The organism is Prevotella sp. oral taxon 376 (genome assembly GCF_003043945.1).
Lineage (GTDB): Bacteria > Bacteroidota > Bacteroidia > Bacteroidales > Bacteroidaceae > Prevotella.
On record NZ_PYXG01000001.1, the window covers coordinates 402,651 to 517,993 of the forward strand.

The window sequence follows — 115,343 nt, forward strand, 5'->3', positions numbered from 1 at the left end:
AGAACTACAAGAAGCAACTCTCCAGCATCCTGGACGCCAAAGTTCAGCTCTCGGCCACCGCTAAGGGGAAGGGTAAAATCATGATTCCCTTTGCCAACGAAGACGATCTGAGCCGAATCATGGATATCCTGGGGAAGATTAAAGAATAGCCGATGGTGAATACTGCGAACCATATCAAGTCGGTCATTGCCATCACCTGCATGTTGCTGATGCCATCCCCACTATTGGCGCAAGTAGAAAAAGACACGCTCAAGGCAGAGGAGCTCCTCACCACGGAGGATTCCATACTGTTAATGAAGGACGCCCCCGTCCTGCCCGCCAAACATGGGCGCGACTGGACAACATGGCGACCGAATGCCAAGAGGGCGCTCTGGCTCTCGCTGGTTCTTCCCGGTGCGGGACAGATTTACAATCGGAAATACTGGAAGTTGCCCATCGTCTATGGAGGCTTCGTCGGCTGTGTCTATGCCTTGCGGTGGAATAATATGATGTATAAAGACTATTCCCAGGCCTACATGGACCTCATGGACAACGACCCCAACACGCAGAGCTACAACCAGTTCCTGCATCTCGGCAACACCATCGACGACAGCAACAAGAGCCGCTATCAGGAAATCTTCAAGAAGCGAAAAGACAGATATCGCCGTTGGCGCGACCTCAGTCTCTTCGCGATGATAGGAGTCTACGCCCTCTCGGTCATCGACGCCTATGTCGACGCTTCCCTTTCGGAATTCGACATTTCGCGCGACCTCAGTCTGAGGGTCAAGCCCACGGTCATCAACCGCGGCGAATCACGCAATCCCATGCAATCTTCGGCATTGGGATTACAATGCAGTCTGAATTTCTAAGGATATGAAAATGAAAAGTATATATATAATTATTGCCACAATGATGCTGGGCTCTATAGCTACCAAAGCCCAGAACAACAATGAAATCATCGTAACAAACGAAGAAGGAAAACAAGAAGTCATCGACCTCCCGGAAGGCATGACCAGCGAGTTTGACTCCCTGATGTACCTGTATAACTCAAAAACTTACCTCAAGGCAGATACCAGCTGTAACCTCCCGGACATTAATCCTGTATACGACAAGGAAGTCTACAAGGAGCGTCTGAGCAGGATTCCGTCAGTGATAGAAATGCCTTACAACGAGGTTGTGCAGAAATTTATCGACAAATATAGCGGTCAGTTGCGCCGTTCCGTCAGTCTGATGCTCGGCGCACAGAACTTCTACATGCCCATCTTTGAACAAGCCTTGGAGACTTACGGCCTGCCACTGGAACTGAAATACCTGCCCATCATCGAATCAGCCCTTAATCCGAGAGCCGTTTCCCGCGTGGGCGCTACCGGCCTTTGGCAATTCATGGTGGAGACCGCAAAGAACTACGGCCTCGAAATCAACTCTCTTGTCGACGACCGCAGAGACCCCGTCAAGTCATCTTATGCCGCCGCCCGCTACCTGGGCGACCTCTACAAGATCTTCGGCGACTGGAATCTTGTGATAGCCGCCTATAACTGCGGTCCCACAAATATCAGCAAGGCCATCCACCGGGCGGGAGGAGAAAAAGACTACTGGCGCATTTACCCCTACCTTCCAAGGGAGACCCGGGGATATGTACCCGCGTTTATCGCAGCCAACTACATCATGAATTACTACTGCGACCACAACATCTGTCCGATGAGGACCACGCTCCCCGCCAAGACAGATACCGTGATGGTGAATCGTGATGTTCACTTCGAGCAGATCGTCCACTTCCTGAATGTCGACATCAACCAGCTCAAAGAGCTCAACCCCAGATATCGCCGCAACATCATAAACGGGAAAAGCGAGCTGGCATCACTCCGCCTTCCTTCCTCCCTGGTCAACCAATTTATCGACAACGAGGATGACATTTACGCCTACGACACCGAGGATTTGCTGAACAAACGCACGGAAGTAGAAGTAAACAACATCATTCCCAGCTATTCATCAGACTACAAGAGCTATAGCGGCAATAAAAGAAGAAGCCGGGGAAAGGGAACCTACAATAAGGGAAGGAACAAGAAGAGCTCTCGCGGGAAGAGCATTACCATCAAGAGCGGAGACACTCTTTCCGAGATTGCCGCACGCAACCACACTACTGTGAGCAAGCTCCGTAAACTCAACAAGATCAAAGGGAACAACATTCGAGCCGGCAAGAAAATCAAAGTGAAATAATATACCTTATTATAACAACATAATAATGGATGACCTGGAACTGACCGAGAAAGAGACTGCCGACAACAAGTTGATCGACAAAGCCTATCAACACCTTGTTGAAACCTATCTGGCATCCCGCCACAGGAAGAAGGTCGACATCATCAATAAGGCTTTCAACTTCGCCAGACATGCGCACCAAGGCGTGCGCAGACTTTCCGGCGAGCCCTATGTCATGCACCCCATCGCGGTAGCGCAGATTGCCTGCGAGGAAATGGGATTAGGCTCCACCAGCATCTGCTCGGCACTACTGCACGATGTGGTGGAGGATACCGACTACACGGTAGAAGACATCCAGAACATCTTCGGGCCGAAGATTGCCCAGATCGTAGACGGACTGACCAAGATCAGCGGCGGCATCTTCGGTGAACACGCATCGGCTCAGGCCGAGAATTTCAAGAAGCTCTTGCTCACCATGAGCGATGATATTCGTGTCATCCTCATCAAGATTTGCGATCGTCTGCACAACATGCGGACGCTTGACTCACAGCCGGCCAACAAGCAATACAAGATTGCGGGTGAGACCCTCTATATCTACGCCCCGCTCGCAAACCGGCTGGGGCTGAACAAGATAAAGACCGAACTCGAGAATCTGAGCTTCAAGTTTGAGCATCCGGAGGAGTATGCCAGCATCACCAACAAGCTGAACTTCACCAAAGAACAGCGCGATAAGCTCTTCAAGGACTTTACTCAACCCATTCGGGAAGCCCTCGACAAGATGGGACTTCAGTACGAGATCAAGGCCCGCGTCAAGAGTCCGTATTCCATTTGGAACAAGATGCAGACCAAACGGGTTACCTTTGAGGAAATCTACGACATCCTCGCTGTCAGGATTATCTATACGCCCAAGAGCCGGGAGGAAGAGGTCGGCGAGTGTTTCAACATCTATGTGGCACTGAGCAAGATATACAAGTCGCACCCAGACCGGTTCCGCGACTGGATAAACCACCCCAAGGCCAACGGATACCAGGCACTCCATGTAACGCTGATGAGCAATCAGGGACGCTGGATAGAGGTGCAGATCCGTTCCGACAGGATGAATGAGATTGCCGAACAAGGATTTGCCGCCCACTGGAAATACAAGGACGGAGCCGACATACAGGAAGACGAAGGTGAACTGAACGACTGGCTCCGCACCATCAAGGAAATCCTCGACGACCCCCAGCCGGACGCAATGGACTTCCTCGACGCCATCAAGCTAAACCTCTTCGCCTCCGAAATATTCGTCTTCACGCCAAAAGGCGACATCAAGACGATGCCCGCCGGCTGCACGGCACTCGACTTCGCCTTCGAAATCCACACATTCCTCGGCAGCCATTGCATCGGCGCAAAGGTCAACCACAAGCTCGTCCCGTTGAGCCACAGGCTTCAAAGCGGCGACCAGGTGGAGATTCTCACTTCTAAGTCGCAGCATGTGCAGCCCTCCTGGATACACTTCGTCTCCACAGCCAAGGCAAAGGGCAAGATTCAGGCCATCCTCCGCCGCAACAACCGGGAGATACAGAAGAAAGGAGAGGAAATCTTCAGCGAATGGCTGAAAAAGAACGAACTGGAAATGACAAGCTCAATCCTCGACAAGCTGTGCGACTTCCACGACTTCCATAAACATGACGATTTCTTCCTCGCAATCGGTGAGAGAACCATCCTTTTGGGGGAGAAAGACCTTGATGAAATCTATGGACGGAACGGGAAAGGGCTCAGAAACGGATGGAGAAAATATGTTCCTTTCCTCGGCCGCAACAAGGAAAAGGAGCAACAGCCACAAATCAGGCACGAACTCCTCGTCGTGGGCAAAGACTTCAACAAGAAGGTTCCATGCAGCATCACCGAAGAAAGCATCGGGATGTACATCTTCTCCAGCTGCTGCCATCCTATCCCGGGCGACGACATCCTGGGGTATATCGACAACCAGAACCATGTGGAAATCCACAAGCGCAACTGCCCCGTAGCCTCCAAACTCAAGTCAAGTTTCGGCAACAGAATCCTTGATGCCAAATGGGACATGCACAAGCTGCTCTTCTTCGACGCGACCATCGAAATCCGGGGAATCGACCGCAAGGGAATCATTCGCGATGTTGCCAGGGTCATCTCGGAGCAGATGAATGTGAACATCCATAGAGTAACCATCGGCGCCGACCAGGGAATCTTCGACGGTTCGATAGAAATCCGGGTGCACGACCGTGAAGAAGTGAAGCTCGTCATTGAGAATCTTAAGACCGTAGAGGGAATCCAGGAAGTGGTTCAGATTATCTGACGCAACCCTGACGGCCATCTTTCCCAAACCTCCGAATACTCCTCCGGCAGGCAGACTGCCATCTCCCCTTTTACGAAATCGGCGAGATTGTCCCACGAAATCGGCGAAATCGTCGGACGAAATCGCCGATTTTGTCAGCCTATGAGCGGCAAATAACATCTCCACTGACGGCTTTCCAGAAAACAAACAGCGGTTCCCCACCCCGCAGAAAGCCACCCTCAGTATATATAAACGCTGTCTATACCAGCCTCCCGAGCTGATGCTTGAGCTCCTGGAGCTGGTCGCGCAGAGAAATCATAGTATCCAGCACCTCCTTCGTATGGTCAATACCATCCCGGTTCGCAGCCAGCATCTTCTTGGCTGATGCCAGCTTGAAGCCCCTCACCTTCACGAGGTTATAGATACTCTTGATCAGGTCTATATCCTCCTGCGTATACTGTCTGATACGAGAAACGGGCTGCACTTTCGGCTTCAACTGCGGGATTTCCTTTTCCCAGAAGCGAAGAGTACTCTCGTTGACGCCTACCATCTGTGAGACCTCACGAATGGAATAGTAGATTTTGAGAGGTTTGTTCGTGTTCAAAGCCATATTTTTCGTACCTTTTTAATTCATTTATTTGCAAAAATAATGAAAACTTGGTATCTTTGCAAATGTTTTTGAAAAGAATTGAGAAATTAAGCAAAAAATATGATGACAGCCAACGAAATACGCGATTCCTACAAGAAGTTCTTCGAGTCGAAAGGGCACGCCATCGTGCCGTCGGCACCCATGGTAATCAAGGACGACCCCACCCTGATGTTCACCAACGCAGGCATGAACCAGTGGAAAGACATCATCCTTGGCACGAAAGACCCGGAACCGCGCCGCCGCACCGACTCGCAGAAATGTCTCAGGGTAAGCGGAAAGCACAACGACCTTGAGGAAGTGGGGCACGACACCTACCACCACACCATGTTTGAGATGCTCGGCAACTGGAGCTTTGGCGACTACTTCAAGGAGGGCGCGATAGACTATGCCTGGGAATATCTCGTGGATGTGCTCCGCCTCAACCCCGAGGACCTCTATGTAACGATATTCGAAGGGGCTCCCGAGGAAGGCATTGCCCGCGACGACGAGGCCGCCCGATTCTGGGCAAAGCATGTGCCCGCCAACCATATCCTTGAGGGCGACAAGCACGATAACTTCTGGGAGATGGGAGACATCGGCCCCTGTGGCCCCTGTTCGGAAATTCATGTCGACTCCCGCACCGACGAGCAGAAGGCCAAGGTGCCGGGCCGAGAACTCGTAAACAAGGACGATCCGCAAGTCATTGAAATCTGGAACATCGTCTTCATGCAGTTCAACCGCAAGTCAGACGGCACGCTCGAACCCCTTTCCATGAATGTCATCGACACGGGAATGGGCTTCGAACGACTGGTACGCATGCTTCAGGGCAAGCACTCCAACTATGACACGGATATCTTCCAGCCCATCATCAAGCAGATAGAAGCGCTTTCGGGCAAGAAATACGGATTCACCACGCCTACCGGCAAGAATGGTGAAGGGGCTAATGAACAGGAGAAAATCGATATCGCCATGCGCGTGGTGGCCGACCACTTGCGCGCCGTGGCCTTCTCCATTGCCGACGGTCAGTTGCCGGGCAATGCCAAGGCGGGCTATGTCATCCGACGAATCCTGCGCCGCGCGGTACGCTACGCTTACACCTTCCTCGGCCAGAAAGATGCTTTCATGTTCAAGCTTATGCCTGTCCTCGTACAGGAAATGGGCGAGGCATACCCCGAGCTTCCCGCCCAGCAGGAACTCATCGGCCGGGTGATGAAGGAAGAGGAAGACTCATTCCTACGCACACTGGAGAAAGGCATACAGCTACTTAACGGCGACATGGACGAGCTGCGTGCTCACGGACAGACACTACTCGACGGCATGAGCGCGTTCCGCCTCTTCGACACTTATGGCTTCCCGCTTGACCTCACGGAACTCATCTGCCGCGAAAACGGATACTCCGTCGACGAGGCAGGCTTCAACCAAGAAATGGAGAAGCAGAAGGCGCGTGCCCGCAATGCGGCCATCGTGGAAAACGGCGACTGGGAAGTGCTCATGGAAGGAGAACAGGAGTTCGTGGGATATGACTATTCCGAATACGAATGCCACATTCTCCGTTACCGTAAGGTTACACAGAAAAAGAACACTTTCTATGAACTGGTGCTTGACCATACGCCATTCTACGGTGAAATGGGAGGGCAAGTGGGCGACACCGGAGTTCTCGTCTCGGAGAACGAAACCATTGAAGTCATCGATACGAAGCGCGAAAACAACCAGAGCATCCATATCGTCAAGGAACTGCCCAAGGAGCCGAGAGCCGACTTTATGGCATGTGTAGACATCGACAAACGCAATGCCTCGGCCGCCAACCATACGGCTACGCATCTTCTGGACTATGCCTTGAAGCAGGTCCTGGGCAACCATGCAGAGCAAAAAGGCTCATATGTGAGTGCCGACACACTACGCTTCGACTTCTCTCATTTCCAAAAGGTTACCGACGAGGAGCTGCGACAGGTAGAGCGGCTGGTGAACGACATGATCCGCCAAGACCTCCCGCTCGACGAGCATAGGGAAACTCCATTGGAAGAGGCAAAGAAGCTTGGAGCCGTCGCTCTCTTCGGCGAGAAGTACGGCGAGAAAGTCCGGGTAGTGCGCTTTGGTCCTTCCTGCGAATTCTGTGGCGGCATCCATGCCAGGTCGACAGGCCGCATAGGAATGTTCAAAATCGTTTCCGAAAGCTCCGTTGCCGCCGGCATACGCCGCATAGAGGCAATGACAGGCAAGACATGCGAGGAGGCCATCTATGCCTTGGAGGACACCGTGCGTAGCTTGAAGAACCTTTTCAACAACGCGAAAGACCTTGAAGGCGTTATCCATAAGTATATCGATGAGCACGACCAGATGAAGAAGGAACTTGAGCTATTCGCCGCACAGGCCGTAGAGCGTGCCAAGAAGGCCCTTATAGAGCGCGCCGAGACCGTCAACGGAGTAACGGTTGTCAAGGCCATACTGCCTCTTGAGCCCGCCCAGGCGAAAGATCTCGTCTTCAAGGTGCGTGAGGCCGTTCCGCGGAATCTGGTCTGCGTGGTCGGCTCGAAATCGCATGACAAGCCGATGCTAAGCGTCATGCTGAGCGAAGACATGGTCAAGGAGCACGGCTTGAACGCGGGCCAAATCATCCGTGAGGCGGCTAAACTCATTCAGGGCGGAGGTGGCGGACAGCCACACTATGCGCAGGCTGGCGGCAAAAATGTCGATGGACTGAATGCCGCCGTCGACAAAGTCATTGAGTTGGCACATCTTTAATGGAACCTTACAGAGTCAGAAAGTTGGTATTCCCTATGCGGAAATACCGACTTTTTGCGTATATTTACCCTACAGAAACTTCTAAATCATGAGACAATACACGGCGGGCGCACGATTTCCTGCTACCCTTTTCCTTTCGGGGAGACCTGAATCCTCATTATGGGAAGCCATCGATTTTATTTTCGGCTAACGCTTGCAGGAATTTCGGGAAATCACTATCTTTGTAGCGAAACCATAAAATAAAAGATTATGTCAGTAGTAACAACCAAGTATTTAGGGAAGGCTCGCGTAGAGTCTGTGTATAACGCGACCGACGAGAAGATAACCACCGACGCCGGAAAAGCGGCAGGAGGATATGGCGAACATGGCAATCCGGTAGAGGTGTTGTGTACCGCACTTGCCGCATGCGCCCTCACGGTAACCGGCCTTAATGCCGAGAAGGCCGGGATAGACTTCACGGGATGCTATGCCGAGGTAACGAATTACGAGGAGGACTTCAGCAAATTCGTAGTAACCAAGATCAGTATTACTTTCCACTTGAAGGCTGAGTACGACGAGAAGCTGCGCAAAAAACTCGAGGCTTTCTCACATCGCGCCTGCTTCGTGGGCAACTCGCTGACCACGGAGAAGGACTTCACCTTCGTATATGATTTATAAGCAACTGTATCCCTGCTCACCTGAACAAGGGGTGAGGATATGCTTATAGGGAACTTTCAAGGGACAAGTCTTTGGCAAAATGCTCATAGACATCCCTTGAAACTCGCTTTGCACGAAGACTTCTTACGGCGGGAAAGTCGGAGAAATAGGGATTCGTAGTGCGCAGCCAATGGTGTTCCTTTATCTTGCGCACGAGGATGGTCTGCTCCTCCAGTTGCCGTGCGAAGCGGGGATTGACCACGGAGAGGAAGCTCTTGCCATCAGAAGTTTCCAAGGCCAGCACCAAGTAGGTTTTATTCTTGGGCACCCCACCCGCCCGTGGCACAACTTTCATGGAAGTTGTTACCGAGACCTCCCATCCGTATTTACGGTTCAGATTCTCCATCATCCCCCTGAACACCGTGCCGTGAGGCGATGTATCCTTGATTCGGGCATAGGCGATGGAATAATGAATCATCTCGTGCAGCAGGACATTCTGATACTGCCGCTCTGTCTGGTCATAATAGTTTGAGAGGCGAATCGTATAGCCGTAACACTCTGTCCGAAAGAGTCGGACACGCTTCTTGCAGGACATGGATCCGAGACGGGTCTTCGATTTCGACAAGGCAAGCCGCGGCTGTGGAAGCCCACCGCCGAAATAGTCGGTGTTAAACTTCGCGAACCAGTACGACATCCATTCCAAGGTTACCTGCATATCAAGATTTTCTCCTGCCCTATCTTAGTTTTTCAACTCTGCCACCAGATATTCCGAGCGGGTACCGATACGGAACTTACCGCCCCAGATGCCGATTCCGCTCGTAACGAAATATCGGGTATTTCCTTTCTGCAAAGGTCCGTAAGCATCCTCATAGATGGCATCCTCTATCCACGAAATCGGCCAGACCTGGCCATAGTGGGTATGCCCGCTCAACTGGAAGTCTATCGCATTCTGCTCTGCCTGCTCCAAATGATAAGGCTGATGGTCAAGAAGGATGGTATATCGGGTTGTGTCGACATGGTCCAGAATCTGTTTCAGGCTCTTACGACCGGGATTCGTGCGATCATCACGACCTATGATATTCACGCCTTTCAGCATCGTCGCAGAGTCTATGAGCAGGTGTATCCCGGCATCCTCATAGAACTTTATGGCGGCAGACTCTCCCATATAATATTCATGATTGCCAAGACAGGCCACGACGGGAGCCTTCAGATTGCGAAACGACCGTGCCATATTCTGCTCAATGAGAGGACGCATATGACCGTCGATGATATCTCCACCAATTAGGATAAGGTCTGGATGTTCTTGATTGATAAGGTTTACCCAACGATTGAATTCACCGATCTGATTGTGGTATCCTAAGTGTAGGTCAGACAACATGACGATTTTCAATGGTCGTTCGAGTTTCTTTGAGGTTGTCAGAGTCAGCGGCTGGCGCACCTTATCCCGATAATGGACATAGCCATAGGTGAACAATCCCACCATGACAAGCAGCACCGAGAGCGTCCCCTTGATGCTATGGTGCAGGAAATCAGCAGGCACCATATGCACCCATCTGCCAAGGTCGAGGAGCAGAAAGAGCATGACCAGATAGAATAATATGAATATACTGGAGTTGCCCACACTGTAAGCAACGGTGGCAACAGGCATTGGCATCTTGTCGAGAGTCCATATCCCGAAGTTCGCGAAGAAGCAGAAAATGCACAGAGCCATCACCGCAAGGACGGCTATCTTCCACGGTGCGGAGCACGGCAAGATTTGCCATGTATGCCAGAATGTATAGGCTACCCCTATCAGCGGTAACACTAAAAACAAAAGAAACCAAATTTTCATGGGTGCAAAGATAAGCAGTTTTTTCGGAAAAAAGAGGATATGTCTCTCTGATTCTTCTACCGAAGTTACTGATTTTCCCACTTTTCTTCCGTCTGTTCCTTAGGCCAGTTCACGAGGAACAGCTTCTCCGTTGTCCGGGTAAAGGCCGTATAGAGCCAGTGGATATAGTCGGGGGTAAGCATGCTGTCCGCCATGTATCCCTGGTCAAGATAGATGTGCTCCCACTGTCCGCCCTGTGCCTTATGGCAGGTTACGGCATAGGCATACTTGATCTGCAGCGCATTGAAATGGTTATCTTGCCTGATCTGCTTGATTCGGTCAACTTTCAGGGGTACATCGGCATAATCCTCCATCACCTTATTATACAGTTCCTCATTCTGTTCATGCGTCAGAGCCGGAGCCTCAGTAGTCAGACTCTCCATGACAACCGTCGCCCTGAACTCCAGATTGTCATAGTCCGGCATCTGCAACCATACATCCGCAAAGTGAAAACCATACAGCTCATGCACATTTCTGACCTTCTGCACCCTCACACGGTCGCCGTTAGCAATGAAGGAAATCGGCAGTTTCTCTTTTTCCGGCCAATAATAGTTGTTCCTCACGACCATGAGCATGTCGCCCGTCGATACTTCCTCTTCCCGGTCGAGCACCGTATTACGGATGCCGAGATTATAGATATTGGCGCGCTTATTACTCCGCGTAATCACCATTGTCTCATCCATGCCCACCTCGGCATAGCTGGAGTTCAAGGATTCGATGAGCTCGCTTCCCGGCAGCATCCGTATATCGGCAAAACCCGAAAACTTAATCCTTGGCAGGGCAGTAGCTACTCCACGGGTAATCAGCTGCCGAATCAGGGTCGCATTATAGAGGATTCCGCTCTTCGCACTCTGTCGCAGCACTTCCGTCAGGTCGCATTCAAACACCTTCATGCCATATCCCTCCATGACTTCGGTGCTCAATGCCGGCGACTCCTCCTCGCCCACGGGAGGCAGCTGGGCTCTGTCTCCGATGAGCATCATCCTGCAATTACGGCCCGAATAGACATATTTTACCAAGTCGTCGAGCAATCTGCCACTCCCGAAAGCGGACTCCGACAGTCCTTCGTTGGCAATCATCGAAGCCTCGTCGACCATAAAAAGCGTGTCGGCATGCAGGTTATCATTCAGGTTGAACGAGCCCCCGTCGCCCGCAAAGGTCTTCTGCCGGTAAATCCGGCGATGTATCGTAAAGGCAGGATAACCGCTATTGAGCGCGAACACCTTGGCCGCACGCCCTGTAGGAGCCAGCAAGACCACCTTCTGCTTCAGGCTCACCATCGTCCTGACAATGGCAGAAGCCAGGCTCGTCTTACCCGTTCCCGCCGAACCACGCAATATCATCAGGGTCTGAACATCACGATCGAAGAGGAAGGAAGCAAATGTCTGAAGTGCTTTTTCCTGGTCGCCGGTAGGACAGAAACCCAATTGTTGTCGGATTTGGCAAGTTAATTCGTCAATAATCATTGATATTCAATACTTTTTTTGTATTTTTGCACTTACAAAGATAATAAAAAGAAGGAGAAACCGTGATAACCCAGAGAAGATTTTATCGCGGATTCCCGCCGTACAGCAACCAGCAAACCGCCAAATATGCAGGAAATCGAAACCAGCACCATCATCAGGCGCCCTCGTATCACACTGCGCATCAGCAGCAAGCACCTGTCGTTTGCCGCAGTCGACAACACAATGGAGACACAGGTAGCCTATGAGCCATTCACGGCAAAAAGCGGCATTTCCACAGCCGCAAACATGAGGGAAGCGTTCAGGACAACAAGCCTCCTGAACCGCGACTACCAGCGGGCACAGGTCATGTTAGACACAAGAGTGCTGATGATTCCCGTCGAGGAGTTCGATGAGAGCACGAAGGAAGCTCTCTATCGCCACAGCTTTCCGGACTCTGACAACGACACCGTCATACAGAGCATCGTACCCGACTTGAACAGCGTAGCCGTGTTCGGCATCAATAAGGACTTGAAAATGGTCATCGAAGACCATTTCCCGGATGTAAGATACACGCCTGTCGTCCAGCCCGTGTGGAGCTACATGCACAACCGCAGCTTCACGGGAAGCAACCGAAAGCTATACGGCTACTTCCACGACGACAAGCTCGACATCTTCAGTTTTGATAAGAACCGCTTCAAATTCTGCAACAGCTATGACACGAACCGCGCCAACGATGCTGTCTATTTCCTGCTGTATGTGTGGAACCAGCTGAATCTTGATGCCGAGAAAGACGAGCTCTGCATCGCCGGAGAGATTTCCGGCAGGGAACAGATACTGGAAATGCTGAAGAAATACATCCGTCAGGCCTACTTCATCAACCCTGCCGGAGAGTTCAACCGTGCACCCATCACCCAGATCAAGGGCATCACGCTCGACCTGATCACCTTATTCTTGAAAGGGAAATGAGAATCATCACAGGCATATACAAGGGCCGTCATTTTGACATTCCACGCTCCTTCAAGGCGCGTCCGACCACGGATTTCGCCAAAGAGAACATCTTCAATGTGCTTCAAGGATACATGGACTTTGAAGGCAGTGCCGCCCTCGATCTTTTTGCCGGCACGGGAAGCATCTCGCTGGAACTGATTTCCAGAGGATGCGCGTCGGTCGTCAGCGTGGAAGCCGACCGCAACCACGCCAGCTTCATCCGGCAATGCATGGAGAAGCTGGACACCGACAAGAATATCCTCGTCCGCGGAGACGTGTTCCGCTTCCTGAAAACATGCCGCCAGAAGTTCGACCTCATCTTTGCCGACCCTCCCTACGCGTTGCCCGAACTTCCACAGATTCCCGACCTCGTCTTCAAGTATGGGCTACTCGAAGACGACGGACTCCTCGTCTTCGAGCATGGCAAGAAGAATGATTTCTCGGCACATCCGCACTACATCGACCACCGCGCCTATGGCAGCGTGAACTTCTCCATCTTCCGGCAGTCGGCTCTCCAAGAAAAGGAAAATCGCGCCGGGGAAAACGAATAGGGCGCTGAGACAAGACTTCCGTCCACACCCCCTACGACAATATCGGCGAAATCGTCGGACAATACCGGCGAGTTCGTCAGACAAAATCGCCGAGTTCGTCACGCCGACAGCGGCATATTGGCCAAGCCGAACCGCAGCCCACTCCTTTCAAAGACAAAGAATATAGCTATAAACGGGCAGAAGCGCCCTTTCCCCAATCCTACAACAACGGGGACAGCAGCCGCACCAGCGACTCCCAGAGACGCTTGACAAAGGGATATTTCCACTTGTCGAGGAACTCGGCGACCGTGATACAGTCTGCCTGATCCTTGAGAAACATCCGCTTCATGCGCAGGGCCATGCCCTCGTCATAAAAGAAGATGTTCGACTCGAAGTTGTGCTCGAAACTGCGGAAATCCACATTCGTAGAACCGCAGGACGACAGGCTGTCGTCGCAGACGAGCAGCTTGGAGTGATTGAAGGCAGCCTGATAGAAGTAGACCTTCACTCCCGCCTCGATGACCTCGCTGACATAAGAGCGGCTCGCCCACTCCATGAGCTTCGAGTCTCCACGCAACGGCACCATCAGCCGCACATCCACACCGGCTACGGCAGCCGTTCTCAAGGCGAAGAGGATCGGCTCGGTGGGCAAGAAATAGGGCGTCTCAATATAGACATAGCGCCTTGCCTGAAGCAGGATGCGCACATATCCCTGCATGATTTCCGGCCAGGGGGAAACCGGACTGCTCGTAACGACCTGGGCCAGGCAATTGTTTTCAGCGGCAGGATTGAGTTTCGGGTAATATTTGCGACTGGTAATCAGGGTGCGATCCACGAAATACCAATCGACGAGGAAGGCTCGCTGGAGCGCATAGACGGCACCACCCGTCAGCTTGAGATGGGTGTCGCGCCAGCCTTGCCGCCGCGTGCCCTTCACATAGCGGAGGGCAATGTTCATGCCGCCAATGAACCCCACCCGCCCATCTACGATGCAGAGCTTTCGGTGATTGCGGTAGTTCACCTTGCTCGTAAAAGCCGGAAATTTCACTGGCATGAAGGCATGCACATCGATTCCGGCATCGCGCATGCGTTCATAGAACGCTGTCCGCACCTTCCAATTCCCCACATCGTCGTAGATGATGCGTACTTCCACGCCCTGGCCGGCCTTGTCGATGAGGGCATCGGCTATCAGATTGCCCAGCGCGTCGTCGGCAAAGATATAGCTAAGGAGATGGATGTGATGCCTTGCCCGCCCTATCTCTTCGAGCAAGGCGGGGAAAAACTCATAGCCGGAAGTATAGATTTCCACCTCGTTATCCTTGAAGGGCAAGGCCATGTTCTGATTGGCATAGAGACGCATCAGGGCCCTGTATTCCTCGGGAAACCGCATGTTGCGCTGCTCGGCGAACTCCAGCATATTGCGCTTGGTAAGCTGATCGAGGCTCCGCTGGCTGATCAGATGCTCTTTGCGCGTGTTCTGGCCGAAGAAAAAATAAAGGATGATTCCCGCGACGGGCACGAAGCACAGCACCAGCAACCACAACAGGGTCTTGACGGGCTGACGGTTGTCCATCAGAATCTTTATCATGGTTGCGATGATTACAAACAGATAAACCAGCAATACCAGCCAATGGATGTAGATCATAGTGCTTGAATTAGCGTCTTAAACAATGATTTCGTTGCCGAGTTTCTTGGCCAGGGCATTGCGAATCTGCTGCATGTCGGTATATTCCTTCATCAAACGGAGCATTTTCCCGGCATCACCTTGCGAATCGCTGATCTGCTTCTTGAGTTCAAGAAGATGCCGCTCCACATAGTCCATGCGGAAATCGGCGATGAGATGAAGGGTCTGATTGCGGAGGTTTGATATCCGGTTTTTCTCCGAGACCTCTTTTGCCTCGGGTATTCCCGACTTGTTTCTCAGGCTTTCGAGCAACTGATATCGGTCTACGCTCATATCGGCGGCCAGCCTGCTGATGTCCTGCTCCGGATGGTTGAGGAAATACGGTTCGGCCTTAAAGTCCTCGTCGGCATTATGCTCCACAGCCTCTCTCAAGACTCGATTGAAGAGCGGATTCTGGAATTTGAGACCATCGGCGGAGAGGTCGTAGTCGATATACTGCGAGACCGACAGGTTGTAGGCCACTCCGTTCTCGTCTTCCACATTCCTGAAAATGACCTCCTCGCCATGACAGATAATCATCTGCACGAGCATCTGCTCCACTTTCGACGACTGGCGGGCGATGGGAGGGGCCTGAACGGCGGGCTGCGGGACCTGGATATTTTCCTGCCGACGGGTGTCGGGACTGCCTTTCTGCTCCCTGTTCTGGCGGATGAATCGATTCATCTGGTGGATAAGGGTCGCCTCGCTGATGCCGATGCGCTGGGCACAGTCGTGCACATAGGTGGCGCGGAGTATCTGATTCTGCACTACGGCAATGCTCTGCACGATGGAATTGATGGCCTCCGAGCGCTTCAGGGGGTCGGTCTCGCCCTTCAGGAGCAGGCTGGTCTTGAACTGGATGAAGTCGGTCTGGTTTTCCTCTATATACTTTCGGAAATCGGAAGCCGTGTTCTTCCGGGCAAAACTGTCGGGATCCTCCCCCTCGGGCAGCAGCAGCACCTTGAGGTTCATTCCCTCGGAGAGCAGCATATCGGTACCCCTGAGAGCGGCATGGATGCCCGCCGGGTCGTCGTCGTATATCAAGGTGATGTTCGAGGAGAAGCGATGCAGCATGCGGATCTGCGGGAATGTGAGTGCCGTTCCCGACCCCGCCACCACATTATGGATACCGCTCTGATACATGGAAATCACATCCGCCTGCCCTTCCACCAAGTAGACGCGGTCTTCCTTGGCGATGGTCTTGCGGGCCTGATAGATGCCGTAGAGCGCATTCGACTTGTCGAAGATGTCGGAAGAGGGAGAGTTCACATACTTCTGGCTGACTCCCTTGGTGCGCGCATCCAGCACGCGGGCGGTGAATCCGAGCACTTTGCCGTTCAGGCCAATCCACGGAAAGACCACTCGCCCCGCATAGCGGTCGAGCAATTCGCCCTGCTCGGTCCTGACGCAGATGCCCGTCTTGACCAGGAACTCCTCTTGATAGCCCTTGCCCAAGGCCGTCCGGGCAAGAGCGCGGCGGTCTTGAAGGTCGTAGCCTAACCGAAAAGCCTTGATGGTATCATCGCGAAAGCCGCGGCTGCGGAAATACTGCATGCCAAGTGCAAGCCCGTCTACATGATTATGCAGGGTATCTTCAAAATAAGAAGCAGCCCATTCGTTGACGATAAACATCGACTCGCGCTCGCTCTCCTCCTTCTTCTCCTCGGCCGAAAGCTCACGCTCCTGTATCTCGATATGATACTTATTGGCCAGCCAGCGCAAGGCTTCAGGATAGTTCATCTGCTCGTGCTCCATGATGAAAGACACGGGATCGCCGCCCTTGCCACAGCCGAAGCAGTGGCAGGTGCCGCGTGAAGGAGTAACGATGAACGACGGCGTCTTCTCGTTATGAAACGGGCAGAGCCCCTTATAGTTGGCTCCGCTCTTCTTCAATGTAACGAAATCCGACACCACATCTACGATATCGGCAGCATCCTTGATTTTCTCTATCGTCTGGCGATCTATCATATCTATTGGGACAAAGGCAGTGCAAGCGAGCGCAATGGGAACCTGTTCTCAGATTGCCGAGTGCAGCCTGACTTATGCAAAGGCAGTGCAAGCGAGCGCAATGCGAACTTGTTCTCAGATTGCCGAGCGCAGCCTGACTTATGCAAAGGCAGTGCAAGCGAGCGCAATGCGAACTTGTTCTCAGATTGCCGAGCGCAGCCTGACTTATGCAAAGATACTGCAATTTCAAGAGATCACAAAGCATTTCGGCAATTTTAATATCAACCCGAAGACCAAAAGGCCGTCTCCGGCAGGATTACAAGCCGTTTGTAACAGGATTACAAGCTGTGTGTAACCCGATTACAAGCCGCTTGTAACTTCTCCTTCCACCACCTTTAACGGGAATGGCGACTGTCAAAACCGGTACAGGAGGGGACGGCGAAACCGGCAGAAAACCATTGCACAAAACTCGATTTCTGTGCACAAAAACTGCAAAACTGTGCATTTCCCGGTGATTTATTTGTCAGAAAGGCAAAAAAATAGTAATTTTGCACCCGGTAAAAAGAATTATATACATTATTAATATATTCTATGAGTTTGAAAATTGTTGTACTTGCCAAGCAGGTACCAGACACAAGAAATGTGGGAAAAGACGCCATGACCGCCGAAGGGACGGTGAACCGGGCGGCCCTTCCCGCCATCTTCAATCCTGAAGACTTGAATGCCCTGGAGCAAGCCCTTCGCCTGAAGGAGCAGTATCCGGGGTCTACAGTTGGCCTATTGACGATGGGTCCTCCCCGTGCGGGCGAAATCATCCGCCAAGGTCTTTACCGCGGTGCCGACACGGGATGGCTCCTGACCGACCGTCTCTTTGCCGGAGCCGACACGCTCGCTACCTCTTACGCCTTGGCTACGGCCATCAAGAAAATCGGCAATGTCGACATCGTGCTCGGCGGCCGACAGGCTATCGACGGCGACACGGCACAGGTGGGTCCGCAAGTTGCCCAGAAACTGGGACTCAACCAGGTTACTTATGCCGAGGAAATCCTGAAAGTTGAAGATGGAAAAGCCACCATCCGCCGCCATATCGACGGTGGAGTGGAAACCGTAGAGGCACCTCTGCCGGTGGTTATCACCGTCAATGGCAGCGCGGCTCCCTGCCGCCCCTGCAATGCCAAGCTGGTAATGAAGTATAAGTATGCCACCTGCCCCATGGAGCGCAAGGGCGACGAGCCGTGGAAAGAGCTTTACGAAGAGCGTCCATATCTCACCCTGAACCAGTGGAGCGTGGCTGATGTAGACGGCGACCCACAGCAGTGCGGACTGGCCGGATCGCCCACTAAGGTGAAGGCTGTTCAGAATATCGTGTTCCAAGCCAAAGAAAGCAAAACTCTCACGGCATCGGATGCGGATGTGGAAAGCCTTGTCAAAGAATTGTTAGAAGAAAAGATTATCGGTTAACAAAGTAGTGCTTTATGAATAATGTATTTGTATATTGCGAGATAGAAGGCACTACCGTGGCCGAAGTATCTCAGGAATTGCTCACCAAAGGGCGCAAGCTGGCCAACCAACTGGGTGTGGAACTCCATGCCGTAGTTGCCGGAACCGGCATCAAGGGCAAGGTGGAAGACCAGATTCTGCCGTATGGTGTAGATAAATTGTTTGTTTTCGACGGTGAGGGATTATTCCCTTACACATCGGCTCCACATACGGATATCCTCGTAAACCTCTTCAAAGAGGAGAAGCCACAGATAGCCCTGATGGGGGCAACGGTCATCGGCCGCGACCTCGGACCACGCGTATCGTCGTCGCTGACCAGTGGTCTTACGGCCGATTGTACGCAGCTCGAGATAGGCGACTACGACGAGAAGAAGACCGGGCAGCATTATGACAACCTACTCTATCAGATCCGCCCTGCTTTCGGAGGTAACATCGTTGCCACCATCGTGAACCCCGACCATCGCCCACAGATGGCTACCGTGCGCTCAGGTGTCATGCAAAAGGCACTTTACGACGGCAAGGAGAAGCATGAAGTGGTGTATCCGGAGGTAGCGAAGTATGTTCCGGAGTTTGACTATGTAGTGAAAGTGTTCGACCGCCATGTGGAGGCAGCCCAGAACAACTTGAAGGCTGCGCCTATCGTCGTGGCCGGAGGCTATGGCATGGGCAGCAAGGAAGGCTTCGACATGTTGTTCCAGCTCGCGAAGGAGCTGCATGGCGAAGTAGGCGCAAGCCGTGCCGCGGTAGACGCGGGATGGGTAGCCAGCGACCGTCAGGTTGGCCAGACGGGCGTTACCGTGCATCCGAAAGTATATATCGCATGCGGCATCAGCGGTCAGATTCAGCACATCGCGGGCATGCAGGACGCAGGTATCATCATCTCGGTAAACAGTGATCCCGATGCTCCCATCAACCAGATTGCCGACTATGTGATTACGGGCAGTGTGGAGGAAGTGGTTCCAAAACTGATAAAATACTATAAGAGTAATACTAAATAGGAAAGGGAGTAAGGAAAGACATGTATTATAAGACATCCGATCTATTCTACTTACTTCTTTATTCCTTACTCCTAACTCCTAAAAAATAATGTTATGTCAAATTATTATACAGACCATCCAGAGATCGGGTTCCACCTGAACCACCCTCTGATGAAGCGCATCGTTGACCTCAAGGAGCGCAACTATGCAGACAAAGACCAGTTTGAAGATGCTCCGGTAAACTATGAGGATGCCATCGAGAACTACAAGCGATTGCTTGAAATCACGGGCGATGTGGCTGCCAACATCATCGAGCCGAACTCGGAAAGCGTAGACCTGGAAGGGCCGCATCTGGAAAACGGACGCATGATTTATGCCAGCAAGACCTACGAGAACCTCGACGCCACCCGCAAGGCCGGCCTCTGGGGACTCTCCATGCCCCGCCGCTATGGCGGGTTGAACCTTCCCAATGTGATATTCTCCATGGCTTCAGAGGTGATTGCCGCCGCCGATGCCGGCTTCCAAAACATCTGGAGCCTGCAGAGCTGCATAGACACTCTCTACGAATTCGGCAATGAAGAGCAACGCCAGAAGTATATCCCACGCGTCTGCCAAGGCGAGACCATGAGCATGGACCTCACCGAACCGGACGCGGGATCTGACCTGCAGCGCGTGATGCTGAAGGCCTCGCAGGATGCCGACGGCACCTGGAGACTCAACGGCGTAAAGCGTTTCATCACCAACGGCGACTCTGACATTCACCTCGTACTGGCCCGTTCGGAAGAAGGAACCCGCGACGGCCGCGGTCTCTCGATGTTCATCTACGACAAGAAGGATGGCGGCGTTACCGTGCGCCATATCGAGCACAAGCTCGGCATACACGGAAGTCCCACCTGTGAGCTGGTTTTCAAAAACGCGAAATGTGAACTTTGCGGCAACACCCGACTGGGACTTATCAAATATGTGATGGCCTTGATGAACGGTGCCCGCCTCGGAATCGCCGCACAGAGCGTAGGTGTTGAGCAGGAAGCTTATAACGAAGGTCTCGCCTATGCCAAGGAGCGTGCGCAGTTTGGTAAGAAAATCATCACCTTCCCGGCTGTCTACGGCATGATCAGCCGCATGAAGGCCAAGCTCGACGCAGGCCGATCGCTGCTCTATATGACCGCACGCTATGTGGACATCTACAAGGCGCTGGAAGACATCGCGCGAGATGGGAAGCTCACGCCGGAGGAGCGTCAGGAAATGAAGAAGTACACCCGACTGGCAGACGCGTTCACGCCACTGTCAAAGGGCACCAACTCTGAATACGCCAACCAGAACGCCTATGATGCCATCAGCATACACGGCGGCTCGGGATTCATCATGGAATACAAGAGTCAGCGCCTTTATCGCGACGCCCGCATCTTCTCCATCTATGAGGGAACAACGCAGTTGCAGGTGGTTGCGGCCATCCGCTACATCACCAACGGCACCTATCTCGACATCATGAAGGAGATGCTGCAGAGTGAGGTGAGCGACGACCTGAAGCCGCTGAAGGCACGCGTGGAGAAGCTCATCGCTCTCTACGAGGAGTCTATCGACAAGGTGAAAGCCGACGAGAACGCAGATGAGCACGACTTCCTGGGGCGCCGTCTCTACGACATGACCGCCAACATCATTGAGTCGCTGCTGATTCTGGACGACGCGACAAAGGCTCCCGAACTTTTCGCAAAGAGCGCGAATGTGTTCGTGCGCATGGCGGAAGAGAGCGTCGTAGGCGCTGCTACCTATGTGAAGGCATTCAATGCCGACGACCTGAAGAACTTTGTGGCAGAGTAGAAGGGCAAACTTCAACCTGACAACATCGGGGCTGAAATCAAGTAACAATTAAAATCCCGCCAAACATTGACATTTGGCGGGATTTCTTTATATCACAGCTTCTGGCCTAAAGCCAAACTGCAAGCTTCGCTAATCTACTCTTCTTCCGGTATCTCATACCCATAGAACTCAAGCTCTTGGATAGCTGAGCCGTTGCGACGAGAGTTGAAAATCACAATGGCCATGTATCGGACACTGAAATATCCACCCAATGCGCGATTCCAGTTGGAGGTTCCGTTCCAGAAGATCGTACTTGAATTATACAATGCGTGGGTGAATGTTGGATCTGTGGTGGTGCGGTCAGAAGCGAATGTAGCACTCATATTGAACGGCTTGTTACTCAAGTATGCCGAGACATTGTTTAGCGTTCGCAGGACCAAACTATTGTCCCTGTTCTGCCAAAGTCTGAAGCGATTGACCATGTATTCCTTCTGCAGGTCAATTTGTACTATCTTAGGATAGACATTATTCCTACCCCACCATCCATTGCCGGTATGGTTACCAGTACCAATCACTCCATCGAAGATTTTGTTCGGGTCGGTAGCATTGGTAGTATTGGTGGTAACAGTCCATTCGCTTTTCGGTGAGATGAAGCCTGCAATAGGCAAAGCGGCCGTACGCCATTCGTTCCAAACTGTATCGATGCCATTGCTCGGGCAATATGACGAATGGAACTGGAAGCGGGTTCCAACGGCTGCGTTAGGCAAGATGATGCTCGCTGTGGAAAGGCCTTGCTTCTCTGGAAGGACGACTGTATCGCCTTCGGTATTGACATAACGATACTCCGTCTCTATCATTTCATCGGTTCCAAAGCCGGTATTTACCACTGCATCAGTACCATTCATCTCCGCTCCATTAATCTGACGCTCGGCATGAGTGGCAAGCCAAATGCCTGCATAGGGCGATACGATTTCCTCTGATGGAACAGAGATGTTGCCTTCTTTGTCATAGTTTACAACCTCAAATCCATAAGATTGCTCTCTCAAATTGGGAACATAGACTTTAATACTGTCTTGCCCCACATATAAAGAATAATCTATGTTTATGCTGTCAGTGCGACTGCTCCAATAAAGTGTGCCATGTGTTACAGCCGGATCTTTGGGATAAGCCCACTTTATCAAAGCCCGATTATAGCCAGAGTTTGATGTCAGCCCTGTGGCCCTCTCCGGATATACATAACCTCCGGGCTTCACCCATTCTTGGTAGATGTCCTTCTGGTCCTTGCATGATCCTAAAATCAATACAAACACAAACACAGAAACAAATATATATATAATCCTTTTCATATCAGTTATTCATTAAGACATTTAATTAATGATGCTTCCATAAGGAGTAAGCTCTCCAAGCTGATAGGTGCTGGTAGTTACATTTGTACCATATGTGCCGAAAGTGTCAGTGAACACAACACGCAGATAGCGAATGGCGTCAAAGGCGTGAGGATTTACCGTATTGTCGAATTCACACTCTGCCTCATTCACATAATATTCCCTGTCATCAGTGGTAATAGTGCCCACCGCACCATTAGGTAGATAGCCTGAAGGCTTTTTATACTCGAATTGTCCGAGCAAAACCCAGCCTTCCTCGAAGTTACCAGGGTAAGTGCCTGTAAGACTAGATACCGGCGTATTGGGTATACCTTCGCCTATCCAGCCCCAGAAGTCAAGACATCTTACATTGGCACCACTCCATGGCAGATAATCTCCACGTGGTGTTACGCCTATACGGCTAAGTTGTACCGTCTGACCCAAATCGATTGTAATCCATGCAGGACGCGGCGAACCTGAAGCCGCATCAAATAACGCAGAATTGTTTACGCCGTATGAGCCGTCTTTAGGACGATAGTTCTTGCAGTCCCAAAGGTTTGAAATACGGTATGTACTCGACGATGCATGGGTATTATCTATTTTTGCAAAGTCCTCCGGATAGTTGAACTTATTCTTGTCCAATATATCTTCGGCCATTGGTGTGAGCATGGTATCTACAGGTTCGCTAAGGTTGCCCCAGTGATCGCGAAGCACGGTACGGAACAATGTCTTTCCTGCTGGCATGCCGCGACGGGTAAGATAGATTTCCTTCGCAGCCGTAAACAGTGTGGTAACCTCCACCCAATGACGATCATTAGGAGCCACATTGATGTCGGTAGTGTTGCGGTCGGCATAGAGAATGATACCCATGTCGGCGCGGTCAACATTATTCTCAACATGAATCTTAACGCCACCGAATGTCTCTTTGAGACTTATTTTCACAGTCTTTATTGCAGGAGTGAGAGGGGTGAACTTTACAACAACCGGATCAGAAGTAGCCTCGTTGGTATTGAAGGCGTAAACCTTGACCTCATGTTCTTTGTCATCGGCATAACCTTCCACCAACAATGTGTCAATATAACGCGATACTCGCTGGTTGACAATCGTACCATTACGCTCGAAAACAGCTTCCACGCCTTTGAGATTCGCATCGTTTGGAATCTTGATGGTAAGTACCGCTCCACCAGGAATAGGTTTTACATTGGTTACCTTAACAGGCTGTGGAGCAGGGATGCTGTTGTCTATTTGATCCACACGATCGCCATCACCGCAACTTATCAAGCCAACGACCATGAGCGCAAAGCAACCGAATGCTAATATTAATTTCTTCATTTTATATATACTAAATATGTTTTTTGTCAATAACATAACCCATTTACCAGCCTAAGTTCTGCACAAGATTGGGGTTGTGCTCCAAGTTGGTAATCGCAATAGGCCAGAAGTAGTCTTTCAGAGTGAAGTCGGTTTCATAGAGGAGGGTTCTCCTATAATAGTCTTCCTCCGTAGAAGCCGTTACATTAAAGCCGTAAGCGTTCTTAGAATACTCCCTTGGAGCTTCCTTCCAACGACGCAAATCCCAGAAACGTTTGCTTTCAAAGCAAAGCTCTATCATGCGCTCCTGATGTATTATCTGGCGCATACCAGCCTGTGTATTGTAGAACCCAGGATTGGTACTGTATTTGTCCCAAGCCTCCTTAACACCAGGAATGTGAGCCCTTATGCGCACAGAGTCGATATAAGCGAATAGCTCGTTGCTGTGAGCGCCATTAGGGCCTTCAGCCTCGTTGATACACTCCGAATAGAGTAGATACAAGTCGGCAAGGCGCATCTCCGGCCAAGGATAGTAATAAGTCGACATCTGTGAGTTGTTTCCAGCCAAGCGGTTCTGATACGGATAAGTCTTCTTCGGCATATAGCCAGTTACCGGCCCAGTCTCTGTAGTGTTACCTGAGCGACCTTGGCTCTGGCCAAGCTTACTTTCAACATCATATACATCGTCAGATTTCAAGTCGTTATACCTCTGCAAACCACCAAGCCATTTGCCACCATCAAAACCAAGGAAAGCATAGAAGCGCGGCTCACGATCAGTATTGAGCTTAATGGTCTTGTAGTTGGGCTGTAGCCTCCATTTGTCCGTCGAGTCCGTAGTGAATATTCTCAATTCATTTTGTCCTTGACGTGAAGCGTCATAACGAATTGGAATACCATTCTTTGTGTAGAATTCCTCAGCCACCTTCAATGGCACGCCAATTAAGTTGTAACAACTCAAAGAAGCAACATATGTAGCGCGTATTTCATCTGTAGCTGAGAACTGAATATTAGGCGGAGATATTTGCTGCCAATTCAAGTTGCCCGCAGAATGCTGTGTATTGCCCCAAATAATCTCAGAGTTCCAGCGCGTGCACATCATTCCGCGAAGAGCAAGGTCGAGCTTCAAGGTGTCGTTCATACGGAAGGTTATGTCATTACCTTTATATAAAGTAATGTTGGCCTTTTCGCAAACCTCTATGGCATGCTTGCATGCATTCATAGCCTCCTGCCAACGCTGCTGCTTCTCCTCATCAGTTTTTGCAGGAAAAAGCCTTACGCCACGCTTGTCAACCAGCATTGCCTCATCATCATTGCCATTGAAAAGCGGCGAAGCGGCGAATGTTGCCACGCGGGCTTTGAACGCTGCGCATATAGGTTGGGTGATACGTCCGTATTCAGTAATATCCACTGACAGCGGCAGGTTAGGCTCCACCTCATCAAGCAGTTTCATCACATAGTTGAAGCAAGAGTCAATCGGGTCGCGATAGACACGGACATCCTCTATGTTGGCATCCATCGGAAGCGACTTCTTCACTACTGGTATCGGCCCCCACTTACGTATAAGCTCAAAGTGGAAGAGAGCCTTGAGGAACTTCGCCTCAGCACGCCACTGGTTCTTCTCTGTCTCATCCATATCTGGCACATTACCTATCTTTTCAAGGAATATGTCGCAGTCGCGGATGCCAATATACATCGAGTTCCAATTGTCGGCATATATCCTGCTCGAGTTCATATATCCACGCGCGATGTATGTCATTGCGTTCGACACACGCCCAGAGCTGGCGGTTACCTTTCTTCCCCACAGGTCGCACAACTCATCACTACCAAGTAAAGCGGGGTCATACGCAGGATGTCCAGTGCCTGGCATGCTTGAATATAGTGTTCCAAGGAATCGTATTGCTGTGGAGCGAAGGTTGAACGCATTATCAATGGTGGGATTACCATCATCCGGCACCACATCAAGATAACCATTGCAGGCTGTGAGTGAGGTCATGGCAGCCAACAATGCAACAGCTATTGTTTTAAGATTTCTGATTTTCATATTATCACTCCTAATTTATTTGAATGTTATGTTAACACCTATATTTATAACACGCTGCAGTGGATAGTTGAGGGCAGAGCGTCCTTGCTCGGGATCCCACATCTTGAAATTGCTCCAGCATATCAGGTTGGTGCCGCTAAGATATAAGCGGAGATTCTCCATGTGCAGCTTCGATGTCAACTTCCTCGGCAGAGAGTAACCCAGCTCGGCACTCTTAAGACGGATGAATGAGCCGTCACGCATCCACCATGTGCTGGGCTGCGTGTTGTTATAGTTCACGGTGTAACTCAAGCGTGGCCAGAAAGCATACATGTCGCGGTTGTCCTCCGACCAGTAGCTGTCGGCAATTGCCTTGATGACTTGCGTGCTGGCATAGAACGGATACAGGCCTCCCTTAGTATCAGAATTCTTACTGCTGTACGGCGAAGCGTTGATGAAGAACGACTCATTTCCGATACCCTCAAAGAACACAGACGCGTCGAAGCCCTTATAACCTACAGAGAAACCAAATCCATAGTTTATCTCAGGGGTGGTCGGATTGCCGATGGGCACCATGTCCGCACTATTGATAACTCCGTCGCCATTGACATCGGTGTATTTGATATCACCACCGCCGTATGGCGAACCAAAGGCTGCCTGTGATGGAGAGTTGGCCGCTTCCTTATCGTCAATAAAGAGGCGCTCTGCTATGTATCCCCATGTCTGTGCCAGCGAGCGCCCAGCGTGCTGACGGTAAGACTCTGCATAGGTGGGTTCCTCATACACCTTGTATGTTCCATGGGCGTATGTAAAGTTAGCTCGAGCCGATGTCCACAAGTTCTTGTTCCAGTTCTTGCGGAACTCCATCTGTATGTCCCAACCGCTGGCTTGCGTCTTGCCAATGTTGGCTCCTATTGAGGATTGCAGTCCCATGGTCGATGGAATGTCGGCACGGGTCATATAGATGTTGTCGCGATGCTCAGTGTAGTACTCCACCGTAAGGTCAAGAGCGTTGAATAAGTTAAGTTCTACGCCGAAGTTGGCCTTCTTTGCGGTCTCCCATGATATCGCGGGGTTGGGATAACGGTACACCGCTATACCGTTTTCCGATACTCCATTCATGATAGGACTCGATCCTGTCTCTCCAAAATGAGAAGCATAAGCGTTACTGTTCATGTTTATATTTGACAGATAGAAGAATCGATCTTCCTCATTTCCAATCTTGTCATTACCAACGAGTCCATAAGAAACGCGGAACTTCAGTTTATTGACATACTTGCGCAGAGGCTCAAAGAATTTCTCCTCACTCAGCATCCATCCTGCCGCAACTGATGGGAAGAAGCCCCAGCGGTGTCCCTTTGCGAAGCGCTCAGAGCCGTTATAACCGAAGTTGAACTCCGTGAAGTAACGATCATCGTATGCATAAGTGAAACGGCCTGACAGCATGACATTGCGTGCCGGCATCGACTTAAGCAGGCTTCCGGCATTGCCCGCACGCTTCTCTCTCACAGTAAAAACACCCAGCGCACTCAAAGTGTTCCTTCCAAAGGTGTTGTTCCACCACAATCGGCTCTCCGAATACATGGTGCTCCTCACATCTTTCTTGCCTTCTGAGTAAGTTAGATAGTCTGTTCCGTCCTCTTTGATACGTTTGATGTGATATTCACCAGTATACGAGTCATACGAGTTGAGTGCGTACAAATAAGGCCGATAGGCACGGCTTACATCCCAATAAGAATACCTTGTCAGGTTGAAGAGTGTGGAGAACTTCAGCCCTTTGGTGATGAAGCTCAAGTCTTGGTTAAACTCCACGGCCGCAATCATCTGCGAGCGGTGGTAGTCCTTGTAGCCACGCACCATTTCCGAGTACGGGTTGATGTAAGAGCCGTCTTGATAGTTACCGAACATGATGTGCTTAATGCCTTTATGCTCTTTGTCCATGGGATAATAAGCCGGGAACAAGACGGGGTCAGAGTGCATCACATTGACATACATGTCAGTACCACTAGTCAGCGGGCCGGTATAGTCGTCGAAGTTTCCCGACAAGCGAATAGCAAGCTTTGTGGTCTTTGTTACATTGATGTCGACATTCGAACGCAGGGTGTAACGCTTCAAGTCAATGTTGCTGTTGAAGCTGTTGCGATGATCCACCTTCAAAATACCGTTGTCTTGGGTGAACGCTGCCGACACATAATAAGTGGCAATCTTACCGCCGCCCCTTACACTGAAGTCGGCACGAGTGCTCGTCGAATGATTCTTAAAAAGCATGTCGTACCAATCGTTTGCCGGATATATTATGCGGTTTGCGTTTGGTTTGCCGGTCTGCTCAATCTTATCGCGCGAGAACATCAGCTCTCCCAGCGGGTCTCGAGTTGATATTGCCTCGTTGTACATCTTCATATAAGTAATGGGGTCGGCCAACTTCACATCCTTTACTGAGCCCGTCATAGATGCCTCAACGCGCGCAAAGAATGTGGCTGGACCTTCCTGACCGCGCTTTGTCTGAACAAGGATGACACCGTTGGCACCGCGTGCACCATAAAGGGCGGCAGCCGACGCATCCTTCAGAATCGAGAAGCTCTCTATATCGTCTTGACGAACGCGGGCAAGGTCATCCTTTGTGAGCTCTATGCCATCAATAAGAATCAGAGGGTCGTTACCGCCTTGTCCGAAGGTAGTGATGCCTCGGATGAAGAAGTCGGCGTTGTCTTCGCCAGGCTCACCGGTACGCTGGAAGCCGATAAGTCCTGCCACATTTCCTGCCAAAGACGATGTGAAGTTGCTCGAAGGCACACGAAGGTCGTTGACATTCACCGTCGTAATGGAACTCACCACACTCTCCTTCTTCTGCTTACCGAAAGCGACAACGGTAACACTTTCAAGTTCATTACCTTGATCGGTCAAGGCAACATCAATCTTTGTCCGTCCGCCAACGGCAATAGTTTGAGTCTGCTTACCGATAAAACTATAGACAAGTTTATCTGCTGCCCTTACCTTGATCTCATACGAACCGTCCAAGTCCGAGATGACTCCTTTTGTGCTTTTCTCGACAACGATACTAACACCTGGCAAAGGATCTCCCGTTTCTTTCTCGATTACCTTACCTTTAACCGTAATCTCTTGCCCGGATGCAACCATCGGGAAAAAGAATAGGATTAGCAGCAACGATAACGCTAAACTACATTTCTTGTTCATTTTCATTATATTATTAAGGATATATTTATCTTCGTTATTTTCCTTTCAGAAAGGATTTCAGCCTTTAGGTATTAGGAATCTCGACTCCAAAAATAAAGAAAATATTAGATAATTCAAAGTATTTTAACAAGAAATATTGTTTATCCGCCACGAAAAGAGAACAAAAAGTTGTGCAGTATTGCGCAAAAGACATTCAAGGGAAGAGATTGGCGGCGACGCACGGGATTCCGGTTTCTGAAGGAATTGGCAACAAAGATGGCCATTAGCGCATATCATCAAGAAAATAAAAACCGACCTCTGGCATCAGGAATTGGTAAAAACAAGAACAGAAATTGCTGCCTTTCAACCTCGATGAGGCCGTATTCTATCTGCTATGGCATGCAAAGGGCCTCGCACACCCGGTCTTGGAATGCACGGGCGTTCTTGCCGTGCATGACACCCTGATTAATAATAGAGAAGCAAATCTCGTGCCCGTTGGAGGCCGTCAGGTAGCCCGCAAGGCTGAACACACCGGTTACGCTTCCTGTCTTGGCCTTCACATTGTCTCGAGTGAAAGAGTTATCCATGCGGTTACGCAGCGTTCCGTCCATGCCCGCCTTCGGCAATGAGGGCAGCAGATGCAGATAGATGTTCTGATTTTGATGGGCATAGCGCAACAGGCGCACCTCCAGTTCGGCCGACACATAATTATATAAGGAGAGCCCCGACCCGTCGGCTATCTTATAGTCAGAGCCTTTCAGCCCGATCTTGTCGATGAGACGCCGCACGAGTTTACGGCCGTCGGCGGCCGTGGCCGGACGCTCGTCCGTGGAGGCGGCTATCTGATAGAACATCGACTCGGCGTAAAGGTTGTCGCTCTCTTTCATCATCTTCATCAGTATCTGGTCCATGGTATGAAACCGGGTGCAGATGCAATAGGCGGAATCAGGCTTTGTGCCCACGACACTATAGGCCTGCACGACGATACCCGCCTCGCGCAGCTCGCGCTCAAAACGCTCCATGAACCTGTCCTTGCGCCCGTAAGGCAGGGCCGAAAGCTCGGGATTGTCGTCGTCCCAGCACCATCCCTCGCCCAGCAGACTCGACTCCTTGAAGCTCTTGTCGGCATAAAGACGCCCGCGAATGGTGTCCACCCCCATCTTTCTCAGACTCTCCACGAAGGCATTCATGTCGTCGCTGTTGAAGCGGGGGTCCATGTGTCCCACGCAATAGATGTCGCCCGTGAGGGTACCGCCCTCCACCTTTCCCGTATAGCAGAGGTCGGTCTTGAACTGATAGCTGCCGCCGAGGCGGTCGAGAGCCGCAATGGCCGTAACGATCTTCATCGTCGAGGCCGGACGCATCATCTGCCGTTCATTGTGGCGGTAGATGGCGGAGTCAGCCGTGAGGTCATACACCATCAGTCCGAGCTGCGAGGTCTTGAACATATCGCTCCCTATCAGCCGGTCGAGCTGCCGCTGCACCGACTGCGGCCAAGGCAGGTTCACGCTGTCCTTGCGGAGCGTGTCTATCAGGGCCGCATCTGCCGGGTTGCCGTTGTCTTCGTCCTCAAAGTTCTTTCCATTCACCTGCGCCCGTGCCGTCAGCACCACCATTAGCATGAGCCCGCAAATGATTTCTCTCGTATATCTCGTCATAACCTCTCCTGTCGTTTCTTGAGTTCACGCATGAAAGCGGCTTCTTCCGAGAGTTGCACCGTCGTCAGCCTACCGGCTCCATACTCAATGAGCAGATAACGCGAAAGCCCGAAAACACCCGTCATCGGCGTGCACCTCACGATGTCGCAGAGGCGTATTTCACGGCGTCGGGCAAACCTGCCTCGGTCGATGAACAGCCATTCGTCGGTGAGCGTATAACTGCTGTGCAGCACGCGCTCCATCATCAGCACCACGACCACAACCACCATGAGCGCCACAACAGGCATCCGCTGCCAAAACAGCCAGAAAGCCAATACCGCAAGCAAGGCTATCGAGCACTTCGCGGGCAGCGTAAACTGATGATGGAAAGTCCTATCCATATTATTATCCGCCTGCAAAATTACAAAAAAATGTTCTATTCTGCCCCGTTAAGACAGATTTTAAGTCTTTTTATATACCTTATTTAATTATTGGAAAGTTGAATCCCCAAGATGCCCGCGGCCGCCCACGAAAAAGCTTAAGGCCGCCTCCGATCTGACGAAATCGGCGAAATCGTGGGACGAAATCGGCGAAATTGTGGGACAAAATCGGCGATTTTGTCCTGAGAAACATATGGGATTGCCGGACAAGACCATGCTTTTCATTTTCCAACCCGTAACTTTCAGCCCCGCGGCAGGCCGTTGCCGCCCCGCCCTATCGCGTAAGACTGAACTTCAGACTGAGGCCGAAGTCGCGGGTGGTGGTGGGATAGCTGTTGCTGGCCAGCAGCGGACGGTTGGTCTGCCGGTCGTAATAGAAACTCATGGTAAGCAGCCGCGAAAGGGTATAGTCTGCGCTGAAGCTAAACTTCAGGGCGGTATTCCCGCTGCTTGCGGCGCTCGTCATCGAAGCAATGTCGCGACTGATGCTTGCCTGTTGGCGATAGCTGAAGTCGAGGCGGAGGTTCAGGTCGTGGTTGGCCTGTACCCTTCCCGTAGTCGGGGGGGCGCTCTGTTGCGAGCTTGCCTTCTTGTTCTTCACCTTTCGAGCATCTCTGTCGCCGAAGAGCCTGAGGTTGTTAATGCGGTAGCCCATGCCTATCACCCAGTCATGACTGGTGGCCTCGTTGATCTGGATGCTCGTCATGCTCAGACTCAAGACCCTTGTCGTGCGGTACTCCAGCTTTGCCGTGAGGTTGTTTTCAAAGGTCATGTCAATGCCCAGCAGCGGCGAGAAGGCCTCGTTGATGCTGACGGTGGAGACATTATACATGCTGCTCGGCACGGGATTTCCCGTCGTGGCATCGCTGATGAAGCCGATGCCGTTCATGTATTCCATATAGGTGCTGAAGCTACTGTACGATCCCACGGCGTAGATGCTCTTATAACCGTGGTTGACATTGAAGCTCTTGAACACTTCGCGGAACCACGGCAGCCTGGTCAGACCGCTGTAGCGTACAGTCCAGTTGGGCAACAGGCGCGAGAGCGCAGGGAAAATATCCAGCGAAGTACTGCCGCCGCTGGTATAGGTGGCAAGGAACGCGGGAATCATCACATCGGCACTATAGCGATCGACTCCGCCGTTGGCAGCGTCGAAGGTCTGCCCCGCGAGGGACGACGAAAGCGGATAGGGCACGCCCGCATACTGCGCCTCCACCCTGTTGCGGAAGCCGTCGAGTGAGCCGCAGAACCGGTCGAAGCTCTTGGAACGGAATCCCGAGGCGGCATTGCCGACACCTTCGAAAGCGCTGCGGAGCGAAATCGTGGTCATGGTGAAGGTGCCGCTCTGCGTGGTCGGGTTCCCCTCATACATATACTGCACACTCTTTGCCCGGGTCTGCGTGCGGGCGGCATTGAGGTCGATCTTCAGATTCTTCACGGGCTCGAGCATCACGCGGAGCTGCAGGTCGGAAGTCTGATTGGAGGTAGCCGGCGTCGCATAGGAACTGTTCATCAGCAGCCAGTCGTTCTCACGGGCCCGCTCGATGTAAGAGTCGCCGGTAAGTCCGAAAGCGAAATCAAGTCCCGGCGAAAGCGCACCCGTGCCACGGGTCTGGCCGAAGGCGTCGCCCACGGTCGGCATGAAGCCCGGCAGCGACATCGAATACTGGTTGCGATAGCTCACGCTCACATTCCTCACCATCATCATCAGCCGTGCGGCGGCCTGGGCGCTCTTATACCAGGTCTGGTCATCGAGCGGCGGCTTGGGCGTAACGGTAATCTTCAGCCTCAGCGCGGAATCCACCTTGTTGGTTATCTTGATCTGGTTATCGCCTATTTTTCGGAACTTCAACGGATAAGACTTTCCGTCCTCCAGTTTCGCCGTGAGCGTGAAGCGGCGCGTCTTCTTGCCATGGTTCACGCTGATGATGGTATCGGGCAGAAGGGTTATCTCCTTCTCGAAGCTGCGCTGATTCTTGGGCAAAGCCCTCTGTTGCCGTTCTGCCGCCCGGTCCTGGGCATCCTTGCCCTGGGACCTCCGGGCCTCCTCGCGCCTCCTCCGGCGTTCCTGCCGCTCCCTGTCTATCTGCGAACGGCTCGATTCCTTGTTGAATCTCTCATTGGCTTTCTTCAGGAACGGGATATGGTTATACAGCCGCTCCATGCTGAAAGTGGCATTCATGTTGAAGTTGCGGTTATTGGTGATGGTGTTTCCAAGCGAGGTTCCGTCCTCAAGAGCCGTTCCGCGCACCCAGCTATAGGTGGCGCTATAGGTGGCATTGGCATTGATCCAGTCGAACAGAGGCACCAGATTGAGCGGCAACTGGTAAGAGAGCTGGAAACTCTGGTTGTAGTCCAAGGGCGTGCCAAAGTGCTTGATAGATGTCCAGACCGAGTCTTTCCAGGCCGAATAGCGGTCGGGATAGAGATCTTTGTTCACCGGCGTGTAGGGCTCTTCTATCTCCGCATGGGTCGCACTCTGAAAGTTCATGTGCAGATTCTTGGTCAAATCCCATCTCAAGGCAAAGTCCCTGTTCCACAGAAACTGCTCGCTGAAGGTGAGCGGACGCCTCGTGTCGAGCAGGTTCTCCATGTCGCGTTCCTGCAACTCATAATAGTTGCGAGTGAGCTCGGTGTTGAAAGCCACATTCTGGGGGAGCCAGTTAAGTCCGAAACGCCGCAGGATCTCCAGCCATTTAGACTTGTTCTTGATCTTCCTAAACGGTTCCCAGGCCTTATAGACCGGTGTCCAGCTATAGTTGAGGGCGCCGCGCCAATTGTCTTCCTTTTCATATACAGTGGTTTTTCCCGTCGTATAGCGATGGGAATGGCTGTAGGAAAGCGAGAAATTGGCGGGATCGTAGGGCATCGGGTGGCGCTTGTTCCCGATTCCCACACGCACATTCGAGAGCGAGAAGTTGGAGTTCGTGGTCTTCGTAACGGCAATGCTCTCGATAGAGTCGCGCTCGTGCCGGTTGGCAGCAGCGTCAAGCGCGTCGTCGAGCATCATGTCGGTGTCCAGGGGATTATATTTCGGACGGGTCTCCTCTTTGGTCAGGCTATAATAGAGAGGCGCCGTAACCTTCGCCTTGTCCGGGAAGAACTTGCCCAATTCGAGGCTCGTCGTAACGCTGTAGGTCTTATAGTCGTCGGTGGAACGCTGCATCACGCCCTCCTCCAAGCCCCCGAAGCCCTCCGAGATATAGCGTCCCTGGAGGTTGACGACGCCAAAGTCCGAGAGCTGCACATTCAGATTGCCGTTCGCGGCCCAGCCTCCTTCGTTGTTAGACTCCTTCATGCGCAGCTCGTTAACCCACACCTCGCCCGACTTCTGGCTGCCCGCAAGGTTGCGCACACCTATCATCATGGTCTTCACCTCACCCAATGTGGGGTTACCCTTGATACTGATTTTGTTGTTGGGATGCTCCTCGTCGTAGGCCGAGAAGACGCGATTATACGATGCCGTGCCCGCTGCCTTGGCAATATTGCGCTCCTTCTTGAGCTTGGTAAAGATGCCCAGGGGCACATCCAGCATGTTCTCTTCCGGCCATACTGCTTGACAATCGGCCAGGGAATACTTGTCATAGACCTTAGGGGGCGTAAGCTTCAAAGGTATCTCGTACTCATAATAATTGCTTTTATAGTCGCTTCCGAGACGGATGAACACGGCCAGCTGATTGTCCGTGAGGTCGGTAGAATTCTGCTCCATGGCATTCGCATGGACAAACATCTGTATGCGCTTGTATTGCCGGAGGTCAAGAGCCGTATTCTTATAGACCGCCTTTGCCTCATTAGAACCCAGGTTCGAGACCACGAAATTCAATGCCTGCTCATTAGCCTCCACAAGCTGCGGCTGCGTGGGATCCTGCTCGCGGCGGATGCCGGGAGGAAGGACATAGTTCACGGGAGTCTTGTCGTTGTTCTCTTCTATATTCACCGAGCTCACCGCCATCACGCCGCCAGAGGAGCTGGAATTGTCGAGCACCTGCTCATAAACCCGCCAGTCGCCGCGCACGAGGTCGAGACTTCCGAAGCGCATCACGATGGGACGCTGGAAATTCGTGAGGAACATGCGCATGAAACGGATGCTCGTGAAGTCGGAGATAGCCCCCACCTTGCTTTCATACTCTTTCAATGGGACGCGGAACAGGTACCAGTTCACCTCCTCGGAAGTGTTGTTTCGCAGCGGTGCCACCGCCGTCCGCTTGTCCACGATGTAGTTTTTCCCCACCACCATGTCCTGCGGACGGATAGACACTTTATACTGATAATACTTTTCATACTCGTTCAGCGTGTAGTCTTGATTGATGTCCTCCACATCAGGTGTTGTCTTATAGGATGTGTCGTAGCTCTCCGCACGGCTCTCGGTATCAGGCGAATTGCCCTGCGGCATATTGATTCTCTTATACCGCTGGAGGATGGAAGCCTGCACCTGGTCGTAGTCCGTGCCACGGAAATAATGGTAGTCATCGTTTGCGGGGTCGTCCATAATGGCCCTGAAGACATCTGGGCTCACCTTTCCCTGCGCCTGCGACAAGAAGGTCTGGTAGGCAGCAAACGCCTTCTCCTCATCATCCGTGAGGCCATTGAATCCCACATCCTGAAGGGCACGGTTACCGGCACCCGTGGCAAAGGCATAGGTTACGGTGGCCTGGGTCGGTATCTTGCCCCACTGCGTATAGACGAAACTGCTCGAGCCATCGACCGGCATACCGCTTTCATAGAACTTCTTGCCGTCGCGGAGCACATCCTCGCTCACCTCGCCAAGGTTGATATAGAAGTCGCCGCCATAGGCATTGGCGTCCGGTTGCTTGTCCGTATAGATGAAGGGATCCATCATCCAGAACTCTATATACTCGATATTGGCCGTCTCGAAGTCGTTGGTGTCCAGCTTGCGCATCATTCCCCCCCAGTGGCGAGCGGGGTTTGCGAGTGTCCCGTCATAGTTAAGTTCGGCGGAATTGAAGTTATACGGCCCGCGCTCATTGGGATAATAGGCCAGGTTAAGTATCGGCAACGTGGATATGGCACCGTTATAGCTGCTCTGATCTCTGTTTGGATACAGCTCACTCACATACACCTCGCGCACATAATGATTGGAAAGCTGCTCCAGATCGCTCTTGATATGAGCCGGCGTAAGCGAACTGCTGCGGCGCGTGAACAAAGGATCGATGTTGTACCATGCCAGCAGCGAACGGTCGTAACCGCTCCGCAAGGTTGTCTTGTCGTTGTAATCCGGAAACATGACGGGCACGCTCGAGATTATCCAGGACGACGGTGTGGACACATCCATCTTGCTCGTGGTATTCTCGAAGTCGTCCAGATACGAGGCATTATCCTGCGTTCCGGAGCTCTGCCCGGCAATCAACTGCGCAAACTCGGCATTCAGCGAGATGTTCGACGGCTGCGTTACATGCAGGAAAGGAATCTTGTCGAGCATGTTGGTAAGCCACTGACTCTCCTTCTTCCAGTTCACATTGAGCCCCCAAAGGGTGTTGTTCAGGGGTTCCGAGCCCATGTTTACCTTCGTGGTGAGCGCCTGTTCGGAAAGATGCTGTATGGTGCCGCTCAACTGGAAGTTCTTCGTGAAGTCGTATTCCCAGTTCAATCCGAACATCGTCTTGCGCATCTGACCGTAGTCGGTATTGCTCTCCAGCGACACTTTCACCGGTGTCCCGGCATCGAGAATGCTCTGATTGAGGATGGTAACTTCACCCGCACTGTAGTCCACGGAGTAGTCGGAGCCTTCGGCAAGGGTGATTCCTCCCGCCGTTACCACCACCGATCCATGCGGCACATTGTAGGCTCCGAGGGAGATGACATTGGCCAAGGTGCCCCGGAACTGCCCCGAGAGCACATACTTGTCTTTCTCGGCTATCTGCCGCGCAACGGTCTTCGTGGAGTCGTAGAGCTCGGTAAAGGCGTAAGACACGGCCCTCTCGGCAGGCACGCCCTTGCCGACGAGGTAACTATACATATAAGACCCGAACGGCTCCACCTTCGGGAAGAACACGCGCCCGTTGCTCACGGTGTAGCCCGCCACATAGTCGAAGTAGCCGTTGGGATGCGCATTGTTGTTATTGTCCAGCCGGTCGGCACCGAGGACACGGATAATCGGCGTGTCCTTCACCTGCTGTTCGGGAATGTAGGTGAGGTAGACGCCGGCCGTATCGCTCTGGAACTTGACATCCAGCCGAAACTTATCCCGCTCCACGGAGGCCGCCAGATTATAGACATTCTTCATCATCAGGTCCCAGTTTCCTTGCGTGGGATTGTTCGAAGTGTTCTTCAGCGACTTCACGAAGAGGGCTTGCCCGACATCCGTTACATCCGAAGCAAACTCCCCCACCTGGTAAGTGCGACCTCCATAGGTGTATTCGTAGGCAATGGCCAGCACCTGGTCGGTCTGGATGCCGGTGCGAAGGGAGATATAGCCAAGAGCCTCGTTCACCGTGTATTCCGACGAGTTGAGCAGACGGGCGCTCTCAATCTTCTCATAGTCGACGCCTCCCACGAGCCCTCCAGCATCCAAAACGGTCGAGGTCTGGTCGATGTCCCGTGAGGCCGCATAGGCTCCCACCATCTCCGAATACTCCGAATTGGCACCATTCGAGGGCACCGGCTGTCCTGTCAGCGCCCACCTCGGCCTCGACACTTTCTGGTTCTCGCCAAGGTCGGTGAGGGCTATGATGCTGCGCGTGTTGGCAGTAGTACCGGTCTTGTTGGTGGTCCATACCTCCACGCGGTTTATCTTCACGCCGGTGGTGAGATTGGGCAAGGTCTGCATTCCGGCGTCATACTTGTCGCGGAAATACTGCGAGAGGAAGAAGTGCATGTTCTCCTCATAGTTCGCGACATCGATCTCAAACGGCGTCAGCTGCACCCCGCCCCGGGAGGAGACGCTCGTCGAAGAGCTCTTTTTCTGCGATGCCACCAGCTGCAGCTTCAGCTTGCCGAACTGCATGTCGGTGCGGATGCCGAAGAGCGAGCTGGCTCCCGTGATGAGCGAGGAGTTAGAGGGGAACGACACATTGCCGGCCTCCACGAGCTTGATGATCTCATCCTCCTTGCCGTCATACTTCAGTTTGAGGTTCTGGGTGTCGAAGTCGAAGGTGGCATCGGTGTTGTAATTGAGGTTCATGTTCACCTTGTCGCCCACCTTTCCGTTCACATTCAGGTTGATTTTCTCGTCAAAGTCGAGGGTCGTCGTCTTCCGGTTGCGGATGGGGAGGCTGGGATTGTCGATGTTCTTAAGGGTCGCCCCGAACTTCAACTCTGCCGTTCCCTGCGTCTTGATGCGTACTCCGCCCGGGCCGAATATCTTCTCCGCGGGGCCCAGGTCGAAGTGCATGTCGGTGAAATCGAACTTCTCCTTGCCCTTCGCCTGATAGATTGCGTCGTTCTTCGAGCGGTAAAACTGGTTGCGAGCCAGCCTTTCACTCCACTTCCGATACTCCTCCGGAGTCATTATCACGGGAGCAGCCACCCAGGTATTGCCGATTTTCGATCCGATGATATACCGGTCGAGCGTGTCGTTATAGACCACTTCCTGCCTCAGATTGTCGGGGCGCTGAAGGTCGGCGGCATTCTGCCCGAGGTCGTCGAGGGTAACGGGAGTGGTCTTCTGGATCTTCCACCGGGGGTGGAGCAGCGAGTCGGGAATCTCCTCATCGGCGTCGACGGCGGGCTGCGCCTTCATCTTCACGGTGTCTTTTCGCGGCTTCTGCCGGGTGCGCACATCCTGATGAAAAGGTATTGACATGGCATATCCCGCCATGCTCAACATGAACATGGCCGCCACAAGCCAGACTATCGAATCCCTAAACTTCATCGTCAGCATTCACCGCCCTTTTCTCAAGAGGAGGGCAGGAAGGTCTCTTCTTTATTTTATCTGTTTCAACGCCAGCTTCACCACTTGCTCCACAGGCAGTTCGGGCTGCTCCTTGAGTATCGAGACAACCACCTTTGCCGACGGCGCGGGGGGGAATCCGAGCATGGTGAGGGCACTCACTGCCTCATCCCTCACGGCTGCATCGACGGCCGACGACGGCTCCGTGCTTACATGCAGTTCCTGGGCGATGCCGCTGGCCACGATTTTATCCCTTAAGTCGACGATGATGCGCTGCGCCGTCTTCAGTCCGATGCCCTTCACGCCCTTAAGCATCTTCTCGTCGCCGTTGGCAATGATGTTGCAGAGTTCAGACGGCGAGGAGGCCGAAAGAATCATGCGGGCGGTGTTGGCACCCACTCCCGACACGGTGATGAGCATGCGGTAGAGCTCGCGCTCCTGCCTGGAAGCGAAGCCGTAGAGCGAGAACGAGTCGTCGCGGCCTCCCGTAACGAGCGACTCGTGGACATGAAGCTTCACCTCTTTCCTGCCCTGAAGAGCCGTGTAAGTATTCAGCGAGATGTTCAGCGCATAGCCCACTCCGGCGGCCTCGACGACTGCCAGCGCGGGAGTAAGCTCTGTCAGTTCGCCCCTGATGTATTCTATCATTTTATTTCAAGTTTTGTATATATACGATAAGAATAACGCCCGCTCGGCCTGATTTATTGCACAGAAACCTCTTCAGTCATCCGGAATTTTCGCCGGAAGCCGCCTCCGGTGTTACAAAATCGGCGATTTCGTGGGACAATATCGGCGAAATCGTCGGACAATATCGACGATTTTGTCATTCTCCCCGCTGCCTCCCGTCCCACCGGCTGCCAAATCCGGAAATGCAAAAGCCCGTTAAAAGGATTTCCAAAATCAAAAAAAAAGGGGGAAATGAATGGTTTCTCGTGGGAATGATGTACTTTTGCGGCAGACAAAAGATAGTTTCACATCATAAAAAAACATAGTTATGAAGAAAATCAGAGCGGCCGTAGTGGGCTACGGCAACATCGGGCAATATACCGTTCAGGCGCTCGAGGCCTCCAGCGACTTTGAGATTGCGGGCATCGTGCGCCGCAACGGCAGTGAGGACAGGCCGTCCGAACTAGCCGCATACCCTGTGGTAAGGAATATCCTCGAACTCGAGCGTGTGGATGTGGCCATCCTCGCAACTCCCACAAGAAGCTGCCCGGAATATGCCAAGGACATTATTCCGCTCGGCATCAACACCGTCGACAGCTTCGACATTCACACCGGCATCCTCGACTATCGCACAGAGATGATGCCCATCTGCAAGGCCAACGGCCGCGTCTCCGTCATCTCGGCGGGCTGGGACCCGGGGTCTGACTCCATTGTCCGAGTGCTCCTCGAGAGCCTTGCTCCCAAGGGATTGAGCTATACCAACTTCGGTCCGGGCATGTCGATGGGCCACTCGGTCTGCGCCCGCGGCAAGAAGGGAGTAAGAAACGCGCTCTCGGTTACCATTCCGCTGGGTGAAGGCATCCACCGCCGCATGGTCTATGTGGAGCTCGAAGAGGGAGCCACCCTCGAGGCCGTAACCGCGGAAATCAAGGCCGACCCCTACTTTGCCCACGACGAAACCCATGTGTTTGCCGTGCCGTCGGTAGACGATGTGCGCGATATGGGCCACGGCGTGCACCTCGTGCGCAAAGGTGTGAGCGGCAAGACCCCTAACCAGCGCTTCGAATTCAACATGAGCATCAACAACCCGGCACTGACGGCGCAGGTGCTCGTGAATGTTGCCCGTGCCTCGATGCGCCTGCAACCGGGCTGCTACACCCTGCCCGAGATTCCCGTAATCGACCTGCTTCCGGGCAGTCGTGAGGACATCATCGGAAGGCTGGTATAGTCGCCGGGCAAGCCCAAGGGGGCGGTTCCGGAATGTTGCGGAATCTTAACGATATGCTAAAAAAAACTATATTCTTCCCGAAAAATGAATATCTGTCGGGAAAATGGATTATATTTGCACCCGAATTCAAAACTTTAAGATAGGAAAAAATGGATAAGAGAACATATGGGATGATAGCCGCCGTGCTGGCCATCGTGGTAGTGGCTTTCCTCATCAGCGCCAAACCGGCCGACGATATCATGACCCAAGAGGGCAAGACCACCGTAGTCAACACGCAGCAGCTAGGCCAGAAGGTCAAGGGCTACATGGGAGCGACGCCCGTCAAGATATACATTCAAAAGAACAAAATTGAGAAAATAGAGCCCTTGGCAAACCGTGAGACCCCGAAATACTTCGCCAAAGCCAAGACTCTGCTGAAACAATATGAGGGCAAAAGCGTAACCAAGGCCACGAAAACAGAGGTCGACGGCGTGAGCGGAGCCACCCTCTCATCGGATGCCTTGAAGAAGAATGTCCAACTGGGACTGGAATATTACAAGGAGCATAAGTAAGTCCGGTGGTCTGCCGGACGACAGCTATACAGGGAGAATCTTTTTGAAAGATTCTCCTTTTTTTATTTGCTTCTTTGAAGATCTTTACCTATATTTGTGGAGAACTATAAATCTCTTACACCATGCGCATGCCCTTACTACCTTTCCTCCTTGCTCTTCTCCCGGCAACAAGCCTCCCGGCCCGCGCCCAACAGAGCCTGAACGCGGACACGGCCTCCGCCGTCCCACGGCTCGGATCGGTCGACAGAATCACCGAGGAGCGCATGAACAAAGGCCTCGTAACCAATCCGCTGGAAGCCCTCAACGGTCAGGCGGCGGGCGTGAATGTATCGTCGAGCGGATCCGACAGGATGGCGATGCTCAGCTCCGTGCGCGTCCGGGGCACCACCTCGCTGACCGGAGGCAACGATCCACTGGTCATCATCGACGGCGTTTCATCCGATCTGGCCACCCTTTCCACGATTTATCCTGCCGACATAGAGAGCTTCACCATCCTCAAGAACGCCTCGGAGACCGCACAGTATGGAACACGGGGAGCCTCGGGCGTGATTCAAGTGGCCACGAAGCGCGGCCATGAGGGTCAGTTCCACATCTCCTACGACGGCAACATAGGGTTTGAGACGGTCTGCAAAACCATCGACATGCTAAGGCGGAGCGGCTATATAGGCACGGCGAAGCAGCTCGGGCTCGACTATAACGACGGCGGATACGACACCGATTTCCAAAAGCAAATCACCCGCACAGGCTTCGTCCAGAACCACCATATAGCCTTCAGCGGAGGAACGGAACAGTCAAACTATCGCGCGTCCGTGGGTTTCATGAGCCACAATAGGGTCGTAAAAGTCAACAAACACCAGAATTTCGTGGCGAAAATAGACCTCACGCAGGCGGCTTTCGACGACTTCCTCAAGATCGATCTGGGAGTGTTCGGCTCGTCGCAGAAGGCCTGGAACATCTTCGACAAGCAGAAACTCTTCTACTCAGCGGCGACGCAGAACCCTACTTTTCCTTTCGGAAGGGACGCCGACGGCAACTGGAACAAGAACTCCACGGCATCGCAGATCTGCCCTCCGGCAGCCCTGCTGGAAGAGAAGAACGACGAGAAGAGCCTCAATTTCAATACCCACATGAAACTGCTCTTCGCCCTGGCGAAGAACTTAAGCCTCTCGCTCTTCGGCTCCTACTCATATAACTCCCTGGAGAATGCCATGTTCTGCCCCACTTGGGTCTGGGCACAGGGACAGGCTTATCGGGGAGAACAGAAGACGGAATCCCTTCTGGGCAACATCATGCTCGACTATCAATATGCCGCCGGGCCACACGCCCTCGGCCTCACCCTGCTCGGCGAGTATCAGCGACAGAACCTCTCCGGGTTCTGGACCTTGGTGAAAGGATTTACAAACAATACCTTCGGCTATGACAATCTCGGCGCAGGCTCCATCCTCCCGTATGGAGGAACGGGCAGCAAGTTCGAGAATCCCGCGCTGGCTTCCGGCATGGGAAGCATTGGCTACACGCTCATGGGGCGATACAAGTTGAACCTGACCCTGCGTGCCGACGGCAGTTCCATGGTAGGAAAGAACAACCGATGGGGCTTTTTCCCTTCTGTTTCGGCAGAATGGGATGCCCGCAAAGAACCATTCCTCTCCTCCATCCCGCTCCGGGTAGTATCCCAACTCAAGCTGCGCACCGGCTACGGGGAGTCGGGAAACTTAGGAGGAATCAGCCCCTATAACTCCCTTCAGCTGCTCAGTCCTAACGGCGTGGTACCTTACAACGGGTCTTCCACAATTACGATGGGATTCCTGCGCAATGTAAACCCCGACCTAAAGTGGGAGACGAGAGGCACTTTCAACATCGGGGCAGACCTCGGCTTTTGGAACAATCGCATCGTAATGACTGCGGAATATTACTATTCAAAGACACGAGACATGCTCTATATGTATGATGTTCCCGTCCCCCCGTTCGCCTACGACAAGCTGCTGGCCAACATCGGAAGCATGAGCAACAGCGGAATAGAACTGGGTATGGGCATCACGCCGATACTGAAACGGGACATGGAACTGAATGTCAATGTGAACATCGCTTTCCAGAAGAACAAGATTCTCTCGTTGAGCGGCGAGTACAACGGCACTCAGATGAGCGCTCCCGACATCACCAGCATCGGCCAATTGAATGGAGCGGGATTCCACGGAGGCAACAACAACATCGTCTACCAAATCGTCGGACAGCCCTTAGGAGTGTTTTATCTGCCACACTGCACGGGTCTCGGGAAAAACGCCGACGGCTCCTACAACTACCAGATAGAAGACCTTGACCACAGTAGGGGAATAAACATCGAGGACGGCGGCGACCGCTACATCGCCGGACAGGCCACCCCGAAGATGACGCTGGGCTCTAATATCAGCTTCAGATATAAGGACTTTGGTATCAGCATGCAGCTGAACGGAGCCTTCGGACACAAAATCTACAACGGCACCGCGCTCACCTATATGAACATGACCAGCTTCCCCGACTACAATGTCATGGCCGAAGCGCCCCGGCAGAACATCAAAGACCAGACCGCTACCGACTATTGGCTGGAGAGGGGAGACTATCTGAACCTCGATTATCTAACCATTGGATGGAATATTCCCGTGAAATCGCGCTATGTAAGCATGCTCAGACTCTCTTGCTCGGTAAACAACCTGCTTACCATCACCGGCTACAGCGGTCTCTCGCCGATGATAAACAGCTATATCGCAGACAGCACGCTCGGCATTGACGACAAGCGTTCCTATCCGCCCTACCGCTCTTTCAGTTTCGCGCTAAGCATTCAATTCTAAGACTTCACTCATGAGAAAATATGCCATATACCTATTGCCGCTCCTCTTCCTGAACTCCTGCCTGAGTGAAAACCCGAAGAGCCAGCTCCCAGAAGAGGAGGCCTACACATCGGCTTCGGAACTATACATCAACGCCGTGGCCACTTTATACAATTACATCGGCGGCAACAGCGAGAGCCAAGGACTGCAGGGTACCTACCGGGGAGTATACGATTACAACACTTTCAGCACCGATGAGGCCATGCTTCCCACAAGGGGCGGCGACTGGTATGACGGCGGTTTCTGGCAAAACCTGTATCTGCACGCCTGGACGCCGACCGACAACTCGCTCTACAACACATGGAACTACCTCTATAAAGTCATCGTGCTCTGCAACCGGTCGCTGGCCACCATCAACAGCCATGCCGACCTCCTCGACGCCTCCGGTAAGCAGGCTTACACAGCCGAGGTAAGGGCTCTCCGCGCCATGTATTATTATTACCTGCAAGACCTGTTCGGAAATGTGCCGCTGGTAACATCGGCCGACACGCCTCTCGACCAGATCGGGCAAGGCGGGAGGAGCAGCGTGTTCGACTTCTGCGTAAGGGAACTGCAGGAAGCGGCGCCCTTCCTGCCCGAGGGACACAGCAATTATAAGGGCGGCAATTATGGCAGGATAACCCGTTCCGTGGCCTATTTCCTGCTGGCCAAGCTGGCATTGAACGCCGAGATATACTCCGATGACGACTGGACGGATGCCCAAAAGCCCTCGGGCAACAACTTGTTCTTCAATGTCGACGGGCAGAAACAGAACGCCTGGCAGACCGTCGTGGCCTATTGCGACAAGATCAAGGCCGAAGGCTTCTCATTAAGCGAAGACTATGCCGCCAATTTCTCCATCCACAACGAGACCTCTCCGGAGAACATCTTTACGATTCCCATGGACAAGAACCTCTATGCCAACGAGTTCCAATACCTCTTCCGAAGCCGGCACTACAATCATGGAGGTGCCCTCGGGATGGATGCCGAGAACGGCACCTGCGCCACGCTGTCCACCCTCCAGACCTACGGATATGGCACCCCGGCGACAGACAGCCGCTACGCCGTCAACTTCTATTCCGACACCTTGCGGGTGGACGGACGCGTCGTGCGCCTCGACAACGGCGAGGCTCTGGTCTATAAGCCCCTCGAGGTGAGGCTCGACCTCTCGGGAACGGCCTACGAGAAGACTGCCGGAGCCCGCATGGCGAAGTATGAGATAGACCGTACGGCATACGCGGACGGTAAATTACAGGACAACGATATCGTCTTGTTCCGCTATGCGGATGTGCTGCTCATGAAAGCGGAGGCCAAGACCAGAAACGGACAGGACGGCTCCACGGAACTGAATCAGGTGCGCCGGCGCGCGGGAATGGCGGCCAGAAGCGCCACGCTGGATAACATTCTCGACGAGCGCTTGCTGGAACTGATGTGGGAGGGATGGCGAAGACAAGACCTGATACGCTTCGGAAGGTTCTGCCAAGCCTACGACCTGCGCCCTCAGCTACAGTCGGAGAATGACGGGCACACCGTCGTCTTTCCCATTCCCGACAAGGCATTGAAGCAGAACAAGCAACTGCGGCCGAACCCGGGATATTGATCCTGCCGCAAAAGCGATCACAGTTCATAAGGAATACAGTTTCATCCAAAAGTAGGCAGACCCTTTCCAAGGCCAGCGGGGAAGAACATTACCATCTTCCAATGCGCTGCAGAAGGTCTTCCTGCGCCGACTTCATCTTCTGCCGGACATAGTTCCACGCATCCTTCTTGAAGACGATGCTTCCCCTGATTCCGCGCAGTCGCTGCTCCTTCTGGACATAGCCCTCGTCGGTAAGAAGCAGCTTCAGGAACACCGGTACATCTCCTTTCTTCGCCATATAGACGCCTATGCCATGGGTATAGCGCATCCCGAAGGCGGTGGTTATCGGGAAATCGACCACATAAACCGAGCCAGCATTGCCCCAGAAGGCTGCCTCCTTGCCGCCAAACTTGGTGCTTCGCTCCACCCATGACGGGTCGAACAAAACACTGGCATATAGCCGCAAGGGGCAAGGAGCATGCCCTTAGTCGTCCACGGAGAAGAGAGGATCCTCGGGCATCACCATGATTGGTTTCTGCTCATACTGCTCGAGCATTTTCGCGGGCACATATTCCTTGTTGACCACAAGGCGGAACATATACTCCTCAAACCATCGGTGGGTCATGATGAGATAGCCGTTTACGCCGCTGTCGGCGCCCCAGCTGTTCTCCACCTTCCACTTCAAGGGCTTGCCCTGGGCGTCGAGGTCTACGGCCGTAAGCGTCATGGCATGGGTGGAACCGCTGTCGAAGGTCTCTATGCGCTGTGCCTTGTCCATGCCGAAAGTGGCTCCGAAGAGGCTTCCATAGTCGAAGTTGTCCAGGTCGAGATAGCCCCGCTTGCGGTCGAGCTGCTTGCCCACATCGTAGGAGGAATACATTTTTCTGCCGTCCTTCAGGCTGGCAATGGCGAGGCTGGCAATATCCTCCATCGGCAGGTTCAGGTATTTCCAGTTATGGCCGTCGTAGGTGTGGCGGTCATACTCCACCTCGTAGGTCTTGTAATACGGCCGGCGGGGGTCGTTCATCACCATGATGAAAGTGCCGTTAATGGCTCCGCCCACGGTTTCCCTGTAAAATTCCTTCGGAGTATAGCGCTTTGCTTCGGTTACGGTGTTGCCGTTCTTGTCGGTAAACGCATACGAGAACTCCCGCACGGGTTCGCCGAGCGTGAGCACGAGCATGCGGTATACGGCACCGAGCATTTCTGTTTTCCGGGCCTTTATGGCCTTTGCGCTCTTGCCGCCGTTCACCATTCCGCGAAGCTCAAGGCCGAACTCACGCAGCTTGGACGACACCAGGCGCGCCATCCGGCTGGTATTGTCCGAGGAATAGGTCTCCGGCATCACGCTCATGGGTACGAGCCCGTATTTCTCGGCAAGGTCGGAGACACCGCAGAAAGTGCCCCCGTCGTTGATGGGATGATGGAAGAAGAACTGCACGCGGATGTCGTCGATGGGCTTCTTGGCATTGTCTATCACGCCCTGGAGCATCAGGTTGGCCTTCTCCAGCTGGTCGTAGAAGAAAAGGTAAGCCTGTGAGAATTCCACCCTGAGCGAATCATGATGAGCCTTGGCAAAGTTGGAACGGAGCACATTGAGGCCCGAGAACATCCAGCAGCGACCCGAACTCTTCTGGTTGTGAATGCTCTGCTTCGGAGTCTCCACGCTGAAGTGCGTGTCGAAAGGCATTCTGCTGGCATAGCTCTTGGCAAGATCGTCAATGGAATTAGATGCCACGGCATTTGCGATAGCCTTGTTAGTCTGAGCGTCGCTGTTGCCTTTCGCAATCTCGGAGAGCATCTTCTCCGAGATTCCTCCTTCTTTTGTCTGGGCCTGAATGCCGCCCACCATGACGAGCAGGGCAGCCATCAGCAAGATTCTTTTATTCATTATTTTATGTTTTAGATGATGATAGTATGTGGCAAAGTTAGCAAAAAGAATTTATCCCCGCAACTTCTCTGATGAAAAATAAATATCGGCGCCAAGATTTGGAATGCTTGTAAATAAATGGTATATTTGCATTCAGAACCGCGGAGAGCCCCGACCGGCAGCGAACGAAACGGCAGACGGGGACTGAGGAAGCCGCCGCAAGAGAAGTAACATCTCAGATTTTAGTGTATAAAATCTCAGATTTCAGTAAGTAAAATCTTAAGTTTTACTGCTCGGAAGACGGCAGGCAGCAGCGACGGAAACGACAGACAGGAATACCAAAAACATCATATCATGGCAATATTCATCAAGTTATACCAGAACAAATACAACCGGCAGCACGACTACGGGAAGTGGTTTGCCCGGGTGGTACGCACCGGCGAGACCGACATCGACCGCTTGGCAGAGCACATCGAGCAGAACACCACCTTCAAGAAAGGCGAGGTAAAGGGGCTCATCATCGAACTTGTGGAGGAGATGAGACAGGAGCTCCAGGCGGGCAGGACGGTGAACCTGAACGGCTTTGGCCGGTTCCACCTCAGCGTAACGAGCCTCTCGGTGGACAAGCCCGACGACTTCAGCATCGCCCGCCACATCACCGGGGTGAAATGTAAGTTTACCCCGGCCGGAAAGCGCGACCCCAAAACATGGCGCATCAGCCAGGTGTTCAGCGAGGGAGCGGAGATCAGGCGGCAGGAGTAGGCGGCGGCTCCACCCTCCCGGAGCCAGGCCGAAGTCTCCCTCCTGCGAGCAGAAAAAACAGGTCTTTTGGTTGTTTATCTCTAAAAAAATAGTATCTTTGCAAGGTTATCAGATGTTTTAATAGCGTGGACAAGCAAAAATTCGGACTTCTGAGTCAAATCAAATACCCCGCGGACCTAAGGAAACTGAGCGTCGACGACCTGCCGGAGGTGTGCAGGGAGCTTCGTCAGGACATCATCGACGAGGTTTCCATCAATCCCGGACACTTCGCGTCGAGCCTCGGCGTGGTGGAGATTACGGTGGCATTGCACTATGTCTTCAACACGCCCTACGACCGGCTGGTGTGGGATGTGGGGCATCAGGCCTACGGCCACAAGATATTGACGGGACGCAGAGACCAGTTCTGCACCAACCGCAGGCTGCACGGCGTGCGCCCGTTTCCCACGCCCGCAGAAAGCGAATACGACACCTTCACCTGCGGACACGCGTCGAACTCCATCTCGGCAGCCCTCGGCATGGCCGTGGCCGCCAAGAAGACAGGGCATGAAAAGCGGCATGTCGTGGCCGTCATCGGCGACGGAGCCATGAGCGGAGGCCTTGCCTTCGAGGGCCTGAACAATGTCTCCAACAGCGACAACGACCTGCTCATCATCCTCAACGACAACGACATGAGCATCGACCGGGCCGTGGGAGGCATGGAGCAGTATCTCCTGAACCTCGACACCAACGCCACCTACAACCGCCTGCGGTTCAAGGCCTCGCGATGGCTGCACGCCAAAGGCCATCTGAACGACGAGCGCCGCAAGGGCATCATAAGGCTCAACAACGCCATCAAGTCGGCCCTGAGCCATCAGCAGAACATCTTCGAGGGCATGAACATCCGCTATTTCGGGCCGTTCGACGGGCACGATGTGAAGGAGATCGTGCGCCTCCTGAACCAGCTCAAGGACATGAAAGGCCCCAGGCTGCTCCACCTGCGCACCACCAAGGGCAAGGGCTACGAGCCCGCCGAAAAGCAAGCCACCCTGTGGCATGCCCCGGGCAAGTTCGACGCGGAGACCGGCGAGCGCATCGTGAAGGATTGCTCGCACGAGCCGCCAAGATTTCAGGATGTGTTCGGAGAGACCCTCCTGGAACTCGCAAGGCAGAATCCGGACATCGTGGGGGTAACCCCCGCCATGCCCACGGGCTGCTCCATGAACATCATGATGCGGGAGATGCCTTGCCGCACCTTCGATGTGGGCATCGCCGAAGGGCACGCCGTAACCTTCTCGGGAGGCATGGCGAAAGACGGGCTGCAGCCTTTCTGCAACATCTACAGTTCTTTCTCGCAGCGTGCCTACGACAATATCATCCACGACCTGGCCATCCTGAGCCTGCCGGTGGTGCTCTGCCTGGACAGGGCAGGACTGGTGGGAGAAGACGGACCTACGCATCACGGTGCCTTCGATCTCGCCTTCCTGCGCCCGGTCCCGAACCTCACCATTGCTTCGCCCATGAACGAGCACGAGCTCCGGAAGCTCATGTATACCGCCCAACTGCCGGGAAAAGGCACATTCGTCATCAGGTATCCCCGCGGCAGAGGCGTGCTCACCGACTGGCACTGCCCGTTGGAAGAAATCCCCGTGGGCAAGGGACGCAAGATTCATGAGGGCGACGAGGTGGCCATCCTGAGTCTCGGCCCCATAGGAAACGAGGTCGGGAAGGCCATCGCGCAGGTCTCCGGTGAACTGAGCGTGGCACATTACGACATGCGATTCCTTAAACCTCTTGACAATGAAATCCTCGAAGAGGTAGGCCGCAAGTTCACACGCATCATCACCATAGAGGACGGCGTGAGGAACGGAGGCCTCGGCTCGGCCGTCCTCGAGTGGATGGCCGACCATGGATACCTTCCTCATATGGAGAGGATGGGCCTCCCTGACAAGTTCGTGGAGCATGGAACCGTCGATGAGCTCCGCAAGATCGCGGGCATCGACACCGACTCTATTGTCAGAGCCTTGAAAGGTATCGGCTAACGCAAAACAGCAAAAAGGAAAAAAGGAAATCAGATATGAAGATAGTCATTGCGGGCGCGCACGCCATCGGGCGCCATCTGGCACGCCTCCTCTCACGCAACAAGGAAGATATCACGCTGATAGACGAAGACCCGGAACGCCTCGCGCGAATAGGCTCAGACTACGACCTCCTCACCATGGAGGCCGCTCCCAACAGCGTGAAAACCCTCAAGAACGCGAATGTAGATGACGCAGACCTGTTCATCGCGGTAACCCTCGACCAGAGCCGCAACCTCAACTGCTGCATCTTAGCCAAGGCGTTGGGCGCAAGGAAGACGGTGGCCAAAATCGACAGCGACGAGCTCTCGGAGACCGGCATGCAGGAGTTTTTCGCCAAATTGGGCGTCGATTCGCTCATCTATCCTGAGGCCTTGGCCGCCAAGGAGATAAACAACGGCCTGAAGATGTCGTGGGTCCGCCAGCGCTGGGATGTCCACGACGGCGCCCTGATCATGTTGGGCGTCAAGCTCAGGGAGACCTGCGAAATCCTGAATCAGCCCCTCAAGGACCTCTGCGGCCCCGAAGACCCCTATCATGTGGTGGCCATCAAGCGAGGCAGAGAGACCATTATCCCCGGTGGAAACGATGAACTGAAGCTCTATGACTTGGCTTATTTCATGACGACAAAGCAATATATCCCCTATATTCGCAAGATTTCGGGCAAGGAACACTATGTTGATGTAAAGAATGTGATGATTATGGGCGGCGGAAACACTACCGTGCGGACGGTGGACACGATGCCCGAATACATGGACGCGAAGATCATCGAACTCAGCCTGGAGCGCTGCGAACAGCTCAACGAACTGCTCGAAGGCGACAAGACGCTCGTCATCAACGGAGACGGGCGCGATGTCGGCCTACTCAACGAAGAAGGAATCAAGAACACGCAGGCCTTTGTGGCCCTAACCGGTAATGCCGAGACCAACATCCTCGCATGCCTCACAGCCAAGCGAATGGGGGTGAGGAAGACCGTGGCCATGGTCGATAACCTCAACTATATGAGCATGGCAGAGAGCCTAGATATCGGTACGATCATCAACAAACGCATCATCGCGGCGGGCAAGATCTATCAGATGATGCTTGATGCAGACGTCATGAACGTAACTTTCCTTACCAATGCCGATGCCGATGTGGCAGAGTTCATCCCCAAGGAAGGCTGCAAGATCACCCGAAAAGTGGTAAAGGATCTCGGCTTGCCACCAGGAGTAACCATCGGTGGACTGGTGAGAAACGGAGAGGGAATGCTCGTTTCGGGTAACACGCAGATACAGGCCGGCGACTCGGTGATGGTATTCTGCAGCGACATTAACATCAAGAGGGTAGAGAAACTATTTATATGATCAATTGGAAAATCATCTACAAGGTACTCGGCTCGCTGCTGTTCATCGAAGCCCTGCTGCTGTTCTGTTGCTCGCTGATGGCCTTCTTCTATGAGGAAGACGACTTTCTAGCGTTTGCGATATCGCTCGTGGTAACGGTGTTCTTCGGTTTCATGCTCCGACTGGTGGGCAGGGAGGCCGACAACAACCTGTCGCGCAGGGAGGCTTATCTTGTTGTTACACTCTCTTGGATCATCTTCAGCCTCTTCGGGACGCTGCCTTTCCTGATCAGCGGATATATCTCCGACTTCACGGATGCTTACTTCGAGACCATGTCGGGGTTCACTACCACAGGGGCAACGATCCTCGACGACGTGGAGATCCTGCCTCACGGATTGCTCTTCTGGCGGTCGCTGACCCAGTGGATAGGTGGCCTAGGTATCGTTTTCTTTACCATCGCGTTGCTCCCTTCGATGGTGGGAGGATCGGTAAAGGTATTCGCCGCCGAAGCTACAGGTCCCATTAAGTCGAAGCTGCACCCACGTCTTTCTGTCAGCGCAAAGTGGATTTGGTTGGTCTATCTAGTGCTTACAATAGCGTGTGCAGGGAGCTATATACTCTTCGGAATGGACTGGTTTGACGGCATCAACTATGCCATGACAAGCACGGCAACGGGCGGTTTCTCTACTCACAACAGCAGTACGGAGTTCTTCAACTCGCCCGCATTGGAGTACATTTGCACCCTTTTCTGCTTTCTCTCTGGCATTAACTTCATGCTGCTCTACTTCTCCGTAACCAAACTGAAGATAGGAAGCCTCTTCAAAAACCCCGAATTCAAGTTCTATCTCTTGTGCATAGCAGGCTTCACAGCCTTTATCATGGCAGAACTCATCATTCGCAAGGACTACGATATGGAACATGCGTTCCGTAGCGGAGTGTTCCAAGTGGTCTCGTTCATCACCACTACCGGGCTCTTCAACGACGACGCGGGCCGATGGCCTCATGTAACTTGGGTGATCCTGGCCGCCTGCATGTTCTTTGGCGGCTGCTCCGGGTCCACGGCCGGAGGTCTCAAGGCCGTGAGAGGGGTGATGCTCCTGAAGACCGTAAAGAACGAATTCCGACAGATGCTGCACCCCAACGCCGTGTTGCCGATGAAGATCAACGGCACGAATGTTTCCCAGCAGAAACGAGTAACGCTACTTGCCTACCTGACAAGCTACCTTGCGCTGTTCCTTGTGATTTCGTTTACGATGATTGCCGTGGGCATTGACAACACCAATGCCATAACGATTACGCTGAGTTGCCTCGGTAATGTGGGACCCACACTCGGTCTGGAGATAGGCCCGACGATGTCGTGGAGCATGCTGCCTGCCGCCGCCAAGTGGATGTGCTCCGCCATGATGCTCATCGGAAGGTTGGAAATCTTCACCGTGCTCGTCATCTTCACGCCACAGTTCTGGAACAAGAATTAAAATCACAAACAACATACGACATGGAACCTATTAAATTCAAGGCTCTGCTGAAGCAGACAATCTGGGGCGGAGACAAGATCATCCCCTTCAAGCATCTCAACGAAAAGCTCGACAATGTGGGAGAGAGTTGGGAGATCTCAGGCGTTAAGGACAACGAGACCATCGTCAGCAACGGCCGCTACGAGGGACGAAACCTCAACTCGGTGGTGAGGGAATTGAAGGGCGACCTTGTCGGTATAGAGAACTACAAGCGGTTCGGCGACGAGTTTCCCCTGCTCATCAAGTTCATCGACGCCCGCAGCGACCTCTCCATACAGGTGCATCCCACCGACGAGATAGCCCGCAAACAGGGCAAGGAACGCGGCAAGACGGAGATGTGGTACATCATGGACTCCGACAAGGATGCCAAGCTCTACAGCGGGCTCAAGCAGCAAATCACCCCCGAACAGTACAAGACCATGGTGGAAAACGACACCATCTGCGACGCTCTCGCCCAGTATAAGGTCAAGGAAGGGGATGTATTCTTCCTCCCGGCAGGGCGCATCCACGCCATCGGCACAGGCTGCTTTCTCGCCGAGATACAGCAGACGAGCGATGTAACCTACCGCATCTACGACTACAAACGCAAGGACAAGGACGGCAACTACCGCCAGCTGCACACCAAGGAGGCAGCCGAGTGCATCAACTACAAGGTGGAGAAAGACTACCGCACGGAGTATCTTCCCGTCAAGAACCAAGGCGTAGCTCTCGTACAATGTCCCTACTTCACCACCTCGGTCTATGATCTCGACGAGCCGATGACCATCGACTACAGCGAGCTCGACAGCTTCGTCATCCTCATCGGCATGAAAGGCGAGGGCCGAATCACCGACAACGAGGGCAACGAGACCACGCTCAATGAGGGAGAGACGCTGCTCCTGCCTGCCACGACGCGTACCGTCAAGGTGGAAGGCTGCATCAAGTTCCTCGAGACCTATGTATAATATAAGGTGCTGCCGCTCCCTTCCCTAAAGGGGCGGAGCGGCAGTTCGTTCAAAAACACGCCTCCATCTAAACGGAAAGACATGGTAAACCTGGAAATCAAAGACTTGACATTCCATTACAGGAAGTCGCATTACACCGTGTTCAAGGACTTTAACCTCACACTTTCTCCCGGCCACATCTACGGCCTGCTGGGGGCTAACGGCACACCCCGACTGGCGGGCGACAGGCTCGATAGACATACACAACGGGGATGACATCGACCAACTTCTGCTGGAGCCGGACCCTAAAAAGACGGAAGGCATCGACATCACCTGCTATTCCGTCAAGAGTCGGCGGCTGCTGAAATAGCCTTTACGAAGGCCTCCACATCCCGCTGTATCTGCCGAAACTGGTCGGAGGCCATGCCTCCGGCGTTTTTCCTGAGCATGGCAGCCACATCCTCCAGACTGTTGGAGTAGCAGCTCAGCTCGTTGCAGCGCTGCGTGGTGTGCACGCTCTGCCTGTCTATCTCCGCTTCACGCTCTCTCACGAGGCGGCCGCAGACATTCTCAAGCATGGGCACCACCACTTTGTCGAAGAGGTGATGGCCCTGTATATAGAGATAGGTGTTGTCAGCCGTAACGCCGAGCCTGCTCAAATCGTCCTTCACCTGCTGATAGCTCTGTCGCGCATTGGGGTTTTCGCGCTGCAGCCACTTGATTTTCTGTCCCACCTTATGCCGCAGCCGCTGCAGGATTTCGTCCGCCTGATGAAGCCTGAAGTTGCCTGTCTCAATGACGCGGAGGAAATCCGTAATCGTGAAGCGCCCGTAATTGGAGGTGCGATAATACCAGATATTCCACACGAAGAGTGGATAAATGGCCTGCGAATACTGACGCAGGAATTCCTCGAAGTCGAAGATGCGGTGGTCGTTGAGCGTTACCGCCACGCAGACAGCATGCAGCGACGGCGCAAAACACTGCAGATTCTCGATGGCATAGGAGTAGGTATGGAACACATAGGGATTGGAAAGGACACTTCGCGAGGTGGGCGTGATTCCCTGAATGAGGTAATCGTAGTCGGCATCGACGCAGGCAATCATGTCGCGCCCTACCTTTCCTCCGAGAAACTCCATCAATACGGCTTTCTTGCCACGCTCCAGGCGCCTGCTGCGGGTGGGCAGCATGATCTGGAAATACAATTCGTCGGTCTCGAACTTATCCAAGACCGTACGCCAGAAAAACACATCGTCGTAGCTCTCCACATAGGCAATGATCCTGTGGCGGGCATTCTTTGAGCTCAGCCTGTTGGCCGCCTCGAAGTATTGCGACGACAACCCCTCCCTCAACCGCTTGCTCATGGTTCCACCGTAATATCCGATACCTCGGTTACCTTGTCCATCCAGCCGTTCATGATGACGGCCGGGCTATGGGTGGTAAGGATGATCTGTATGTTGGGATTGAGTTCCAGGATGAGCTCAATGAGCTGCTGCTGCCAGTCGATGTGCAGGCTCACCTCGGGCTCATCCATAAAGAGCACATAGTTCTGGCTGTCTTCCACGAGCACCGTGAGCAGTATGGCCAGAATCTGCTTCTCACCGCTGGAGAGCTGATAGGGCACGAGCGTCTCTCCGATTTGCGAGAAACGGATTTCGTTTTCACTGCGCACGATCTTTTTCCCCGTATCGGCAAAGAGCTTGTCTATAATGTCCTGAAACTTCTTCTTCGGCTCACTGATGCGCTGCGCCTCGGCAGCCGCTTCGGCTCCACCGGCCTGCAGCGTCTGGATGATACGGTTTCCGATGTTCACCTGATAGTCCAGATACTTTCGCTGAAGTTGGAAAAGCTGCCAGTCGAGCTCCGTGGCAAGGCTCAAGTCCATCTTCGTTACCATGTCGGAATTTATCAGCGGACGGTCGAAAGAGCGTATGATGTCGTAGCGGATCCACTTCGCGTCCGCAGGACTGACCTTCAGCCGCACACCCTTGATCATGTGGCTGGGAAACTCGCCACCGGCAGAAAGCCCCTTCACCACCTTGTTCAGGATGGTGCTCTTGCCCACTCCGTTCACCCCGCTGAGGATGTTTACCCTGCGGTCAAGGTCCCATACGATGTGCTTCACCCCGCTCCAGAGCGACTCTATCTCAATTTGCTCAATGTAATCTGCGTATTTCTGCATGATGATATACCGATTTAATCTATCGCAAATATAATGATTTTTTCCGACACTCGCACACTTTCCGTCCCGAAATTGCGATTTCGCCGATCCAAACATGCCAACCCTGGCGACAAAGAGAACGGCGACCCAGCCACGGGGAAACGACCGCAAGGCGAGAAGTGTCTGCCTTTCCTGCTTTCAGGAAGCGGTCAGAAGGCTGACAAAATCGGCGATTTCGTCGCACAATCTCGGCGATTTCGTCGGACGATTTCGCCGAGATTGTCCCACAGAATGCCAATGCCGTGAGCATCAGCTGCCGCAAGCCCTTGCGTATTACGAATTTATTGCGTAACTTTACACACGCAAAAACAAATACCGGAAGATGGACATAGAAAACGCACGAGCCACACAAGCCCGCGACATAGCCCGCCTCATCATGGAGGCGATGAACCATGAGTGTTGCCAATACTTTGCCGGCGAGCGGCATACCCTGCAGGATTTTGAGGACCTGATGACACGACTGGTGGAACGGGACGACAGCCAATACAGCTACCGCAACACCCTCGTGGCCGTCAACGAACGGCAGAAGGTGATTGGCATCTGCGTGGCCTACGACGGCAGAGACCTCCACCGATTGCGCAAGGCATTCGTGGCAGGAGCCTTGGAAGCCTTCGATCGCGACTTCTCTGACATGGACGACGAGACCCAAGAGGGAGAGTTCTACATCGACAGCCTGGCTGTCAGCGAGGCCTTTCGCCACCGGAGCATCGCCACCCAACTGCTCAAGGCCACCGTGGAGAAGGCTCGCAAGAGGGGCGCTGAGGCCGTGGGGCTGCTCGTGGATCAAGGAAACCCGAAGGCGGAAGCCCTCTATCAGCGCATAGGATTTATTTATCAGAACGATGCCTCATGGGGCGGACACCCCATGCGACACCTGCAAATCAAACTTTGAAGATGCAAAACGAAGAGAGAAAAGGATGCCTGAGCGGTATCATACCTACACTCGGCTACCTCTGCATGCTAGGTATAACGCTCCTCATAGGAATTTGGTGGAAGGACGACTTCATCGCCATGCTCATCACGGGGCTCTTCTTCTGGATATGGATACCGCTAGGGGTCGGAGCCGTCATCACCTTTGGACTGTCGATGAGCCTCAAGACGCGGCATCACAAAATATTGCTCGGACTGGGAATCTTCAACCTTCTCTTCCTTGCTGCCTACTTCTTGTATAAATCGCCACAGCAAGACTGCTCTGCCGACATCATGGCCGAGCACTACGAACGCACCAAGCAGGGTTTGCGGGAGCTAGAAGACTATGCACGCGAGGCACTCGACACGGGAGCCTACATCCATCTGGAGTTCGATGGGAAACATATCTCCATCTTCCATGTGAAGGCTCATAACGACTCCATCGGCTCCTCCAACTGGGATGCCGACCATCAGAAAGATTCTCTGCAAGCCGTGGTGGGACTCACAACCGACGAGCTGAACAGCCTGCGAAAGCGGTTATCCGACCTCGGATGTATCTCCGTTGAGCTGCAACAGGATGCTCCCGGCATCACCATCGGGTTTCGCCGAGTGGGATTAGGCATGTACTTCTTCCGCCTTTACGACCATCCTCTGTCCACCCAGCAGTGGCAGTCGGCCATGGACGACGAGGCCCTCGTGCCCTACGATCACTACACGGTATTCGGATACGGGGCAGGAGCCATCGGCTCAACGACCTTCCCAGGAAAGGACGACTATCTGCAAAGAAAAGGGAAAGGACCTCGGTAGCATTCGTCCGAAGTCCTTTCCCCATAATTCTAATATTCCCTTTGGGGATCTAGAGAGGCGTTACAATGAGGTAGGTGCGTATAACCCAATAGCTCAAAATGCCAGCTACATAACCCAAGAAGGCTATCCAACTGATGTGCTTCATATACCATCCGAAGGTGATTTTCTCAAGTCCCATAACCACAACACCCGCTGCCGACCCGATAATCAGTATCGAGCCTCCCACGCCGGCACAGTAAGCCAAGAGCTGCCAGAAGATTCCGTCGACGGCCATCTCTCCCATTTCGGCCACGGGATACATGCCCATGCAACCGGCCACAAGGGGCACATTGTCGACAATACTCGACAAGACGCCGATGATACCGGTAACAGCATAGTGGTTGCCGTTGAATGTCTCGTTGAGTCCTTGTCCCAAAGCGGTCAGCACGCCGACCTCCTCAAGACAGGCCACGGCCATCAGGATGCCGAGGAAGAAGAGTATCGTGGCCATGTCGATGCGACGAAGCAGGTTGGTTACACGCCTTTGCGTGCCCTCTCGCTCCGTCCCCCGGCGCAATCGGCGATAGAACACTTCCGTAACCGTCCATAGCACCCCAAGCACCAACAGTATTCCCACGAACGGAGGCAGGTGGGTGATGCTCTTGAAGACGGGCACGAACATCAGTCCGCCTACGCCCAGAAAGAATATCGCCTTGCGCTGCTTGCTCGTGAAATCAAGCACCTCATAGTCTGATTTCAGGTGCAGCTCCTCGCCCGTCTCAAGCTCTCCCTTGAGCATAAACTGAAGCACGAAAGCCGGAACCACCATCGAAACGACGGAGGGAATGAGGATTTCGGAAATGACGCCGGCTGCCGTTATCACGCCCTTGTTCCACAGCATGATGGTGGTAACATCGCCGATAGGAGAAAAGGCACCGCCCGAATTGGCTGCGATAATCACCAGCGAGGCATAGATGATGCGGTCTTTATGCTCGTGGACAAGCTTGCGCAGAATCATGATCATCACGATACTGGTGGTGAGGTTGTCGAGAATGGCGCTGAGAATGAATGTCAAGCACGCTATCCTCCACAGCAGGCTGCGCTTGCTCTTGGTCTTCATCACATCGCGAACCCAGTTGAATCCGCCGTTCTGATCTACTATCTCAACGATCGTCATGGCACCCATCAGGAAGAAAAGGGTGGTCGATGTGCTCCCCAAATGATGCTCTATGATCGCCGAAACCTGGTTAAGCAACTCCTGACCGCTGAATCCCGTGATGTAACTTGACGGGTTGAGCATGAACAAAGTCCAGCAGAAAACAAACATCAAAAGGGCCACGGCCGCCTTGTTCACCTTCGTAACGCTCTCCAATGCGATGAAAAGATAGCCTAACACGAATACCACTACAATTGCGATAGTTAAAGAACTCATAGATTTATAGTTGTTTGGTTGATTCTTATTTGTGTCTGCAAAGTTAGCAAAAATCTCAAAATTTATGTCATCTTTCCTGTAAAATATAAATTAATTTTGTATCTTTGCAATATGAACTCACAAGGGACAATCCCCTCCAAATGGACTGAAAATGTCATCATCGCTGATGCCGACTATGTGGATCGGGTAGCTTTTGATCTCATCGTGAACTTTGAAAGAATGATCGGCCGCAAGATTCCCCGGGCCGACATGAGCCAGTGGGCAGTCTGCACAGCCCTCGACGGAGGACTTCGAGAAGGCAGCCATCAGACCTTGCTGGTACTGATTCACGAGAAAAAGCGCGCCGGAATGGAGAATTTTTCCCCCTCTGAGTTCGACAAGGAGCTGAATGGGCAGGCTTTCAGAGACGCCCGGCTGGGTGAGTTTCTCATCTCCTCCTATCCCGTGGAAGAACTTATCGGGAAAAACGAGTTCATGCTCGAGACTCTCAAAGCCGTGCTCGCACAGGAAGAAGTGAGGCGTATCATGGTAGTTCCGAACGCCGAAGAAGGCAACCTCTACCATGAGATTCGCTCATTGCTGCATTCTCATGACGACGAGGAGAAGCACATTACCATCTTCACCATGCAGCCCCTGCCGGGCGGAAAGTTTCGTCAGGAACTGCTGGGATACTCCCTGATGAGTGCCTTGGGAATCAAATCAAACGAAATCAAATCGCAAGAAAAATATGAGTAGAATACTGATGATTGGTGCTGGTGGCGTTGCCACAGTGGCCGCATACAAGATTGTGCAGAACCAGGATGTGTTTACCGAGTTCACGATAGCCTCCCGCCGCAAAGCCAAATGCGACAAACTGGTGGACGACATCCATGCCAAAGGCTACAAGATGAACATCAAAACCGCCGAGGTGGACGCTGACGATGTGGAGCAACTCAAGGCTTTGTTCTCCGAATACAAGCCAGACCTCGTGCTAAACCTTGCCCTCCCTTATCAGGATCTTACCATTATGGACGCCTGTCTGGCATGTGGATGCAACTATCTCGACACAGCCAACTACGAGCCTAAGGACAAGGCGCACTTCGAATACTCATGGCAGTGGGCTTACAAAGACAGGTTTGAGCGGGCAGGACTTACCGCCATACTCGGCTGCGGGTTCGATCCGGGCGTGTCGGGCATCTTCACCGCCTATGCTGCCAAGCACCATTTCGACGAGATACAGTATCTCGACATCGTGGACTGCAATGCCGGAAACCATCATAAAGCCTTCGCCACGAACTTCAATCCGGAAATAAACATCCGCGAGATCACGCAGAAAGGGCTCTACTATGACAACGGTAAGTGGATTGAAACCGAGCCCTTGGAAATACACAAGGCCCTCACCTACCCCAACATCGGGCCCCGCGAAAGCTACTTGATGCACCACGAGGAACTTGAAAGCTTGGTGAAGAACTACCCGACCATCAAGCGCGGCCGCTTCTGGATGACTTTCGGACAGCAGTACCTGAACTATCTCGACTGCATCCAGAACCTCGGCATGAGCCGCATTGACGAGATAACCTACGAAGCCCTACTGGCAGAAGACCCCACGAAGAGCGTCAAGGTGAAAATCGTTCCTTTGCAATTCCTCAAGGCCGTGCTGCCCAACCCTCAAGACCTGGGCGAGAACTACGACGGCGAAACCAGCATCGGCTGCCGCATCCGGGGACTGAAAGACGGCAAGGAACATACCTATTATATATATAACAACTGCAAACACCAGGAAGCTTACAAGGAAACCGGCATGCAGGGAGTAAGCTATACCACCGGCGTACCGGCCATGATCGGAGCCATGATGTTCTGCAAGGGCATCTGGAAGAAGCCCGGAGTATGGAATGTAGAGGAGTTTGATCCCGATCCTTTCATGCAACAGCTCAACAAGCAGGGACTGCCCTGGCACGAGGTGTTTGACGAAGACATTGAATTATAGAAAACATCAAAAGCAAAGAGATAAATGGCAAAGAAAGAAGAAAGCGCTGCCACACAGCAGAATAACCAAGAGGGCAAGCTCAAAGCCCTTCAAGCCGCCATGTCGAAGATAGAGAAAGACTTCGGAAAAGGCTCCATCATGCGCATGGGCGACGAGCAAGTTGAGAATGTAGAAGTCATCCCCACGGGCAGTCTTGCCTTGGATGCAGCCCTCGGAGTGGGCGGTTATCCCCGGGGTCGCATCATCGAAATCTATGGTCCGGAGTCGTCCGGTAAGACCACGCTTGCCATTCATGCCATCGCCGAAGCCCAGAAATTGGGCGGCATCGCGGCATTCATCGATGCCGAGCATGCCTTCGACCGCTTCTATGCCGCCAAGCTCGGAGTGGATGTAGACAACCTCTGGATAGCGCAGCCGGATAATGGCGAGCAGGCTCTTGAGATTGCCGACCAGCTCATCCGGTCGAGTGCCATCGACATCGTAGTCATCGATTCCGTGGCCGCTCTTACCCCGAAGGCTGAAATAGAGGGAGACATGGGCGACAACAAGGTGGGGCTCCAGGCCCGCCTGATGAGCCAGGCGCTCCGCAAGTTGACAGCCACCATCTCCAAGACCAATACCACCTGCATCTTCATCAACCAGTTGCGCGAGAAGATCGGGGTCATGTTCGGCAGTCCGGAGACCACTACCGGCGGCAATGCCCTGAAGTTCTATGCCTCCGTCAGGCTAGATATCCGCCGCGTTACGAGCATCAAGGACGGCGACCAAGTGCTCGGAAACCAAGTCCGGGTAAAAGTGGTAAAGAACAAGGTGGCTCCTCCTTTCCGCAAGGCTGAGTTTGAAATCACCTTCGGAGAGGGAATCAACCGCCTCGGAGAAATCGTCGACCTCGGCGTTGAGAACGACATCGTCAAGAAGAGCGGAAGCTGGTTCTCTTATGGGGAGACCAAACTCGCCCAGGGTCGCGAAGGCACGAAGGAACTCCTGCGAGACAATCCGGAGCTCTGCGATGAAATCGAAGCAAAGATTAAACAGGCTCTCGCAGACAAGAAAGAATAAGCCTCAAATAAAAAGAAAGCCGTTAGCGCATCAACCGCTAACGGCTTTTTTGTGCACGAAAAGGATGTCCGGGCACAGCAGGAAACACCACCCAACCGACGAAAAGCCGTCCGCAACCTGACAAAATCGGCGAAATTGATGGACGAAATCGGCGAAATCGTCGGACAAAATCGCCGATTTTGTCAAACTTAGGACGGCTATCAGGAATGCCGGGAATGACAAGTATGTTTGCCGGAAACGGCAAAGAGCCCTCCCGGCCACCGCCCTGCATACACCTTCTGCCGGTTTTCGAGAATACTTCTGCCGGCCTTTCGGCCAGCAGCGGAAGCCATTAGTAGCTGTGGGTAATAGTGGTCCAGGAGGTGTCGAACGAGAGGGTGAAGGTTACATCGCCGTTTCCGCCTCCCTGTCCACCGCCCGGAGTGTCTCCGAAGAAGTTGCCGCTATACTGCGTGATGACATTGCACTTGATGGGGACCGCCGTGAAGACATGCTCCACAACGGTCTCATTGTTGGCATTGAGGGCCGTCACCGTAATCTTGAGCTTGTCCTCCACGGCGTGAGGGAAGGTGAAAACCTCGAACTGGCTGCCCGCACCGTGCATATCGGCGGGCACCTCGCGATACTCCGTCTGCCGTGAGTTCACACACCCGAAGCCCGTGATAGGGTCGAAGGTAGAACTCCCGCCCGTGTAGTAGAACTTCATTCTCGTAACACTCCGGGGGATGGCATCGCCGACGACAAGGCGAAACTTCGACACCGCCCGCTTGAGTTCAAGCTCGTAGGAGCCCCCCTCAGCAACCTTAATGTCCTTTACACAGTAAAAAGTATCCGACACTTTGTTGTCCTTGAACTTTACTCTCTCCCACGACTCAAATGTGGGAATGCCCAGTCCGCTATGCGCAAGCACGATGATCCGGTAATTTCCGGCAGGAAGTGAGGTCGTCAGCGTGCCGAATCCCGGGTCCGCAGACTGCTGATGTTTGGCATCATAGACTGTGCCGTCGGGCTGATAGATGACAAAGCTGATTCGTGTGCAGGCAGCGGAGAGACCACTCTCCACCTCCGGTGCCTTATCCTCGCCCTCAAACGAAATCCGCGTGAGATCCGTAATCGAGAACCTCACCTTGATGCCGTCTTTCACCTCCGGCCGACCTTCCGGTTCCTCAAGGTTCACCTTCTCGCAGGACACCGGCAACAAAATCGCCAGCAGCAACAGACTGGAAAGTATAGAAGCCTTTCTCATCATCCCAATGTCTTATTTCAGAGGAATGGCCTTTTCGGTCTTTCCCTCCGTGTTTTTAAAGTCCAGATCAAGAAGTTCCGCAATGGTAAAAGCCACCTGTTTGTTATAGAGCTGTTCCCCGCCGCTGACCTCTCCTTTAGGCTTTACGCCATTGCCAAAGGCCATAAACCAGGTTTCATCCGACCCCGGCAGCTTGTCGCCGTGATGTTCCCAGTTCTCAGAGCCCCTTCCATGGTCGACGGTAACGACGAATGTGGTCTTGTCGCGATAGAAAGGATCGCTCTGGCAGTAGTCCCAGAGACCCTTGAGAAAGAAGTCGAAACGCTGGGCAGAGTCCAGATAGCGGCCATAACGGCCCTCGTGGGCAAAATTGTCAGTTTCTCCGAATCCCACGAAAATGAGCCGGGGATGTACGGTTTTCATGCACTCCAAGGCATAGCGATAGGTGAACGCGTCATAGCGGACATCTCCCCAGGGGTGTGGGATTTCCTGTTCCATGAGGTCGTAGTATTCTTCCGCCTGGGTTTTCGCAGGGTTCTTCGACACATCCCACCCCGCATTCACGGGAATTCCGCTACGCTGCATGTTGAAAATCTCGTGAAACCGATCCCAGGTTCCAAAGCAATACACCGAGTTATGATACCAGGCAGCGCGGTTGGCAGCCTCGAAAACCGTAACATTCGGGTTGGGGAAGGCGTCGTTGCTGTACACGCGGGCGTCGTCGGGATAGCCCGCCAGGGTCTCGTTGTATCCCGGATAGGAGAAGTGCATGCCATTGGCTACATTCATCCGGCTTTCCTTCGTACGGTTACCATAGATGATGCCGTGCTCCGCCACATAGTTCCAGACGAAAGGAAGCAGCGCCGCACGCCGCTCCTCTGAGGTCGCACGCCAGAACCTTTCGTTGTTCAACTTGATATCCGAGACGAACTTCTTGTTGTTGAGCAATGCCGAGTCGGCCCCCATGAAGATTTCTTGCCAACGGAGTCCGTCGACCATGACCACCACAACTTGGTTCGTGCCCTTGCGCTTAGCTATGCCAGGCAGGCAAAGGGCAATGAACAGGAATGCTAAAAAGTATTTTTTCATGTCGTATGAATGATTATAAATGGTATTATGATTCGTCTTTAAGCAGCCTACGGGCATATTCGATGAGGGTGTCCCGGCCTCGCCGGAAGTCCTCTTGGGTGAGGCTGACCTTGTAGTCGGGGTTGATTCCGAACTCGGTGCTCTGCTGTTGCCTGTCGTACATCGGACACGCGGAGAAGCGGATGCCCCAACCGTTCGGCAGCTCACTTGAGAACGGCATGCCTGCCCCGCCGCCGGTCTTATCGCCCACGACCTTTACTTGTGGACAGCATTTCATGTATTTCACGAACTCATTGGCGGCACTGTAGACCGAGCGATTGGTGAGCAGCACCACCCGCTTCTGCCATCTCACTCCCTTGGATGGCTTGAGAATCTGCTCCCTCATTGCCGAGAAATCACTATGCCCTTTTCCCGTCTTATGCTGCATATAGCCCACGAGAATCTCCTCGTTAGTAAACCTTGCCGCCAGTTTCTCCGCGCTGGAGATCATGCCGCCCGTATTATTACGGAGGTCGATGATGAGGCCGTTGCAAGGCGCGAGATAGAGGAGAATCTCGTCCATGTTGCCGCTCCCGATGGCATTCACAAAGGTTTCGCAGCGCAGATAGCCTATATTGTCGTCGAGTACGCGATATTTCATCCCCGACGCAATGCGGTAATCCGTACCGATATACTTGTTGAAAAGCGTGTCGGAGAAGTTGCTCGGATAGTCTTCATGCCAGCTCCAGTTGCGCGCCACATCAAAACTTGAATAGATGTTCACATGCCCGTCCCGAAGTTCGGACAGCATATCGCACAACACTTCGAAGACTTGCGACTCCGTCATACCGGCATTCATCATCTTGGAATAACGCTGGTAGACTTCCGCCCAGTCCAGTCCGTACTCCTTGGCCTTATAGTCAAGGAAGCAATAACGCTGGTCGATAATGTTCCAGAGAGCCTCGAAGTTGCCCTGGGGAGTGTCGGCATGGTTCTCCTCGTCTACACATCCCGCAAGGCCCAGCAACATCGGGAGCAACATGAGGTATAAAAGACTTTTCTTCATGGCCGCATCTTGATGAGTTGGAATCGTTTGGTTACGCCGACGACGAGGCTGTTGGTATAGACATGGCTACGCAGACCGTTCACCTTAGCCTGCTGGAAGTCGCCCAGATAGCCCACCCGGAAGGTGGTGCCCCAAAGCGTAAAGTCGAAAGTGAGCAGCTGCCGCAACGACGGTGCATTGCCCATCCAAGTGGGAACGACATTATGGTCGTAGTTGCCTTGCGAGAATATCTCGTAATACGACTGGCCGTAGTTAGGTGAAAACATCACTCCCAGCAGAGGCACACTCAGTTCATAGCGCAAGGTGTGAGGGCTGTTTTTGATATAAAACCTGTAAGCGGCTTCTATCACCGGGGTGATGTTAAGGTATAGACGGGCCTGCGCGGGGTTGTTGGAGTTACGAGTGTTATAGATGAACCCAAGGTTTGCGTCTATGTTTCCTCCCACTCCAAGGGTCAGCCTGTCGGCTTCCAGCGACAGCACCCTATAGTGCCAGCCATACTGGAAGTTGTACATGCCCGCCATCTCGCTGCCATTGCCCGCCCTGTTGTCGGCATATGCCACATTTCCCTGATGGATGATTTCGCGATAAAGGCGTTTCCCCTCGTGCTCGCGAAGGGTATGCGAGATATAGCGAAGCTCCGTTCCGTTATACTTCTCAGGAGAAAGATAAGTGTCAAGAATATTCGTAGCTCCCACTCCCAGAAGCTTGGAATTGGTGATGATCCGGCCCTCCTGCGCCACGGCGGACACCGTCATCAGCACAAGAGCTGCCAGAATACAGACATATCTCTTATTGTTCTTCATCTTCGGGGAATAAGCTTAATTGTCCCGTCATCTCATCTATGATCTGCTGCCGGCTCTTCCCGGCGTCAGGATCGAGGTTTTCCTCCGCGTCATCAGCCGGATCCTCTTCCTCCGGAGACGCCTCCGGCTCGGGGAAACGAAGAGGCTCAAGCTCTTCCACGGACTTCACTTCCCATTGGGCGAGCCGCTTGCCGTGAGCCTTCACGCTCTTCAGGGCGATGAACTCATCGGCATCTATCTCCAAATCGGGCCGCCCGCTGTCTGCCCCTCCGAAGTGGACAAGGAGCCTCGGATAGGCCTGATCCGTAAGCAGAATCGGCCTGCTGTCCGGATTCTCGCCAAGATAGTTCTGGGGCTTACGCGCATATTCCATACAGAATCGCTTCACATACACACGGTTCTGGTTGTCGGCATCGCGCAAGACGGCCGTCCATATCTTATGTTCATCCCACTTCTCAAGAATCCTGATATCGCCCTCATAGTGGTTGTTCGGGTCGAAATTGGTGAAGTAGAACTCTCCGCCGGCGAGTACTACGAGGATGTGTTCTCCGTCGTTGAACTCTCCGAGGAAACGGCCATGCTCCTCATAGTTGATGCGGCGCACATCAGGATCGAACCAAACCTTGCGTCCCCCGAGGGTGGAATGGCCGTGGCTCTTCAGCGAGATGCGGTGCACGGGCTTCTTAGAGAGGATGTTTCCCTTGGAGGCACGCCCCTTGATCATCACCTCCGAGAAGTCTTTCTCGATAAAGATGTTCTGTTTCTTCTTCGCGGCATCTGCCTCCAGCGTAACCTTGATGACCTCGGCCTCGCCGTTGGGATTGGCCGTCAAGTACATGACCTTCGACCCATCCCTGCCCTGCGTGAGGTCATACTCGCGGTCGCGGATAAGCGTGGGCACATTGAATCGCTTGATATAGTAAAAGCCCTTGCGGCCATCGCGGTACACGGCATTGTATATCGTGCGCTTGTCGTTGCGCTTGAAAACCTGAGCCCAGATGACTCCCTTGCCCACAAAAAGCTTCTCGGCCACCTTCACCACCTTGTATTTCCCATCCCGATAAAAGAGGATGATGTCATCAATATCCGAACAGTTGCATACGAATTCGTCCTTCTTCAGGCCTGTTCCGATGAATCCTTCCTGTCGGTTGATATAGAGTTTCTCGTTGGCCTCGACCACTTTCGTAACCTCAATGGTATCGAAACTGCGAATCTCCGTCTTGCGCAAGTGGTCTCCGCCGTATTTCTGCTTCAGGTATTTAAACCAGTCGATGGTAACCTTCACCATCTGCCCGAGATCCTTATCGATGTCGGCGATTTCCGCCTTTATCTTCGCAAGCAACTCGTCGGCCTTGTCTTTGTTGAACTTCAGGATGCGCTGCATCTTTATTTCAAGCAACTTCAGGATATCGTCGCGCGTTATCTCGCGGATAAAGTCTTTCTTGAAAGGCTCCAGTTTTGTGTCGATAAACTCCACCACGGCATCCTGATTGGGGGCGGTCTCGAACTTCTTTTCCTTATAGATACGCTCCTCTATGAAGATGCGCTCCAGCGAATTGTAGAAGAGCTGCTCCTCTAATTCCCCCTTGCGGATAAGGAGCTCCTTGCGCAGCAGCCCCATCGTGCGGTCGGTGCTGTGGCGGAGCACATCTGAGACGGCAAGGAACTGCGGCTTGTTATCTTCTATCACGCAGCAGTTGGGCGAGATGTTGGTCTCACAGTCGGTAAAGGCATAGAGCGCGTCCATCGTCTTGTCGCTCGACACGCCGGGAGCCAGATGGAGCTGGATTTCCACCTCCGAGGCCGTCATGTCTTCCACCTTGCGAATCTTCAGCTTGCCTTTCTCCACTGCCTTCGTGATGCTTTCCTGTAACGAGATGGCCGTTTTGCCGAACGGGATCTCGCGGATGACGAGCGTCTTGGAGTCTAATTTCTCAATCTTTGCACGCACCTTGAGCACGCCGCCACGCTGTCCGTCGTTGTACTTCGAGACATCAATCGCGCCTCCCGTGGGGAAATCGGGGTAAAGCTGGAACTTCTCACCCTTAAGATAACTGATGGCGGCATCGCAAATCTCGTTCATGTTATGCGGCAGTATCTTACTGCTCAGCCCCACGGCGATGCCCTCCGCACCCTGCGCAAGCAACAGGGGGAACTTCACCGGGAGCGTAATGGGCTCCTTGTTTCGTCCGTCGTAGGAGAGCTGCCACTCCGTGGTCTTGGGGTTGAACACCGTCTCCAATGCAAACTTCGACAGCCTTGCCTCGATGTATCGGGGAGCGGCCGCACGGTCGCCGGTCAGGATATTGCCCCAGTTACCCTGCGTGTCTACGAGCAGATCCTTCTGTCCCATCTGCACCAGGGCGTCTCCGATGGAAGCGTCGCCGTGCGGATGAAACTGCATGGTATGGCCCACGATATTGGCCACCTTGTTGTATCGCCCGTCGTCCATGCGCTTCATGGAGTGCAGGATGCGGCGTTGCACGGGCTTCAGACCGTCCTCTATGTGGGGCACCGCCCGCTCCAGGATGACATAACTGGCATAGTCGAGGAACCAGTTCTTGTACATTCCGCTCAGATGATGCACCGCCGAGGCATCAAACCGATCGGCAGGCCTGTAGTCGGAATGCTGGTCTACCTCCAGTTCCTCTTCTTGCGTATTGTCGTCAAAAGTCTTCTCGTCGTCCATATATGAAGTAGGTTTGTCGGGCAAAGATAAGCATTTTTTCACAGAATGGCAAGAAAACCCGACAAGAATCCATAAAAATAGGTAGCCCACAAGGTCTACGCAGGAGATCTTTAAAGAATCCGCCCCGGGTAGAGATATCGTTCTGGGCACTTGTTTCTGTTATTGAAATGCCGAGTTTCGGCTGCAGAGACTGATCCGGAAAGCCGTCGACATAATTCCGAGAGACCGCTAAAAGGGGCATAAGAGCTACCCGGAGCAGGGAGAGAAAACGAAAAGGGCCGGCCATTCTCTTGACGACGGCCGGTCCTCTATGGCACAATTGTACTTACCAGTTTGGGTTCTGGCCAAGTTTTTTGTTCAGCGTAAGTTCCTGCGTAGGTATGGGAAGCAACCAACGGCGGTCTTTGTCAGACCACTTACGGCCGGCATCATCGAGCGACTTGGAAGCCTTATATTGATATAGGTACTTTGCTCCTTGATAGTCGATGGTAGGCCGCGCATTCTCACCTGTAAATGTATTGGCGGGATACTGGCTTATGACCGTAGGCGTAATCTTTATTCCGAACATGGTTTTGGGATTCTCCATCACCTTCATTCCGTTCCAGCGCTTCAGGTCGTCCATGCGAAAACCCTCGGCTATGAGCTCAATGCGGCGTTCACGGCGAATCTCATAGAGGAGGTTGGAGAGCGTATACCCATAGTCTATAGGCCGTGCGTCGGCAACGGGAGAAGTGGTAAGGTGGACCATCTCCACACGGTCGCGCAGCTTGTTGACCGTCTTGTCGAGCACCTCTTGCGTGCAAGTGCCAAGTTCGGCGTTGGCTTCGGCATTAATCAGAAGAACTTCCGCATAACGATAGACAAACCAGTCGTAGGTGGAGTTGTTTGCCTCCTGCTGTGTGGTGTTGGCCGCATGGAACTTCGCGCACTGGTAGCCGGTAACGCCCTTGCTGGATCCCACGGCGTTGGCCAGTTCATTCTGTATCCTTTCCCCATTGCGCACATAATAAGGGCGATGGTTGTTATCTATAATCTGATACATACGAGGGTCGCGATCGGCAAGCTCCGCGTCCATATCCTCGTCGCCATGATAGCCAGAGCCAGTATTATAGATGGGTGTCCCATCCTTCATCAAGAACGACTCCGCGAAATCTTTGCTCAAACCGAGCCCATGCTCCTGCACCTGCCGACCCAGCTGATGCGTAAGGACATTGGCCTTGTAGAAGCGTGCCAAGATACATTCCTTGTTCGAAGAAAGATCTTCCTGCGTGAAGAGATTGGAATAATAGAGAGGATAACCGGCGTAGGCAAGTTGGTCGCAACCGCTGTCCTCTCCCTTCACGATATCATAGTTACCGGAGCTGATGATGGTATTGGTCAGCGTCACGGCCTTCTCAAGCAGGGTCTGGGAGGTCAGGCTGCCCGTCCCGGCCTCATGATGATACTTCTTATAGGTGCCGAAGTAAAGGCATATCCGAGCCAACTGTGTCCGTGCTGCATCCTTGTTCAGGCGGCCGCTCTCCGCCAGCGACTTTTCCGGCAGGTGCTCGATGGCATACTCGAAGTCCTCAATCACATGCCCCAAGACCTCGTCCTTGTTATCACGAACCTTGTACAGTTCTTCCCGATCGGTAGTCTGGAGGTCCTTGTCATACCATGGCACATCGCCATAAGCTTTGATGAGGTCAAAATAAACCAGGCCTCTGAAGAACCTTACTTCTGCTACATACCGGTTGATTTCCGCCTCCGATCCCGTTGCGCGGCTATAACGCTTGAGGAAATAGTTACAGCTCCGCACATCTCCCCAATACCATTTGTTATAGGATGTAACGGCAGGCGTTGCGCCCGGAGCCTCTTCCGGAATCGTAAGTTCATTGAAAAGATAGGAGCTGTAATTGGTGGTAACGAAGTTATCACTCTCTCCGTCGAGGCTGGGATTCGGACTGCTTAGCAAGCCATACAGCCCGTTTGCATAGAGTTTCAGGTCGTTTGGCGTGTTCCAATAGGTTTCATCCGTGAAGGAATCCATAGGAGCCAGGTCGGTATAGTCCTTGCAAGCCCAGAGCGTCCCTGCCATAAGGAACAAATAAATATAATGTTTGAATTTCATAGGAAATATCTTTTTAGAAGTTGTCAGAATGTCAGATTAAGACCAATAGCAATCTTCTTGTTGATCGGATAGGTCATAGTTCCCAGAGTTTCAGGATCGAAACCGTCCATAAGGTCGGTTATCGTAAAGAGGTTCTCACCCTCGACATAGAGTCGCAGACGGCTGATGCCCCACTTGCCAGTTATCTTTTTGGGCAGTGTATAGCCAAGAGTGATGTTCTTCAGGCGGCAATAACTTGCATCTTGCAGATAGCGCGTGGATGTCTGCCGGTTGCCTTCGTTCGCCCATCCCAGCCGCGGGAAGTAGGCGCCGGGATTGTCTTCCGTCCAGTAATCAAGGTTATTGGTCAACGGCGTTTCCCACTCATCGGTGAATCCCCAGAAGGCAGGACCGCCCAACATGTAGTCTCGCTTGCCGACACCTTGCAGGAAGACATTGAGGTCGAAGCCCTTGTATTCTGCACCCAGCGTAACGCCGAAGGCAAAGCGCGGCGTATCGTTGCCGATAATCTTGCGGTCGCCGGGCTTGCTTAAAGTATTGTCTCCGATGTTGATTTTATCGTTGCCGTCAAGATCCTCATACCTCACATCGCCTGCCGTCCAGTGTCCCCCGTAGAGATAAGACTGGTCGATGGTCTGAGCCTCGGCGTCTGTCTGGAACAGTCCATTTGACACATAGCCCCATATCTCACCGATTTTCCGCCCTACATAGTATTGGGAAATCAACCCCGTAGGGTTGCTGTATTTGGTAATGGTAGACTGATAATCGGAAAGAACACCCCTCGCATGATAGGAAAGGCCATTGGCAAGCCGGTCGTTCCATTCCAAGGAGAGCTCCCATCCCACGGTTTTCAGATTAGCGGCATTCTCTAATGGCACCTTCGTTCCAAGCACGGAGGGAAGCACTTCGCCCGAAGTCAGCATGTCTTTCGTATCCCGACGGTACCAGTCAAACGACATATTCAACCGGCTTCTCAGGAAAGAAGCGTCGAAACCGAAGTCTATCTGGTGCACGCTTTCCCATGTGAAAGACGGGCTCACGAGGCCCGGCACCGTGATGGCCACCGGCAACGAGCCGCCCAGAAGTGCGTTATAGCGGGTGTTGATACCATAGGTAGCGAGATAGGGGAAGTTGCTCGTTACGGCCTGATTGCCCAACGATCCATAGGAGACGCGTATCTTCATGTTGTCCCACCAACTTTTCAAGGGACTCCAGAAGCTTTCCTCCGAGATTCTCCATGCCGCTGAAGCGGAGGGGAAGAAGTCGTAGCGCTCGCCTTTCTTGAACTTAGAAGACCCGTCATACCGGCCGTCTAACTCGAAAAGATACCTGTCTTTAAAGTTATAGTTGATGCGGGCAAAGACACCATTCACCGCCCACTGGCTCTCATTGCCATCGGTAAGGATGTCGCCCGTAGCCTGGTTTATGGCGGGATTTTCCGGATTAATAAGATTCTTCCTGCCCACATAGTGATAGGCCGTATGCTCTTTCTCCTGGTTGTAGCCTACCATAACCTTGAAGTTATGACTTTTCCGCGCGAGAGAGAATGAATATTCCGCAAACGCGTTGAACGACTGATAATAATTATCCTGATTAGTCAAGGTTACGCTGCTGGGGTTCGTCCAGGGATAGAAGTTCTCCGTTCCGGGCACCGCCGTATAGTCATAGAAGTTCCTGACATGCTGCTTGGAATGAGCTCCGAAATGATTCCAGGTATAATCCGCATTGACCACGAGGCCCTCGATGGGAGTAAGCCTCACGGCAGCGGTCATCCAAAGGTCGTTCTGCTTATAGCGCGCATTGCCACCCTGAGCCTGCAACGCCACAGGATTGGTAAAGCTACCCTGCCCGGCATAGTACCCGTCGGGGTGCTTCACCGGCATGAGAGGACTCAAGTCGGCCTTCATCATGCCGCTGTAGGCAGAGATGCCGGAATAAGCAGTGGCGTTCATGGGAGTCGTGCCGCCCGTAGGATGGAGCTCCGTGGTGTAAGTATTGGTAATCTTGGCAGAGACATTCAGCCATTTAGCGACATCCGTAGCGATGTTGATGTTGGCATTATACTTCTTATAGGAGTCGTCCGCGGCTCTCAGGATGCCCCCTTGGCTGTTGGCAGCAAGCGAGGCGTAGTAGGTGGTGCGTTCGTTGCCTCCGCTCACGCTCGCATTATAAATCTGCGAGAACGAGGTCTTGTAAAGTTCGTTCCACCAGTCTGTATTGCCGCAGTAGCCATACTTGAACGAGCTATAGGCCGGATCGAAGAACACGGGGGAGTCATAGGTGCCGTCCATGTAAGCCTTTGCGTGGTCATATACCAGTTGGTTAAAGTAATGACCGCTGCCGCCGCTGTTCTGGTAGGCCTTGTCTATCATGGTAAGGTAATCGATAGAACCCACATTATGAGCCTCCACCGCCGGCCGCTGCCAATATCCCGTGGCATTGAAGCTGACCACCGGCCTCGTATTGTTCCTGCCTTTCTTCGTCGTGATGAGAATCACGCCGTAGGCAGCCCTTGCTCCATAGATGGCTGCCGAGGCCGCGTCCTTCAGCACGGAGATGGACTCTATGTCGTCAGGATTCACGAGATTTGCGTCCATCTGCACATTATCCACCAAGATCAACGGACTGCCGCCATTGAGGGAGGTGGTTCCCCGGATGTTGAATTTAGACCCCGCGCCGGGTGCCCCACCCGATGACATCGTAATGTTCAGGTTAGGTATGACGCCTTGAAGTCCCTGCCCGATATCACTGATAGGGCGGTTCTCCAAGACCTCGCCGCCGACTTGCGCCACCGCACCAGTAAGGTTTGCCTTCCTCTGTGTGCCGTAACCGACCACGACGACCTCCTGCAATGACTCGCTGTTTTCTTCCAAAACCACCGACATGCGGGCAGATGCCTTCACTTCTTTGGTCTTATAACCGACATAGGAAAATTCCAAAATAGATTCAGCAGGGGCACTAATGGTGAATTCTCCATTAATGTCCGTAACAGTACGGGCAGAGGTTCCCTTTGCCGTAACCGTTACTCCAATAAGAGGTTCGCTCCGATTATCGGTAACCAAACCTTTCACTTCATTGCTCTGTTGAGCAACATTTACTGCAGCGTTCACGGCATCCGCATGGGCTGACAGCGGCATCGCAAGGAGGGCCAGCAGCCCTAATCCTGCAAAAAACTTGCTCCAGGCACAGAGACTCGTGAACACATTGCGAGATTGTACTTTGTTAGGCATAATAGTACGGTTTTAAATTCATAAACTTTACAAGGTCTAAACTTTGTCTGTTATTGAGTCAAATATATGAAAATTTTTTCTTACGGCAAGTCCGGCCAATCGCTCGTTAACAAAAAAAAACGATTTTTATTATTAAGAAACCATCCTACAACTTTATTAAAACACAGCTGCCGCTCTTCGTAAAAATTTCAATACAATTTCGCATTATTATACTTTTTTACGCTAATTTTTCAAAAACAGCCTGCCGAGAAACAGAATGAAAACAGGCTATAGAAGAAGAATTCAGAAGCAGAAATCACTTTTCTTCGCATCCAAAAACCGATGAAAACATTTTACTCTTTTAGCTTTCACGGTACAAATAGAAGGAAAGGCAGCCAGCGTCTGCCCGAAGCCACGACGGCATATCCGGCAGACCGGCCGACGGACAGCGAGAAACCCGAAGGCCGGACATGGCCAACAGCGGGACAATATCGGCGAGATAGTCCGACGAAATCGGCGATTTTGTTCCACGATTTCGCCGATTTCGTCAGCCTCCTGACGGCTATCAGAAAAAAGTGTGGCGGAGAGCCGGCGGGCGGAAAGCGGCAAGCAGCCATCAGACCGGCCTATCCGAGGATAACATCAAGCAGCATCATGAGGACAAAGCCGATGGCAAAACCTATCGTGGAATGATTGGAATGCTCGCCCTCCGACGCCTCGGGGATGAGCTCCTCGATAACCACATAGAACATGGCACCGGCCGCAAAAGCCAACAGATAAGGCAAGGCCGGCTGCACGAGCGATGCCAGAAGGATGACGAGGACGCCCCCCAACGGCTCTACGGCTCCGGAAAGCGTCCCCATGAGGAATGATTTCATCCGGCTGCCGCCTGCCGCCTTCATCGGCATGGAGATGATGGCGCCCTCCGGAATGTTCTGGATGGCAATACCGACCGACATTGCCATCGCTCCCGCGGCAGATATCCATTCGCCGCCCTGCAAGGCTCCGGCAATGACCACGCCGACCGCCATCCCCTCTGGGAAATTGTGAATGGTAACGGCAAGGGTGAGCATGGCCGTCTTGGAGATGTGGGCCTTCAGACCCTCCGGATGGGAATTGCCTATATGGAGGTGGGGCGTGAGCGTGTCGATAAGGAGCAGGAAGCCCATGCCCGACAGGATTCCAACGGCAGCAGGGATGACGCGCAGCTTGCCCATGTCGGCCGACATCTCCATTGCCGGGATGATGAGCGACCATATGGAAGCGGCCACCATCACGCCCGAGGCAAAGCCCAGAAGGGATTTCTGCAAGCGCGGGGACATCTCGTCCTTCATGAAAAACACAAACGCGGCACCAAGCGTCGTGCCGAGGAAGGGTATCAGCAGAGTAAGAAAAACTCCAGACATGCGGCAAAGGTAAGCAAAATTCCAGAAAGGAGGAAGAAATACAGGGAAAAAATAGCAGGAAGAAAGAGAAAAGGAAGATAGCCCAAGCCCTGCTTCCGTCTTTTTTTTCTTTTTTTTGCCGGAATCCTGTTGCATATCTCAAGCGGTTTTCGTACCTTTGCGGCAAAACCAAACATATCATGAAAAAGAACATTATTTTGTATATTGCGATTACCTTTGCGATTACCCTTGTCGGCACACAGGCAAAGGCAGGAAAGCCTCTCGGCGAGAAAGCACTTTATGCCCAGTTTCAGAATCCCGGCAACCGATACAAGCCTTTCGTAAGATGGTGGTGGAACGGAGACGCCGTCGAGGCCCAAGAACTTATCAGGGAGCTCCGCCTACTGAAAGACGCGGGCATCGGGGGAGTGGAGATCAACCCCATCTCAATGCCCTATGGAGCCGACCGCCACGGGCATAAAACCCTCGAATGGCTTAGCGACGAGTGGACAGACATGCTGAAAATCGTGTTCGACGAGGCCGATCGCCTCGGCATGACTTGCGACCTCATCGTGGGCTCCGGATGGCCTTTTGGCGCGGAGAATCTTCCCAGAGAGGAGAGAGCCTCAGTACTTCTTACAGCTGCCATACCTGTTAACGGGGGTCAGAAAAACGAGATTTCGGAATACGAAATATTCAGGCAAATAGACCCTACAGTAACTGTGGCAAACCCATGCCGCAACCCACGCCTCGTCTCTGCATACATCGTGCCTGACCCGATAAACAGTCTTAGCGATGCCATCGATGTAACAGACAAGGTGGAGAAAGGAGTGCTTAGAATAGATGTGCCGAAAGGTAAACACCTGCTTTACGCTCTCGTTCACTACGAATCGTTTGCGTCGGTCATTAATGGAGCTCCCGGCGCAGCCGGTTCCATCCTGAATCACATGGACGCTAAAGCAGTGAAGAGCTACCTTGACAACATGTCAAACACCATCCAAAAGCGCCTCGGTCCACTTTCAAAGCACTTGCGTGCCTTTTTCGTAGACGGCAAGGAATTGGAAGGATGCAATTGGACGCACAACTTCCAAGAAGAATTCCTGAAGCGCAGAGGCTATGATGTAAAGCCCTGGTTGCCGTTCCTGATGTTTAAAGTGGGCAGGCTTGGCGATGTGTTGGACTATAATTTTGGGGCCAAAAAAGGAAAGGAATTCAAGGAAATCACCAACCGCGTACGCTTCGACTTCGAACTGACCAAGGCTGAACTCCTGCGAGAAAACTATTCCCTAACCTTCAGCCAATGGTGCCGCGACCTCGGTGTCAAGTCAAGGGAAGAAGCCTATGGCCGGGGAATGTTCATCGAAGAAGGGTCTTTAGAGGTCGACATCCCGGAAGGGGAATCGTGGACCACCAACTATCTGAGGCACCGCGTCGGCGAGGAAATGCCCGATTCCGACTATCGGCGAGGGCGCGCCTACACGATGATCAATAAATATGTATCGTCGGCGGCACACCTGCAGGGCAAGCGCCTCATCAGTGCAGAGGAGATGACAAATACCTACAGGGTGTTCGAGACTTCTCTGGAGCTGCTCAAGGTGGGGTCGGACATGAACGCCATGTCGGGCATCACGCACTCCATCTGGCACGGTTTCAACTATTCCCCCTTAGATGTTGAGTTCCCCGGATGGGTGCAATACGGCAGCTACTACAACGAGCATAACACATGGTTTCCCTATTGGAAGAACCTGAACCTCTACAGGGCTCGCACCTCGAGCCTGCTGCAGAACGCCGACATGCAGACCGACATCGCCATACTGCCCGCCAACGGCGACCTGTGGAGTGAGCTGGGGGTGCAGACAGAACCCTTTCCGCACAACCTGAATGTAGAATACACTTCCCTGATCTGGGAGGCTATACACAAGACAGGAGGAGGTGCCGACTATCTCTCGGAACTCATTCTGAAAGACTGCAGCGTCAAAGACGGGAACCTCTGCTATGGCAACAAGGCGTACAAGGTGCTTATCCTGCCCGAGGTGAAGGGCACCACGCAGGAGGCCCTCGATAAAATCATGGAGTTTGTAAAGGGTGGCGGAAGGGTCTTCTGCATTGGCTGCTATCCCGACCGCTCATTGGGACTGCACGACTATAAGGCTCGCGACCGCAAAATCCACACTACCGTCGAGGAACTGAAGCAATATCCCGACCGCTTTATCCTGCTCGAAAAGCCGCAAGACGGCCGCTATCTGGAGTGGTACGAACAGGTGATGAGGCAATACGGCCTGCCCCATGCCATCACCATCAAGAGCCCGGACCGCTTCCTCTTGCAAAATCATTATAAGGCAGATGACGGTTCCGACATCTTTTTCCTCATGAATGCCAACATCAACGAGCAGCGCACGACAGACATTGTGTTTCCCTCCGAACTTGTCAACGGCAGAAACCTGTGGCGATACGACGCTACGGACGGCAAGCGGTACCGCGTAAGACTCAACGGAAACAGCCTCCATCTGCTACTGCGTCCGTCGGAGAGCGTACTCTTGGTATTCAACCACGCGAGGGGCGGCAACGAACAGAAGCCTCTCCCCCTGCAAGGCACCGACACACAGGAAATCATCGGATGGCACCTCGTACTGCACCATGCCCTGACAGACTCTATCTCCGAGATGGATATGGAGCAGCCGCAGGACCTGCTCGAGACAGAACATAAATCCTTCATGGGCGACATCACCTACACGGCAAGGTTCATTGCCGACGGCATCCAGATGCCCCGCTTCCTGAATCTCGGAAAGGTTTGCGAGACTGCCGAAGTATATATCAACGGAAAATATGCGGGGCTCCGCTGGTATGGCGACAAGGTCTTTGACATCTCGAAGTTCGTGCGCAAGGGCGAGAACACCATCCAAGTGAAGGTAACCACGCTGATGGACAACTACATGCAGACCCTGAAGGACAACAAGGTTGCCCAGCGCTTCGTCATCAAGCGAAACCACAAGCCCAAGCCAATGGGCATCCTGGGAGGCGTGAAGATATACAGATAAGAAAGTTCTCCTCTCTGAAAGGGAAACGAAAGGACGCTCGTGCGTGTAATAATAAAGATTAAATCTTATGATTTTATTTTGCCGTCTCTCCATTTTATAGTACCTTTGCGGGCAAATTCGGATTTTAAGACATTATTATGGCACAAGAAGATGTATTCAGGAAGATAGTAAGCCATTGTAAGGAATATGGCTTCGTCTTCCCCAGTTCGGACATTTACGACGGACTGGGCGCCGTATATGACTACGGTCAGAATGGCGTTGAGCTGAAAAACAATATCAAGCAATACTGGTGGCAGAGCATGGTGCTCCTGCATAGTAACATCGTGGGCATCGACGCAGCCATCTTCATGCACCCCACGACATGGAAAGCCAGCGGACATGTAGACGCCTTCAACGACCCTCTCATCGACAACCGCGACTCCAAGAAACGCTATCGTGCCGATGTGCTGATTGAAGACCAGATTGCCAAGTACGAGGAGAAAATAGACAAGGAGGTGCAGAAGGCTGCCAAGCGATTCGGCGACGCCTTTGACGAGGACAAGTTTCGTGAGACCAATCCTCGTGTTCTGGAACATCAAAAGAAGCGCGACGCCCTGCACGAGCGTTATACCAAGGCCATGCAGGGGCCCGATCTCGATGAGCTGAAGCAGATTATCCTCGACGAGGAAATCGCAGACCCCATCAGTGGCACGAAGAACTGGACCGATGTACGACAGTTTAACTTGATGTTCTCTACGGAAATGGGGTCTACGGCCGACGGTGCCATGAAAATCTATCTGCGCCCCGAGACTGCGCAAGGCATCTTCGTCAACTATCTGAATGTGCAGAAAACCGGTCGCATGAAGCTGCCTTTCGGCATCGCTCAGATTGGCAAAGCTTTCCGCAATGAGATTGTTGCGCGCCAGTTCGTGTTCCGCATGCGCGAGTTCGAACAGATGGAAATGCAGTTCTTCTGCAAGCCCGGTACGGAGATGGAATGGTTCAACTATTGGAAAGGGCATCGGCTGGCATGGCACCAGGCACTCGGCATGGGCAACGAGAACTACCGCTTCCATGACCATGAGAAGCTTGCCCACTATGCCAATGCGGCTACCGACATCGAGTTCAGGATGCCATTCGGCTTCAAGGAGGTAGAGGGCATCCACTCCCGCACCGACTTCGATCTTTCGCAACACGAAAAATACAGCGGCAAGCAGATCAAGTATTTCGACCCGGAAACCAACGAAAGCTATACCCCCTATGATGTAGAGACATCCATCGGAGTAGACCGCATGTTCCTTTCCGTGATGTGCCATGCCTACACGGAGGAGCTGCTTGAGAACGGAAGCACACGCATCGTGTTGAAATTGCCCGAGCCACTGGCTCCCGTGAAGTGTGCCGTGCTCCCTTTGGTAAACAAGGACGGGCTGCCGGAAAAGGCACAGGAAATAGTAGACAGGCTGAAATTCCACTTCAATACACACATCGAAGCGAAAGACTCCATCGGCAAGCGTTATCGCCGTCAGGATGCTATCGGCACTCCTTTCTGCGTAACTGTTGACGGAGACACCCTGAACGACAACGCCGTAACACTACGCCATCGCGACTCCATGATGCAGGAGCGTGTGCCCATCGACCGGCTCTGCACCATCATCGAGGACCGCGTAAGCATCACAAGTCTGTTAAAGAAACTACAATAAATGAAGCATCTATTCTATCCATTACTCATGCTCGCCGGCTTATTAAGCCTCGCGGCGTGCTCGGAAACCGATACAAGCCAGGAAGAGTTTGCCGACTGGCAACAGAAGAATGAGACCTATTTCAAGAATCTCTATCAGACGGCACAGGGCAACACGGCCAAGTATAAGATTTTCAAGAACTGGTCATTCACGGCCGACAAAGCTACCAAGCCCGAAGACCATATTGTCGTGGAAGTACTGAAAAGCGGTACGGGGTCGGGCTGCCCCCTTTATACCGACTCTGTAGCCGTGCACTACGAAGGCCGGCTCATCCCCTCTGCCACCTATTCGGGAGGATATACCTTCAACAAGACATGGGCAGGAGACTACAATCTCCAGACTATGAAGACCGTTACGCTGTCGCCATCGAAGTCTGTAGACGGCTTTACCACTGCAGTGATGAACATGCACATCGGCGACCGCTGGAAGGTTTACATTCCCTATCAACTGGGTTATGGCACCTCAACACCGTCGAATTCCACCATTCCAGCCTATTCAACGCTCATCTTCGACATCACGCTCGTTGCCTACAGCCGCGCCGGAACCCACATTCCCACCATTCAGGCAAAGCCCTCTTTTGTATGGATTGATGAGTAGGAAGCCTACTCTCTTTGACATATATCAAAAAAGCATCCTCTTTCACAAAGAACCTGGGTGCCTTTTTTGTTTGTATCCGTAAACAATCGTACCTTTGCATTGCATTCAATGAAGAAACCAGGCTTCTTTAGGATAAAAGATTAAAGGATACGAAAAAATCGTTTTTTAAGTTAAGAAATATTAGGTTAGTGAATTGTTAGGTTTAGCTATTGAAAGGTAAGAGATTGTACAGGACGGATAACAAGGCTATTTGAAAGGAAGAAGAATTTGAGAGAGAGTATGGAAATTCAAGTATTTCGAGCGATTCCACATCAAGGAATCGCTTTTTTCATGATTATTTTCGTAACTTTGCACCACATTTAGGCATATGACCAAGAGAAGCGACGCACTGCTGGAGAAGATCCGTATGGGTCAGGAAATGAGGAAGATGGAGAAGTTCAATCTGATTGTCGGATTGAGCATTCCCTCTATTCTGGCCCAGATTACCACCGTGATGATGTTCTTTATCGATGCCTCCATGGTGGGACATCTGGGAGCGGAAGCATCGGCAAGCATCGGCCTGATAGAAAGCACCACCTGGCTCATGGGCTCGGTCATGAGTGCCATGTCGATGGGATTCAGCGTCCAAGTGGCCCATTTCATCGGCGCCAACGACTTCCGACAGGCACGGCAGGTATTCCAGCACGCGCTCATCTGCGGGGGCATATTCAGCCTTCTCATGTGCTTGGTGGGTGTAGTCATTCACCATCCCCTGCCCTTATGGTTAGGTGGCGGTGCCGACATTACCGCCGATGCCTCGCTCTATTTCCTCGTCTATGCCCTCACACTTCCGCTGATATTCCTCTTCCACCTCTCGAGTTCCATGCTCAAGAGCTCAGGCGACATGCACACGCCAAGCGGACTGAGCATCCTGCTCTGCATTCTGGATGTCGTCTTCAACTACCTCTTTATATATATCATTCACCTGGGAGTGCTCGGAGCCGCACTCGGCACCGCCTCGGCCTACCTTGTAACCTCTGTCCCGATGCTGTGGATGGCCGTTTTCAAAAACAAGATCCTGGCCCTGCAGCCCAGCAAGGAGCCGTTCACATGGCTATGGGACTATGTAACGAAGGCCCTGAAAATCAGTCTGCCGATGGCCGTGCAGTCGATACTCATGAGCGGAGCACAGGTGGTAAGCACGCTCATCGTGGCCCCTTTAGGAAACATTGCCATTGCCGCCAATTCCTTTGCCATCACTGCCGAGAGCCTCTGCTACATGCCCGGATACGGCATCGGAGAAGCCGCGACGACCCTCGTGGGCCAGACCCACGGAGCCGGAAGGTTCGATCTTTGCAAAAACTTTGCCCATATGACGGTGGGAATGGGCATGGCCATCATGGCCGTGATGGGCCTCATCATGTATATCTTCGCGCCCGAGATGATAGGAATCCTCTCCCCGGTAGAGGAAATCCGCGCCCTCGGCACCCAGGTACTCCGCATCGAGGCCTTCGCCGAACCGTTCTTCGCGGCTGCTATCGTTACCTACAGCGTCTGCGTAGGTGCCGGCGACACCTTGAAACCCGCCATCATGAACCTTGTGTCGATGTGGTGCGTGCGCCTGACAATGGCCGCCATGCTCGCTCCCCACTATGGGCTGAAGGGCGTGTGGATAGCCATGGCCGTGGAGCTGACCTTCCGCGGCTCGATGTTCCTCGTCCGGCTCTTCCGCGGAAAATGGCTGCTGGCTATGAAATAAACCAAGACAAACGCCGTTATATAACCATCAAAACCGTATAAATATGAAAAAACTATTCGCTATTCTGATTCTTACGGGCGTGTTCACCATGGGCGCAGACGCGCAACTGCTCTACAAGGTATCGGGCAACGGGCTCGACAAAGACTCTTATATCGTAGGCATCCACAAGCTCGTCAATCCTCAGGGCATAGTGCAGCGGATACCCGGCATCAAGGAAGCCATGATTGCCACCGACCAGATGTATTTCGAATTGACACCCGACTCCGCGTCGTTTATCAAGGCCGCACGCACCCTCGCCGGCGGCAAGAACCTGAAAGAGGTGCTCACGCCCGGGCAATACGACAAGCTGAATGCCTTTCTGAAGAAATATGAGAGCGTGGGACTGGAAAGCCCGCATGTGCAGAAGCGCTACGGAAACCTGACTCCCATAGCTATGAAAGACGAACTGGAGAAACTGCTCTTCGTGGCCAACCACATGAGCGAATATGATCCCACGCACACTTTCAATGAGTATTTCGAAGCACAGGCCAAGGTAAACAAGGAGCCAAGGTGTGGTTTGAACAGTACAGACGAGCAGATTGCCCACCTGAAAAAGCTTCCTATGCAGCGTCAGGCTGAAATCCTGATGGACTTCATCGAGCACGAGGACGCGCAGCTCGGCACAATGGATAAGATTGTCGCGGCTTTCGAAAAGCAAGATGTTGATGCCATTGCAAAGGTACAGAAGATGAACCCGGAGATTGCCCGCACCATTACCATATGGAGCACTATGATGCCAGGCATCATGAAAACCCCCACCCTCTTCGTTGTCGATGCCGCTAAGCTGGGAGGCGAGGAAGGACTCCTCAGTCGGCTGAAGAAAGGCGGGTACACCGTGGAGGGAGTAAAATAATCACCCCAAAAGAAAATAATGAAAAGGCGATTCACCTTCCTGCTCCTGATGGGCGCATGCATTTTCGGAGCCAACGCACAACTGCTGTACAAGATTTCGGGCAAAGGCCTTGCAAAGCCCTCCTACATTATCGGCACCTATCACTTCTGCCCTGACACTTTCGTGGACTCCATTCCCGGACTGCGAGATGCCATGCATGCCACCGAGGCCGTGTATGGCGAGCTCGTAAACGACTCCATGATGCAATCCGCAGTCCTGCAGGAGATGCGGAAAGCCCTGTCCATGCCGGAGGGAAAGACCTTCACGAGTCTCTACACCGACGAGGAGATGGGGCGCATCAACGCGTTCCTCACCAAGCACATGGGAGCCGACTTCACCAACCCCATGGTCGCCCAGCAACTGGGCACGCTCACTCCTGCCGCCCTCTCCACCACCATGACGGCCCTCCTCTGCATGCAGAAGCAGGGCGGCCAACTGGATGCCACGCGCACCATCGACATGTTTTTCCAGAACTGGGGCAAGGAAAACGGCAGGAAGATAGGCGGACTGGAGACCCTTGCGTTCCAAGTCAAAATGCTCTTCACGAGACCTCTCGACCGCCAGGCACAGGTGTTTCTCTGCATGGTAGACAACGAAGACTTCAACGACAAGCTGCTCGACCTGATGCTCGGAGGCTATTTCAAACAGGATATCACGAAAATCGAGGAGTCTATCAACCTGAAACTCAACAACTCCTGCGATGATACGCCCGAAGAAAGAGCCGATCTCATAGACAATCGCAACGCCGACTGGCTCACCAAGATGCCCGCCATCATGAAAGCGCAACCCACCCTCTTCGCCGTCGGAGCAGGCCATCTGGTAGGCGAGAAAGGCGTGCTCGCCCTGCTCCGGAAGGCTGGCTACGCTGTAGAAAGCGTAAGGTAACGGTGTCAACTGCCGTTGACAGAAAAGTGAAACAGGCTGTTTCAGTGACTAAAACAGGCTATTTTACTCAGTAAAACAGGCTGTTTTACTCTACAAGGAACATCTAAAGACGAAAAAAGAAGCCATCCCCCATAACAAGGGAGATGGCTTCTTTCGTATGAATCACAACCTCCGGCCTCACTTCGAATAGTAGTGAGCATAGTTATAGAACGGCTCCGTAACCACATTGGCCGTCGTCTCACGGTAGGTATTGCCATATCCATCCGTGGCCTCAACGGTGATCTCCGCGTCAGGATCCGTCGGAATATAATAATAGAGGTGATTCATAATCAGATAGGCATTCTTCTTACTGAAGAAGCTATAACCGTTCGATTTGGCATACTTGTGGTGATAGCCCACGGCAAAGGCATCCTGCCCCTGACTGTTGCAGCGCGTCATCTCGGTCTTCTTTCCGTTCTCGACGGCATAGACCTTCCATTTTGAGTCGGCATTGAATACATTTGCCACGACGGCTCCTTTCCCGCCCGTGATGCTCCAGTCGGCAGCATAGGTCTCGGCATTGAAATCCGTGTCGGCCCTGAAGAGCGTCATCTGCCTGGAGGAATCCCAGAAGGTGCCCTTATAGTAGCAGTCCTGCGTGGCGGTTCCGTCGAATGTATAGACATAATATCCGTTCGGAGTGCCGCAGATGTTGATGTTCGACTGCCAGATATCCCCGCATGCCGCCGCATGACAGTGTTCCAGGATGTGCTGTCCGCCAAAGTCAATCTCGTGGTTGATGGCAAAATGGGTATGTCCGCAGAAGAGTTCGTAACCACCGCTGAACTGACTGAGCAGACTCATGAACTTCGTCAAGCGGGAAGAAGAATAATGAGCGCGCTCCGTGGAGAGGTTCAGCGATGCCGCTCCTTCCTTCGGCCGTGTCCCGAATGTCAACGGGATATGATAGTTGAGCACCACTTTCTTCGACTTATCGACAAAGCTGAGGTCCTGCTCCAACCATGCCATCTGCTCGTCGGTCAGCTCGCCGGGCTGGTAATAGCTTGCCCCGCGATAGAACCAGCAGTTGTTGAAGCAGACATAGTGGACATCGCCCCGATCGAAAGAATAGTCCGTCGGACCGAAATTCTCCTCCCACTTGCTCTTATAGATAGCATTGCCATCCTGATCGTGATTGCCAATCACGGAGAATAGAATCATCGAAGAAGAACCCAGCGCCGCACGAATCTGGCTCTCGAGGGCTGCGTTGTATCCGCCATAATATTGGACATCGTCCCCCATGGAGAGGCCATAGACCGGAGTTCCGGCGGGCAGACTCGCTATTGTCTTCTTGATATCGGCCATCGTCTCATGGGTAAAGCGATAGACATCGCTCACATTTACCTGGTTGTCATCGGCACTGGTATAATACGGATTGTAGGCATTCGTTACCTGCGGATCGCCTATCACGATCATCTTATAGTTGCTCTCCTTACCTCCGGCAAGCCTTTTCAACTTGAAGTCGTACCGGGAGACACCCTCCTCGAGAGGCAGATAAACATAAGCGGTACGGTCGGTCTCTGAATGCGTGGGGATCGCGCAGTCTGCCGGAACGGTGTAATAGACGAACTTGGCATTGGCATTACAGTTAAACGCATAATGTCCCTTGGCGTCGGTCTGGACACAGGTGTAACTGTCGCTGACAACGACGCCCGGCATCGGCTTTCCCTCTGTATCGGTTACGATGCCCTCTACATCATAGGCGCTCTTCACAAACTTGTCGCTTGGCACTTCTATGGTCTTGAACTCACCGGCACCGACCGTGATATTGCCAGCGGCAACGCTATACTTCGTTCCCCCTATGGTAATCGGTATACTGACGGAAGAAAGCTCCCCCGGATAGACTGCCACATAGAACAAAGCTTTTCCATCCAACATCTTTATGCCTGGAGCATCTATGCTGATACTCCCTTGGACACCCTCTCGAAGGGATGCGTCCCGAATGTTCAGCGACACCTTATTATATAGGTTGGCGCCAACAACCTTACAAGCCGTTACGGCAGTATTGGCAATATCAGAAGGCAACGCGAGCACAAACTTGATAATTGCCATCCTGCGGCTGAAGGTCATCTTGACTGACTGCGTGGAATTAGGGTCGTAAATCGCAGTAGCATACAAGACATCGTGCGTGGTTGCACTGCCGTCGCCCGTCAACTCGCCAGTCTGGAAATGAAGGTCGTTCATGATGCCATCGCTGGTGTTATAGACATTGGGGTATTGGGCATAGGCATAGATCTGGGTGATGCCGGAGACATCCTTATCCAAATGGCCCATAAAGTTTGCCCTCGTCTTATCGCCGGCATCAGGGAAGTTCACAAACTTCAGGGTTCCCCGGTTCACCATTGCCCCATCCAAGGAGAAGAGTGAGATAGCGTCGGTCTCCTCCCAGACAGCAGCAACATCAGCTTCCGTCTCGGAATAGCCTACGCGCGTAGAAGCAATCTTACAGGCCGTAATATTTACCGGCTGCGATTCCTCTGTACTCCTTAACTTGTCTTCTGCGTTTGAACAACTGGCCACCAAGACCATTATCATTGCCGAATATAAAATTTTCTTCATTTGTGTCATTATTAAAGCCTTGATTTGATTAGTTATCGCCACCTATCGTAATTTCCTTATATCCGTCGGCCGTGCGCTTCATCACGATGTCTCCCTGATAAGTGATGGCATAGGCGCCCCAGTTGGCCTTCGGCGATCCAAGGTTCTCCGGCTCGCGGATGATATAATTCGCACTTGGAACCGTACCCGTATATCTCATTACCTGCAGCCCCACCACTCGCAGATTTCCGCTGAGATTCTGGTAACCATTGACTCTATTGGCATACCAAGAGACCTTCGTGGTATGTCCTACGACAGTTACATCACCCCGATACCACCAATATCCAGAGCCTCCAGTCCACGCATATTGGAAATCCCAATGCGTTGAAGTAGTTGTGTTATAGAACTCCGGCATCAGATTGGCATACTGTCCCGCATATGTTCCCGTATAAAGACGCTGGTTTTTACTATTACTCTGGTTCGTATCTATAAAGAAATATACATTAGCAGACTTCCTCGAATAATCAACCTCCGCACTACCTTTAGTCCTTAGATTCTCATAAAGTCCCCGCATGGAAAGGTTTTGCCTGTGGGTACCTGCCTGATAAATACCGGTTATACTACTGCCGCCAGATTGATATGCAATCTCCATTTCCTGCTTATTCCCATAGTCAACGCCCTCTTTCACGATGTTGTCCGCAGCGCCATCGCCGGGAGTCGTACCGATGGCAGACCATGTATTGTCATGAATACCGGTACCCACTCCTGTAATTGTAGCATCCCCCGTTGTATAGAACGCCTTGAACGCCGTCATGTCCCATGTGCCGGCGAAATCCTTGTCCTCCATCTGGGTGATGTCTACCTTCGTTGTACTGCTTCCATTGGTAAAACTTAAGGTTGCCTGACGGGGAGCGCCCGTGGTATTTGCAGTCGCCGAGATAGTTACACGAGTTCCATCGGAACTTACATTCAACCAATCAGAGCCTTTCTCGGGTTCTCTCATAACATCGGCAATCTTATAGTTCTTGCAATCAATGACCTTACTCCAAGCCGCATCGGGAATCCACAAAGTCATATCTTCAATGGACGAAGCATTGCGGGAGACGGTATACAACTTACCCGCCTCAAGAGTTGCACTATGCGTAACCAGCAGGTTGCTATAGGTTGTGCCACCAACAATAACATCGGCGCAGAGCTCTCTCACCGTACCCGGATAGAGCGCGGCATAAACCGTAACCTCCGTCCCACTGACCGGAGCAGCCGTCAGCGTGATGTTGCCCGTTTTCAGATCAGCAAAAGTATTTGTGTTCCCGCTCCATACGACCGAGGTCGGAAGCCCCGTTCCTTTCAATGTAACAGTAGCTGTATGAGCCGCGACTGCCACAGGCAAGGTTACCGTTGCCTTGAGGAAACTCATATAATGGTTAAAATGCATATGAATGGGGGATGTTCCGGAAGGTTCATAGCCGCCGTTACCTGTAAGAATATCATACTTCCCGAGGTCGGAAGCTACACCCGTCTGGACAGACCAGTCAAAAGTCATATTGGTTCCGGAAACCGTCGAGCTGGCCGTCTTCACGCAAGCATTCACCTCGGAGCTCTGTGTCGGCGCCGTGCCGAAAGCCCCCGTGAAATTGGCCTTATGGGCATCACTCTGTATTTGGGAGACTGTAAAGTTACCTGTATTCGCAGATCCTGCAACTACCGCAAAGAGGGCATCTGTCGATTCCCAAGCAACTTTCAATCTCTCCACGCCCTCTGTATCGGTCGTAAATGATACACGAGTCCCTTCGTCAACACCAGCTGCTATCGTAACACTCGCTGACTGGGAGTTTCCCCCCGCATGGATAGGCTCATCGGAAGAGCAACCTGCCAAAAGACTCGCGAAGCACGCGCCGAGAAAAATATTCCTTAATACCATACTCCGCCCTCCTCAAGTCCTCCTTCCTCAGCAAACAGACTGATATCCATTTCCTTGGACTCGTAGCTACCACCATCGATATCGCCACCATTGCCGACATCGCTAATGGATCCATGGCACAGCTCTTCATCATCCAAGATGTTGAGAATCTTACATCTCGGGTAAACATATTCCCTGCGCCCATGCTGTGGTGTTATCATGATTTTCCTCTCCACAATATATATTATATCTAAATTAATTATCCAATACAGGACGGGCTGTCATCGGCATCACCTCTATGTCCTTCATCGTGGGCGACGGCATTCTGTAAGCCTTGGCGCCAGCGGCATTTGCATAAGAAGAAATACGGCTGTCGACATGACAGAAGACATCCTGATCGAAAGGCAGTCCACACGCCTCGTAGACGCGCTTCATGATAAGATATCTGGACCAGGCATTGAAATAAGACCGATTATCAATCATGCAACTCAACGGCTCTGGCCGCCATACTCCTTTCTCGTAGGTGCTTCCACCTTCGTAAAGGCCTTCGCCCGTATAGCCCTTGCCCTGCATCCAATCCCAGCCATAGCTGCTCTGACTGGTCGTAACATTGAGCGCAAAGGGCGCACTGTAGCGATGGCTCGCATTTAAAGAAAAGGCCTGCCACATATTGATACTCGTATCCAAAGTATAATACTCATCATCCAGACGGCCGATGCCATGGCCGCCAAGCTCGTGGACAACAATGCTCGTCCAGGTTCCCGTATTCTTCGGTGCTCCCACATGATTACTCCAGGCGCGCGTCTTGGGGAATGTGGGCACCATGGCATAGCTCTGCCCATCCTGTCTGTAATGGCATATACCCGCATAGCGTGTATCGTTGATCAGCATGAGAATGGCCGTATTGGTGATACTCCCCACAAACGAGCCCTTACCATTCAGGTCTGGACAATACCGCTTCACAAAGTCATAGACCTTACTTTCTTCCTTCACGCCCATATAGGAGTAGCTCTTATCGCCCGGTCCCCAGCCTGCGCCAAAGTAGGTATCACGCTCGGTAGCCACGGTCGTACTGTTGTTATCGGTATAGATATCAGCCCCGGCATCCTTTGAAGCAGCCGCAATGAAATAGACATTAAAATAGTCTTTCAGGTGATTATACGGCTCAACGGTGAAAAGTTTGTCCATCGCGGCCTTGGCATCGGCATAGAACTGACCGCCCGACTTCTTCATGTCGGTCAACTGATAGCCCTCTGGAATCACGACCAAGGTAAAAGCCTTGCCCGTCGTTGCCGCATGATAGGTTATCACATCGCCGTCAGTATAGAACTCCGACGCATCCCTTACCCAGCTGGCGGGAGCTTCTTCCGGTCCCTGTATGGTCTTCATCTCTCCTGCTGCCAACGCCGGCAACGCAGAGTTCAAGGTATATCTGTAACCATCCTTATACTTCAAGATAATCTTTCCGTCATCAGGAAGAATGCCATAGCAATAGGCCGACTTGTCGGAAATATCATAAATATAGGACGGCGTGGCATCTGTCTCGTCCCAAGTGAGGTCTTTGAGAGAGGTCAACTTGGTAAAGCTGGTCTTCATATTCTCCACATAGGCCTCGCTGCTGCAACCTGTAATCTTAACCAGAGAGGTCTTGCGCTGGTCGAGGCGCAGGGTGATTGTGATGGTCTTGTCGGCCTTCGCATAACTTCCCGATCGGGTATAGACCACATCGCCTTTCGTCGCACCCTGCAGCTTGCCGTTGGCAAGAGCCAGGGAGCCGGCCGACGCATAGAGCCCCGTTACTGTTCCGCTCGCCGCAAAGCCGGCAGAGCTCGGCCCCACGGCCTCAATGGAAAACTGTTTATCGGAAGCAGAATAGGTCAACTGGTAGGCATTAGTCTCTTCGTTGTCAAGGATGATATAGATTTTATCGCCGTTTTGCCATGCTCCGGTTTCAGGAAACATACGGGAGGCCACGCCAACTGTTGCATTCACGACCACCCGATAGCCACTCAAATCACTCGTACGCTCCACCAGGATCTCGCTGACGGTCTCCTCACTTTCAGAGCATGCCGCAAGAAGCAGCAGGCACAGCAATAATGGCGCACTATGGAATATTAGTTTTTTCATGTATTCAGTCATTGGGACTCTTGATAGATTCTGAGATATTTGTTATCGTAATTGTTGCAAAGATAACCTTTTTCCATCCAAATTCAAAAACAAACTCTCCTTTTTTCTTCAAACAAAAGAGGTTTGCGCAACGATATTGCGCAAACTGTATTGCAAAGGAAAGGGGAGAAAGCCGACGCCTCCTCCCCCTTCGATTGGATATATCTGTTACTACTTTATCGTATAACCTGCTGCCGTAATGCCATTGGCATTCGTCTTTGCGCCAGAGGCATTACCTGTCCGCATGAAATAACTACCCACCTTTCCTTTCGCGTTTACCTGATAAACCTGAGCATAACCAGATACTGTCGCATGGGTAAACACATCTGTGGAAGAAAGAACGACATCTATTCCAGCTATCTGGTTCATCGTGTTTGAGGAATACTGAGGAACCGAGGAAAACTCCACATTATTATTGGTCCTATTGTAATAAATAATCTGCGACAGGTCCTTCGTTACAGTATACCAGGCCCAAGTATAGTCGGGGTCGCCAAGCTCTGTCTCGTAAAACATCCACGGCTTACCCCAATCCTTTGCTTTCCGGGTAACTAAAGCAGGTACGAATGCCACATATTTCCCATTTACCTGCTGATTTTGGCCGTCACGAGCATCCAAGAACACTCCAAACTTCGCAGAGCAATTCTCATAATCAATCTCAAGACATGCGTCTAAAACAGCCGTACCATATAATCCCGTGATACCGATATTGTTCGTATGCTTCGTTCCGTTGGCGTCCGTCAGTTCAGCAGAAGTTCTTGGCTCTCCAAATATAAGGCCTTCAAATGTATAGGGATCCGACGCTCCAGTTATAGCACCTGTTCCCGCAAAGACTTTTGTCGTATAAGAATATGTCCCCTTGAAGTCATTAGGCTCAAGCTGGGTGATAACATATTTCAATATTATTCCACCTGCCTTCAAGTCTATTTCGCCCGTTCGGGGAGCCCCCGTCGCGTTGGCCGCGACATGAATCCGTCCGCCTTCGAAAGTCAGCCAGGTAGCCTCAGAGGATTCGAGTGTGGCTCCCGCAACCTCTATACTGCTCTCCCCATCTTTCATCCATTGGGTAATCGTCTTACTTCCTGCCAGCGTAATGGGCATGGTATAAAGCTTCGCTCCCTTCAGGGTGGAGACATCTTCTTCCCCACTCATCGTTACATGTTCTACCGTATATTCACCTGTATAGTCGACATCACCTATCTTGGAGTTAACATTCAATAGCTCTAAAGGTTTTGCCGTGGTGGGCCAGAAGCAGACATAGGCGATGGCCGTCTTCGTTCCATCCGCATTTTCCTGCACTTCGGCAACCTTCGCCTTTGTAAAAGGCACGGTTCCGTTTGTAATGGTAGCTCCGCTTGCCTTACCCCAACCACATGTATATTTACTATATGCATTCTCCCCATACAGGTCTATCGGTGTTTCACCCTTCACCAGTTCCGTACCAGCGGGGAACACAGCTTTTACCTTCAGAATAGAGGTGCACAGTTCGGGATTCGAGTTGAAATTCACATTCTTCACGGTCAACCGGGCGTTTGCGTCATCCCACTCATAGTTCTCCGCCTTGGTCATGTCGTGGTTGGTAACCCGTTGCATGTGAGCCGTGGCATCTTCCAGCGTACCGTCCTGCACGCTCAGATCATTATTAAACTTTTCGTAGAAGTCTGGCTTACTCTTCGCACTTGCCAGGATCATGTGCAAATCGGTCAGTTCGCCGCCGGTCATGATGTGTTTCAGCACCTCAGCCGTCAGCTCACCCGAGTTGGAAGTGAATGTGCCACCCATGGAAGAAACGCCCGTACAGGTCAGCTTGTACTTTCCCAGAGGTGATGTACCTTTACGAAAGAATACCGTGATATAATCGACATCCTTCTCGAAGGTGGCCTTCAAGTTGGTGCCATTATCGGTATAGACGGCGCGAGACTCCGGCTTCAAGGCTACAGTGATAGAGACACCCTTGCCCGCTACCGCCTGATTCGAGTCAACACCCTCTATCTCGTCAGAAGAGCAGGATGCCAGCGACAGAACCGATGCCAGCATGGCAACAAACATAAACAACTTATTCTTCATGGCTCAATCCTCCCATACATTATAGTCGTGATACTTATAACCTCCTTCGTTTTCCTTCGAGAGGTTACCGTCGCCCGGGATTTCCGGACTGGGGACTGCGGTACTTCCGTCACAAAAGGATTCCATGGCATCGAGGCCCATCACCTTGATTCGCGGTTGCTGATAGTTTTTTCTCGTATCCTGCAGACTTTCCATGCAGGAATCGAATACAAGATTTTTCATTGGCATTTAATTTATTGTTTTATACATTTTAGGTTCTGATTATTAGGATATGACAGGAAAAAGCATCCTTTTCGCCTGCTATACTTTGCAAATATAGCCTTTAAAAATTATTTTTCAAACAATACCCCGATGATTTCAAGTATTTTTTCACACCTTTTTGCGCTAATTTGCGCAGAAAAAGGACAGTATCTCTGCGCCCCTAATCAATTCCCCTGAAAGTAGCTAAGAGCCTCCCTTCCCCTTACTAACGGCGTGTAATCATGTTACAAGCGGTGTGTAATCATGTTACAAACAGCGTGTAACACCTTCACGGAGTACGAATCTTGCAACCCCAACAAGCATACAGCATCACCGCAAGAAAGCATGGCACGCATATCCAATAGGCATTGGGGCTAATCTTGCTAATGCACTTTCTTCCTCAAATATATTCCATGTTGATTATCAATGATTTATACTTGTATGGTACAAAAATGTTTCCTCAATTTGAGTAGTATCGATTAGTAAACATCTTGGATGTTGTCACCCTAAATATGATAAACATATTTTCCTAAAAAGAATGAAAACATTTTGAATTATACATAATTATTTATATCTTTGCATTGTACAAGGACTAGTCAGGGTGGTCTAAAAGAAAAATTTATTCCATCCAAGGTTTTTACCAGATATTAGATGAGGTGCACCTCATCTAATATTGTTTTTATTATGTGTCTTTTTCCCAGAACTCTTCAAAACGGTGATAAGATTGCTGGTCACCAAATCTTCCTAAATTATCTGAGAAATCAATTATATTGCAGGTTTCTGTTCCTCCAAACTTTGGGCCTCTTAAACCACGACCAACAATTTGTTCATAAAGAATATCGCTAAATATAGGTCTGCAAATTACAATGTTATTTGTTTTAGGAGCATCAAAACCAGTTGTTAGTACACTGTGATTCACTAACATTTGAAGTTCCCCTTTCCTAAATTTATCAATATAAACTAATCGCTTATGTCTTGGGGTTTCTGCTGTAATAGCAGCAGCTTGAATTCCTTTTACAATTAGTGCTGCTGTTAAAAGGTTAGCATGTTCAACATTACAAGAATAAACTATAGTCTGTTTCTCTTTAACAGATATTAGGACGTCTAGTATCTTTTTGTTCCTTTTTACACTTTTTGCTAACATTTTACAGCCTCTATTTTCCATTTCTTTTTCAAGAAATTCTAATGAAGGATTAGCTTCTCCACCCTCAAATGTAATTATATACGTTTCTCCTGTAGTAATAATTTTATGAATAGGACGTGCTAAATAACCTTTATCTCTAAAATAATCTATGGGTGTTTGTTGGTATTTCATTGGCAAACAAGGTGTTATTAGTTTGAAAATAAAGAATTTAGTAAGTTTATTTATGTCATCGTTTCTTCCTGGTGTAGCAGTTAAGCCACATATAGGGAAAATCTTTTCACCTCTAATTTTCTGGCTATATTTATAAAATGTTTCATACATCTGAGTTACTGCGCGATGAGCCTCGTCAATAATACAAGCACCACAATTCTCTATTATTAGATTTACATTGACATTTTCTCCTTTCTTTATTGCATAATAAATTTTAGAAATACTACATACGACAATACCACCAATCAATGTGTTTTCATTTAATTCATGTTTACCATAATAACGATATATTCTAAGACTTTCTGTAAATTCTTTATGTTGCCATATTTGCTGAAATGTGGCAATCGCTTGTTCGCATAATTCTTCACTTTGAGCAATCCAAATTAGAAATTTGCCTTCATAAAATCTTGGGCGCAAATATTCTGTATATGCCTCTACTGCAATTCTTGTTTTTCCAGCTCCTGTTGGAAGGCTTATTAAGCATTTTGCATCATCACCACTTTCTGCTAAAGCTTGTTTTAGTTCATCTTTTAAGTTCTCTTGATATATCTTCAATTCTGGTAGTTTCTTATAAGGTTCTACATCCTCATAGTCTTCATAGTTTATAGGAATTGTCTTTTTGCCACTGAAAGCAGTATCTATACCAGAATTGATCATAAAATCTTTAGCCCATTGTCCACCGCGATGCCAATTTAAAGCAGAGAGTTTTCTTGATTTATGATACTCACTTTTCCCATTTGAATTACAGCGTATATTAAATGCCATATCCCTATCTACAACGTCCCATTTTTCTATTATTTTTTGTCGTAATTCTTTAGTTGTAGGCTTACTTCCTGCAAAGAAATCACCTCCTTCCATCCTCAATATTAGTTCCAACTTTTCATATTTAGACAGGTTTATATTGAGGATAGAAATTAAATCGGATATTTGACGCTCTTCGGCAAGCTTATTTATAAATCTAGTTGATAATTGAAAATGATTAATGAGTCTTTCTGCCGTTTCTTTGTAAAGAGATTGTTCCATAGGTTATTTAGGATTAAATTTATTGAAGTTTTCTTTTTCCAAAACTTGGAGTTTTTTTAGAATTTCTGAATTAATTTGTTCTAATTCTATGACTCTTCTTTTATACATTAAGATTTCTTTTTCTAAGTCATCTATAAATTTATTCCTAAATTCATCCATTTCTTTATAACTGCGTGTATGTAACCGTTCTATCAAAGGAATACGGCTTTGCAATTTAGAAATCTTTTCCCTTTGAAATTCATTTGTTGCTTTCAAACTACGGATTTCATATGAACTTTCATATTTTCTCACTTTATTTTCCAACTCTTCCAACTTATCGAGATCTTTTGTCATTAATAGAATTGTCTCTTTTTGTCCTTTTGCTAATGCAATACTTTCATCTAATTGTTTAGTCAAATCTAAAATTTGATTTTTAGACGAATAGAGTTCTTCTATCTCTTGTGCTATTTCTACTCTATACTCTGTTTGGGTTTTTGTTAATTTACTTTCCAACTTAGAAATATAGGTTTTTAGATTGTTTATTTCTTCTATTTGTTTAAAAAATTGCTTATTGATAGAAGGAATAAGTTTTACGAGAAATTTATTTATCCATGCCATAAGTAAAGAGATCTAGTGATTAGAATTTATTATATCCTCCACAATAATGCCTCTCCTCAATCCTTTTGAAGATTACTTCCCTAGTTGTGAGTACAGGTCGTTGAGAGGGGATTAAGTTTTAAGTTATCTATATTCAACGAATTAATCATTCTGCTCATAATAATACGAATAATCAATACCTTTCATAAACATTTCTCGGTCATCAATCTTGGTGGTGAGTGCAGGCAGTACCAAAGCCTTGATGTGTGTACTATCAGAAATGCTCTCACGCATGGCTGACAAATATTCGTTCTTGTCTATCTGGCTCCAATCCACGCACCGTTTGAGAGAACGCTTTAGCATGAGGTCAAGCCAAATGCGAGTGCTACGACCGTTGCCTTCCATAAATGGATGGGCTACGTTCATCTCTACATACTTATCCATAATCTCATTAAAGGTTGTTTCGGGCATTCGTTCTATTGTTTGCAGAGTTTCGGGGAAGTGCATACAATTAGCAAAGGTAAAACCTCCTTTTGAAATATTCTTCGTACGGATTTGTCCTGCAAAGTCATACAATCCTCCAAAGAGATAAGCGTGTATCTGTTGCAGACACTTGATACTGCCAGGTTCTGCCGTTTGCAAGATGCCACTTTCAAAGAGTTGATATGCTTTCTTCTTGCTCTGTCCATCAATGGTGTTGTCGCTGTAGGTAAACCAATCAAGAAATCCCATTGCCTTGACATTGGGTATTGCTTTTGCCAGTAGAACAACCCCTTCTCCATCTAACATATCTGTCAATCGTTGTTTCCCATCTGGGGCTTGCAACTTCAACTGGTTAGTAGCACTAACCAGTTCATTATTCTCCTTCTTCAACTTAGTTTTGAGATATTTCCAATAGTTCCTTGTCTTTTGATAATCGTCTTGCTCGTTAATTGCAGCAATGATGTCCAGCACAGAGAACCACCACTTATTGCGTTCGTCATCCCACACCGCCCTAACTTCACGGTCGTTGAAAAAACGAATAGATTTTTTATGCTCTACCATAATAAAGTTACTCATCTGGGGTGTTAATCAATTCCTTTGGATTGACTTGTAAAATCTCTGCTATCTGAAATAGCAATTCTAGGCTTGGCTGTCGACGATTGCAAACATATGAGTTCACAATAGTGAAACTCTTACCGAGTTTCTCTGCAAGCCATGTTTGCTTAATCCCTTTCTCGATAAGCACCTCTTTAATTCTATTAGTTGGACTTTCCATAAATATCATCTGATTGTTTGCAAATATAGTAAATATTCTTGTATAAAGAATAAAAAAGAGGAGATATTTTCTCCTCCTTCAAAAGTCTTATATCTACAATTCTATTTGCCTTTCTTATTTTGTAGATTATTCTGCATTAGACTATCTGCTTTTGCTTTCAGTCCCACATTATAATCATCTGTATGCTTTTTGATTCTTTTAATTATTGCAGCATTACGATGAATGTCAAACACATCGTTAAGCCATAGGATTTCCTTTGGGCTACATCCTCTCCATACTCTGATGATACGGAATTTCAAGGCATCATCCTTGTATTGCTGTTTACTTTGCCACAAGAAGTAATTGCCGACCAAAGAAACAAAACAAAGGACAGATACTGCTACCATATAAGTAAAGACTTTCGAGGACTTGAGGTCAAAGCTGTGTCTGTGAATATGTTCCTGCGGTATTGGATGCTCTTTCTTCTCCTGCCATTCGTGCAACATGGTCAAGACGCTTGCCACCAATTTGTCCATAGATTTAGCCTCCTCGTCCTTGATGCGCACTTGCACACCAAGATACTTGTTAATCACTTCTTTTGTTCGCTGTTCATACTGATTGAGCAATTCCTGTTCCATCTGTTCGTCACGTTGTACAGGTGGAGATGGAACAGGAAGAAAAACAGAACCGTTCTCCTTTTCTTTCAGTTCCTTTAGTTCCCTGTAAATTGTCTCCAGTTTGTTTTTGATTTCCTCAAATAGAGCAAATGTATTATTATCAGCCATAGTTATAAATGTATTTTACGTTTTTTCTTTTTCTTCTTTTTGTCGAGTGTGTTGTAAACCTCCGCAGGGACAGTACCATGAGTTTGAAATAAATCCAATCCTCCTTCGATGAGCTCGTTGGCTATTTCGCTCGTAACACTTGCAACATTGGAGATGAGGTTTACCATTCCTTGCATCTGTTGTTCGTGTTCCCGGTTATTCTGGTGCAAGGCAAAGTCTATCTTGGAATAACTGAAACCCCTATCCACTTTAGAGCCATTGAAATGATAACCGTTCTTTTCAAAGATGATACCTTGAACTTCCTGTGAGTTGCCTTTGTACTTGAAACGGACACCAATATCCTGCTTTCCCAAATGACTAAGGAGAGTTGTCCAATTCCTGCACCGAGCAATCTCTGCTTTCAACGTCTGATAGATTTCATACTTGGTCTTGTCAGGTTCTTTCAGTCGGTGTTCTTTGACATTCTCCTTACCACCAGCGAAGTACAAGCTATATTTAGCGGTCAGTTCCTTGCAAATTTTCTCACTTCTGAATCTGTCGTTACGGTCAGAAATAGTCTTGCCATTATTGTCTATCCGATTGAAAGCTATATGAATGTGTGGATGTTCCTTGTCGAAATGGCGACCGATAATGTACTGCGTATCTTTTATTCCCATCTTCTCCATGTATTCACGAGCGATCTGCGCCATCCATTCATTGCTGAGCTTGGAAGAATCCTGTGCCGAGAAACTCAGAGAGATATGCCCCACAACCTTGCTTACTCTTGGATTCAGTTCTGTCTGGTCGATGAGACTTTGGACAATATGGTTGATGCTCTCCGTTCTCACTCCGGAACTATCAATGAGTTCCGTTCCTTTCTTCGGGTCAAGGATGTAATTAATAACTCCCTTGAAGCCCGAACCTTTCATTATCTTGGCTATCATCTTCGTATCAGATTTAATATTTCATCTATCTTGCCAATGACGATTTTATGGAAAGGGACAACGGCATGAAAACCTTCTGCATTGGCGCGATGCGCCAACTGATTGAGATTGTTTGCCATTCCGCACAGTTTACGAATGAAGTCTGCCTGCTCAACCGTAAGGCGTTCAATGACGTTTCCTTTATCAAGAAGTTTTCTTATAAACTCACTCATGGTTACTCCTGCGCCTTTGGCTTTACCTTTAAGCGTATAATAATCCTGCGTATTCAGTTTTACCGTGATACGGTATTTCTTCTTTTCGGCTGCGCCCTTGGTTGGGCGACCACTTTTTTTATATTCTGTTTTTATCATACTTGTTTCTTTAATTTGATTTGATGGAGACCAACGGGATAATCCTCTGCACCGAGTGTCAGGAGGTGGAGCAAGTGGTTTTGGTATGCCCAAAACATAAACTTGCTCCCCCAGTAAACAGATTATGCCAAACTATTCCTGTAATCATAGCTTAATCCCTTTGGATTTCTTTATTTCAGCTTTCTCTGGATGCTTGGATTCAGCACATAAATACTCATTTAGGTCTTTATAATTCTGGAAGACGGAAGAGCAGTCTTGGACAGTAAAACCATCTCTTTTAAGTTGTTCTAAAGTTCGCTTTCCTCCTTCATCATTATCTAAATATGAACAGATGAGCTTGTGCTTTGAAAGAAAAAATCTTGACTTTTTGATATTATTAATCGAGTTCAGTATCAGTGTAGCTTTCTTCTCTTCATCTGGACTCATCGTAAGTAGACTAAGATAATCCATAAAACCTTCAAACAGATTGATTTGTTCTGAAGGATTGGGAACATACGACACATCGGAAGGAGGCAAACACCCTTTGAAGTATGGATTGCGCAACGCATACCCATAAGAATTGTTTGGAAAGCCTATTGCGTAAAAACTCCTATCACCAATTCTATAATGGATTTCCCTACAATATTTTTTCGCAATGTTCAGATTGATTCCTCTATGTGTGAAATATTCTATGAGATTTGGATGACATAAGTTGGTAGAACCGATAACCTCTATACGTAATTGGCTTGGAGAAGTTGTTTTGCTATTAGCTATGAATAATTTCGGCAGGATATTTTGTTTGCCATTAAACAACTCTATACCTTGTACTAAACTGCAATTATGTAATTTCATAACTAAATCTATAAGACTCCCACCTTCATCAAGTGCAAAGTCATACCATAGATTTTGATTATAATCAACTTTGAAACTTGGAGTATGTTCATTTCGGAATGGACTTTTATACATTCCGTAATAGCCATAATTCTTTATAGGGTATATAGACATACTACCTAAGTAATCTTTAATTGATATTGCTTTAATTTCATCTATTGTCATACTTGTAACTTTTAAGTTTATTACTTACTACAATGTGATATTCTTGTAAGTCATTGACAATGAAAGAAAAACATGTAGTACTAACTATCTTTGTAGTAATCATTGCATGTGTATATGGTAGGCTGGTAGTAATGAGGTAGTAACACCCTATCTAATAGTTTACTACGGTCTAACTTTTTCCCTTTCAATGCCTTATCCCTCTTTGTAGTAAAGTAGTATTAATAATTAGTATTGTAACTTTGAATAAAAGGATTGGGAACAATCTTGCGTATATGATAGACATACATTGGATTGCCACCTATCCTTTTGGATTTCCGCAAGAAACCAGCCTTTTTCAAGGCTTCTCCCATTCTCCTTTCACTTAGGTTAAGCGTTGTATATCCACGCAAATAGTTTAAGATTTCAGAAGTGGTCATATAACTCTCTTCAGTTGCTGCAGGCTTTTCCATGCCTTTAAGAAGCATTTCATACTCAACAGTCTGCACTTGAAACCCTTCGCTCTCTTGATGCAGTTCAGCTATTTCCTCTTCATTGAACCAGTAATGATAGTCAACTCTCCACAATTCAACTGCCTCGGAGTACACCTTGTTGATATTAATCTCTTTAGCTGTGTCAATATCAATATGTTCAACCTCAAAAGGTAGAAAGCGACGACTGCCTGTCGGATCTGTTAGAAAGTCATTGCCATTAACTGATGCCATAAAGCTTGCTAAGTGAGGATACTCCTCAATGTAAGTGTCGTATGGTCTACGATATTTTACTCTTGGTGTCGTTATCAGATTCTTCAATTCATTTTCATCTCTCTTATTGAGAGCCTTTAGCTGGTCGTCAATATTGATAAAAAGGTATTCTGCGATCAGTGTTTGTACATCTTTTCCTTGTGGGTCAATCTTTCCTGTGAAAAGATAACTCTTCAGTTCTTCTGGACAGAGTAAATCAAGGAAAGTTGTTTTGAATTTTCCTTGTTCACCTGTAAGAACTAAACATGTATGATTACGACACTGTAAATCATCCATAGCATTGGCTACGACAGCAACCAACCATTTTACAAAATAATGCTGCCATTTGTCTGGATTCTTTACAGATACACAGTTCGCTAACTTGATGATTTCAGAATCATCTTCACCTTTAGGCTTTGGAAGATTCAACAAATACTCACGAATTGGGTTAACTTTATTGCAAAAGTCGCTCTCCAATATTGCTCGAATATTATCTGCTGGAGTATATATTCCCAAAGTCCCATCTACCAGCCGACGCATAGAATTAATATCATACTTAGTAAGAGGACGGAATGAAGTATTAGAATCTTGTTCTCGAAACTCTGTTCTACTTTTTACTGTATTAAAACGAAAAGCATAATGCTCTTTCAAGAATTGCTCTATGCGTTCATTCTTAGATTGCTTGGCTCGCCCTTCAGCTCTTTCCTTTTCCATAATACATATATTTATAAAAGGGAAGAATCAGAATGTTTCTCAGAGATAAAAGTTTTTGCCTCCTCGTTGATTTCGGCAACAGTCTTTTTCTTACCTCCTTCAATCCATGCCAACAACTCATCTTCAAAAAAATAGAGATGCTTACCATTCTTATAACAAGGTAGTAAGCGTTTTCGTACTAAGGTGTAAACTGTGGGCTTGGCTTTCCCTATTAGTTTACACGCATCATCTATTCCAATAGGAATACGTTTGGGAGGGACAATAGGTTTTTGTCCTTTACATACTAAATTCTTGATTTCAGCAACTTCGCTGACTAAGTGAGCAACTGCCTTTGGCAAGTTCTCAAAAGTGATTTCATTTTGTACCATAATACTTGTTATTGATTTTTACGGTGCAAATGAAAAAAGTGTTTCCTCTGTGTCCTAAGACACAGAGGAAACACTATAAAAACACAATAGGTTTGTGTGTTATTCTGTTATTTGGTGGTCTGAAAGGCTTTGTACAATAGGTATAGTGCCTTTCTTCTCATCATCACGGAGATGGCTTTTTATGCTTCCAACTTCCACATCTTTGAATGTGATGGCAAAAACCTGCTTAAGGAACTGCGAAATTTCATCTTGTTTGCCAACTCTAAAATGGTTCCATATATTCCAACCAAAATGAAACAGGTCTAAGGCAACTAAACCTTTAATATTAATTGGTTCAACGTGTGATAAGGGAAGCTTAGCGGAGTACAACTCTATATATTCACAAAGCTTGAGCAAATCTTTATCTGAAACATAAGGTGCGAATTGCTGTTGAGTATATTTAATAGCTATAGTACGTTTATCTTGTACTTTCTGGTCCATTAACTTTTGTTGCTGTTGCCGAATTGAGTCAAAGTCCATTGATTGTTGCTGTTGTGCGGAAGATGGACTGCCAACACCGTCTACTACTTGTCCAGCCCCAGCGTCGGATGCTTTATCATTTGTTTTCTCTTCTTGTTTCTTTGGAAAGAAAAACTTGACTAATGCCGTAAATAGTCCCTCAACCAAAATAGACAATATAGAATAAATGATGATGCCTATGGCAACAACACTCCAAAAGACTATTTGTGCAGTAAATTCATCAACCCCTAAACGTAAGGCAACCACTCTTGCAAACAACGCAATGATGACACAAACAACAAGAACGGACAGATATACTACAATATGTTCAAAATATTTGGTATTCATATTATGTTGTCGAATTAAGTTTTATCATTTTCAATGTCTATTTGAATTGCGTTGGCAGCTTTATTTTTCTTTTCATCGACAACCTTTGCATATACTTGAGTTGTTTTGACATTTGTGTGCCCAAGCATTTTGCTTACAGTATAGATGTCTGTGCCGTTTGCAAGTTGAAGGGTAGCAAATGTGTGCCTAAAGCAATGAAAGCTGAGGTGTTTCTGAATACCAGCTTTTTCAATCCATGCCCTTAATGGACGAGAAATCCAAGAAGGATTTGGTAACCCTTCAAAAACGAGTTGTTCTGGTTGTCTTGGCTCTCCGCAAAGCTTAAACGCCTGTTCTGAGATAGGCATATACTCTACCCTTTTTGTCCTTTTCTGAGTAAAGAGAAGTTTGGCTTGGTTTCCTTCTATAGCTATTTCATTCCATTTTAGTTTTTGAATGTCGCAATGTCTTAATCCTGTTAGAGCTGAGAATAGTGCAGCTCGTTTAAGTACATCCCGTTCACAAGGAGTATTAGCTAACTTATTCAGTTCATCAAGAGTTAAGTATTCCCTTCGGGATTCTTGTTCCTGTATGCCTTTGATTTTTGCAGATAAATCTATAGTCAAATATCCGTCTATGAATGCTTGTTTGAGTGCAGCCTTAAAAATAGAAAAATACGTGGAAGCTGTGTTTCGTGATATTGTCCCTTTTTTACTTCCACCACAAGGAGCGGATAACAAGAAAAACTTGAAATCTTCTGCTAATCTATTATCTATCTGTGAAAAAAGTAGCGTATCTCCAGCAAACATTCTCAACAAAACATGTACTCGTTCCCAGTTTGTTTGAATTGAAAGGGAACTATTACGGTGTCGCTTATCTGCCACCTTATCAAAGTACTTAATGAAATTTTGTTGTAATCGTTCTTTCTGTTCTGCTTGTGCTGTTTCTGTGTCACTATACAAGCTTGCATTATCATATTCACGCTGCCGTAGTTTTCTAACACTATCTGCATAAATACAGGCCTCTTGGTCTATCTCACTTTTGCACAAGATAATTCCGTTCAAATCTCGTTTAGGTTTGAATGTTTGGGTCGCTTCGGTAGTACGGGCTGTTCTACTTTTATCCCAGACAGGAGTAGTGATTGTTCTGTTTAGATACTCACGCACTCTCTGTGGAGAATCTTTTCCAGCTACTCTCACAGGATAGCTTTCTATATACAGGTACCATTCTTTTCGATAGGCACTCTTTCGCAATCGTACTGTTGCCTTTGTATTATCAAGTTCCTTTCTCATTGTATGTCGTGGGTTAGTGTTTATACAAATTGTCTATCTCTGATTTTGGCGCATAGACGTAATTACCAATCTGCCTTGTTGGAATAGAATATTTGCGAATATGCAGATATACAGTACTATCATGGATGCCAAACTTCTTAGCTATTTCCCCAATCGTATAGCAATCTTCAGGCTCAAGCCGATAGGTTTTCACCTCCGGTTGTTTATCTATCCTTCTTTCATCGTAAGGACGTAGATTAAAGCGTTCTTGTAAATCAGCTTTGCAAATACGTATCATCCTTAGCCCAAGGTTATAAGAACGAACTTGCTTATTCCTGATTAGGCGATAAAGGGAATCTCGTCCAATATCAAATAATGCAGTTGCATCAGCTATTGAGAGATAGGGCTGGTTCTTCGGAACTCTTGCAGCCTTTTCTCTTTTCAATGCATCTAACAGTTCTTCCTTTTTTCTTTGTTTGTATGCAGCTTGAGAACAGTTCTTAGAGCAATATCTAGAGGTAAGCGTCTTTGCAATAAAAGATTTACCACAAATTTCGCATTTCCGCTCTATTTGAAATTTTGCACTTGCCATACTATTTGTATCTATTTGATTATCAATCTATCTTCTAAATTAAGTCGCACTTTATCTCCCATTAAGTCGCGGCACAAATATGGTACAAATATAAGCACAAAAACGATTAAAAACGATAAGATTTAATTATTATTAAGAAACAAAAATCCCAGTAACTCATTATATTACTGGGATTTACTTATTTTTGATTAGCGTTTGTTAGCACTTTTACTTCACTTCCTCAAAGTCGGCATCTTGGACGGTGTCATCGGAGGATTGCGACTGGTTGTCGGAGGTGCCTTGGAAGCCTTGACCGGCGTCGGCACCAGGCTGGGGGCCAGCGGAACTTTGATACATCTGGGCACTGGCAGCCTGAACGGCCTGATTGAGAGCTGCCGTAGCTGTATCGATGGCCGTAACATCACCAGCCTTATGGGCGTCCCTGAGCTGCTGGAGTGCCTGCTCGATGCCGGGTTTTTGGTCAGCCGGAATCTTGTCGGCATTGTCCTTCAGGAAGTTCTCGGTCGTAAAGATCATAGAGTCAGCCTGATTGAGTTTATCAATCTTCTCACGCTCTGCCTTGTCAGAAGCCGCATTCTGTTCAGCCTCAGCCTTCATACGATCGATCTCCTCCTTGCTCAAACCACTTGAAGCCTCTATGCGGATGGTCTGTTCCTTACCAGTGTTCTTGTCCTTGGCACTCACATTCAGGATTCCGTTCGCATCAATATCGAAAGTAACCTCTATCTGAGGAACACCGCGACGAGCCGGAGCGATACCTTCCAGATTAAACTGACCGATACTCTTGTTCTGTGCCGCCATCGGACGCTCACCCTGCAGGACATGAATTGTTACCGCAGTCTGATTGTCTACTGCTGTAGAGAACACCTCGCTCTTCTTGCAGGGAATGGTCGAGTTGGCATCAATCAGCTTGGTCATCACGCCACCCATGGTCTCGATACCGAGTGTCAGGGGGGTTACATCAAGCAATACGATATCGCCCACACCCTCTTCCTTGTTCAGGATGGCACCCTGGATTGCTGCTCCAACGGCAACAACCTCATCCGGGTTGACACCCTTTGAGGGCTCCTTGCCGAAATAGTTCTTCACCAATGTCTGCACGGCAGGGATACGAGAAGAGCCGCCTACGAGGATAACCTCATCGATATCTGATGTGGAAAGCTTGGCATCGCGCATCGCATTCTGGCAAGGAACGAGACAAGCCTGGATCAGCGCATGTGCCAATTGCTCAAACTGAGCGCGTGTAAGCGTCTTGACCAAGTGCTTCGGAACACCGCCTTCCGCACTGATATAAGGCAGGTTGATCTCTGTGGTCGTAGAACTTGAAAGTTCAATCTTGGCTTTCTCCGCAGCTTCCTTCAGGCGCTGCATGGCCATAGGATCCTTACTCAGGTCGATACCTTCGGCCGACTTGAAGTCATTCACCAGCCAATCAATGATCACTTGGTCGAAGTCATCACCGCCAAGATGAGTATCACCGTTGGTGGAAAGCACTTCGAATACGCCTCCGCCAAACTCAAGGATTGAGATATCGAATGTTCCTCCACCCAAATCGAACACGGCGATCTTCATATCTTTATTGGCCTTGTCCACCCCATAGGCAAGAGCAGCCGCCGTAGGCTCGTTGACGATACGGAGGACATTCAGTCCAGCTATCTGTCCAGCCTCCTTAGTAGCCTGACGCTGGGAATCAGAGAAATAAGCCGGAACCGTGATAACGGCATCCTTGACCTCCTGACCCAGATAGTCTTCAGCGGTCTTCTTCATCTTCTGAAGAATCATCGCACTGATTTCCTGTGGGGTATATTTCTTACCCTCGATGTTTACACGAGGATAGCCATTCTCATTATCCACTTCAAAAGGTACGCGCTCAGCCTCTTTCCTAGACTGATCGTAGGTCTCACCCATGAAGCGCTTGATAGAGTAAACCGTATTCTTCGGGTTGGTGATGGCCTGACGCTTTGCAGGATCACCCACCTTACGGTCGTCTTTCGTAAAGCCGACAACAGAAGGCGTTGTACGCTTACCCTCTGAATTGGCAATTACCACTGGTTCGTTACCCTCAAAAACTGCTACGCAGCTGTTGGTAGTACCTAAGTCGATTCCAATAATCTTTCCCATTGTTGTATATTTCTTTATTTGTTATAATTCGAACATTTAAAATCACACTCTACATAACAAAAGGTGTGCCAAAGGCTGCATCACCCATCGGAAATGTGCCAATGTGTCAGGGATGTCAGCACGCCTTCCTATTTTTTCCAGCAAAACTTTGCCCGTCTGAATTTAAAATCGTATCTTTGCACCCGCATTGGCGCCTGTGGCGGAATTGGTAGACGCGCTAGACTTAGGATCTAGTGGTGAATGCCGTGCAGGTTCGAGTCCTGTCAGGCGCACTAATCGAAAGAGGAAAGCTCGGCATGAAGTGAACCCCGAAAGTTTTTTGTCTAACTTTCGGGGTTCACTTTTGTTCTTCTCTTTTTTGTATTACTTCGGAATCTTATTACTATTTGGAGCCTCGCACCCACAACTGAAAGGCAAACCGCCACGGTGTTTCTCATAACTCTAAACACCGCGGAGATTTTGCACTTCTAATTGGAAAGAGCCATCAAACACCTCTTTCATCCTGCTTTGCGCCAAATTAAACCTGCTATACTCCAATCCTTATTCCGAACCGGGGTATAATATCCACGCTCTCCCACTCTATCTATCAATAACGAATTCTATTTCTTGTCGGCATGTTTCTTCCAATACTTGGCACCTTTCGCTTTCAAGCGGGCTGTAAACTCGGCGCTGACCTTGTCTGCCGCAGCCTCTTCTTCCGGAGTGGCAAAGGCATGCCGATAAGATTTCTGCTCGTTCCAGTGCCCCCGGGTGAAGTCGGGCACTTCCACCGGCATACAGCCATGGTTCATCGAGAGACTGCCCAGCTCTGCAAGACAGCACCACTCTGCCAGATCGTAGACATCCATGTCGAGCGGCAGCCCGTGCTGCAGACAGTAGACCAGTCGGCTGTCCATGATGAAGTCCATACCGCCGTGTCCACCCACCTCCTTGGCCTCAGAAGCATACTTCTTGAGCAACGGACTCTCATACTTGGCTTCCAGCGCCTTGCGGTCTGCCGGTTTCATGTAGGAATGGCCCGAGAGGTCGTCGGCAGAGGGCGTTACGCCCACATTCTTCATTTCCTTGCCGGAAAGGGCATAGCCCTCCACGGGATACTTGTTGGCAAATCCTCGCGTACCCACGAGCTGATACATGCGGTTATAGGGCTGCGGGGTCATTGTGTTGTGCTGTACTTCTATCACTCGCCCCCGCTCCGTTCGGATGAGCGTAGTGGTATGGTCGCCGTTGGCGAAGTCGGCACAGGACTGGCCTGACATTTTCTCTACCCACGCCTTACCGTTAACTGACTTAGTGTCCATGGCAACGAGTGTCCTCATACGGTCGCCCCTATGGATATTCAGCACTTGGGCGATGGGACCCAGCCCATGCGTGGCGTAGACATCGCCGCGAAACTTCCGGTTATAGTCGAGACGCCAGCCGAGCTTGTCGTTCGCGTCTTTCTTCCAGTAAGCATCCCAGAATGGGGAGAGGTCGTGGCGATAAGCCCCCGACACATAGAGCACCTCACCGAACACGCCGTGCTGCGCCATGTTTAGAGAGTTGAGCTCGAAGAAATCGTAGCAGCAGTTCTCGAGCATCATGCAATGCAGCCGCTTGCTCTCGGAGAGGTTGATGAGTTCCCATATCTCTGTAAGGCTCATGGCAGAGGGAACCTCTATCGCCACATGCTTGCCGTGCTCAAGCGCATACTTGGCCACGACGAAATGGTGGAGCCAGTCAGTAGCAATGTAGACCAAGTCTATATCCTTGCGTTCGCAGAGCTGCTTGTAGCCATCCTCGCCGGCATACACATCGGCGGCAGGAAAGGACGCCCCCCTCAGGATCTCGTTGCACTTCTCAGCCCGCTCCCGCTCATGATCGCAGAGAGCCTTCACCTCCGTGCCATTGATATAAGTCCACCGTCTGACGGCGTCAGGGCCTCGCATGCCCAGACCCACGAAACCCACGCGGACTACGGACATCTTTGGCACGGTCAGACCGAGAGCTGTCCGCTGACCTGTCGGACGGGCAGGAGTCTCCGTAACAATGGTGCCGTCTACAACCTTATACGGCCAATTGAAAGCCACTTCTTGTCCTGCAGCCAACATGGAGAAGCCCAAGAACAAGACAGTAAGTAAGAATAACTTTTTCATATTGATTTGGTTTTAGATCTTTCGATATGGCAAAGATACAAAATATCCCACAAAAGGAGAACCCCGAAATAAGAAAAAAATAAAAAAATCTCGTCTACCGTTCTCACTGCTCACAATCAATAAGGACTGGACCGGTTACCCGTTCCAAACCGTTAAGTGGTTCCCGACTTGACAAAATCGGCGAGATTGAACGACGAAATCGGCGAAATCGTGGGACAAAATCGGCGATTTTGTCCATCAGAAAGCGGCTTCCTACAAGACGGCGGGCATCCTCTCAAGAGAAAAGGCATAAGAAGGATGCCATGCCCCGCGGCTCAACCGCTCGTAAAAACAAGTTTTATGTCAGACAATCACTTGCCTAAAGTGGGAATGTTGAACTCATTTACCTTCGAGATAATCTTATTCCTACCTTCCAAAACCGATACACAGATCTTTGCATTCCCTTTCTTCAAGCGGTTATCAGCCTTCACCAAAGCTGTGTAGCGAATACCCTTGCCAGGCTCAATCTTCTCTATATGGATGCCCGGAGAGATAAAGAGATGCCTGTTGCCACTGGCCTCCACAACCGCAGGTTGCACATCGTAGAGGGTACGGGAGCTCTTGTTGACAATTTCAAAGATCACCTTGCAGAGTTCACCGCGGGAGATGGCGTTGTCCTCATCGTCGTCTACAAAACGGGCATTGCGAATCTCGATATCAGGGCTATAGGTGAAGCCCGCCCTCAACTCTTCAACGCTTGAAGATGCGGGAGTTGTGGCTACCGGTTGCTGAGCCGTGTAGTTGCCGGTATAGTCGCTGCTGTTGAAATCATAGATGCGGTCGTCGCCACTGTTCGACTCGTCAAATCCACTGCCATAGGCGGGGTCGGACTCAGGAACCGTATATGGCTCAACCGCGCCCTGCCGCTGCCTGTCAGCACGGGTTGCTGCCCGCTCCGTCTGGCCCTGCCGATACGGATCCAGATCGGCAGGGCGTTTCTGGTCCTGCGCATTACCGATGGCAGCTCCCACCACGGCGCCTCCCGCCATGCCGACAATTGTGCCCAGATCCGACCCACGGGGGCCGTCGCTAAGGCCGCCGATTGCGCTGCCGAGAATCGATCCCAGCCCCGCGCCTGCATAGGCGCCGGTGCCGGCATAGGTACCGCAACTGCTTACCAGCAGCGTCGCACCTATTACCATGATAAATCCTTTCTTCGTTTTCATGTTCGAACTATTAATCTATTTACAAAGATAGTTTAAATAGATGACGAAACGAGGTCTTTTCCCCTAAATCAAGATAGGGATTTCCCTAAATCATATCGCCGCTAAGTCAAGAAAAAAGCGCTTTCCTTTTTCGGGAAAGCGCTCTATAGATGCATGATTGAAAAACCTGAATCATTCTGCCTGTGCCTCTTCGGCCTTAGGGGCTTCTTCTGTGGGAGCCTCCGCAATCGGAGCCTCTGCTACAGGAGCCTCCTCTGCTTTCTTGGTGGAACGACGACTACGACGAGTCTTCTTCTCAGCCTTAGGAGTCTTGGCCATGTTTTCATCGAAGTCTACCAACTCGATGAAAGCAATCTCTGCAGCATCACCCTGACGGGTTCCAAGCTTTATGACACGGGTATAACCACCCGGACGCTCAGCCACCTTTGCAGCGACCTCACCAAACAATACCTTGATTGCCTCTTTATTTTGCAGATAACGGAAAACAACACGGCGGCTGTTGGTGTCATCCTTCTTAGAGCGTGTGATGAGGGGCTCTACATACTTCTTCAAGGCCTTAGCCTTGGCGAGAGTCGTAGTGATTCTTTTGTGCAGGATCAAGCTGATAGCCATGTTAGCAAGCATGGCTGCACGATGGTCTGCAGTACGACTCAGGTGGTTGAATTTCTTATTATGTCTCATTTTTGTTTTTTACTTTTGCGGACTTATTCCTTGTCCAGTTTATACTTTGAAATGTCGGTTCCGAACGACAGATTCAGACTCTCGAGCAAATCATCAAGCTCTGAGAGCGATTTCTTACCAAAGTTGCGGAACTTCAAGAGGTCGGTCTTGTTATACTGAACGAGATCGCCAAGGGTCTCTACATCAGCGGCCTTCAGACAATTGAGGGCACGAACACTGAGATTCATGTCAACCAACTTGGTCTTCAGGAGCTGGCGCATGTGCAGTACTTCTTCGTCAAACTCCTTATTGCCATCCTGATCCGGATTTTCAAGAGTAATCTCCTCGTCAGAGAACAACATGAAGTGATAGATAAGAATCTTAGCGGCCTCTTTCAGCGCGTCCTTTGGAGCGATGGAACCATCCGTCGTAACTTCAAGAACCAGCTTGTCATAGTCAGTCTTCTGCTCGACACGATATGGCTCAACTGAATACTTCACATTACGAATCGGGGTGTAGATTGAATCGATGGGGAGCACATTGACATCAGTGCAGAACTCACGATTCTCATCTGCCGGTACATATCCGCGACCTTTGTTGATGGTGAGATCTATCTGCATTGAAGCCTTTGCATCTAAATGACAAATCACCAAATCAGGGTTTAACACTTCAAATCCAGTCAAATACTTTCCAATATCACCCGCCTTGAACTCTGTTGTGTTCTCCACGGTGATACTAACTTTCTCATTCTCGAATTCTTCTACTACTTGCTTGAATCGAATTTGCTTGAGATTCAAGATGATATTAGTAACATCCTCCTTTACACCAGGCACTGACGAGAACTCATGCTCAACACCACCAATGCGGATGGTGTTGATGGCAAAGCCCTCGAGTGATGAGAGGAGAATGCGGCGGAGAGCGTTGCCAATGGTCACGCCGAAGCCCGGCTCAAGAGGGCGGAATTCGAACTTGCCGAAATGGTCGTTAGCCTCCAGCATCACTACTTTATCGGGTTTTTGAAATGCTAATATTGCCATTAATTTAATAATTTAAGCTTTAGAGTACAACTCAACGATTAACTGCTCCTTTATATTCTCAGGGATATCGGCACGCTCTGGCTTATGCAAGAACTTGCCGCTCTTAGAATTCTCATCCCACTCGATCCAAGGATACTTGCTGTGGTTGAAACCCGCAAGGGATGCCTCAATGACCTCAAGAGACTTAGCTTTCTCACGAACGCCTACAATCTGACCAGGCTTAACAGCAAAAGAAGGAATACTTACGACCTTCCCGTCAACAACAATGTGCTTGTGTCCCACAAGCTGACGAGCTGCTGCACGAGTAGGGGCAATACCCATACGGAACACAACATTGTCGAGACGACATTCAAGATTCTGAAGGAGAATCTCGCCCGTGATACCGCTGGCCTTAGCTGCCTTTTCAAACATATTACGGAACTGGCGTTCAAGCACACCATAAGTGTACTTGGCCTTCTGCTTCTCTGCCAACATGACACCGTACTCAGACATCTTTCTGCGACGGTTGTTGCCATGCTGTCCAGGAGGGAAGTTTCTCTTGGACAAAACTTTGTCAGCACCAAAGATGGGTTCTCCAAATCGGCGTGCAATTTTAGATTTCGGACCTATATACTTAGCCATAATATTATAAAATGTTCTTTTTAAATTCTAAATTCTGCAAGAGCTAATCTGTAACTCTTAACAATCAACTCTATACTGAATTATACGCGACGACGCTTCGGAGGACGGCATCCGTTGTGAGGTAATGGTGTTACATCAATGATTTCAATAACCTCGATACCTGCGCCATGCACGGCGCGGATAGCACTTTCGCGACCGTTGCCCGGCCCCTTGACATAGGCCTTAACCTTGCGGAGACCAAGATCGTAGGCTACCTTCGCACAATCCTCTGCTGCCATCTGGGCTGCATAAGGAGTATTCTTCTTAGAACCACGGAATCCCATCTTACCGGCAGAAGACCAAGAAATGACCTGACCTTCCGAATTGGCAAGGGACACAATAATGTTGTTAAAAGAACTATGTACATGGAGCTGACCCATTGCGTCGACTCTTACATTTTTTTTCTTAGATGTTGCTTTCTGATTTTTTGCCATAATTAATTTCCTCCTTCAGAATTACTTAGTAGCCTTCTTCTTGTTAGCAACTGTCTTCTTCTTACCCTTACGAGTACGGGCATTATTCTTTGTGCTCTGTCCGCGAACAGGAAGACCATTACGATGTCTAACTCCACGATAGCAACCGATATCCATCAGGCGCTTAATACTCATCTGAATCTCCGAGCGGAGATCACCTTCTACTTTGAATTCAGCACTGATTATTTCACGGATCTTGGCTGCCTGATCGTCAGACCACTCACTGACCTTCAGATCGCGGCTTACACCGGCCTTATCCAATATCTTTGCTGAACTACTTCGACCAATACCATAGATATAGGTCAATGCGATTTCGCCACGCTTATTTTGGGGCAAATCTACTCCAACAATTCTTATTGCCATTTGTTAAATAAATAATAAAAAATTTGTTCTGAATTTTGCTAAAAGTATGCAAAGATACCCATAATTCTGCAATTATGAGCACATTTACGGTTCTTTAACATTAACCCTGACGCATCTTGTACTTAGGGTTCTTCTTGTTGATAACGAACAGACGACCCTTGCGACGAACAATCTTGCAGTCGGGTGTACGCTTCTTTAATGATGCTCTAGTCTTCATTTCTTTAATATTGTTACTTGTATCTGAAAACGATTCTGCCCTTTGTCAAGTCATATGGACTCATTTCCACTTTCACCTTATCGCCAGGAAGAATTTTTATATAATGCATTCTCATCTTGCCCGAGATGTGCGCAATAATCTGTACACCATTCTCAAGTTCTACTCTGAACATCGCATTAGACAAGCTTTCAACGATGATCCCATCTTGCTCTATCGCAGACTGTTTTGCCATATTTTAATAAATATCTCCTTCTAACTTTTCTATTTCCTCAAATGTGGACAAAATCTCAGCCTTGCCCTCACGAATCGCGATCGTATGCTCAAAATGAGCAGCAGGTTTTCCGTCGCGGGTTATAATTCCCCATTTATCCGGCAGCAACCAAATTTGTCGATCGCCCATCGTAATCATGGGCTCAATGGCAATACACATGCCAGCTTTTAGCGACATACCATTACCACGATGCCCATAGTTTGGAACCTGTGGCTTTTCGTGCATTTCCTTACCAATTCCATGCCCTGCGAGTTCGCGGATTACGCCGTAGCCCTCATTCTCACAGTGTTCCTGAACAGCTGCGCCTATGTCGCCAAGATGCTTTC

Annotated in this window: 89 protein-coding genes and 1 tRNA gene (2 of these 90 cut by a window edge); 33 read left to right on the forward strand and 57 right to left on the reverse strand. The window is 50.6% G+C overall.

Features of this window, described 5'->3' with window-relative positions; genetic code table 11:
• The 4 genes in view from C7120_RS01815 to C7120_RS01830 are tightly spaced (at most 25 nt apart) and all read left to right on the forward strand, a layout consistent with a single transcriptional unit that may run on beyond the window.
• Positions 1 to 149 carry the 3' portion of a ParB/RepB/Spo0J family partition protein gene (locus C7120_RS01815; RefSeq protein ID WP_107620131.1) on the forward strand. Its footprint begins 760 nt before the window's first position, so the window shows 149 of its 909 coding nt (coding positions 761-909); its start codon lies beyond the left edge, outside the window; its stop codon occupies positions 147 to 149.
• Positions 150 to 152: 3 nt separating this feature from the next.
• Complete coding sequence (locus C7120_RS01820) at positions 153 to 848, forward strand: DUF5683 domain-containing protein (protein ID WP_107620132.1); 696 nt, start codon at positions 153 to 155, stop codon at positions 846 to 848.
• 10 nt (positions 849 to 858) lie between these two features.
• The gene (locus C7120_RS01825; RefSeq protein ID WP_107621346.1) at positions 859 to 2,196 is read left to right on the forward strand and encodes a lytic transglycosylase domain-containing protein; all 1,338 of its coding nucleotides are present in this window, start codon (positions 859 to 861) and stop codon (positions 2,194 to 2,196) included.
• Between the two features lie 25 nt (positions 2,197 to 2,221).
• Entirely contained in the window at positions 2,222 to 4,489 is a 2,268-nt protein-coding gene (locus C7120_RS01830; protein WP_107620133.1) for a bifunctional (p)ppGpp synthetase/guanosine-3',5'-bis(diphosphate) 3'-pyrophosphohydrolase, read from the forward strand.
• 238 nt (positions 4,490 to 4,727) lie between these two features.
• Here C7120_RS01830 and C7120_RS01835 read toward each other — a convergent pair whose 3' ends face one another.
• Entirely contained in the window at positions 4,728 to 5,078 is a 351-nt protein-coding gene (locus C7120_RS01835; protein WP_107620134.1) for a MerR family transcriptional regulator, read from the reverse strand.
• A gap of 99 nt (positions 5,079 to 5,177) precedes the next feature.
• Between C7120_RS01835 and alaS the strand changes: the two genes are divergently transcribed.
• Positions 5,178 to 7,838 (forward strand): alanine--tRNA ligase, encoded by a 2,661-nt coding sequence (gene alaS, locus C7120_RS01840; protein ID WP_107620135.1) that lies wholly within the window; start codon positions 5,178 to 5,180, stop codon positions 7,836 to 7,838.
• 249 nt (positions 7,839 to 8,087) lie between these two features.
• The gene (locus C7120_RS01845; protein WP_107620136.1) at positions 8,088 to 8,495 is read left to right on the forward strand and encodes an OsmC family protein; all 408 of its coding nucleotides are present in this window, start codon (positions 8,088 to 8,090) and stop codon (positions 8,493 to 8,495) included.
• Positions 8,496 to 8,538: 43 nt separating this feature from the next.
• Here the strand turns inward: C7120_RS01845 and C7120_RS01850 are convergent, their stop codons facing one another.
• From C7120_RS01850 to C7120_RS01860, 3 genes are all read right to left on the reverse strand, one after another.
• Positions 8,539 to 9,189: a SprT-like domain-containing protein gene (locus tag C7120_RS01850; RefSeq protein ID WP_107620137.1), complete on the reverse strand. Its 651-nt coding sequence runs from the start codon at positions 9,187 to 9,189 to the stop codon at positions 8,539 to 8,541.
• A 24-nt stretch (positions 9,190 to 9,213) separates the two neighbouring features.
• The gene (locus C7120_RS01855; protein ID WP_107620138.1) at positions 9,214 to 10,305 is read right to left on the reverse strand and encodes a metallophosphoesterase; all 1,092 of its coding nucleotides are present in this window, start codon (positions 10,303 to 10,305) and stop codon (positions 9,214 to 9,216) included.
• Positions 10,306 to 10,370: 65 nt separating this feature from the next.
• Positions 10,371 to 11,810 (reverse strand): ATP-dependent RecD-like DNA helicase, encoded by a 1,440-nt coding sequence (locus C7120_RS01860; RefSeq protein WP_107620139.1) that lies wholly within the window; start codon positions 11,808 to 11,810, stop codon positions 10,371 to 10,373.
• Positions 11,811 to 11,936: 126 nt separating this feature from the next.
• Between C7120_RS01860 and C7120_RS01865 the strand changes: the two genes are divergently transcribed.
• Positions 11,937 to 12,755, forward strand: a complete 819-nt coding sequence (locus C7120_RS01865; protein ID WP_107620140.1) for a DUF3822 family protein — start codon at positions 11,937 to 11,939, stop codon at positions 12,753 to 12,755.
• Positions 12,752 to 13,327 carry a 16S rRNA (guanine(966)-N(2))-methyltransferase RsmD gene (gene rsmD / locus C7120_RS01870; protein ID WP_107620141.1) on the forward strand — a complete coding sequence of 192 codons (576 nt, stop codon included), beginning with the start codon at positions 12,752 to 12,754 and terminating at the stop codon, positions 13,325 to 13,327. Before C7120_RS01865 ends, rsmD begins: the two co-directional genes overlap by 4 nt.
• Before the next feature lie 199 nt (positions 13,328 to 13,526).
• Here the strand turns inward: rsmD and cls are convergent, their stop codons facing one another.
• Entirely contained in the window at positions 13,527 to 14,951 is a 1,425-nt protein-coding gene (gene cls, locus C7120_RS01875) for a cardiolipin synthase (RefSeq protein WP_107620142.1), read from the reverse strand.
• 18 nt (positions 14,952 to 14,969) lie between these two features.
• Positions 14,970 to 16,937, reverse strand: coding sequence for a DNA primase (gene dnaG / locus C7120_RS01880; RefSeq protein WP_107620143.1), 1,968 nt, complete (start codon positions 16,935 to 16,937; stop codon positions 14,970 to 14,972).
• A gap of 570 nt (positions 16,938 to 17,507) precedes the next feature.
• Between dnaG and C7120_RS01890 the strand changes: the two genes are divergently transcribed.
• The 3 genes from C7120_RS01890 (at position 17,508) to C7120_RS01900 (ending at position 21,214) form a co-directional block, all read left to right on the forward strand.
• Positions 17,508 to 18,377 (forward strand): electron transfer flavoprotein subunit beta/FixA family protein, encoded by an 870-nt coding sequence (locus C7120_RS01890; protein WP_107620144.1) that lies wholly within the window; start codon positions 17,508 to 17,510, stop codon positions 18,375 to 18,377.
• 14 nt (positions 18,378 to 18,391) lie between these two features.
• Positions 18,392 to 19,414 carry an electron transfer flavoprotein subunit alpha/FixB family protein gene (locus tag C7120_RS01895; RefSeq protein WP_107620145.1) on the forward strand — a complete coding sequence of 341 codons (1,023 nt, stop codon included), beginning with the start codon at positions 18,392 to 18,394 and terminating at the stop codon, positions 19,412 to 19,414.
• A 93-nt stretch (positions 19,415 to 19,507) separates the two neighbouring features.
• Positions 19,508 to 21,214: an acyl-CoA dehydrogenase family protein gene (locus tag C7120_RS01900; RefSeq protein WP_107620146.1), complete on the forward strand. Its 1,707-nt coding sequence runs from the start codon at positions 19,508 to 19,510 to the stop codon at positions 21,212 to 21,214.
• 134 nt (positions 21,215 to 21,348) lie between these two features.
• On the opposite strand, the gene C7120_RS01905 is transcribed toward C7120_RS01900, so the two are convergent.
• From C7120_RS01905 to ruvA, 8 genes are all read right to left on the reverse strand, one after another.
• Positions 21,349 to 22,539 carry a DUF4998 domain-containing protein gene (locus tag C7120_RS01905; RefSeq protein WP_107620147.1) on the reverse strand — a complete coding sequence of 397 codons (1,191 nt, stop codon included), beginning with the start codon at positions 22,537 to 22,539 and terminating at the stop codon, positions 21,349 to 21,351.
• A 21-nt stretch (positions 22,540 to 22,560) separates the two neighbouring features.
• Positions 22,561 to 23,889, reverse strand: coding sequence for a DUF4959 domain-containing protein (locus C7120_RS01910; RefSeq protein WP_158267338.1), 1,329 nt, complete (start codon positions 23,887 to 23,889; stop codon positions 22,561 to 22,563).
• 43 nt (positions 23,890 to 23,932) lie between these two features.
• Positions 23,933 to 25,909 carry a RagB/SusD family nutrient uptake outer membrane protein gene (locus tag C7120_RS01915; RefSeq protein WP_107620149.1) on the reverse strand — a complete coding sequence of 659 codons (1,977 nt, stop codon included), beginning with the start codon at positions 25,907 to 25,909 and terminating at the stop codon, positions 23,933 to 23,935.
• A gap of 15 nt (positions 25,910 to 25,924) precedes the next feature.
• Entirely contained in the window at positions 25,925 to 29,083 is a 3,159-nt protein-coding gene (locus tag C7120_RS01920; protein WP_107621347.1) for a TonB-dependent receptor, read from the reverse strand.
• 371 nt (positions 29,084 to 29,454) lie between these two features.
• Entirely contained in the window at positions 29,455 to 30,720 is a 1,266-nt protein-coding gene (gene dacB, locus C7120_RS01925; RefSeq protein ID WP_107620150.1) for a D-alanyl-D-alanine carboxypeptidase/D-alanyl-D-alanine-endopeptidase, read from the reverse strand.
• On the reverse strand, positions 30,717 to 31,100 hold the full coding sequence (locus tag C7120_RS01930; RefSeq protein WP_107620151.1) for a PH domain-containing protein: 384 nt from the start codon (positions 31,098 to 31,100) through the stop codon (positions 30,717 to 30,719). The genes dacB and C7120_RS01930 overlap by 4 nt, the downstream gene beginning before the upstream one ends.
• A 313-nt stretch (positions 31,101 to 31,413) precedes the next feature.
• Entirely contained in the window at positions 31,414 to 38,970 is a 7,557-nt protein-coding gene (gene sprA, locus C7120_RS01935; protein ID WP_107621348.1) for a cell surface protein SprA, read from the reverse strand.
• 51 nt (positions 38,971 to 39,021) lie between these two features.
• Complete coding sequence (gene ruvA / locus C7120_RS01940) at positions 39,022 to 39,636, reverse strand: Holliday junction branch migration protein RuvA (RefSeq protein WP_107620152.1); 615 nt, start codon at positions 39,634 to 39,636, stop codon at positions 39,022 to 39,024.
• Positions 39,637 to 39,982: 346 nt separating this feature from the next.
• Here ruvA and C7120_RS01945 point away from each other — a divergent pair, with 346 nt between their 5' ends.
• The 4 genes from C7120_RS01945 (at position 39,983) to C7120_RS01960 (ending at position 45,876) form a co-directional block, all read left to right on the forward strand.
• Positions 39,983 to 40,882 (forward strand): diaminopimelate dehydrogenase, encoded by a 900-nt coding sequence (locus C7120_RS01945; RefSeq protein WP_107620153.1) that lies wholly within the window; start codon positions 39,983 to 39,985, stop codon positions 40,880 to 40,882.
• Between the two features lie 149 nt (positions 40,883 to 41,031).
• The gene (locus C7120_RS01950) at positions 41,032 to 41,433 is read left to right on the forward strand and encodes an FMN-binding protein (RefSeq protein WP_107620154.1); all 402 of its coding nucleotides are present in this window, start codon (positions 41,032 to 41,034) and stop codon (positions 41,431 to 41,433) included.
• 128 nt (positions 41,434 to 41,561) lie between these two features.
• A complete protein-coding gene (locus tag C7120_RS01955; RefSeq protein ID WP_369916829.1) occupies positions 41,562 to 44,258 on the forward strand; it encodes a SusC/RagA family TonB-linked outer membrane protein in 2,697 nt (898 codons plus the stop codon).
• 10 nt (positions 44,259 to 44,268) lie between these two features.
• Complete coding sequence (locus tag C7120_RS01960; RefSeq protein ID WP_107620156.1) at positions 44,269 to 45,876, forward strand: RagB/SusD family nutrient uptake outer membrane protein; 1,608 nt, start codon at positions 44,269 to 44,271, stop codon at positions 45,874 to 45,876.
• An 88-nt stretch (positions 45,877 to 45,964) separates the two neighbouring features.
• Here the strand turns inward: C7120_RS01960 and C7120_RS01965 are convergent, their stop codons facing one another.
• Entirely contained in the window at positions 45,965 to 46,300 is a 336-nt protein-coding gene (locus tag C7120_RS01965; RefSeq protein WP_107620157.1) for a hypothetical protein, read from the reverse strand.
• A 39-nt stretch (positions 46,301 to 46,339) separates the two neighbouring features.
• Positions 46,340 to 47,746: an aminopeptidase C gene (locus C7120_RS01970; RefSeq protein ID WP_107620158.1), complete on the reverse strand. Its 1,407-nt coding sequence runs from the start codon at positions 47,744 to 47,746 to the stop codon at positions 46,340 to 46,342.
• A gap of 333 nt (positions 47,747 to 48,079) precedes the next feature.
• On the opposite strand from C7120_RS01970, the gene C7120_RS01975 reads away from it, so the two are divergent.
• From C7120_RS01975 to C7120_RS13870, 6 genes are all read left to right on the forward strand, one after another.
• The gene (locus tag C7120_RS01975) at positions 48,080 to 48,487 is read left to right on the forward strand and encodes an HU family DNA-binding protein (protein ID WP_107620159.1); all 408 of its coding nucleotides are present in this window, start codon (positions 48,080 to 48,082) and stop codon (positions 48,485 to 48,487) included.
• Positions 48,488 to 48,612: 125 nt separating this feature from the next.
• On the forward strand, positions 48,613 to 50,505 hold the full coding sequence (gene dxs, locus C7120_RS01980; protein WP_107620160.1) for a 1-deoxy-D-xylulose-5-phosphate synthase: 1,893 nt from the start codon (positions 48,613 to 48,615) through the stop codon (positions 50,503 to 50,505).
• 35 nt (positions 50,506 to 50,540) lie between these two features.
• The gene (gene trkA / locus C7120_RS01985; RefSeq protein WP_107620161.1) at positions 50,541 to 51,884 is read left to right on the forward strand and encodes a Trk system potassium transporter TrkA; all 1,344 of its coding nucleotides are present in this window, start codon (positions 50,541 to 50,543) and stop codon (positions 51,882 to 51,884) included.
• Entirely contained in the window at positions 51,881 to 53,338 is a 1,458-nt protein-coding gene (locus tag C7120_RS01990) for a TrkH family potassium uptake protein (RefSeq protein WP_107620162.1), read from the forward strand. Before trkA ends, C7120_RS01990 begins: the two co-directional genes overlap by 4 nt.
• A 20-nt stretch (positions 53,339 to 53,358) precedes the next feature.
• Complete coding sequence (locus tag C7120_RS01995) at positions 53,359 to 54,321, forward strand: type I phosphomannose isomerase catalytic subunit (protein WP_107620163.1); 963 nt, start codon at positions 53,359 to 53,361, stop codon at positions 54,319 to 54,321.
• A gap of 81 nt (positions 54,322 to 54,402) precedes the next feature.
• A complete protein-coding gene (locus tag C7120_RS13870; RefSeq protein WP_158267339.1) occupies positions 54,403 to 54,576 on the forward strand; it encodes a hypothetical protein in 174 nt (57 codons plus the stop codon).
• Between the two features lie 68 nt (positions 54,577 to 54,644).
• Here C7120_RS13870 and C7120_RS02000 read toward each other — a convergent pair whose 3' ends face one another.
• On the reverse strand, positions 54,645 to 55,661 hold the full coding sequence (locus tag C7120_RS02000; RefSeq protein WP_107620164.1) for a DUF4435 domain-containing protein: 1,017 nt from the start codon (positions 55,659 to 55,661) through the stop codon (positions 54,645 to 54,647).
• Positions 55,658 to 56,479: an AAA family ATPase gene (locus C7120_RS02005; protein WP_107620165.1), complete on the reverse strand. Its 822-nt coding sequence runs from the start codon at positions 56,477 to 56,479 to the stop codon at positions 55,658 to 55,660. Before C7120_RS02005 ends, C7120_RS02000 begins: the two co-directional genes overlap by 4 nt.
• A gap of 361 nt (positions 56,480 to 56,840) precedes the next feature.
• On the opposite strand from C7120_RS02005, the gene C7120_RS02010 reads away from it, so the two are divergent.
• Complete coding sequence (locus tag C7120_RS02010) at positions 56,841 to 57,410, forward strand: GNAT family N-acetyltransferase (RefSeq protein WP_107620166.1); 570 nt, start codon at positions 56,841 to 56,843, stop codon at positions 57,408 to 57,410.
• 2 nt (positions 57,411 to 57,412) lie between these two features.
• A complete protein-coding gene (locus C7120_RS02015) occupies positions 57,413 to 58,234 on the forward strand; it encodes a hypothetical protein (RefSeq protein WP_107620167.1) in 822 nt (273 codons plus the stop codon).
• A 49-nt stretch (positions 58,235 to 58,283) separates the two neighbouring features.
• On the opposite strand, the gene nhaD is transcribed toward C7120_RS02015, so the two are convergent.
• Positions 58,284 to 59,645: a sodium:proton antiporter NhaD gene (gene nhaD / locus C7120_RS02020; protein ID WP_107620168.1), complete on the reverse strand. Its 1,362-nt coding sequence runs from the start codon at positions 59,643 to 59,645 to the stop codon at positions 58,284 to 58,286.
• A gap of 111 nt (positions 59,646 to 59,756) precedes the next feature.
• On the opposite strand from nhaD, the gene C7120_RS02025 reads away from it, so the two are divergent.
• Genes C7120_RS02025 through recA form a run of 3 tightly spaced genes read left to right on the forward strand, consistent with a single transcriptional unit; the run spans position 59,757 to position 62,670 of the window.
• Complete coding sequence (locus tag C7120_RS02025; RefSeq protein WP_107620169.1) at positions 59,757 to 60,380, forward strand: DUF6621 family protein; 624 nt, start codon at positions 59,757 to 59,759, stop codon at positions 60,378 to 60,380.
• Entirely contained in the window at positions 60,373 to 61,611 is a 1,239-nt protein-coding gene (locus C7120_RS02030; protein WP_107620170.1) for a saccharopine dehydrogenase family protein, read from the forward strand. The genes C7120_RS02025 and C7120_RS02030 overlap by 8 nt, the downstream gene beginning before the upstream one ends.
• A 24-nt stretch (positions 61,612 to 61,635) precedes the next feature.
• Entirely contained in the window at positions 61,636 to 62,670 is a 1,035-nt protein-coding gene (recA, locus tag C7120_RS02035; RefSeq protein WP_107620171.1) for a recombinase RecA, read from the forward strand.
• Between the two features lie 331 nt (positions 62,671 to 63,001).
• Here the strand turns inward: recA and C7120_RS02045 are convergent, their stop codons facing one another.
• From C7120_RS02045 to C7120_RS02080, 8 genes are all read right to left on the reverse strand, one after another.
• Complete coding sequence (locus tag C7120_RS02045) at positions 63,002 to 63,919, reverse strand: FimB/Mfa2 family fimbrial subunit (protein WP_107620173.1); 918 nt, start codon at positions 63,917 to 63,919, stop codon at positions 63,002 to 63,004.
• A gap of 9 nt (positions 63,920 to 63,928) precedes the next feature.
• Positions 63,929 to 65,005, reverse strand: a complete 1,077-nt coding sequence (locus C7120_RS02050; RefSeq protein ID WP_107620174.1) for a phosphoglyceromutase — start codon at positions 65,003 to 65,005, stop codon at positions 63,929 to 63,931.
• A 25-nt stretch (positions 65,006 to 65,030) separates the two neighbouring features.
• Positions 65,031 to 66,050, reverse strand: coding sequence for a S41 family peptidase (locus C7120_RS02055; RefSeq protein ID WP_107620175.1), 1,020 nt, complete (start codon positions 66,048 to 66,050; stop codon positions 65,031 to 65,033).
• Positions 66,047 to 66,856, reverse strand: a complete 810-nt coding sequence (locus C7120_RS02060) for a DUF3316 domain-containing protein (protein WP_107620176.1) — start codon at positions 66,854 to 66,856, stop codon at positions 66,047 to 66,049. The genes C7120_RS02055 and C7120_RS02060 overlap by 4 nt, the downstream gene beginning before the upstream one ends.
• A complete protein-coding gene (locus C7120_RS02065; RefSeq protein ID WP_107620177.1) occupies positions 66,843 to 69,545 on the reverse strand; it encodes a DNA gyrase/topoisomerase IV subunit A in 2,703 nt (900 codons plus the stop codon). Before C7120_RS02065 ends, C7120_RS02060 begins: the two co-directional genes overlap by 14 nt.
• Positions 69,546 to 69,870: 325 nt before the next feature.
• Positions 69,871 to 71,655 (reverse strand): RagB/SusD family nutrient uptake outer membrane protein, encoded by a 1,785-nt coding sequence (locus tag C7120_RS02070; RefSeq protein ID WP_107620178.1) that lies wholly within the window; start codon positions 71,653 to 71,655, stop codon positions 69,871 to 69,873.
• Positions 71,656 to 71,678: 23 nt separating this feature from the next.
• On the reverse strand, positions 71,679 to 74,885 hold the full coding sequence (locus C7120_RS02075; RefSeq protein ID WP_107620179.1) for a TonB-dependent receptor: 3,207 nt from the start codon (positions 74,883 to 74,885) through the stop codon (positions 71,679 to 71,681).
• A 605-nt stretch (positions 74,886 to 75,490) separates the two neighbouring features.
• Positions 75,491 to 76,270 carry a ZIP family metal transporter gene (locus C7120_RS02080; protein ID WP_107621349.1) on the reverse strand — a complete coding sequence of 260 codons (780 nt, stop codon included), beginning with the start codon at positions 76,268 to 76,270 and terminating at the stop codon, positions 75,491 to 75,493.
• A gap of 179 nt (positions 76,271 to 76,449) precedes the next feature.
• Here C7120_RS02080 and C7120_RS02085 point away from each other — a divergent pair, with 179 nt between their 5' ends.
• The 6 genes from C7120_RS02085 to C7120_RS02110 all read left to right on the forward strand — a co-directional run bounded on the left by C7120_RS02085 (position 76,450) and on the right by C7120_RS02110 (position 85,156).
• On the forward strand, positions 76,450 to 79,287 hold the full coding sequence (locus C7120_RS02085) for a glycosyl hydrolase (RefSeq protein WP_107620180.1): 2,838 nt from the start codon (positions 76,450 to 76,452) through the stop codon (positions 79,285 to 79,287).
• 137 nt (positions 79,288 to 79,424) lie between these two features.
• The gene (locus C7120_RS02090) at positions 79,425 to 80,966 is read left to right on the forward strand and encodes a glycine--tRNA ligase (protein WP_107620181.1); all 1,542 of its coding nucleotides are present in this window, start codon (positions 79,425 to 79,427) and stop codon (positions 80,964 to 80,966) included.
• Complete coding sequence (locus tag C7120_RS02095; protein WP_107620182.1) at positions 80,967 to 81,602, forward strand: FKBP-type peptidyl-prolyl cis-trans isomerase; 636 nt, start codon at positions 80,967 to 80,969, stop codon at positions 81,600 to 81,602.
• A gap of 367 nt (positions 81,603 to 81,969) precedes the next feature.
• On the forward strand, positions 81,970 to 83,340 hold the full coding sequence (locus tag C7120_RS02100) for an MATE family efflux transporter (RefSeq protein ID WP_107620183.1): 1,371 nt from the start codon (positions 81,970 to 81,972) through the stop codon (positions 83,338 to 83,340).
• A gap of 43 nt (positions 83,341 to 83,383) precedes the next feature.
• The gene (locus tag C7120_RS02105) at positions 83,384 to 84,232 is read left to right on the forward strand and encodes a TraB/GumN family protein (RefSeq protein WP_107620184.1); all 849 of its coding nucleotides are present in this window, start codon (positions 83,384 to 83,386) and stop codon (positions 84,230 to 84,232) included.
• A gap of 18 nt (positions 84,233 to 84,250) precedes the next feature.
• Positions 84,251 to 85,156, forward strand: coding sequence for a TraB/GumN family protein (locus C7120_RS02110; RefSeq protein ID WP_107620185.1), 906 nt, complete (start codon positions 84,251 to 84,253; stop codon positions 85,154 to 85,156).
• Between the two features lie 177 nt (positions 85,157 to 85,333).
• Here the strand turns inward: C7120_RS02110 and C7120_RS02115 are convergent, their stop codons facing one another.
• The 20 genes from C7120_RS02115 to dnaK all read right to left on the reverse strand — a co-directional run bounded on the left by C7120_RS02115 (position 85,334) and on the right by dnaK (position 107,996).
• Entirely contained in the window at positions 85,334 to 87,754 is a 2,421-nt protein-coding gene (locus tag C7120_RS02115; protein WP_233246998.1) for a calcineurin-like phosphoesterase C-terminal domain-containing protein, read from the reverse strand.
• A gap of 28 nt (positions 87,755 to 87,782) precedes the next feature.
• Positions 87,783 to 89,654 (reverse strand): BACON domain-containing protein, encoded by a 1,872-nt coding sequence (locus C7120_RS02120; RefSeq protein ID WP_107620186.1) that lies wholly within the window; start codon positions 89,652 to 89,654, stop codon positions 87,783 to 87,785.
• Complete coding sequence (locus C7120_RS02125) at positions 89,645 to 89,869, reverse strand: hypothetical protein (RefSeq protein WP_146154188.1); 225 nt, start codon at positions 89,867 to 89,869, stop codon at positions 89,645 to 89,647. Before C7120_RS02125 ends, C7120_RS02120 begins: the two co-directional genes overlap by 10 nt.
• A gap of 19 nt (positions 89,870 to 89,888) precedes the next feature.
• Positions 89,889 to 91,760, reverse strand: coding sequence for a M64 family metallopeptidase (locus tag C7120_RS02130; RefSeq protein ID WP_158267340.1), 1,872 nt, complete (start codon positions 91,758 to 91,760; stop codon positions 89,889 to 89,891).
• Between the two features lie 210 nt (positions 91,761 to 91,970).
• Positions 91,971 to 93,863: a BACON domain-containing protein gene (locus tag C7120_RS02135; protein ID WP_107620189.1), complete on the reverse strand. Its 1,893-nt coding sequence runs from the start codon at positions 93,861 to 93,863 to the stop codon at positions 91,971 to 91,973.
• A gap of 3 nt (positions 93,864 to 93,866) precedes the next feature.
• On the reverse strand, positions 93,867 to 94,085 hold the full coding sequence (locus C7120_RS02140; protein ID WP_107620190.1) for a hypothetical protein: 219 nt from the start codon (positions 94,083 to 94,085) through the stop codon (positions 93,867 to 93,869).
• 700 nt (positions 94,086 to 94,785) lie between these two features.
• On the reverse strand, positions 94,786 to 96,480 hold the full coding sequence (locus tag C7120_RS02145) for a DEAD/DEAH box helicase (RefSeq protein WP_025066150.1): 1,695 nt from the start codon (positions 96,478 to 96,480) through the stop codon (positions 94,786 to 94,788).
• A 3-nt stretch (positions 96,481 to 96,483) separates the two neighbouring features.
• The gene (locus C7120_RS02150) at positions 96,484 to 97,077 is read right to left on the reverse strand and encodes a hypothetical protein (RefSeq protein ID WP_107620191.1); all 594 of its coding nucleotides are present in this window, start codon (positions 97,075 to 97,077) and stop codon (positions 96,484 to 96,486) included.
• Between the two features lie 141 nt (positions 97,078 to 97,218).
• A complete protein-coding gene (fic, locus tag C7120_RS02155) occupies positions 97,219 to 98,115 on the reverse strand; it encodes a protein adenylyltransferase Fic (RefSeq protein WP_107620192.1) in 897 nt (298 codons plus the stop codon).
• Positions 98,108 to 98,314 (reverse strand): helix-turn-helix domain-containing protein, encoded by a 207-nt coding sequence (locus C7120_RS02160; protein WP_004362600.1) that lies wholly within the window; start codon positions 98,312 to 98,314, stop codon positions 98,108 to 98,110. The genes fic and C7120_RS02160 overlap by 8 nt, the downstream gene beginning before the upstream one ends.
• Before the next feature lie 101 nt (positions 98,315 to 98,415).
• Positions 98,416 to 99,078, reverse strand: coding sequence for a hypothetical protein (locus C7120_RS02165; RefSeq protein ID WP_107620193.1), 663 nt, complete (start codon positions 99,076 to 99,078; stop codon positions 98,416 to 98,418).
• A gap of 2 nt (positions 99,079 to 99,080) precedes the next feature.
• A complete protein-coding gene (locus tag C7120_RS02170; RefSeq protein ID WP_107620194.1) occupies positions 99,081 to 100,001 on the reverse strand; it encodes a relaxase/mobilization nuclease domain-containing protein in 921 nt (306 codons plus the stop codon).
• The gene (gene mobC / locus C7120_RS02175; protein ID WP_107620195.1) at positions 99,998 to 100,351 is read right to left on the reverse strand and encodes a plasmid mobilization relaxosome protein MobC; all 354 of its coding nucleotides are present in this window, start codon (positions 100,349 to 100,351) and stop codon (positions 99,998 to 100,000) included. The genes C7120_RS02170 and mobC overlap by 4 nt, the downstream gene beginning before the upstream one ends.
• A 144-nt stretch (positions 100,352 to 100,495) precedes the next feature.
• The gene (locus C7120_RS02180) at positions 100,496 to 101,386 is read right to left on the reverse strand and encodes a toprim domain-containing protein (RefSeq protein WP_107620196.1); all 891 of its coding nucleotides are present in this window, start codon (positions 101,384 to 101,386) and stop codon (positions 100,496 to 100,498) included.
• 218 nt (positions 101,387 to 101,604) lie between these two features.
• The gene (locus tag C7120_RS02185; RefSeq protein WP_107620197.1) at positions 101,605 to 102,819 is read right to left on the reverse strand and encodes a VapE domain-containing protein; all 1,215 of its coding nucleotides are present in this window, start codon (positions 102,817 to 102,819) and stop codon (positions 101,605 to 101,607) included.
• 11 nt (positions 102,820 to 102,830) lie between these two features.
• A complete protein-coding gene (locus C7120_RS02190; RefSeq protein WP_004368398.1) occupies positions 102,831 to 103,187 on the reverse strand; it encodes a helix-turn-helix domain-containing protein in 357 nt (118 codons plus the stop codon).
• Positions 103,188 to 103,286: 99 nt separating this feature from the next.
• The gene (locus tag C7120_RS02195; protein ID WP_107620198.1) at positions 103,287 to 104,033 is read right to left on the reverse strand and encodes a mobilization protein; all 747 of its coding nucleotides are present in this window, start codon (positions 104,031 to 104,033) and stop codon (positions 103,287 to 103,289) included.
• A 14-nt stretch (positions 104,034 to 104,047) separates the two neighbouring features.
• Positions 104,048 to 105,304, reverse strand: coding sequence for a site-specific integrase (locus tag C7120_RS02200; RefSeq protein ID WP_107620199.1), 1,257 nt, complete (start codon positions 105,302 to 105,304; stop codon positions 104,048 to 104,050).
• Positions 105,305 to 105,317: 13 nt separating this feature from the next.
• A complete protein-coding gene (locus C7120_RS02205) occupies positions 105,318 to 105,875 on the reverse strand; it encodes a helix-turn-helix domain-containing protein (RefSeq protein ID WP_107620200.1) in 558 nt (185 codons plus the stop codon).
• 207 nt (positions 105,876 to 106,082) lie between these two features.
• The gene (dnaK, locus tag C7120_RS02210; protein ID WP_107620201.1) at positions 106,083 to 107,996 is read right to left on the reverse strand and encodes a molecular chaperone DnaK; all 1,914 of its coding nucleotides are present in this window, start codon (positions 107,994 to 107,996) and stop codon (positions 106,083 to 106,085) included.
• 190 nt (positions 107,997 to 108,186) lie between these two features.
• On the opposite strand from dnaK, the gene C7120_RS02215 reads away from it, so the two are divergent.
• Positions 108,187 to 108,268 (forward strand) — tRNA-Leu (locus C7120_RS02215).
• 327 nt (positions 108,269 to 108,595) lie between these two features.
• Here the strand turns inward: C7120_RS02215 and C7120_RS02220 are convergent.
• From C7120_RS02220 to map, 10 genes are all read right to left on the reverse strand, one after another.
• On the reverse strand, positions 108,596 to 110,086 hold the full coding sequence (locus C7120_RS02220) for a Gfo/Idh/MocA family protein (protein ID WP_233247064.1): 1,491 nt from the start codon (positions 110,084 to 110,086) through the stop codon (positions 108,596 to 108,598).
• A 395-nt stretch (positions 110,087 to 110,481) separates the two neighbouring features.
• On the reverse strand, positions 110,482 to 111,336 hold the full coding sequence (locus C7120_RS02225; RefSeq protein ID WP_107620203.1) for a hypothetical protein: 855 nt from the start codon (positions 111,334 to 111,336) through the stop codon (positions 110,482 to 110,484).
• A 171-nt stretch (positions 111,337 to 111,507) separates the two neighbouring features.
• Positions 111,508 to 112,017 (reverse strand): 50S ribosomal protein L17, encoded by a 510-nt coding sequence (gene rplQ, locus C7120_RS02230; RefSeq protein WP_107620204.1) that lies wholly within the window; start codon positions 112,015 to 112,017, stop codon positions 111,508 to 111,510.
• 23 nt (positions 112,018 to 112,040) lie between these two features.
• Positions 112,041 to 113,033, reverse strand: coding sequence for a DNA-directed RNA polymerase subunit alpha (locus C7120_RS02235; RefSeq protein WP_107620205.1), 993 nt, complete (start codon positions 113,031 to 113,033; stop codon positions 112,041 to 112,043).
• 12 nt (positions 113,034 to 113,045) lie between these two features.
• Positions 113,046 to 113,654, reverse strand: a complete 609-nt coding sequence (gene rpsD / locus C7120_RS02240) for a 30S ribosomal protein S4 (protein ID WP_107620206.1) — start codon at positions 113,652 to 113,654, stop codon at positions 113,046 to 113,048.
• A gap of 80 nt (positions 113,655 to 113,734) precedes the next feature.
• Entirely contained in the window at positions 113,735 to 114,127 is a 393-nt protein-coding gene (rpsK, locus tag C7120_RS02245; RefSeq protein ID WP_107620207.1) for a 30S ribosomal protein S11, read from the reverse strand.
• A 21-nt stretch (positions 114,128 to 114,148) separates the two neighbouring features.
• A complete protein-coding gene (gene rpsM / locus C7120_RS02250) occupies positions 114,149 to 114,529 on the reverse strand; it encodes a 30S ribosomal protein S13 (RefSeq protein ID WP_107620208.1) in 381 nt (126 codons plus the stop codon).
• A 100-nt stretch (positions 114,530 to 114,629) separates the two neighbouring features.
• Complete coding sequence (gene rpmJ / locus C7120_RS02255) at positions 114,630 to 114,746, reverse strand: 50S ribosomal protein L36 (protein ID WP_009160995.1); 117 nt, start codon at positions 114,744 to 114,746, stop codon at positions 114,630 to 114,632.
• A gap of 13 nt (positions 114,747 to 114,759) precedes the next feature.
• Positions 114,760 to 114,978, reverse strand: coding sequence for a translation initiation factor IF-1 (infA, locus tag C7120_RS02260; protein ID WP_021582874.1), 219 nt, complete (start codon positions 114,976 to 114,978; stop codon positions 114,760 to 114,762).
• 3 nt (positions 114,979 to 114,981) lie between these two features.
• Positions 114,982 to 115,343: the 3' end of a type I methionyl aminopeptidase gene (gene map / locus C7120_RS02265; RefSeq protein ID WP_107621351.1), read on the reverse strand. 439 nt of this gene lie beyond the right edge of the window; 362 of the gene's 801 nt are visible here — the last part of the coding sequence; the start codon falls outside the window, past its right edge; it ends in the stop codon at positions 114,982 to 114,984.

Bases quoted from the DNA above. Each gene is read 5' to 3' on its own strand.
- C7120_RS01820 (WP_107620132.1), top strand. From the start codon at position 153: ATGGTGAATACTGCGAACCATATCAAGTCGGTCATTGCCATCACCTGC.
- C7120_RS01825 (WP_107621346.1), top strand. From the start codon at position 859: ATGAAAAGTATATATATAATTATTGCCACAATGATGCTGGGCTCTATA.
- C7120_RS01830 (WP_107620133.1), top strand. From the start codon at position 2,222: ATGGATGACCTGGAACTGACCGAGAAAGAGACTGCCGACAACAAGTTG.
- C7120_RS01835 (WP_107620134.1), bottom strand. From the start codon at position 5,078: ATGGCTTTGAACACGAACAAACCTCTCAAAATCTACTATTCCATTCGT.
- alaS (WP_107620135.1), top strand. From the start codon at position 5,178: ATGATGACAGCCAACGAAATACGCGATTCCTACAAGAAGTTCTTCGAG.
- C7120_RS01845 (WP_107620136.1), top strand. From the start codon at position 8,088: ATGTCAGTAGTAACAACCAAGTATTTAGGGAAGGCTCGCGTAGAGTCT.
- C7120_RS01850 (WP_107620137.1), bottom strand. From the start codon at position 9,189: ATGCAGGTAACCTTGGAATGGATGTCGTACTGGTTCGCGAAGTTTAAC.
- C7120_RS01855 (WP_107620138.1), bottom strand. From the start codon at position 10,305: ATGAAAATTTGGTTTCTTTTGTTTTTAGTGTTACCGCTGATAGGGGTA.
- C7120_RS01860 (WP_107620139.1), bottom strand. From the start codon at position 11,810: ATGATTATTGACGAATTAACTTGCCAAATCCGACAACAATTGGGTTTC.
- C7120_RS01865 (WP_107620140.1), top strand. From the start codon at position 11,937: ATGCAGGAAATCGAAACCAGCACCATCATCAGGCGCCCTCGTATCACA.
- rsmD (WP_107620141.1), top strand. From the start codon at position 12,752: ATGAGAATCATCACAGGCATATACAAGGGCCGTCATTTTGACATTCCA.
- cls (WP_107620142.1), bottom strand. From the start codon at position 14,951: ATGATCTACATCCATTGGCTGGTATTGCTGGTTTATCTGTTTGTAATC.
- dnaG (WP_107620143.1), bottom strand. From the start codon at position 16,937: ATGATAGATCGCCAGACGATAGAGAAAATCAAGGATGCTGCCGATATC.
- C7120_RS01890 (WP_107620144.1), top strand. From the start codon at position 17,508: ATGAGTTTGAAAATTGTTGTACTTGCCAAGCAGGTACCAGACACAAGA.
- C7120_RS01895 (WP_107620145.1), top strand. From the start codon at position 18,392: ATGAATAATGTATTTGTATATTGCGAGATAGAAGGCACTACCGTGGCC.
- C7120_RS01900 (WP_107620146.1), top strand. From the start codon at position 19,508: ATGTCAAATTATTATACAGACCATCCAGAGATCGGGTTCCACCTGAAC.
- C7120_RS01905 (WP_107620147.1), bottom strand. From the start codon at position 22,539: ATGAAAAGGATTATATATATATTTGTTTCTGTGTTTGTGTTTGTATTG.
- C7120_RS01910 (WP_158267338.1), bottom strand. From the start codon at position 23,889: ATGAAGAAATTAATATTAGCATTCGGTTGCTTTGCGCTCATGGTCGTT.
- C7120_RS01915 (WP_107620149.1), bottom strand. From the start codon at position 25,909: ATGAAAATCAGAAATCTTAAAACAATAGCTGTTGCATTGTTGGCTGCC.
- C7120_RS01920 (WP_107621347.1), bottom strand. From the start codon at position 29,083: ATGAACAAGAAATGTAGTTTAGCGTTATCGTTGCTGCTAATCCTATTC.
- dacB (WP_107620150.1), bottom strand. From the start codon at position 30,720: ATGACGAGATATACGAGAGAAATCATTTGCGGGCTCATGCTAATGGTG.
- C7120_RS01930 (WP_107620151.1), bottom strand. From the start codon at position 31,100: ATGGATAGGACTTTCCATCATCAGTTTACGCTGCCCGCGAAGTGCTCG.
- sprA (WP_107621348.1), bottom strand. From the start codon at position 38,970: ATGAAGTTTAGGGATTCGATAGTCTGGCTTGTGGCGGCCATGTTCATG.
- ruvA (WP_107620152.1), bottom strand. From the start codon at position 39,636: ATGATAGAATACATCAGGGGCGAACTGACAGAGCTTACTCCCGCGCTG.
- C7120_RS01945 (WP_107620153.1), top strand. From the start codon at position 39,983: ATGAAGAAAATCAGAGCGGCCGTAGTGGGCTACGGCAACATCGGGCAA.
- C7120_RS01950 (WP_107620154.1), top strand. From the start codon at position 41,032: ATGGATAAGAGAACATATGGGATGATAGCCGCCGTGCTGGCCATCGTG.
- C7120_RS01955 (WP_369916829.1), top strand. From the start codon at position 41,562: ATGCCCTTACTACCTTTCCTCCTTGCTCTTCTCCCGGCAACAAGCCTC.
- C7120_RS01960 (WP_107620156.1), top strand. From the start codon at position 44,269: ATGAGAAAATATGCCATATACCTATTGCCGCTCCTCTTCCTGAACTCC.
- C7120_RS01970 (WP_107620158.1), bottom strand. From the start codon at position 47,746: ATGAATAAAAGAATCTTGCTGATGGCTGCCCTGCTCGTCATGGTGGGC.
- C7120_RS01975 (WP_107620159.1), top strand. From the start codon at position 48,080: ATGGCAATATTCATCAAGTTATACCAGAACAAATACAACCGGCAGCAC.
- trkA (WP_107620161.1), top strand. From the start codon at position 50,541: ATGAAGATAGTCATTGCGGGCGCGCACGCCATCGGGCGCCATCTGGCA.
- C7120_RS01990 (WP_107620162.1), top strand. From the start codon at position 51,881: ATGATCAATTGGAAAATCATCTACAAGGTACTCGGCTCGCTGCTGTTC.
- C7120_RS01995 (WP_107620163.1), top strand. From the start codon at position 53,359: ATGGAACCTATTAAATTCAAGGCTCTGCTGAAGCAGACAATCTGGGGC.
- C7120_RS13870 (WP_158267339.1), top strand. From the start codon at position 54,403: ATGGTAAACCTGGAAATCAAAGACTTGACATTCCATTACAGGAAGTCG.
- C7120_RS02000 (WP_107620164.1), bottom strand. From the start codon at position 55,661: ATGAGCAAGCGGTTGAGGGAGGGGTTGTCGTCGCAATACTTCGAGGCG.
- C7120_RS02005 (WP_107620165.1), bottom strand. From the start codon at position 56,479: ATGCAGAAATACGCAGATTACATTGAGCAAATTGAGATAGAGTCGCTC.
- C7120_RS02010 (WP_107620166.1), top strand. From the start codon at position 56,841: ATGGACATAGAAAACGCACGAGCCACACAAGCCCGCGACATAGCCCGC.
- C7120_RS02015 (WP_107620167.1), top strand. From the start codon at position 57,413: ATGCAAAACGAAGAGAGAAAAGGATGCCTGAGCGGTATCATACCTACA.
- nhaD (WP_107620168.1), bottom strand. From the start codon at position 59,645: ATGAGTTCTTTAACTATCGCAATTGTAGTGGTATTCGTGTTAGGCTAT.
- C7120_RS02025 (WP_107620169.1), top strand. From the start codon at position 59,757: ATGAACTCACAAGGGACAATCCCCTCCAAATGGACTGAAAATGTCATC.
- C7120_RS02030 (WP_107620170.1), top strand. From the start codon at position 60,373: ATGAGTAGAATACTGATGATTGGTGCTGGTGGCGTTGCCACAGTGGCC.
- recA (WP_107620171.1), top strand. From the start codon at position 61,636: ATGGCAAAGAAAGAAGAAAGCGCTGCCACACAGCAGAATAACCAAGAG.
- C7120_RS02045 (WP_107620173.1), bottom strand. From the start codon at position 63,919: ATGATGAGAAAGGCTTCTATACTTTCCAGTCTGTTGCTGCTGGCGATT.
- C7120_RS02050 (WP_107620174.1), bottom strand. From the start codon at position 65,005: ATGAAAAAATACTTTTTAGCATTCCTGTTCATTGCCCTTTGCCTGCCT.
- C7120_RS02055 (WP_107620175.1), bottom strand. From the start codon at position 66,050: ATGAAGAAAAGTCTTTTATACCTCATGTTGCTCCCGATGTTGCTGGGC.
- C7120_RS02060 (WP_107620176.1), bottom strand. From the start codon at position 66,856: ATGAAGAACAATAAGAGATATGTCTGTATTCTGGCAGCTCTTGTGCTG.
- C7120_RS02065 (WP_107620177.1), bottom strand. From the start codon at position 69,545: ATGGACGACGAGAAGACTTTTGACGACAATACGCAAGAAGAGGAACTG.
- C7120_RS02070 (WP_107620178.1), bottom strand. From the start codon at position 71,655: ATGAAATTCAAACATTATATTTATTTGTTCCTTATGGCAGGGACGCTC.
- C7120_RS02075 (WP_107620179.1), bottom strand. From the start codon at position 74,885: ATGCCTAACAAAGTACAATCTCGCAATGTGTTCACGAGTCTCTGTGCC.
- C7120_RS02080 (WP_107621349.1), bottom strand. From the start codon at position 76,270: ATGTCTGGAGTTTTTCTTACTCTGCTGATACCCTTCCTCGGCACGACG.
- C7120_RS02085 (WP_107620180.1), top strand. From the start codon at position 76,450: ATGAAAAAGAACATTATTTTGTATATTGCGATTACCTTTGCGATTACC.
- C7120_RS02090 (WP_107620181.1), top strand. From the start codon at position 79,425: ATGGCACAAGAAGATGTATTCAGGAAGATAGTAAGCCATTGTAAGGAA.
- C7120_RS02095 (WP_107620182.1), top strand. From the start codon at position 80,967: ATGAAGCATCTATTCTATCCATTACTCATGCTCGCCGGCTTATTAAGC.
- C7120_RS02100 (WP_107620183.1), top strand. From the start codon at position 81,970: ATGACCAAGAGAAGCGACGCACTGCTGGAGAAGATCCGTATGGGTCAG.
- C7120_RS02105 (WP_107620184.1), top strand. From the start codon at position 83,384: ATGAAAAAACTATTCGCTATTCTGATTCTTACGGGCGTGTTCACCATG.
- C7120_RS02110 (WP_107620185.1), top strand. From the start codon at position 84,251: ATGAAAAGGCGATTCACCTTCCTGCTCCTGATGGGCGCATGCATTTTC.
- C7120_RS02115 (WP_233246998.1), bottom strand. From the start codon at position 87,754: ATGAAGAAAATTTTATATTCGGCAATGATAATGGTCTTGGTGGCCAGT.
- C7120_RS02120 (WP_107620186.1), bottom strand. From the start codon at position 89,654: ATGGTATTAAGGAATATTTTTCTCGGCGCGTGCTTCGCGAGTCTTTTG.
- C7120_RS02130 (WP_158267340.1), bottom strand. From the start codon at position 91,760: ATGAAAAAACTAATATTCCATAGTGCGCCATTATTGCTGTGCCTGCTG.
- C7120_RS02135 (WP_107620189.1), bottom strand. From the start codon at position 93,863: ATGAAGAATAAGTTGTTTATGTTTGTTGCCATGCTGGCATCGGTTCTG.
- C7120_RS02140 (WP_107620190.1), bottom strand. From the start codon at position 94,085: ATGAAAAATCTTGTATTCGATTCCTGCATGGAAAGTCTGCAGGATACG.
- C7120_RS02145 (WP_025066150.1), bottom strand. From the start codon at position 96,480: ATGGAACAATCTCTTTACAAAGAAACGGCAGAAAGACTCATTAATCAT.
- C7120_RS02150 (WP_107620191.1), bottom strand. From the start codon at position 97,077: ATGGCATGGATAAATAAATTTCTCGTAAAACTTATTCCTTCTATCAAT.
- fic (WP_107620192.1), bottom strand. From the start codon at position 98,115: ATGAGTAACTTTATTATGGTAGAGCATAAAAAATCTATTCGTTTTTTC.
- C7120_RS02160 (WP_004362600.1), bottom strand. From the start codon at position 98,314: ATGGAAAGTCCAACTAATAGAATTAAAGAGGTGCTTATCGAGAAAGGG.
- C7120_RS02165 (WP_107620193.1), bottom strand. From the start codon at position 99,078: ATGGCTGATAATAATACATTTGCTCTATTTGAGGAAATCAAAAACAAA.
- C7120_RS02170 (WP_107620194.1), bottom strand. From the start codon at position 100,001: ATGATAGCCAAGATAATGAAAGGTTCGGGCTTCAAGGGAGTTATTAAT.
- mobC (WP_107620195.1), bottom strand. From the start codon at position 100,351: ATGATAAAAACAGAATATAAAAAAAGTGGTCGCCCAACCAAGGGCGCA.
- C7120_RS02180 (WP_107620196.1), bottom strand. From the start codon at position 101,386: ATGACAATAGATGAAATTAAAGCAATATCAATTAAAGATTACTTAGGT.
- C7120_RS02185 (WP_107620197.1), bottom strand. From the start codon at position 102,819: ATGGAAAAGGAAAGAGCTGAAGGGCGAGCCAAGCAATCTAAGAATGAA.
- C7120_RS02190 (WP_004368398.1), bottom strand. From the start codon at position 103,187: ATGGTACAAAATGAAATCACTTTTGAGAACTTGCCAAAGGCAGTTGCT.
- C7120_RS02195 (WP_107620198.1), bottom strand. From the start codon at position 104,033: ATGAATACCAAATATTTTGAACATATTGTAGTATATCTGTCCGTTCTT.
- C7120_RS02200 (WP_107620199.1), bottom strand. From the start codon at position 105,304: ATGAGAAAGGAACTTGATAATACAAAGGCAACAGTACGATTGCGAAAG.
- C7120_RS02205 (WP_107620200.1), bottom strand. From the start codon at position 105,875: ATGGCAAGTGCAAAATTTCAAATAGAGCGGAAATGCGAAATTTGTGGT.
- dnaK (WP_107620201.1), bottom strand. From the start codon at position 107,996: ATGGGAAAGATTATTGGAATCGACTTAGGTACTACCAACAGCTGCGTA.
- C7120_RS02220 (WP_233247064.1), bottom strand. From the start codon at position 110,086: ATGTTGGCTGCAGGACAAGAAGTGGCTTTCAATTGGCCGTATAAGGTT.
- C7120_RS02225 (WP_107620203.1), bottom strand. From the start codon at position 111,336: ATGAAAACGAAGAAAGGATTTATCATGGTAATAGGTGCGACGCTGCTG.
- rplQ (WP_107620204.1), bottom strand. From the start codon at position 112,017: ATGAGACATAATAAGAAATTCAACCACCTGAGTCGTACTGCAGACCAT.
- C7120_RS02235 (WP_107620205.1), bottom strand. From the start codon at position 113,033: ATGGCAATATTAGCATTTCAAAAACCCGATAAAGTAGTGATGCTGGAG.
- rpsD (WP_107620206.1), bottom strand. From the start codon at position 113,654: ATGGCTAAGTATATAGGTCCGAAATCTAAAATTGCACGCCGATTTGGA.
- rpsK (WP_107620207.1), bottom strand. From the start codon at position 114,127: ATGGCAAAAAATCAGAAAGCAACATCTAAGAAAAAAAATGTAAGAGTC.
- rpsM (WP_107620208.1), bottom strand. From the start codon at position 114,529: ATGGCAATAAGAATTGTTGGAGTAGATTTGCCCCAAAATAAGCGTGGC.
- rpmJ (WP_009160995.1), bottom strand. From the start codon at position 114,746: ATGAAGACTAGAGCATCATTAAAGAAGCGTACACCCGACTGCAAGATT.
- infA (WP_021582874.1), bottom strand. From the start codon at position 114,978: ATGGCAAAACAGTCTGCGATAGAGCAAGATGGGATCATCGTTGAAAGC.